A 90473-nucleotide genomic window follows, 5' to 3' on the forward strand; every position below is an offset into this window, starting at 1 on the left:
AGTCACGGTGATTGCCGTACTCTGCCGCCGTACAGTTTGGAAGATTGCGTATGCGGCTACGGCCTGGACCAGGAAGATGCTCTCTTTCGGCTTCTCGTGACGGCCTCTGCTACTCCCCGCGGTTCCACCCAACTTCCTGCCTGATCGGGCACGCGAGGGGCCCAAAGGCTTTTTGATAGCGTGTTCGACTATCGTGCGGCTGGAATCGCGTGGGCGCGTCCATCCCGAGTCTTATTGCATATCTTTCGATTTCCAAAGCGCTCATAAACCCTGCAGGTTTATGTTCAAATATTCAAGACGGATCTGCGAAATGAGGGATCTCGCCTGCTTTAGAAGTACTAACAAAATGATCTAGGAATACGAGGAAGGGCGAGCAGCCACCATGGGGCGTTCCCGACGGGCTGTGGGCGCGGATCGAGCCGTTGTTGCCGGTCGTGCCGCGCCGGGTCGATCACCCGGGACGCAAGCGTCTGGACAACCGGAAGGTCCTGTCGGGCATCTTGTTCGTGCTCTATACCGGCATTGCCTGGGAGTTCCTGCCGCAGGAGCTGGGCTTCGTTTCGGGGATGACCTGCTGGCGCAGGTTGCGGGACTGGCATCATGCCGGGGTCCTGGGAGAACCCGCACCAGGTGACCGCCTTCGCCGCTGACGACGTGTGGGTGGCCGGTGTCGACTACGGCGACGACGAACGACCCTCGCAGGTCACATTGCCGCACTACAACGGACGACGATGGGCCCGCGACTGCCGCGACGGCGGCGGCGAGATCTGCGGTGACGGCTTCACGATCACTCGTGTCCCCACCACCTCCCGTCTCCTCCTGGCCGGAGGGCGCACTGCGGCGACGAAAACACGTCCTCCACATCCGCCGCTAGAAGGGGATGACACGCTTTGCAGGCAACGCCCGACGGCGGCGAATCATGACATCTCGATCTCCAACGGCACGATCAGGCTCCACGTCCACGACCAGACAGCATCCTGAACCACTCAAACCTCGCTCCCGTCGTGGCGGGGTCCGGCGGGCAGGACCTGAGTACCTGGCCACTGGACAAGATCGACGCCCGCGAGCAGGCCCTGACCAGCCAGATCGAGCAGAGCAAGGTGGCGATGCTGTCTTCGTACGAGCCGCTCCCGTCTGCATTCTTCACCTGCCTGATTTCCGGCTACGACTGAGTGGTGCGCGGCGTTATGCCGAATGCCGTTGCCGCACTGACGGCGGCCACGATGGCGATGAACCACCAGCCGTGCTGGAAGGCGGTCAGCAATCGATCGGAGGCGACATTCAGCGACCCGACGATGGCGACCAGAACGGCGACGCCCAGCACGTAGCCGAGCTGGCGGGCGGTGTTCACCACCGCGCTGCCGGTGGCGGACTGCTCCGGCGGCAGATCGACGGCTGCCGAGGCGATCATGCTGGGCAGGGCGAGGCCGATGCCGACGCCGGAAATCATCCAGCCCGGCAGCACCTCGGTGGCGTAGTGCACGGGCGTCGCAGCGGTACCCAGCACCAGCACCACCCCTCCGGCGAACAGCAGATTGCCCATGGCCACAACGACACCCACCGGCACCCACTTGATCAGTCGTTGGCTGACGGCGGCGAAGATCGGCACCATGATCGGCCCTGGCACGATGGCGAGCCCGGTTTCGATGGTGTTGAAGCGGGCCGCGTTCTCCAGCCACATAGCGATACTGAGGAACCACGCCCCGAACGCGGTGCAGAACGCCAGCACGGTGGTGTTGGCCCACACGAACGTGGGCACCCGGAACAGGGCGGGCGATACCACCGGATCGGGATGCCGCACCATCCGCACCACGAACAGGACCAGGCCCGCCACCGCGACGGCGAGGACACAGAGTGTCGCTCCGCTCGACCACGACCATTCGCTGCTCTTCACCAGACCCAGCGACAGCCCCCCGATCACCACGACCAGCAGCGCCACTCCGAGCAGATCGGGCACCCGCGCCTGCACCCGCTGCCGCAGATCCGGAACCAGGCGCAGGGCGGAGATTCCGGCCACCACACCCACCGGCAGATTGATCAGGAAGATCCAGCGCCAGGACGCCTCGACCAGCGCCCCGCCGACTACGGGACCGAAGGCTGCGGAGAAGGAACTCGTTGTGGCCCAGATCTTTACCGCAGCCGACACCTTCGCCGGCGGCAGCACCGTGAGCAGCAGCCCGAGGCTCGCCGGGGTGAGGGCGGCGGCACCGATTGCCTGCACGACCCGGAATGCCACGAGCGCCCACAGCGACGGCGCCAGCGCGCAGGCCAGGCTGGCCAGCGTGAAAATGCCGAGCCCGACCAGGAATCCGGCCTTGCGCCCGAATCGATCCGAGAAACGCCCGGCCGGAATCAACAGCGCCGCATAGACGATCGCGTACCCGTTGAGGACCCAGCTGAGGTCCGCCAGCGAGGAACCCCGGTACGACTCACCGATCTTGGTGAACGCGACGTTCACCACGAACACGTCGAGCATCGCCATGAACGCGGCCGAGCAGAGCACCCACACGACCGCGGCCGAATGATCCCGAGTCGGCCGTAGCGTCGTCGCCTTGGTTATGTCATGCATCAAGCATCCCTTCTTGTCCACACCGGCCAACCTCGACCAGGCAAGGCCATCAAAGCATACGTTCGACCGTATGTTTACTTCAATCACACAGATCGGGGTGCGCAAGGTCTGAAGGGCAGTGGCGGCACGGCGGGCAAACAACGTGGGCCGGACCGACGGCATACGATCGACTGTATGGTGACATCTGGGCGACAGGCTGCCGAGGAAACCACCGACAAGCGTTTGCTGCGCGGCGCGCAGTCGCGGCGGACCGTGACCCGGCGAGCGGTCGACATCGCCTCGCTGGACGGGCTCGACGGGCTCAGCTTCGGCCGTCTGGCCGAGGATCTCGGCATCAGCAAGGCCGGAATCCAGACCCTGTTCCGGACCAAGGAGGGGCTGCAGCTCGCCACCGTGGAAGCGGCCCGCGAGTCGTTCGTCGACGCGGTCATCCGGCCCGCCCTGCGATCCCCCGCGGGCGTCGCGCGCATTCGCGCCCTGGTCGATCGGTGGATCGACTACGCCGTACAGCCGCTGTTCTCCGGTGGCTGCTTCTGGGGCGCGAACCTGCCGGAATTCGACAGCCGCCCCGGGCCTGTCCGGGATGTACTGCGACGGCAACAACGTGCCTGGCACACGACCCTCGCGACGCAGTTCCGGCGCGCCGTCGCACGCGGTGAGATAGCCGAAATCGATCCCGAGTCTGCCGCCTTCCAGGTGAGCGCCTTGCTCAGCGCCGTCAATCTGGCCGTGCGCCTCGGTGACGACGACCGGGTAGCGATGGCGCGGCACGTGATTGATGGTTTGCTCACGCACGATTCGCGGCATGCCGTCGGCGCAGCTCCTCTCGGGTGCCCCCAGCAGGAACCGAACATGCGAGGACGCCGCTGAATCAGGCTTGTTTCGGGTGCCGCCAATGCGCGACGGCACTGCCACGTGGACTCATCGAAAACGCCCGCGTGGCGACCATCGTCACCTCAGCGGAGAATGCCCGCGCGGCGGCGTGTCCCCGCTGGTTGGGGCGGTGGCGGCGCTACCCGACCCCGATACAAGGGCTGCGACACGCGCTACGGCACTGCCGCGCTGGTCGGCCTCGAAGGCCGGCAAGGCGGCGACGCTGTCGTTCTGAAACTGACGATCATCGTGCCGGAGATCAGCATCAGGCGAAGAACCGTGCCAGGTGTTCGATGACGATCTCGGGTTGTTCCTCGGGGATGTAGTGGCCGCTGTCGGGCACCTTCACCACTTCGACATCGGTGCCCTTGTCCGGTAGCACCGCCTGCAGGAGCATGTGGCCTGCTTCGCCGCCGCCCAGGCCTAGCAGGGGGACGGTGACCTTGCCGTAGGTCTTCTCGTCGGCGATGTCCTGTCCGAACGATCGGTACCAGGAGTTGCCCGCGCGGATCGCGTCCGGTGCGGCGTAGGCGCGGGCGTAGATCTCGCGGTCGCGGTCGCTGATGGCGGAGGGGTCTTCGATCAGGTAGTCGCACATCCAGTCGATCAGTTCGCGGGACCTGCCGGCGAGCAGGCGCTCGGGCAGGTCGGGCACCTGGTTGAAGGCGAACCACCACAGGAAGCGGCCGGGGCCGGCGTGAATGTCGCCGTCGATCTGCTGGCGTCCGGGCCGAGGGAGCAGGGAGTGGTTGTAGAAGCGCTCGTCGGGGTGCGCGATGTCCAGCAGCGCGATGCGCCGGGCGTGGGTGGGATGGTTGGCGGCGAAGGCGTAGGCGACCATGCCGCCGATGTCGTGGCCGGCGATGTCGACGCGGTCGTGGCCCAGGTGGAGGACGAGCTCCAGGATGTCGGCGGCCATCGTCTTCTTGTCGTACCCGTCGCGGGGCTTGTCCGAGCCGCCCATGCCGCGCAGGTCGACGGCGATCACCCGGTGCCGTTCGGCCAGCGCCGGCATAATCTTGTGGAACTCCCACCACGTCTGCGGCCACCCGCCGAGCAGGAGCAGAGGCTCACCCTGCCCGCCCGCCACGTAGTGCAGACGGGTCCCGTCGACGTCGGCGTGCCTGCTGACGAATCCGCCCTCGAGCGAGCTCGCCAACTCCGCGTCAGACAGTACTTCAGCCACGATGATGCCTCCTTCGTTGTCGATCTCATAGCTCAGTTGCGCGCAGCAGATCTTCCGCACGGTCAGCGGGCGCCCGGGTCAGGCGTTCGTCTCGATGACACTCGGCTGGGACGCTGCGGAGAGGCGCGAGCGGCCCGCGATCGTGGCGATCACAGCCGCTGCGGCGCACAGGGCCGCGGTCCACGCCAGGGTCGCGTTGGTCGAGGTGTGATCGGCGAGGAGTCCGGCGAGCCAGGGGCCGGCGGTCTGGCCGGCCGCGAACAGCGTGGTGAAGACCGCCAGCGTGGCGGTCCAGTCGGCGGGTGGGGTGTTCGCCTTGATGAGCGCGGTGACGGCGGCGGGGACGCCCATGAACGTCGCCCCGTAGACCACCGCGGAGGCGAGGATGACCGGTGGTGAGGGTGCGGCCAGGGCCAGCGCCGCGCCGCCGGCCAGCAGGCCGAGCAGGGTGGTCAGGGCGCGGGTGCCCGGCCAGCGTGCGGTCGGGCGGCTCCACAGCGCGGGTGCCGCCACGACGGCCAGGCCCAGCGCTGTCCAAGTCAGCACCACCAGTCCGAGCGGGGCGTGCCGATCGGCGAGGTAGGCGGACAGGAACGTGATGTAGGTGATGTAGCCGGCGGCGAACAGCAGGTAGGCCAGGGCGATCCCCCACAACGGGCGCACATGGGCCCGGCCGGCGCCGGCGGCCGTCGCTTCCTCACTGGTATGGGCGGCGCGCCAGCTGATCAGCGTTGCCAGAGCGGCGGCGACGCTCAAGCCGAGCCAGATAGGGCGCCAGTGGTCGGCCAGCGGCGGGATGGTGAGGCCGCTGAAGACGATGCCCAGGCCGGTGCCCGCGAAGTAGATGGTGATGGGCGCGCCGGAGGCGGCGCGGGTGGCGATGTGCGATGCGATCACACCGCCGGTGATGAACACGGCGGCTCCCGCCGCCCCGGCCGCGGCTCGCGTGGCCAGCAGCGCCAGGGTGTGGTCGCTGGCGGCGGTGGTGGCCAGCGACACCGCGGTGAGGATCATGCCCCAGCGGAAGGTGACGGCGGCGCCCATGCGGTGGACGGCGACGGCGGTCAGCAGCGCGCCCAGCAGGTAGCCGAGCCCGTTGGCGGCGCTCATCGTCCCGGCTTCGGACAGGGTCCAGTGCAGGTCGTCCCGCATCGCCGGGAGGAGCAGCCCGTACGCGAAGCGCGCCAGCCCGAGCGCCGAGGCGGTGCCGAGAGCCAACCGCAGCGCCTGCCGCTGCGCCTGCCTCATGGGCACCGTGCCAGGAAGCCCAGGATCGTCCGTGTCAGGGTCACGCGATGGTCCGACAATGCGTGGTCCGTCGCGAAGAGGTGGTGTTCAAGGTGTTCGACGGGCTGCGCCTGGTAGGCCGTGACGACCGGTTCGTGATGCACGTCGTACGGGGTGACGGTGTCGAGGCCCGTGCCGATCAGGAGCACGGGGCGGTTCGCCAGCAGCGGCGCGAGTCCGGCCAACCGCCACGAGTCGCCGGCCGCCTCCATCTCGCTGACGAGCGCCTCCCCGCTGGTGCCCCGGAGGGGACCGAGTTCGCCGGCGAACGCCTCGACATAGCTCGCCCGGACACTCGGGTCGGTACGGCAGAGCGCCGCCGCCGCGCCGAGGTCGAATGCGGCCACCGTGGCGACGGCGGCGACGGACGGTTCGGCGGCCGCGGTCATCAGCGCGGCGAAGCCGCCCAGGCTGTGACCGATCAACATCAGCCGCTGCAGATCCAGCCGGTGAGCGGCGGCGAGGCCGCGCAGTCCGGCCACGACCGCTGCCGTGTCCTCCAGCACGTGCCCCCACGACCACGAGCCTCCGACGCCCCACGAACCGCGATAGTGGAACACCAAGGACGCGTAACCCGCACGGCGCAGCACCTGCGCGAGATCGAAGTTGCGTTCGTTGCCGGGGAATCCGTGCAGGAGCACGACGACAGGGTGCGGCCCTCGGCCTGCTGGAACGTGCAACACACCGAGCAGCGACGCGCCCCCGCTGTCGAACGTCAGCGCCGGTGTGGTGGCCGGGAAGTCAGGGTCGCGCGGAGAGTCGGCGGCAAGCGGGTCAAACATGGAAGAACTCCCGAGGTCGAACCGTTCGGTACGATCCGGAACATTAACACCGGATCGAACCGACCGGTACCATCTACCCCATGCCAGTCACCAAAGGCTCGACGATCGACCCCGCACGCACCCGCGCCACCATCCTCGAAGCAGCCACCGCGGTGCTGTACGAGCGCGGGCTCGACGGCATCGGCGTCGCCGAGCTGTGCACCCGCATCGGCGTATCCAAGGAGACGCTCTACCGGCACTTCGGCACCAAGGAGGGCCTGGTCGAGGCCACGCTCCGGCAGCGCAGCGAGCGGGTCACGCAGTGGCTGACCGCGGCCGTGGAAGCCGCCGGCCACGACCCCCGCGACCAGCTCGCCGCCGTGTTCGAGGCCCTCCAGCAGTGGTACGACGCTCCGGTCTTCCGCGGCTGCGCGATGCTCAACGCGGCCGCCCAGCACCACGTGGAGCCCGTACGCACCATCACCGCGCGCCATCTCGACCGCTACCTCGAGCTGCTGACCAGCATCGCCGAGCGGGCCGGAGCCGACGATCCACCGGCCCTGGGGCGGCAGCTGTTGATGCTGGTCGAGGGCGCGACCGTCGTCGCCGCGCACCACGACAGCGTCGGCGCGGGTGAGCACGCCCGCAAGGCCGCGCTCACCTTGCTGTCCGCCGCCTCCGCAGCCGGCCCTTGCGACTAGGCCTCTTGCGAGAACCTGCCTGCCACAGCGGCGACCGCCCGCCGGAGGTAAGGAGAGGCCGAGCCGGACACCGAGCCAGGCATGGCCTGCCACGGCGGCCCGCGCCCTGAAGGCGCGGCCGCCTTCGAGCCCGAACTGGGCCTTGAACAGCCGGAACAACGGCCACACGCGACGAGCCCGGTTACCGCGGCAGGCGGGGCGGCGTCACGCGACGGCAGCCGCCCGAGCAGGTCCTCCACAGGGGCTGCCTGGATGAGTCCGGGGCGAGCATGACCGGATCGCCCAACCGTTGGCGTGATCGCGGACGCCTTCTCGCTGGCCCGGCTTCTTGGTCTACCGCTGTCCTGACGACTTCGCCGGGTCCTCGGGGGTGTGCTCCCAGCGTCCGGTCAGGAGGGCGGAAGCGGGTTGGGCCCCCGGCAATCGGGGATGCCCGGAGCGCAGGCCGTCGAGAGCGATGGCGATCGTGCGTCGGCGGGCGTTGCGGGCCGCGTCGATCAGGTCGGTACGGCCCTGCCGGTCGAGCTGGTCGATCAGGGGCGACTTGCCGAGTTGCTCGATCAGCAGCGAGATGTCCATCGTCCCGGCGTCAGGTCGGAGCACTCCTGCCTGGTGCGCCCGGTCCACCAGTTCCCTCATCAGCTCATCCGACCTGGTGAACTTGGCCGCCATCTCGTCCGTCACGGCGATCGTGCCTGCCAGCGGCCCGAGGGAGCCGCCGCTGAACTCGACGCAGGCGCCGATGTAGTGGGCCAGTCCCTCCCATGGGTCGTCATGCTCCAGGCCGTTTTCGGCGGCCTGGATCCACTGGTCGAGGGAGAGCGAACACAGGTGCTGGAAGAGCTCGTCCTTGGATCGGTAGCGGCGGTACAGGCTCGCGATGCCGACTCCGGCGTGCGCGGCGATCGCCGCCACCGACGCGTGCGCCCCGTCCACGGCCAGGACCTTCTTCGCGGCCTCCAGGAGAGCCTGATCGTTGCGTTCGGCTTCGGCATGCCGGGGAGCTTTGCGGGTCATGTGCTCACTGTAACCACCTTGCGAATCGATTCACTCCGTTACAGCTTCCCTAAACGAAGCGAATTTATCCGTTTGAGGAGCGACATGCGGGCCGTGGTGAGATCGCTGGTCGCGATGGGGACGGTCGGTGACCGTCTCGGGCACGAGCGGATCCTGCTCCTCGGTCCCGTCGCCTTCACCGCCGCGTCCGTCATCGCCGCCTTCGCCCCGGCGCGGGCCTGCTCATCGCGGCACGGGCGGTCCAGGGCCTCGCCGCCGCGCTGGCACCGTTCTCGCCGGCGCTGATCCGCACCTTGTTCACCGACGTACGGCAGCGCACCCTGGCCATCACGATCTGGATGATGGCCTTCATGGGCGGGGATGCGCTCGGCCCCCTGGTCGGTGGCGTGCTGCTGCAGTACTTCTGGTGGGGCGCGGTGTTCCTGCTCGCGATTCCTGCCATGGCCTTGCTGCTGGTCACCGGACCCTTCCTGATCCCCGAATCCCACGCCTCGAACTCCGGGCGGCTTCAGCAGCGCTGCAGCTGGTGCTCGACCTGTCCCCGCTGGAGGCCGGCCTGTGGCAGCTGCCCACCGCGGTCACCGGCACCATCGTGGCCCTGGTGGTCTCCGGCCTCACCGGCCGGATCCGCCCCGCCGCCCTCATGAGCGGACTGGCGCGGGCAAGCGGGAGTTCATCCGAAAGTGCTGGAGCGAGTACTTCTTCGCCGATGCCTCGATCGACGGCGAGTTCGTCGAGCCGTTCACGCCGGCGCGGGAAACAGGGCCTTCACCGAGGAGGAGCCGGTCCCCATGCTTCAGAGGTAGACGAGCCCCTCGGGTACGTCGGGGCGCACCTCGGTGCCGAGCGCCCGGCGAGCAGGTCGTCGAGCCGGTCGAGCGGGCCGATGAGGGCGCGCCCGCCCGCCTTCGCGAACCGCACCGCCGCGTCGATCTTCGGCTTCATGGAGCCTTCCTCGAAGGGCAGCTCGGAGATGGCCTCCGGCGAGGCGGTGAGGATGTCACGCTGCGCCGGGGTGCCCCAGTTCTCGCTCACGTACGCGGCGTCGGTCAGCATGATCAGCATGTCGGCCTGGAGCTCGGCGGCGAGGGCGGCGCTGGCCAGGTCCTTGTCGACCACGGCCTGGACCCCGGTCTGCCGGCCCTTGCCGTCGGTCTTCACCGACACGCCGCCACCGCCGACGCAGACGACCAGCTGGCCGGCCTCCAGAAGCGCGCGGACGAGCGGCGCCTGCACGACGCGCAGCGGCATCGGCGAGGGGACCACCCGGCGGAAGGCCGAACCGTCGCGGGCTATCGTCCAGCGGTACTCGGCCGCCGCCTCAGCCGCGTCCTGGGCCGAGTACCAGCCCGTTCGCCACGGAGAGCGCTGCGGACCCGCCCTCGCTCAGGTGGATGTCGTGGCGGGCCGCCAGCGCGAAGGGCACGTCGGGGTCGCCGACGGCTTCCGTGCTGGGGCGGCGCGTCGCTGCCAGGATCAGGTCCGCCACTCCGGGCCCCGAGACGATGCCGCTCTGCGGAAAGACGACGGATCGCGCGTTCGGGTAACCGGCCATCGTCTCGCGAGGCTGCGGCATCCGGTCGACACACCCGGGCTCTCCCTCGACCAGCTGGCTTACGAGTGGGTCCGCGACCGGATCATCGACGGCACGTTCAAACCGGGCGCGCGCATCCGAGAGCGCACGGTCGCCGCAGAGCTCGGCATCTCTCGCATCCCCATCCGCGAGGCGTTCCCGCGGCTGGAGAGCGAGGGGTTCATCCGCAGCCGGCCCCGGCGCGGCGCCGTGGTCGCCTCGCTGACGACGCGAGACGTGAACGAGCTCTACGACGTACGCGGCTCGCTCGAGGTGCTCGCCACCCGACTCGCGGCCGAGCAGTGCTCGCTCGGCGCGTCCGCCGAAACTCTCCGGGTGATCCTCGAAGAGGCGGAGACAGCCGTCGCCAACGACGGCGCGCTGCTGTCAGCTACCAACTCGCGCTTCCACGCCGAGATCCTCAGGCTCTCCGACAATCAGCTACTGCAAGACCTCATGGCACCGATCCTCGGGCGCGTGAACCGGCTCTTCTACATCGTGCCCGAAAGCAACCAGGTCAACTTCCATCACGAGCACGCCCAGCTCTACCGGGCGATCTCGTCCGGCCAGGCGGATCTGGCCGCCGCGCTGGCCTTCGCACACGTGGAACACAGCCGGCGCGACACCCTCCCGATCGTGCAGTCACTTCTCGACGAAGCCCAGACGCCCCAGCCGAGGGGCGCCCGTCTCATGGTCAGGCGCACACCATAGGTGCACGTGATCCACAGGCTCGACGACATCTGCCACGATCACCACGCCGGTGACCGGCTGCCGATCCGTGCGGCAAACTCGCTCATCGCGCCGGCCTGAGGTTTCACGCCGTGTCAAGCGGCTCAGCGATACTCATGGATCAGGCCGCAGACGGTGCTCCGTCGCTTGATTCGGCCGTGAGATCGGCCACCTCGGCCGGATCGTGCGTGGGTTGATGTGGTGACAGTACGCGCACGCGCCGAGCGGTGTGTTCGATGACGGCCAGAATGTACGGGCGCTGCCTGTTCAAGGTGACGGTCTCGAGGATGTCGCAAGCCGGCAGAGCGTCGGCTTGCGCGCGCAGGAAGCGGCCCATGTGGTGGACGCTCGCTCGGGAGCTCAGACCCTGCGCGTGGGGGTTGATCCGCTACAGCTGTGCGGAGTCCATGTCGTCGGATCTCTCGGAAAGGGCGGTGGCCCAGCGGGATGACCACTGGACCAACGGGCGCAGGGATTGGTAGGCGTCCTCGCCGAGTGGGGTGAGGGCGTAGCTGGTGTCGGGCAATTGGGTGACGAGGCCCGCCTCCGCCAGCTCGAGCAGGCGCTGGCGCAAGACGCTGGACGACATGCCGTCGCAGCGTTGCTGCAAAGGGCGAAAGCCGCATGGGCCGTTGTTGAGCTCCCAGATGACGCGCAAGGCCCAGCGCCGGCCGAACAGGTCAAGGGCTGCCATGAGGGGACGGCCGGTGGTCGAGCCGCGTACGGGCCTTCCTGGCTTGGGAACGGGCATGGCGGGCCTCTCAGCGATCTGCCAGTGTGGCCGGTCTGTGGGCGGGAGTCCGGGGTTCGGGCTGGATAGTGATTCTGATTTCGAAATGCTAGCATCCGGGCTGCAGTGATTCGGAAACAGAAACACCGAGGTGAGGGGCATCGATGAGCGGATGGGTGACGCCTGTGTGCGAACGTCTGGGGATCGAGGTGCCGATCGTGCAGGCGCCCATCGGGTCTGCTGTCACGCCCGAGCTGGTCGCGGCCGTCTCCAACGCCGGCGGGCTGGGCATGCTCGCGCTCACGTGGGTCACACCTGAGGAGGCGCTCAGCCAGGTACGGCGAGTGCGTGCGCTCACGGATCGGCCGTTCGGTGTGAACCTTGTGCTGGACTTCCCTATCGACGATGTGCTGGCCGCATGCCTGGAGGAAGGAGTGAGGATCGTCTCCACCTTCTGGGGAGATCCCGGGGCGGTGAGCGGGCGGGTGCACGACGCGGCGGCGGTGCACGTGCACACGGTGGGCTCCGTGCGGGAGGCCGCGCATGCAGCGCAGGCCGGGGTGGACGTGGTGGTGGCGCAGGGCTGGGAGGCCGGGGGGCACGTGCGCGGACGCGTGGGCACCATGGCACTGATCCCAGCCGTGGTGGACGCCGTCGGGCCGATACCGGTGATCGCCGCCGGCGGGATCGCGGACGGGCGGGGCCTGGCCGCCGCGCTGGCCCTGGGCGCACAGGCTGGATGGCTGGGGACGAGGTTCTTGACCGCGATCGAGGCGGCCACGCACAGCGTCTACCGGCAGGCCGTACTGGAGGCCGACCCCGACGAAGCCGTATACACGCACTGTTTCGACGGCGGATGGCCGGACGCACCTCACCGGGCCCTACGCAACTCGACCATGACCGCGTGGGAGGCGGCAGGATGTCCAGCGGCTCCCGACCGGCCCGGCGAGGCGGACCCGGTGGCCACGGATGCGCGGGGGCGCGTGCACCGACGCTACGACGACATGATCCCCGTCGCGGGCATGGACGGCGATCTCACGGCCCTTGCCCTGTACGCCGGTCAGTCGGCCGGTCTCATTCACGGCCAGACTCCAGCAGGTGAGATCGTGGCGAACATCGCCGCCCAGGCTACGACTCTGGGTCCCAGAGGTCCGCGGTGACACCCACCGAACAGACCCGCTCCGCGACCACGAACAGCTTGACCTCGCGTGAGAGGACATCGGCATGACCCGGATTCCTCACCCTCCACGACCTTATCGCCCTACTCGATCCGAACACCCGCTTGCGTGACGGCTTCATCCGAGGCCATGCCGTCGCGTCGCGGGACATGGCGCTTCTGACCCCACGCCCGCCCTGGTTGGGCGCTCATACTCCAGCTTCAGTTCTTTGGTGTGCAGCGTGCCGCTTTTGTGGTGGATCACGACGTGGCGGGGTCGGACTGGCGGGCCGGTCCGGCAGGCCGGAACCGCGGCGACGGGCTCAGGCGCACATGCGGGGATCGCTGCGCGCCTATGTGGTCGAGCATGATCGTGGCGGCGATGGCGGCGCGGACGGCTTCGGCGCCGTGCCCTGCGAGCGCCGGGCCACTCTTGACCTGCCGGCCCTGGCCGTCCATCCGGCGGGCCACGCATGGGCGTGGTCTACGACGCGGCCGGGGGTATTCGTGGAGCACGAGGGCAAGGTGGCGTTCGCCGAGGATCAGGATCCGGCCCAGGAGTCCGCGACGCACGGTGCCGATGACGTCACACGCGATGATCGCGTGGGCTTGAGCGGCCAGAAACTACTGCCGGCCGCCGCCCTGATCGCGCAACAAAACCCAGCTCACGTACAAAATCGCGTTCCGAGCGGGACACCCGCAAAAGCGGCCATTACCAAGCGCTTGCTTGTGATCGCCGTGCGGACTTAGAGTCGAGGAGATGTCCATGCCTGAAGGTCCTCTGGCCGGGCGGGGCTCGCCCTGGGCCCGTTCGCCGGGATGACGCTCGCCGACCACGGCGCCGAAACCGGTGGGGCGACCCGGTCGGCTTCACCGTCGACGAACCGTTGTGGAGGGAGCGGCCATGAACCTCGGCGGCCAAGGAGTGCTCGTCACCGGCGGCGGCAGCGGCATCGGGCTGGGCGTCGCCAAGCGCCTTGCCGCCTCGGGCGCCGCCGTGACGATCTGCGGCCGCAGGGAGGATCGGCTGGCCGCCGCCTGCGCGGAGATCGGCAAGGCGAGCTACGTGGTGGCCGACGTGGCTGACGAGGAGCAGATGGCGACGGCCGTACGGCGGGGGTGGGAGCACGCGGGCGACCGCCTGGACGGGGTGGTCGCCTCGGCGGGCGGCTCCGGCTGGCTGGGCCCGATCACCCGGCTGCCGATCGAGGAGTGGCAGAAGGTCATCGCGACGAACCTGACCGGCACCATGCTGGCGCTCAAGCACTCCGCCGCGCTGATGGCCGCGGCGGGCGGCGGCTCGTTCGTGGCGATCTCCTCGATCGCCGCCTCCAACACCCACCGCTGGCTCGGCCCGTACGGCGTGGCCAAGGCGGGCATCGACCACCTGTGCATGCTGGCCGCCGACGAGCTCGGCCCCAGCGGCGTCCGGGTGAACGCGATCCGTCCCGGCCTGATCCGCACCGAGATGGTGTCGATCATCACCGACACGGAGAACCCGGTCCTGGCCGACTATCAGGCCTGCACCCCGCTGCCCAGGGTGGGCGAGGTGGCGGACGTGGCCGCGCTGGCGGCCTTCCTCCTGTCGCCCGAGGCCTCGTGGATCACCGGCCAGGTCATCAACGTGGACGGCGGCCACTCACTGCGCCGCGGCCCCGACTTCTCTCCCTGGCTCGAACCCGCCTTCGGCCGCGACGGCCTGAGAGGGGTGACACCTACCCAGACCCCATCCTGATATGTCCGGCGCCAGCGCCGGACATATCGAGAAATTTCGGTATGACCGCCACATCGTCGGCGCGAGCGATGCGGCGGCTCCGTGACACTCTCCCACCGGAGCGACCATGCACGATCTTGTCATTCGCGCCGCCACCGTCGTCGACGGCACCGGCGCTCCGCCGTACACCGCCGACGTCGCCGTCACAGACGGCCGCATCACCGAGGTCGCCCGCCAGAACGGCGCGGACCGGCCGGGGCGCGCCCGGCGCACCGTCGAGGCGGACGGGCTGCTGCTCACGCCTGGCTTCGTCGACCTGCACACGCACTATGACGGCCAGGCCACCTGGGACCCGCTGCTCGGCCCCTCGTGCTGGCACGGCGTCACCACCGTGGTCATGGGCAACTGCGGCGTCGGCTTCGCCCCCGCCAGGCCCGACCGGCGCGAGTGGCTGATCGGCCTCATGGAGGGCGTCGAGGACATTCCCGGCACTGCCCTCTCCGAGGGGATCGCCTGGGAGTGGGAGAGCTTCCCCGAGTTCCTCGACGCGCTGGAGCGGCACCCGCACGTCCTCGACCTCGGCACTCAGGTACCGCACGGCGCGCTGCGCGCGTACGTGATGGGCGAGCGCGGCGCGCGCAACGAGCCCGCCTCCCCCGACGATGTCGCCAGGATGAAGCAACTGGTCAAGGAGGGGATCGAGGCCGGCGCGCTGGGGTTCTCGACGAGCAGGACGCTGGCGCACAAGGCGATCGACGGCGAGCCGGTGCCGGGCACGTTCGCGGCGGAGGACGAGCTGTTCGGCATCGGCGAGGCGCTGCGCGAGCTCGGCAGGGGCGTCTACGAGATCGCACCGGCCGGAGCCGCGGGCGAGGACGTCAACGCGCCGATGAAGGAGGTTTCCTGGATGAGCAGGCTGGCCGAGGCCATCGACCGGCCGGTGACCTTCGCGCTGCTGCAGATCGACTCGGTGCCCGACCTGTGGCGTGAGCTGCTGAGCGCGTCGGCCAAGGTGGCGCGGCTGCACCCGCAGGTGGCCTGCCGGCCGTTCGGGATGCTGATCGGCCTGGTGGCACTGCATGCCTTCGCCGATCGCCCCTCATATCAGGACATTTCCACCTTGCCGCGCCACGAGCGTGTCCACCGCATGCGGGACCCCCAGGTCAAGCACCGCATCCTCCACGAGGTCCCGAAAGAGGAGGACATGCTCGCGGCCCTCTGCCGCGGCTTCACCGACCGCCTCTATCCGCTGAATCCAGAAAATCCGGACTACGAGCCGCACCCCAGCACCTCCGTCAAGGCCCAAGCCGAACGCCAGGGCCGAGAGCCGCTCGAGCTGCTGTACGACCTCATGCTGGAGGACGACGGCCAGGCGATCTTCCTTCTGCCGATACTCAACTACGCCAACGGCGACCTGGATCCCCAGCGCGAGATGCTGATGCACCCGCAGGCCGTGCTCGGGCTCGGCGACGGCGGCGCGCACTGCGGCTTCATCTGCGACGCCTCCATGCCCACCACGATGCTCTCCCACTGGGCGCGCGACCGCTCGCGCGGTGCGCGGCTGCCGCTGGAGCACGTCGTCAAGCTGATGTCGCGCGACACCGCCCGGCTGTACGGCCTGCACGACCGCGGCACGATCTCCCTCGGTATGAAGGCCGACCTCAACCTCATCGACTTCGAGCGGGTCCGCAACCACCGCCCGCGAATGGTGCACGACCTGCCAGCGGGCGGACGCAGGCTCATCCAGCGGGCCGACGGCTACGTCACCACCTTCGTCGGCGGCGTCCAGACCTTCTCTCACGGCGAGCACACCGGGGCACTGCCTGGCCGGCTGATCAGGGGCGGAGCATGAGCGAACTGTTCAGGACCACGGAGGCGGCGATCGCGGGCAGGAAGGCCACGGCCGGCCACCGGACCGGCATCGACCTGCTCGACGGCGACATGTACGCGGACGATCCCTGGTCGCTGTACGCCTGGCTGCGCGAGCACTCCCCCGTCCACTACGACGAGGCGAACGACCTGTGGGGCATCTCCCGCCACGCCGACATCTCCGCCATCGAGCGCGACCCCAAGCTCTGGACCAGCACCGGCGGCTACCGCCCGCAGCTGCCGTCCGACCCCTCCATGATCGGCATAGACGATCCGCAGCACGCCGAGCGCCGCCGCCTCATCTACCGCCGCTTCACCCCGCGCTACGTGCACGAACGCTACGCCGAGCGGATCAGGGCGGTGGTGGTCGAGCAGATCGGCCAGGCGCTGGAGGAGGGCACGGTGGACGCGGTGCCCGCGCTGGCCGCGCCGCTGCCCGCCCGGATGATCGGCTGGCTGCTCGGCTTCCCCGACTCCGATTGGCCCAAGCTCAAGCACTGGTCGGAGACGACCATCGCCGCGGGGGGCGGCCTGCGCTACGTCACTCACGAGGCCGCGGTCGCCGCCGGGGAGTTCGGCATGGCCGTGCTCGACCTGGCCGCCGAGCGCCGCAAGTGCCCGCACGACGACCTCATGTCGCTGTGGTCGGCACGACCCGACTACGACGACGAGCACCTGGCCAACGAGGCGCTGCTGCTGCTCGACGGCGGCGCGGAGACCACGCGCACGGTGATCGCCACCGCCATCGACGCGCTGATCAGGCACCCGGACCAGTGGCGCCTGCTACGCCAGGACCCGTCGCTGGTGGAGAACGCGGTCGAGGAGTTCATCCGCTGGACCACCCCGATCCTCAACATGTGCCGCGCCGCCACCCGCGACACCGAGCTGCACGGCCACATCATCAGAAAGGGCCAGCAGGTCCTGCTCATGTACGGCTCGGCCAACCGCGACCCTGCGGTCTTTGCCGACCCCGACCTGTTCGACGTGACCAGGAAGCCGGGCGGCCACATCGCCTTCGGCCTGGGCACGCACTTCTGCCTCGGCGCGGCGCTGGCCAGGCTGGAGCTGAAGATCTTCTTCGAGGAGTGGGTGGCCAGGGTCGACTCGGCCGCATGGGCCGACGCGGAAGGTCCGCGGCTGATGCGCAACTCGTTCGTGCGCGGCGTCACGTCCTTCCCGATCGTCCTGGAGGCGCGGTGATCAACCTCGCGGACGTCTTCGAACGCGCCGCGGACGCGGTGCCCGACCGGCTCGCGCTGGTCGCGGGCGAGGTCCGGCTGACCTACCGCGAGCTGGACGAGCGCGCCAACCGGGTGGCGCACTGGCTCCAGTTCCAAGGGGTACGGCCGGGCGAGCACGTGGGCATCCTGTCCTGGAACCGCGCGGAATGGCTGGAGAGCATGATCGGCTGCTTCAAGGCAAGGGTGGCGCCGGTCAACGTCAACTACCGTTACGTCGAGCGGGAGCTGGCCCAGCTGCTCGGCGACGCCGACTGCGTGGCGCTGCTGGGCGAGGCCGACCTGCTGGCCAGGGCACCTTTCGACGGTCCCGTGCTGGCCTTCGGCGAGCCGTACGAGCGGGCGCTGGCGGGCGTGCAGGGCGGCAGGGACTTCGGGCCGCGGTCGGGGGACGACCCGTACATCCTCTACACCGGCGGTACGACCGGGCTGCCCAAGGGCGTGTCGTGGCGTTCGGAGGACATCTATCTCGCGGCGATGAGCGTCTACTCGGGGCCCATCGAGGATGTTTCGGAGCTGCGCTTCGTGCCCGAGGGGCTGCGCTTCCAGGTTCACGCGCCGCTGATGCACGGCAACGGGCAGTGGAGCACCTGGATCTGCCTGTCGGCGGGCGGCACGGTGATCCTGTGGACAGGGCGGCACTTCGATCCTGCCGCGGTGCTGGAGCTGGCCGAGCGCGAGCGGTCGCAGGTGCTGTCGTTCGCGGGGGACGGCATGGCCAGGCCGGTCGCCGACGAGCTGGGGCGCCGGCCGTACAAGCTTGAGGTCTTCTCGGTGGGGTCGGGTGGGGCCCCGCTGTCGGCGACGACGCGCGAGAGGATCCGCGCGGCGCTGCCCGACGCGATGATCGTCGACAACTACGGCGGGTCGGAGACGGGTGCGGTAGGAGCCGCTGCCGAGGAGGAACGCCCCAGGTTCGCGTTGGGTCCCGGCTTCGCCGTGCTCGGCCCCGATCACCTGCCGGTACGGCCAGGTGAGCAGGGCGTGCTGGCCAGATCAGGAAACATCCCGCTCTGCTATTACAAGGATCCGGTGAAGTCGGCGCGCACCTTCGTCACCGGGCCGGACGGGACCCGCTGGGCGCTGCAGGGCGACCAGGCGATCCTGCACGAGAACGGCACCGCGCTCATACTCGGCCGGGGCTCGATGGTGATCAACACCGGTGGGGAGAAGGTGTTCCCCGAGGAGGTGGAGATCGCCGTGCGCAGCCACCCGAAGGTGTACGACGCGCTGGTGGTCGGTACGCCCGATCCACAGTTCGGCCAGCGGGTGACAGCAGTGGTCGCAGGTGAGGTGACGCTGGAGGAGCTGGCCGAGCACTGCCGCGGGCGGCTCGCGGGTTACAAGATCCCGCGAGCGCTGCGGATCGTGCCCGAGATCAAGCGGACGCCTGTGGGCAAGCTCGACTACGCGTGGGCGCGGACGTTGTTCGCGTAGTCCTTCAGCGTGATCGAGTCGTGAAGCCTTCGGCCAGGCGGCGGGGTGGGAAGGCCTTTCGACGGTGAGGGGTCCCCCAGCTCGATCACCAGGTTCCTGGCCTGCTGCGCAACCCACGGTATGGAGGCCCGCCGCGCCGAGCAGGCTCAGCGGGCGGCCCGCTGAGCCTGCTCGGCGGGCCGCCCGCTGCCGCGACGTCACCGCCGCCCCCTCCACATCGACCGCCACAGCCGGGCCACCGTGCGCTTCACCTTCCCCCGCGCCGCCGGCAAAGGCCAGGCCCGCATCGAGGCCGCCTGCCGCTTCGCCGTGCCGCCCGCGACCTGCTACCCGACCCCGAACGCTCTATCTCGGTCGGCACCCTCCACAACCACATCCCCGACCTTCAAGAACTACGTTCCGCGCAAGCCTCAGACCGCGTTTGAGATCTCGGTGGGGACGGCGCCGGCATGCCGAAAACCGGTTGACCTGTGGTGAATGATGCGATCGTGATCTCCAAGGAACGCACCGTCGAGCTCGTCGAGTCCTTCCTGGCCACAGAGCGGCTGACATGGTCATGGAGTGGGCCGGCCCCCGAGCTGGCCGTCTACCACGTGGAGGAACACTCGGTCGGCTGGCTCGCCTTCTGGAACACGGCGGAGTACGCCCGCACCGGAGGCGTGCGCAGCAACCTCATGGGCGGCGGCCATTGCCTGGTGGACCGGCACGACGGGAGCATCCACTACATCCCCGACGCCTGGTGGTCGGAAGAGGGCTGGGAGGAGCACTACCTCCTGCAGACCAAAGGCATGAGACCGCCTGATCCACTGGCCTCCGCTGTTCGCGCGCTCGTCCACTCCGCCGGCGTCGTGGCCGCGATGAGCCACCTGCGCAAGCAGGCCCCGCGACTGAGCTTGCAGGAAGCAAAGGCCTACGTCACGACCGTTCGGGACGGTGCCGAACCACCGGAAGAGCTGGCAAGCCTTACCCGGAAGGAGCCGAAGTGGCCGCCTCTGCCCATCGAAACGCTGGCTGGTCCGGTCCAGTAGAGGTCTGGCTGAGGGGCCGAGGAGACCGTGTCGCTGATCCACCTCGGGTAAGTCGGCCCCGGGCCGGTGGGTCCGCATGCTGAAACGGTCGCCGACGGTCCCACGAAGGCGCCGGTGGTGGCAGCCGCGCAGCAGTTCCTGGACGAGCGGGTGCATTCGCTGCCCGGCAGGCGGGACATCGCGAGTGCCCCGTTCGCCGTGGAGATCGACGGCACACTGTTCGGTCTGGTCCGCGAGTGCCATGGGGAGTATCCCGACGGCGAGGAGCGGGACGGCTGGGCCAAGTTCCACCCGAACCGGCTCGGGTTCAGCGGCGCCGTGGGACGGCTCGTACGACACGTGAGGGGCCCTGCGGTTGCGTCAGGCGACGGCGCGTGAAAGCAGCCGGGGGCCTGGCCTGGTTGCCGGGTGGCCCCGGGTGGGCGTGACGGCTGCGCGAACTCCTATCCTCTCAGCTCAGAGGGCACCCCACATTACTTTCCCGGCTTCGCCCCGTGGATTCAGGCTTAGCACCCAATCAATCGAGCACGCTGCCAGGGTATCTTCACCAAAGAGGCCGCCACCGTATCGCGTCCAATCAACATCGCCAGCGTATCGAGTCCACTCTTCGCGAGTAATCTTCAGATCGCCTTGAGCATCACAAACGACATCCACGGGATCCTCCAGCATCTCCGGCAAGTCTCTCAGGTCCCACATCGTCACTCCACGGTCGGGACTAGCAGTGAGCGCCACCTCTCCGTTAGCACTGACGGCGACATAGCCGACTTCTTGCGAGTAATTCTTCAGGGAGGAGATGCTTGTCGGCCGAGATTGCATCGACAGATCCCAGAGTGGCACACTGCCGCCATCTCCCGCAAAAAGTGCGATCTTCCCAGAGTCAGAGAGGGCGATACCATGAAGATCCTGGTTGGGCATATCTAGAGTGGCAGTATGAATCGGTGCCGCAGGGTCTGCCAGCGACCATACACCCGCCCGGCGCGAGTTTCCGACGAGGATTTCACGTCCGTCTGCAGTGATCGATATCGGCCCTGCACTCTTAAATGGCAGGTCCAGGCTGCTACGTTGGATTGGGTCATCGTGGCGGCCGAGGTCCCAGATAGCCACGTATCGATCCTTTGCCAGAGTAGCAGCAAGGCGGGCATGAGCGTCAAGAGAGATGCTACTGATGGGGCCACTCGGGAGCCGAACATGCGAGCGTCTGATCGGTTTCGTTTTTACACTGAGATCCCAGATGGAAAAATTACCGTCGAAGTCACCGACACATGCTGTGCGGCCGTCACGTGACAATGCGAGCGACTCTATCCCGCGATCAGCCTCACTTGCGGCCCCCGTATTGATAGCTCCTAAGCGAGTAGGCTGTGCAAGGTTTTTCAGATCCCATAGCACCGCGGTGCCGTTATCTTGGCCGATCAACGCGGTTCGACCGTCAGAGGAGAGTGCAAGGGCGTCTACATCTTCGTAATCACCTTCCAATCCAGCTCGCTTCTCGACTTCACCTTCTATATTCGGATCGAGCACTCCGCTCAGATCCCAGACGCCGATCTCGTCTGCATCTTTAATGAGCGCCACGTGGCCGTCCTGGCTCAGCGCCACACTGCGGGCACCTCTTGGGTTTTGAGCGAAGAGATCCTCGCGACGCAGCACCAAGAAGCTTTCAAACAGCGCCTTGCGACTTGCAGCGTTCTCGTTGATATGCACCGCGGCCACGCCGAGCGTGAGGGACGTATATGGATCCACATCCCTCAGTTCGCTCGCGTGGAAGGCTAGAGAGCGAGCCAGAAGGATCCGCTCATTCATGAAGGCTTCCTGCTGTAAGTAGACCAACGACGAGCCGACCGTAGCTATGACACTCAGCACGACCAGGCCGATGACGACAAGGCCTTTCACGCCAAGACGGACGTTCATGCGGCACACTCACCTCCCACTCATTGCCAACGTCGCCGGGGGGTACAGAATATCGGTGATGATGGCTTGAGAGAGGATGAGAGGGCTACAGAGAGCCTTTTTCATCCTCCCAGCCGGCCAGCTCGGAAGCGGGTGATGTGGTGTTTCTTGGACTGGACGGAATCGCCCGACGACCTGCCCGGCGACGGCCGGAGTGTTCACCTCTACCGGTTCACCTGCGCTGAGCTGCGACTTCAGGACGAAAAAGACTCACTGTTGGCCAACGTTACGACTTGGTTGGTTCTGGGACGACACCCCACATGAACGTGGAGCCCTTCAGCAGTTGCTCCGTCGCCCTGATCCCGGTCAGGTGCTCGACGAGTAGGAAAGCCGGCCCTTCGTAGAGCCGGGGAAACGATGGGTAGAGCCTGTCGATCTCCGCCATCGTGTCTACGAGTTCGTCCGGGGTCCCTATCAGATAGCCGTCATCGCCGCCCCAAGCGAATCTGATCTCGCCGTCCTCGCACCAGTAGAAGTAGTCCATGGCCTTGATGCCGAGTGCGGCTTGGGAGACGAGGCGGGTGCCTTCGGAGAGTTTAGTGATCACGTCTTCGCAGGTGCCGAGCCAATCAGGGTCGAAAACGAACGTCCAATCGCCGATGGAGGTGACGCCGAGAGGCTCCCCAGGGAGTGGGTAGTGATCCGGGTCGTCGGGGAAGGGACCCGGAGTGAAGTCCTCCCATCGACCGCCGAGGCGGGCAACCACCTGTTCAGGCGTGGCACGGATGTAGATGAAGCTGTAGCACTCCTCGGAGTATTCGCCGCTGAGCCAAGTGATATCGAGGGGCTGCATGGTCATGTCGCCATGGTGCCAGCCGCCACCGACAGGCACAGAAGCCGCTCGTCACGGGACGATGAGGCCGGGCGCGATGCGGCGCGGCGCACCCTGGCCAGCGTGAACTCAGGATTCTAGTGATCAGTGAACCTTTTCATCGCCGGGCAGGCCGCCTGCTGACACAGAGCCTTTTCATCCTCTCAGCCGGATGGCTCGGAAGCGGGTGATGTGGAGTTGCTTGGACTGGGTGGGATCGCCCGACGCCTTGCTCGGCGGCGGCCTAAGTGTTCGCCTCTACCGGTTCACCCGCCCTGAGCTGCGCCCTCAGGGTGAAAAGGGCTCACAGTAGAACGCCGAGGACACATCACGTGCTGCTTTCTGGCCGGCTTCGGCGGCGTGCACGCGCTGCTCGGCGTCCGCGGCGCGTTCGCGCTGGGCATCGACCTGCTCGCGCGCGGTGACCAGGTCGGCCTCGGCGCGGGCGAGCAGGAGCGTGGTGGCCTGGGCCTCGCCCTGGCCGCCATCAACTCCAACCGGGCCTGGGCGGCCTGCTGCTGGGCGTGCTCGGCGCGGCGGTCGGCGGCCTCAGCCCGAGCCAGGGCCTGGGTGGCGGCGTGCTCCGCGGACTCCAGCGCGGCCTGCAGGGCATGCAGCCGCTGGTCGGCGGAAGCGGCCGCGACCGCGACGTCGCGGCGCGCGGCCTCCAGCACGGCGCGCGTCTCGGCCAACTCGGCCCGGGTCTCGGCCTCCACCATCGCGCGGGTTTCCCGGGCCGGCAGGTGGCAGGCGCCGCGCGCGAGGTGAATGTCGCAGGCTTCCCGCCACAAGGCCAGAGGCGGCCCCGGGTAGCGCTACGCGATGTCACTTGAGGGTTCACTCGGAAGAATCAGGCCGGTGGCCTGGAGCGCGCCTTCCAGCGTGGGATAGACGTCGAGCCGTCTTGCCGCTCCAGCAATCTCCAGGACCCGAGCTGGGCACGGCTGCACGGCGATCAGATGGAAGCTTCCGCCGTGCGCGCCGGCGCGGTCGCGTAGACGCAGGAGCAAACTCAGGGCGGTGCAGTCCATGAAGGCGAGCCCACCCAGATCCAGAACCAGGGGACGGGCCGGTTCAGGGTGGTGTTCGGCGACGTAGTTCTCCAACTGGGCGACATTGGTGGCGTCCAGTTCGCCGGACACGACGATCAGCGTGCCACGCAGCAGGCTGACAGCCATCAGAGACAGCGACGTCATCACGACCTCGGTGATCTCCGTGCGGCCGGCCAGGAGGGCGGAGGGAGCTGTAGACGTGTCTTTCAGGGTCCTCGAGGTCCGCCTGGCCAGGCGGTGCATAACATGATAGGAGAAGCATAATACCTGAAAGGCATTTCATCATATAAGCTTCTGGTAATCAGGTGCGTCTATTCCTCGGCACCTTCGGGACGCGGATGAGAGTGAAGCATGCACGAACGAGAAGCCGAACGATCGCCCCGTTGGACCTTCCTCACCCACCACGCCCGGGTTCTGCTGGGGATCGCCCGCAACCCCGAAGCACGACTGCGTGACATCGCCGCCGGCATCGGCGTCACCGAACGCACGGTTCAGGCCATCGTCAATGATCTACATGGGGCCGGCTATCTCACCCGCGAGCGCGTCGGCCGCCGGAACACCTACTCCCTCAACCGCGATCTCCACTTCCGCTACCCCACCGAGGCCGGTGTGCCCATCCGCCACCTGATCGAGATCTTCACCGATCGCGAGCCGATTCGCTGAAGCGGTCATGGTCGACCGGCCGGAGGAACCCCGAACAGCGACCCATCCGGCAACGCGATGCGGCACCGCGCCCCTTCGCCGATACAGCTCACGCGCTCGGGCCTGAGGGTGGCCAGGCCGAACGAGTCATACTCCACTCCGCCCGCCCGAAACAACCCCAGATCCAGCATGCACGCTGCCGCGGCCGGCACCCGCGCCTGCCCAGCCCCCGCTGCCCAAGATGCTCACGCAGACCCCGACGGAACCCGGCAGCCGCTCAGCCATCTCCGTGACCCGGTCGAACTTGATCCGGTCCTGCTTCTGACGCCACACACCGTGATAGCGATACTGCCGACGCCCTGCGGCGTCTGTGCCCACCGCCTGTAGATGCACGTCGGGATCGCGACAGATCCAAACCTGCCGCCGCGCCGGCGGAATCGCCAGCGCGCGAATTCTGCCCAGGACGCGGGGGTCGCGCACCTGACGACCGTCGGCGTAGTGATAGACGAACCCCCTGCCCCGACGGCCGCGTGTGATCCGCGGCTCCTCCGGGCGCGGTCAGTCCCCCCCATCCGGGCGCACGCCGTTGAACAGAGATGATGGCGACGCCCGGCATGGCACCACTGAAGAGCAACACCCGGACAGGCGTCCCACCTGCTTGCAGCCCGACCTGCCCCGGCAGCGGCGATTCATGCGGATCGGTTCTCGGTCCGCCGCTGCGGGGCCTGCACGCGTCGGTGGCCGGTGCGCAGGAGGTCAGGGTGTCACGAACCTCTGTGCTCGAGGGCCTTGGTGAGCTCCTGCTTCGTCATGGACGAGCGGCCGGGGATCTTGGCCTGCTGCGCCCGGTGGTACAGCTCCTCCTTGCTCAACCCTTCGGATCGGCTGCCGGGCGTCTTGCTCCGCTTCCGGGACGCCTTGCTATTCGCCGTGGGCAGGCCGTGCTGAATTTCTCGTGCCTTGCGCTCACTGAAGGCCCTGCCGAGTTCTTCGAGCCGCCGGCGGGAGATCGCTTGCTTGAGCGCGGGGAGGATCTCGCTCTCCTCTTCCTGGACGTGGTGAGTGACCGCCTGGACGAACTCCTCCAGAAGGGGGTCGAACCGCTCATCGTCGGGATCGACGTCCAGCAGGTTGAGCAACATCCGCTCGGCCTCGTGGTGCTCATCCGTTCCTTCGCGGACCTGATTCCGCTCGCTGGGAACCGTCTCGAGGATCTCCGGGTAGACCAGGTCCTCCTCCCCTCGGGAATGGGCGACGAACTTGGCGGCCAATTCTGCGAGCAGCGCGGGGCGGTCCTCGGTGTCCTTCCTGATCCGGTCGAAGAGCCTTTCCACGTCGCGGTGGTCAGCGGTGATCATGCTGATGACGTCCATTGTCATGACTTCTCCTCTCCGGCGGGCCTCGCTACCCGGCAGGGAGAGGTGTACGCGAAGTTGGCCGACAACGGAGCTGCTGTTGGCGATACTCAGACGCTTGTGGCCACGGTCCGCCATGGGGGCGCGTCCCGCCCCGCGAAGCGATCACGTGCCTTCACTCGCGGCCGTGTCCGCGCCCACCCCGCAGGCGCCGGTCCCGTGACCGCGCGGAAGAGAGCAGTGCCGTTTGACGGACTCCATGTGGGTATGCGGCTGTTTTGCATCCAGCGAGGAGGCCTCACGACCATGGAAGCGTGGTCATCCCGCTCGGTCCATGACCGCACCACCGGAGTAGAGGAGCGACGATGAAGGCCGTCACCTGGCACGGCAGACGCGACGTACGTGTGGAAGAGGTCGCCGACCCGGCGATCAAGGAATCCACCGACGCGATCATCAAGATCACCACTACCGCGATCTGCGGCTCCGACCTGCACCTGTACGAGATCCTCGGCCCGTTCATGACCCCCGGCGACATCCTCGGCCACGAGCCGATGGGCGTCGTCGAGGAAGTCGGCCCCGACGTCACCCACGTCAAACCTGGCGACAGGGTCGTCATCCCTTTCAACATCGCCTGCGGCCACTGCCATATGTGTGACCTGCGGCTGTACGCCCAGTGCGAGACCACCCAGGTCCGCGAACACGGCACCGGCGCCGCCCTGTTCGGCTACTCCAAGCTGTACGGCCAGGTCCCCGGCGGCCAGGCGCAATACCTGCGGGTCCCGCACGCCGACTTCGGCCCGATCACGGTGCCACACGGCCCGCCCGACGAGCGCTTCGTCTACCTGTCGGATGTCCTGCCCACCTCCTGGCAGGCCGTCCAGTTCGCCCACATCCCCGACGGCGGCAGCGTCACCGTCTTCGGCCTCGGACCTATCGGCCAGATGTCCGCCCGCATCGCCCGTCACCTCGGCCACCGGGTCATCGCCGTGGACGGCGTGCCCGCCCGCCTGGACATGGCCCGCCGCCATGGCGTCGAGGTCGTCGACGCCGCCCATACCGACGATGTTCCCGAAGCCATCCGTGAACTGACCGAGGGCCGTGGCAGCGACTCGGTCATCGACGCCGTCGGGATGGAGGCCCACGGCTCCCCCGCCGCCCGGCTCGCTCAGCGGGTCACCGGCCTGCTACCGGACGCGATGGCCGCGCCGCTGATGTCCACCGCGGGACTCGACCGCCTCGCGGCGCTCAACCAAGCCATCTCCACGGTACGGCGGGGCGGCGTCATCTCCGTGATCGGCGTCTACGGCGGCATGGCCGACCCGCTGCCCATGCTGCGCATGTTCGACAAGGGCATCAGCCTGCGCATGGGCCAGGCACACGTCAAACGCTGGATCGACGACCTGATGCCGCTCGTCACCGACGATTCCGACCCGCTCGCCGTCATGGACCTGGCCACACACCGGCTCCCTCTCGACGAAGCGCCGCACGGATACGAGATCTTCCAGAAGAAGGCGGACGGCGCGATCAAGATCCTGCTGACACCATGACCCTCGTGACCCACACCGGGGTCACCTTGAAGGCCGGTTGCTTGGAAACCGGATCGAGCCGGGTCGGGGGGTGAGCTCGTTGGCCGCGCGGTTCGGCTCGGCCAGCGGAGGTCGCCTCAGCCGACAACGCGCAGACGACACGAGCAGCGTCGACGCGTGATCGGATCGGGTGTGTCAGCTCAGCGCCTTCTCCAGTTGCGCCTTGGTCATACTCGACCGGCCCTTGATGTTGCGGCGCTGGGCCTCGGCGTACAGCTGATCCTTCGTGCGGCCGCCCGCGCCGGAGTGCGAGCGCAGACCACCGCGCCCGCTGGAGGAGATGTCCTTGGTCGAGGTGGGGCTGGCGACGTCACTGCGTGGACTCTTGCCCAGCCCCTACCCCTCGACCACCCTCGAATCGACCTGAAGGTCTGCTACGCCCAAACAGAGGCTCAGGGCCGCAAGCCCATCCACCGCCTGTGGCCCACCCAGGGCATCAAAGGTGAAGCATCGCAGCTGCTTCCGCTTCCCCGGCACTTCGAACAGCTCGCGGAGATGGTGGATGAGGACGCCGCCGTGGGCCCGCGATCCCCATCTGGCCGGGTTGGGCGTCGAGAGGGTGTTCCGCTCTGGTCGATCGGCGCGGATCCGTGCGAGAACCGACACGGTGCGGGCGGAGTGTCCTGCGTGCGGCTGGGCGTCTCCACCGCGGGGACCGGATCGTCCGACACATCGTCTACTCCGGCTGGGATCCTGCGGCTTTCCTGCTCCGCAGTCGGACTCGCCGATCGAGTGATGCCCTCAGCGCCGCCATAAGTCCTCCCAACACGCGGTCATGTTCGGTGACCTCATCCCAGCCAGAGCAGGACGCAGACGATGGTGTGGCCCCTCAATGGTGAAGGCGGCGGAGGCGCAATAACGGTGCTACCTCGCCCAGATCCAGGTCCACATGCCCCTTTGGCGGTGGTGGCCCACCGGGCACCACAGCAGATATCGGCCCTTCTTCAGGGCGACTGTGAGCGTTGTCCTTTCTCCGGGCTCGATGACTGCGGAGGTGCTGCGGACTCCGGCCCCTCTGACCGACAGCGCGTGCCGATGCCAGCCCACGTTCTTGATCCTGAACTGTACGGCGCCTGGCCTGAAGCGATACCTCTGGAGCACGATGAAGAAGCTTCCTTCCCTCACCTGGACGACAGCTGTGTCGCTGGTGCCAGTGGGGACTTGAGGCGTCGCCACGGCGGCTGGGCCGCCGACCGTCAGCGTCAGCGCGGTGGAGGCCAGCACCGCCCCCAGGCGAGTCGGCCCGGAATGAACTGCGGAAAACATGAGCGCCCTCCCTTCATCGCCGTACTACCGGTGTCAGCCATGGCGGAGGCCCCTTTTACCTGCCCATATGTATATAGCGGGTACCCCAAGAAAGCCCCTGTAGGTCGTACACTGTTCACCATTTCAGCGAGAGCTGTTCTTTCCTTTTCACCAGGATCGGGGGACACGACGACTGATCGGCCCGAGCTCCGCGCCCGAAACCCGGCCCGGCCACGCGGGAAGCGTCCGTGCCCCGTGTAACGCGAGTTCCTGCCTGGCGTAGGTCTCAAGGACTGCCGGATGGCGCTCGACATCAGCCGGAGCCCACCGGGACGCGTCAAGCAGTCAGGACGGATCGCGATTCGCCCACGGACTGCCCCAGGACTGTGGGAACTACCCTCGGGCGGCGGTGGTCGACGGAAGCTCGCCGAACCGCGAACGGTACTCGCCGGCGAATCGGCCAAGATGGGTCATGCCCCAGCGATACGCTATTTCTCCGATCCGGTCACCGGTCGACAGTATGTCGTGGCGTATCCGGTCCAGCCGGAGGTCGCGGACGTAACCCATCGGAGATGTCCCGAGTTTCTCCCGGAACGCGCTGCTGATCGTCCGCGCGCTGCACCCGGCTGCCTCCGCGATCTGGCCGAGGGAGATCGGTTCCGACAGGTTGGCTTCGACGAAGGCGACGGCCGCACGCAGCGCTCTGGGATGCGGCATCCCGGGGACGCCGCGCAGCGTGGCGGTATGGGTGTGTGACTGGGCCAGCAGCAGCGCGGTCACGATGCAGCGCAACTGGCCCCGTTGCAGTTCCTCCCGCTGGAACAGCGGGTCGCCGGAGTCGAGTTGCTCGATCAATGACCGATCAGCAGCTTCACCGCCCTGCCCCGCGGTTCGGATAGGTCGAGCGGAAGGTCGAAACGCACGGTGGAACCGGTCGGGCGCCCGGTGAGCGCCGCGAGTTCTCGCTGGACGAGCCCGGCGTCGATCCGCAGGCCCAGGAATCTCGTCCCCGACCGGTTCGGGCGAAGTTCCTGGGCCATGTACGTGCGCTGCCTGTCGTTGAGGTCCGCCCACGCGGCGGCCGCACGCTCTTGGGTGGTCATGCCGCGACGTTACCAACGGGCGGCGAGAGAAGCGGGGCGCCTGCGGCTTGGGGGTCGCTGTGCGGGCGTAGCTGACGAAACTGCCGCCGCACGTGGTCTCCCGTGCTTGGACGTTGTGCGTCGATCTCTCTCGCTCACTCGACGGAGCCGCACGCGCTCACATGAGCCAGAGCGCCACGCCGACGGCCAGTGCGACGCAGCCACCGAGCGCGTCGATGAGCCTCTTGCGCCCGGTCCCGTCGGTCAGCAGGAACTCCGAGGCCGACAGCGCCGCGAACGTGGCGAGCACCAGCCACGGGCTCCATGCCACCAGGAGGCAGAGCCCGACCTCCCTGGAGATCGCCCCGAGAGTGGCGAACACCTGCCGGGGGCTCAGCGGCCCCGTGTCCCACCCGGCGGGCTGCCGGAACTGGCGCAGCTCGGCGGATCCTGTGCGGAGGTCGTGGAGCAGCAGTGGCTCGAAGAGCGCCCATGTCAGCGTGATGGCCCATAAGCCGATCCAGGCCGCCTCCACCGCCTGCGCGGCCGCCCAGGACACGACCGCGAGGCGCAGGAGCTCCTGGACGCCGGTGGCGGCCGCCAACAGCCCCACCATGATCACTGGCCGTCGCCTGTTGGCTGCCACCCTTCCGGCTAAGAAGAGCGGCATGGGCAGCACCGTCGTGCCGGCCAACAGCACCAGGCCCCATCCCAGCTCGCTCCAGGTCGGCGCGGCGCCCCAGACGCCCAGACCGGCGGCGACCAAAGCGCACAGGAACAACATGGCAAGCAGTTCGCGGAGGCGGCGGACGGCCACTTCACGCCGGATCGGTTCGTCGTCCATCGCGCCCCCTGTCAGATGCCCCACCAGTAAGACGATCTTCTTTGTGCGGTTGGTTCCTCCTCGAAGGTGATCATCTCCGGCAGCTGGGACAAGACGGTGCGCATCGGCCCGACTCGTCCCCGGCATGTTCGGCTTGCTGCCGCGTCAGCTCCGCCCCGGGCAGCGGTCAGCTCGGCACTCGTGGCCTCCGCGGCGCGCCGATCGAGCAGGACCGCACCGGCCGTCCCGCCCGCTACGGCGAGCAGATCGAAGTCGACACCGCCGGCTCTGCCGGCCGTTGCCGCAAAACAGCATCTCGAGAGGGCTCACCTGTAGGCCAGGCGCCTTCGTGCCCGGCGTGCGCGGGGCGTTGCCGGAGGAGTCATTCAGGCCACGCGCAGGTTTGGACTCCGCGTGAGGCCGAGGAGGCCGAGCAGGTCGTCCATCATGTGCTCGAACAGCGGCAGCGGGTCCTCGAAGGCGAATTTGTGGTGTCCGTAGACGGCCATGCAGAGCAGCCCGTAGATCTGCCGCCAGCAGATGACCATGAGCAGCACCACCCCGATCGGGAACTCCAGGCCGACGGTCGTGCGGTAGGTGCGCAACTGCGACGCCAGGACGGGGTCGATGTCCTCGTCGGCGAGGCAGGTCAGCCCCCCTTCGTGCCACAGCTGTGCGAACAGCCGCCCGAACAGGCCGCCCAGCTCACGCGCGATGACTATCGGGATGCCCTCCTCTGACGCGGCGACCTTGGGGAAGCCGGCGCCCATGAGCAGGTCGAACTCGACCTTGTTGGCCAGCGACCAGTCGAGCACGGCCCGGGTGCCGGCGTGCAACTGGGCGCTGACGTCGTCGGGGTCCTGGCGCCGCACGGCCCGGGCGACAGTGTCAATGAACTCCGCGGTGACGTCGTCGTAGACGGCGCGGACGAGGCCTGCCCTGCCGTTGAAGTAGCGGTAGAGGGCGGGGGGCGTCACTCCGACACCGCGGGCCACGGCGGCGACGGTGAGGCCCTCGATGCCCTCCTCCGCGGCGATCCTCCGGGCCACGACCTTGGCGTCGCGTTCGAGCTCGGCCCGCATTCGTTCCCGTCGCGTCAACGCTGTCACTCGCCTATCTTCTCCGGTCTCGCCCGCTGCGGCCACTTGCGGTGAAGAGGCAACACATGATTAATGGTATTCACTCTTTAATGGATCATCATTGAAACGGTGTGAAGGAGTCCTTGATGGGTACCCGCAGAGGCGGCTGGCCGGTGACAGTGGTCGCGATCCTCCTGGCGACCACCGGCTGTGCGACGGGCGCCGGCCCCGCCGCCCTGTCACAGCCGAGCCCGAGCGTCACCGCCACTCCGGACGTCAGGAAGACGGCGCTGGCCGAGGCGGCGAAGAGCCTTCCCGCCGTACTCTCCGCCCCAGGGCCGGTCGCCTGCTCGGAGAGCGACTCCCAGTGGCGGGCCACGGCCTACGACGAGTCCTTCCGCACCCGTACCGCCACCATCTCCAGCACCACGCTCGCGCCTCTCCTGACCGAGATCGCCACAAAGGTGGGCGGAGAGGAGGCGTTCGTTCGCAGCCTGTGTGGCGCCGAGGGAGATCCCGGCATCAGCCCGGTCTCGCCGGACGGCCGCCGGGTCGCCATCCAGGTGGACTTCCCGTCCAGCGGCGACCCGACGCACGTCGGCTGGCTGGACCTCAGCACGGGGACATTCACGGACCTCACCGACAGGTCGAACAAGAAGGGGTACGTCAAGGAGACGTTCTCCGACAAGGACCCCGGATTCGCGCCTGACGGGTCGTTCTGGTTCCGGCGTGACTCCCAGCAGTACTTCTCGGCGGACCCGAACGGCCGGCTGACCCCGCGCCGGCTCAGCCTGGCCTGTTTCAGCAACAGGGACGAGGACACCTTCTACCGCGTCGTGCGATCGGTCGCCGTGCTGTGCCCGGGCATCGTCCATCCCTCCGGGAGGTTCGCGGCCGACCCCGGTGGCGTGGCCGTGGGGATGGCCTTGGTCCAAGGAGCCGAGCTGGACATCCTGACGAACACGGTCGAGCGGTACGCCGACGCTCCCATCCAGCTGCCGTTCGGCATGAAGGTCGCCGTGCGCGACGGCGGCGACCTTCGAGACTGCAACCCCGTCGCCTGGATCAACACCACCGACCTGCTCTGCGCGGGAGCGAGCAACGACTTCTACACCGTGGAGATCGACCCCAGGACCGCCCGGGACGACCTCGAGTACGTGCAGTCCACCGAGGTGAAGGTGAAGGCCGAGATCGCCCCCGCCACCGAGACAGCGATCATCTCGGTGGCCGTCTCTCGAGACCGCCGCTCTCTGATCATCGCGGCCGACGAGAACAACGACACCTCCACGGCCAAGCTGTACCGCGCCAGCCTGATCTCCCCCTCGAAGCCCGTGGAGATCGGCCCGATCCCGGCAGAGTCGCGGGAACACTTCACCCTCTTGGGCAACTACCAGCAGCCCGTACGAGCCGCCAGCGGTGTGCGCAGACCGTGAGCTGGGAGGTGTACTGCGGTACAGCGCCTGCGGCCGGGAGGTGCCGACCCGCCCATGGTCTGCTGGTACTCCGGGTCGGCCACCAGCTCAGCGGTCGGCTCGTCGAGATGCTCCTTGAGCTCGGCGTAGCGTGCCTCGGCCAGTTCCTCGGCCTTCGCAAGCACCCGATCGCCGCCGGGCAACACCGGTCGGCAGATCCGACACCCTGACCGTCCTCGACGCCGGCCGGCATCGCCGCCGCCTACCGGCAGGCCGGCGGCGGTGGCCTGGACATCGACCTGGACGGCGCGGGTGCCGGTGGACCCGGAGGTGGCCTGGGCCTGGCACTGGATCGTCGGCAGCCGTGGCCTGGCCCGGGTCGACGGGCTCGTGGCCGACGCCGGCTACGCCGACCAGTCCCACCTGCATCGGGACGTCATGGCGTTCACCGGGGCGACCCCCGCGACCGTGGCCGGCGAGCCGTTTCTCGCCGTTGACGACATCGCATGGCCCAGCCGCGCAACACCCGCCAAGCCTCACGTCTCCACGGATCTCCGGCACGGTCGCCGGCCGGAGGTGAGACGGCTACCGCTGTGAACGTCGCCGCGGTCACCTGCGCTGGGCGGTCCGGCGCCACTCAGCGGTCAAGGGCGCCGGCCATACCGGTCAGACCGCGATGTACCGGCCGCCCTTCTCGGCGCCAACGGCTGTTCCCGGGTTCCTCAACCCCGTGATGCCGCCCGTGCCCAGGAGAACCGATGACCGTCCCCGCGCTCCCTCGCGCGATGGCCTTCCGCGGCCGCCACGACGAAACGTCGCCGGCCCGCCCGGCGTTGTGTCCCGTTGGAACCGAGGCGGTCCCGCTCAACCTGAGGCTTCGTCGATTCGCCTCATGATCAACGGGTCTCTCTCTGGGTGTGGTTGTCCCGTCTATCCGAGGTACCGAGGCCAGGGCCGATGCGCTGCCTCATGATCGACGGGACGCGACAGCTGTGAGATTCCGCGACGAAATCGCCCCGCCGTGTCCCGTCGACCACGTCATCGATCGCAGTCACCACATCACGACCATTGATCCAGATCCCAGACTCACCAACAGAGTCAGTCTCACTCTCGCCCCGAGCCTGGCTCCGGCAAAGACTTGCTCCATCCCGGTCCTGAACCGGCCGAGATCATCACCGTCGCGGCGACACTGATCATCGGCCGATAAAGAGGGAGGATGTGGATGGCGCAGCCGAGTGTGGTCGAGTGTGGTTCGGAGGCCGCCGGCGCCCGACGCGGCGTCGTGGTGATCGGTGCCGGCCCCTACGGGCTGTCCGTCGCGGCGCACCTGCGGGCCGCCGGTGTGGCGGTGCGTGTGTTCGGCGAGGTGATGGGCAGTTGGCGTCATGTCATGGCCACCGGCATGTTCCTCAAGTCGGCGCCGCAGGCCACTGACCTTGCGGCACCGGCGCCCGGTGGCCGGCTGGCCGATTTCTGCCGGCAGGCCGGCCTGCCCGAGCTGACGGAGCTGACCCCGATCCCCAGTGACCTGTTCGTCCGCTATGGGACGTGGTTCGCCGACCGGTTCGCCGGCGAGGTCGAGGACACACGCGTGGCGTGGCTGAACCGGCGTCGCGATGGCGGCTTCCATCTCATGCTGGATGACGGCACACACCTTCAAGCCGATGCGGTGGTCGTCGCGTGCGGTCTGCGCCCGCTCGCCCACGTGCCTCGTGTGCTGGCCGATCTGGCCCCACAAGGGACGGGACCGCGGTCGCCGGTGTCGCATTCGAGCGATCACAGCTGCCTGACCGGCTATGCCGGGCAGCAGATCGCGGTGGTGGGAGGCGGGCAATCGGCGATGGAGAGCGCGGCTTTGTTGCATGAGAGCGGGGCCCTGGTCGAGGTGCTGGTCAGAGGAACGCGGGCGCGGTGGGGGCAGAAGCCGACACTTCACCGGCCGCTGGGGCAACGGATCGCGCATCCCGCCTCTCCGCTGGGGCCCGGCTGGGCGCTGTCGGCGCTGTGCCGGGCGCCCGCGGCGGTAGGCCAGCTACCTGCCCCGGCACGGCTGTGGCTGATGCGGCGGGCGCTGGGGCCCTCGGGCGCCTGGTGGCTCCGCGACAGGGTGGAGGGTGTCATACCGGTGCGCACGGACGCCCCAATCCGCCACGCCTGCCTCCAAGACGGCAAGGTAAGGCTGGTGGTGGGCGACGCGGGAGCCGAGTTGACGGTCGACCATGTGCTGGCCGCCACCGGCTACCGCATCGACGTCGACGCGCTGCCCTTCCTGGCATCTGGGCTGCGGAGCGCCATAGCGCGGATACCGGGCTCCAAGGCACCCCAGGTGACGGCGTCGTTTGAGGCTTCGGTGCCGGGCCTGTACTTCACCGGGTCGATGGCCGCTCCGACGTTCGGGCCGATGTTGCGGTTCGTCGCCGGTACCCACTTCGCGGCCGTGACCATCACCCGCCACCTCGCGCGCCAGCGCCGACGCAGCCGAACCACCTAGGGCCTGTTCTGGGTTCGGATCCTTAAGCGGGATGACGTGCGGATCCATAAGATTGCGCCTCGCAGGTGGAGCCCGGCGAGGCAGCTGTCAGGGGTCTTGTCGACGCGGAAGGCCGGCCGGGGCCACTCCTTGATCCTGTTGATACAGCGCTCGGCCGTCTTGCGCTGCTCGTAAGGAGCCGCATCGTGGCCGATGGGGCGACCGCCGCGAGAGCCCCGCTTCTTGCGGTTGGTCGCCTGGTCGCTCTTGTCAGGGATGACTGCCCGGATGCCGCGCCGGCGCAGGTAGGCGCGGTTGGCGCGGGAGGAGCAGCCCTTGTCGGCCGCGAAGTCCGCAAGGTACATGCGCCCGCGCCCGCCACGCCTCCACGACCTTCCCCGACACGCCCTCGAACAGGTTCTCTGGTAACCCGATCCCCTTGCCCCGCTCCAGCTTGACGAGCTCCTCCAGGAAGCTGCGCGCACCGGTGGCCCCGGCTTCGCCGTCGCCGTCCGGGTCGGGGTGGGGAACCGTGATCAAGTCTTCGAGCGCGGCAACCGCCGAGACCGGCAACCGCCGCGTCGTGGTGGCGGTGAACTCCCTCTCGAACAGCGCCTCGACCGCGCCTGCCAGCCGCTCGATCTGCATCCGGATTACGGGTCAGCCCCACGGAGTCGTGACGGTCATCTGCGGAAAGACCATGTCCACCGCCTCCAGAAGGATCAGCACACCCGCGATCCTGATGACCCAGCGCAGCATCGCGCGGGACCCGGAGGACAGCCCGGCCTGCCACCGCTCGAACCGCGCCTGCGCCCGCTCACCCAGGGCGGCCCAGACGGAAAGGAGCAGGATGCCCGGGATCACCATGATGGTGACGTACACCGCCAGGAGCGGCACCCACTGCACGGCGGGCAGGCCGGCCGAGGTCATGATGCCGATGGCGCCGAAATATGGCACGGCGGTGGCGAACTCGAACAGCCACGTCCCCAGTCCCAGCAGCAACATCGCGCGCACGGTGAAGGGCTGGCTCCGGATCAAGGAGTCGGCAGGCTTCCTGTCGCGGATGAAGAAACTGCCCGCGAAGAGCGCCGTGCCCAGGATGGCCTGACCCCAGGCCCACGCGGTCTCGTCGATCCTCGGCACGACCGCGCCCAGGCCGAGCATGAGCAGGACGCCGAGGGCGAAATACGCGATCGCGACCGATCCCAGGTAGCCGGCGAGCAGCGAGCCCATGCGGCGCGGCCTGGCAAGGAGCAGGGAGAGCGCTACTCCGATCACAGTGGGACTCAGGGTGTCGAGCAGAGCGAGTCCGAGCACCGCCCCGATCGTCCCGATCGACAAGGCCGTCTCCCTCCGGGAATCAACACGCCCGTGTCAAATCATGCTAACACGGGCGTGTTAGCATAGGGAGGTGCCAAAGCTCGTTGATCATGACCGGCGACGAGCCGAGCTTGCCCAGGCCGCTATCCGGGTGATACTGCGCGAGGGCCTGGCCGGGGTAACCGTCCGCGGAGTCGCCGCCGAAGCAGGCTGGTCCACCGGGTCCCTGCGGCACTACTTCAGGAACCAGCACGACCTGCAGTCCCACGTCATCCAAGCCACCATCGACATCCTCCGCCAGCGGGTTTTCACCCGCATCGAGCGGCCCCGCACCCACGGCACGCTAGTCGAGCAGGTCGCCTCGCTCGTGGAGGAGATGCTGCCCTTCGACGACGAGCGGCGCGAGGAGTACGTGCTGTGGGTGGCGGTCGTCGAATGGGAACGCCGCCATCCCCCGGCAGGCGGCTCGGTGACGTGGAAGGAACAGCGAGCGCTGTATCGCCAGTGTGTGGCCATCCTGCGCGGCTACGACTTCGCCCGCGTTCTGGAGCAGGCCCGGCTCCCCCACCCCGATACCCACGTCGAGCTCTGGGCGGCGCTCTTGCACACCTTCGTCGACGGGCTCGCCTCCCAGCTCATGAACACCCCCGACGAGGTGTCCGCGGGCACGGCCACGCAGTTGCTGAGGTCGCTGCTGGAAGCTGTGGCGGCGTTGCCGAGCGTGTCACCAGCCCCGAAACGATCAATATTTCCCAGCTCAGGACCTCAAAGCTAGGGAAGGCTGCCGTGCTGGACGTACTTCCTGCGGGTTGGGATGTGGTTGTAGAGGGTGCCGCCCGAGATGCCCAGCAGCTTGGCGATCGACGGAGCGTATGAGTCCTCTGCTGGGCTCGTTGTCCTGCATCGCCGTCCCCGGCCGGTATCGCGATCGTGGTCAAGGGACCGCGTGGCGGCGTCCCCGTTGTGGCTCCGCTCGACTCACCCAGAGTTACTGATCATCGATCATGAGCCAGAGCCCATCTTCGCCGCGCTCAACAAGGGGTCCCGGTGGATCCAACGGATATGCCCCTGACCGCGCTCGTGCAGAGACCTCGAGCTGGTGGAGCCAGACCTGGGCCTGCCAATCAATGCAGGCCAGAGGCATATCTGCTGGATATTAGGCGGAAGCTACGGGGGCCCAGGACCCCGCCACGTGGCTCCCACCCCATGAACCCGCTCGGTGTCGGTACGCGGCCGAGTGGACCGCCATCAAGATCCGGTGGCCGCTCACCGTCGATCCGGCCGAGCGGGAGGCGCTCACCGACCTCGGCCGGGCTTGCCCGACCCGCACAGCTCATCGGCGAGGCCCCGCAGCGCCTTGACGGTAGGGACATCCGCCCAAGCACGAGCGCTTTTCCGTGGGCACTGGCTCGCAGGGGCTGCGCTTGAACTCTTTGACATAGCCGAGCAGGTGGCCTGCCGAGCTGGCCATGCCGTGCGAGGCGAGATCGACGGTCTCAGTCACTCGCGCATGATCTCGACCAGGCCGGGAGAGTCGGCCCTCGGAGTGTGGAGGAACGGAAGCGTACGCTAAGCCGGTTCGCCCAGCTCACCGATGGTGCGTGATCGTCTTCAGGTGAAGTGCGAACGACACGCTGTTCTCCTGACACACGGACAGCGTGATCCGGGTCGGTGGCCATGGAGACCCAGGTGAGCGGTCAGGTGATCTCCTGGCAGGTGGTCAGCAGATCTTGGATCTGCGTGAGCGGAATGCCGGCCTGTCTCTTCAACAGCTGCTCAACCGAGAGCGACATCCGCGGAGAGCACTGCCGCGCAGGTCTGGTCCCATCTCCGAAATCCGTCGCCGCTCATGTTCTAGATTGTGATCGTGATATTTCCGGACTTCGGGACCGAATCCGTACCTGTGGTACTCCCCACCGCCGATCCGAGCCTGAGCGGCGAGTCCGCATTGCTCCGGGCGGAGAAGGCGGAGTTCGAAGCGGTGTTCGGCGCCGCGCTTGAGGTCCACGAGCCGGGACCGGTCGACGGTCCCCGCTGGGAACTGGTCATCGAACCAGACCGCGACGGCCCCGCCGTACTGGACTGGAGCCCACAAGACCGGGTGCTGACCTCACGAGCGGCGGACGCGGGCGGGCTGATGCGCAGCTTTCAACTGGTCCACACGATGGCCCGCACCCGCTCCACCCGCGAGGTGGACGTGCCGTGTGCCAGCATCCAGGACGCGGTCGACCAGACAGTAGCCGAAGTCGGTGCCGCCTTCCCCGGACTTGAGCTGCGTGGTCTTGACTGGCCGGAGATCTGTGCGGAGCACGCGAAGGGTGTCGTGGAGGCGGACGACCCGCTCGCGGCCGCACAACGCTGGATGGCTCGCCTCCAGGACGCACACACCAAGATCGATCCAGCCGTACGCCCCACTCCGCTGCCTTACGTCGTATCCGTCCGCGATGGTGAGGCCTGGTTCGTCCGGGTTCCCGAGGGGACGCCTGCCCATGAAGCGGGAGTACGACCCGGCGAGCGAATCATCAGCCTCAACGGGGCGAGCGGGCCTGAGTTGGCTCGGCTGATCCAGGATTGCTGCTCACGGACTGCGGCGCCGCGGCACATGCGCAGCCTGCTCGCTGGACGTCGCCTCCTCGCCGTTCAGGAGGCCATCAGCATGACGGCCGCGGGGGCAGAGTGGATGGAGGACGGTGGATGCGACCCTGTCGAGTTGATCGAGTGGCGGCGGCTGGCATCCGACACCGGCTATGTGCGGCTCAAGATCTGGCAGGGCGAGGTGGCTCAGGGCTTCGACGCGGCCCTGGCCGAGCTGAGTGGTTGTGATCGCCTGGTCCTGGACCTGCGCGGCAACGTCGGCGGAAACCTCATGTTGGCCACCGGTGCCAGAGACAGGTTCCTGCGCGAGACCACCCATCTCGGCTGGAGCCGGTTCAGCGACGGCAGGGGCGGACTCGGGCCCCGAGTCGCCCTTTTCGGCGAGCCGTCCCCAGAGCGTCGCTGGCCGGGGCGACTCGTCGTCCTCATCGACCCCTTGACCTACTCATCCAGCGAGGACTTCCTCCTCGGACTGCAAGGCCTGGAGCACGTCACCGTGGTCGGGCGGCCCAGCGGGGGCGGCAGCGGACGCGCCCGCTCGCTGCGCCTGCTCCCGGACTGGATGCTGACGGTCAGCACGGCGCTGACCTACGACAGGACCGGCCACTGTGTCGAGAACAACGGCATTCCCGTGGATGTGCCGGTCTGCTCGGACGGGCCTGGCCATGCACAGGACGATCCGGCGATCCGGGCGGCCCTCACGTCCTGAGGTCCGCCCGAGAGACTTACCAGCCCTTCACCGGGATCCTCGGGCCGGAAGGTGCCGGATGCCGTGTTCTCCCCCGTCCCTGTCCCTGCGCTCTGGAAGAAGCACCGGTCGGGGCGGGGCGTTCGCGTCTCAGGGCTCCACGCGCTCTCGTTGGCTCAGCGCTGGTTGCCGGAAGCCGGCGGGAGGCGCCCGAGGCTGGCGAGGGTGCGGGCGTTCTGGGTGCGGGCCGGCCAGCACCACTGTGCGGCGATCTCCCGCTCGCTGAAGGCTTCTTCGACCGCGGCCCAACCGTTAGGATACGACTGTATCCATTCGGAGGGGATGAGGTTCACCATGCGCGCACCCGGCCTGCCGTCCGCCTTCACCAGCGACTCTGCCCGTGACAAGTACTTCGCCACCTATGACCGAGTGCTCGGCGAGCTGTGGCCAGTGCCGGTGGACGCCATCGACGTCGAGACCCGCGCCGGCAGCGTGCGGATCCACCGGGCCGGGCCCGCCAAGGGGGACCCGGTGATCCTCCTGGCCGGTGCCGGCGGGAACGCCCTGGCCTGGTACCGCTACATCGAGCCGCTGGCACGCATACGCCCGGTCTTCGCCGTCGACCCACTCGGCGAGCCCGGCCGCTCGATTCAGACGCAACCGCTTGCGACCGGTGCTGAGGTCGGCGGCTGGCTCACCGACGTCCTGGCCGCGGTCGGTGCCGAGCGCGCACATGTGGTGGGCTCCTCGTACGGCGGCTGGACCGCGGTGGAACAGCAGCGTGGCGGGGGCGGCCGGGTCGCGGCGCTGACGCTGGTGGATCCGGTCGGCTTCGCGCCGCTGACCGGGCGGTTCTACCGGTGGGTCATCGTCGGCGGTATGGCCGCCCTGCTTCCTCGTGCACTGCGACGCCGTGTCGCCGGCGCAGTGGGCAACGGAGCGCTGCGCGAGGACGTGCTGATGAAGCTGATGCTGGCCGGCCGGTCCTTCCGTCGGCGGCTGCCCATCCCGCCCGCCTACACCGACGAGCAGGTGCGTGAGCTGTCCGTGCCCGTGCAGGTGTTGCTGGGCGCCCGCAGCGCGGTGCACGACGCGCAGGCGGTTGCCGGCCGGCTGGCCGAGATCGCGCCGTCGTGGCGGGTGGAGATCGTGCCCGACACCGGACATGCGCTGCCCGTCGAAGCTCCAGACCTGGTCACCGAGCGGATCCTTGCCTTCCCCTGCCAAGCCCGGGCCGAGATCGCAACGCCGGGGCACAGCACGGGCCGCAGCTAGGAAGCCGGCATGCCCAAACAGGTGGACCATGATGAGCGGCGACGCCAGTTGACCGAGGCGCTGCTGCGCATCGCCGGCACCCGCGGCCTGCAGGCGGTGTCGATGCGTGAGATCGCCGCCGAGGCCGGAGTCTCGCTGCGCGTCGTCCAGTACTACTTCACCGACAAGCAGGCCCTGCTCGAATCCGGCCTCGCCGAGTTGGCCGCCCGCCTGGACCGCCGAGTCAGGCAGCGGGCCGCCGTCACGGGCGGGCTGTCCACGCGAGGGGTCTTCGAAACCGTCCTCGGCGCGATCCTGCCCTCCGACGAACAGAGCCGGCTGGACTCGCTGGCCTGGACCGCCTACTACACCGCCGCCCTCACCGACCCGGCGCTCGCCGCGGCCGCGCTCACCCGACCCGACGCGCTGGAAGACTTCCTCACCACCCGGCTCACCACCGCGCAGCAGGCCGGGGACCTCGCCTCCGATCGCGACCCGCGTACCGAGGTCGCCACACTTCTGGCTCTCGCCAACGGCCTGACCGCCAGTGTCCTGGGCCGACAGCGCAGCCACGAAGCCGCCACCGCGATCATCGACTACCACCTCGACCGCCTCTTCGGGCCGACGGCCACGCTACGGCCGCCCCCGGACCGATCCGCACCGACCCAGGTTCCCAGCCCGTCGCAACCTGGATGACCTCGTGCGGTTGGTCCAGGGTCGCGGTCGACGGCGCGTGGACGCGCCGTCGACCGGCGGGTGGACCCCGCAAGGTGACCTTCAGCGGGTGGACAGTACCCACGGTGCCCGCTGTGCCCACGGCGGACCTTCCCTCGATGTGTCCGGCGGTGGGCGCCACGGTGGTGGCGCCCACCCACGCTTCCCCGCCGAACACCACCAGCGGATCCGCCACTCCAATTTCATCGAGCGCACCTTCGGCGAGACCCGCCGCTACGCCAAGGTCATCGACCGGTTCCCGGGTGAGACCAGCTGCATCAGCATCGCCTGGGCCGCCCTTGACCGTGCCTCTCGCGGCTGGCGCGGACCGACCATGACACCCGCAGGGCTCCGGCTCGTGCAGGACCGGCGCCACTCGCTCCTCGACCCGCCTCGCCGGCTCCGCCCCCGACACACCGCCCCACTCCACCTTGCCGATCACCAGACCATCACCGCGACCGCGTAACCAGCTCGCGGACGGTCAGGTGGTCGTGGCCAAGGTCTTGAGGATCGTGCGCCATCCGGCCCTGGCCCGGCGCCAACTCGTTAGATCATGCCCCCGGCCGCGTTGATGGTCTGGCCGGTGATCCAGCGGGCGGCGTCGGAGGCCAGGAACGCGACGACGTCCGCGATGTCGGCTGGTTCGCCCAGGCGGCCCAGCGGTGTGCGGGCCTTGGCGTCGTCAATGACGTGCGGGGGCACGGTGGCGATGACGTCGGTACGGGTCAGGCCGGGCAGGACGCTGTTGACCGTGACGGATCTGGAGCCCACCTCCCAGGCCAGCGTACGGGCGAGCTGGTCACCGGCGGCCTTGCCGGCGGCCAGCAGCGCCATGCCGGGCAGCGGCGACACGGTCAGCGCGGAAGAGATCAAGATGATCCGGCCGTGATCGTTGATCCGCCGCGCGGCCTCGCGCAGGGCGACGAATGTGGCCCGCACGTTGGCGTGCAGGTACTGGTCGAAGTCGTCATCGGTGGCGCGGGCCAGCGGCCCAGCGGTCGCCGTGGCCGCGTTGTTCACCCACACATCCACCCGGCCGTACCGGCTCTCGGCCGCATCGAACAGCTCCGTGACCGCCTCGGGGCGGGTGATGTCGGCGCGGACCGCGGTGGCCTGCCCGCCCGCGCCCTTGATCTGGTCCACCGCCTGCGCGGCCGTCTCCTGGTCGCGGGAGCCGATGACGACACGCATTCCCGCCGCGGCGAGCCGGTCGCTGATCGCCCGTCCGATGCCGCGCGATCCGCCGGTGACGACTGCGACCCGATCGTCGATACGCATGACCACTCCAATTAGTCGATCCTATGGATAGTCCACAGCATCGACTAATTTGGTAGAGAGTGTCAACTGTCCAGGTAGTACACTGCCTGCCATGGCCGCCACACCCGATGACGAACTCGTCGAGACGCTGATCGGCGTCTTCATGGAGATCGACGGCCTGTTCAGCACGGCGAGCCGCCGACTGGGACTAACCCCCCAGCAAGCGCAACTGCTGTGCTTCGCCCAACATCTGCAGCCATCCTTCGGCGAGCTCGCGACCCTGCTGCACTGCGACAAGACCAACATCACCGGCCTGGTCGACCGGCTTCAGCGACGCGGCTTGCTCACCCGCGAACCCGACCCCAACGACCGCCGGATGACCCGCGTCCACCTCACCCCCCAGGGCGAGGCGGTCACCGGCCAGTTCCAGCAGGCCATCAACACCACCCTGACCACCCGCTTCAGTTCCTGGCCCAGCACCCAACGCGACAGCCTCGTCCGCTTGCTCCAATCCGCCACAACAGCACTACGTCCCTGATCTCAGCGGTCACCTCCGGCCCCAACACGCCACCAGCCCCGCAAAGCCGGTCACGCCGAATCGCCACCGCACCGCGTACCTCACCATGAAGCCGGAACCACACCCCCTTTACACCGGACTCCGGACGCCACCAAGAAACACGGCCATCCAAGGTCTCGAGCAGAAGCTCCCGAGGGTTGAACCGAGGGCTCGCGGGGCCTAGTCACCGGGGCGTGATTTGCCCGGGGTAGTGCTGGGTCTACCTGAGTTCTCGCTCCTGCGCCCATGTGCTGCGATCCTCGCGCCGGTTGGATCAAGGCATGACATCGACAGATATGGTCCAGTTGTGGTCGGTGAGCAGGGTCTACGGCTCCGGCGACCAGGCCGTGGCGGCGCTGGACGGCGTGACCACAGGATTCGCGCCCGGCACCTTCACCGCGGTGATGGGCCCGTCCGGCTCGGGCAAGTCCAGGTTGCTGCACTGCACCGGGCGCGACCGGCCCAGCGACGGCAACGTGGTCATTGACGGCACCGCGGTCATCGGCCTCTGCCTCCTGCTCGCCGTCGCCGCCTCGGTCATCCCGGCCAGAACCGCGCTCCAACCCTCCCGGTAGCGACGAGCCGTACTGGGCAAGCGAGCTCACTCAGAGGACGTCGTACATCACCGTGGCCTGAGAGCTGCCAATCGGGTCGTGCGCAGGCAACGTATCGATCCGACATGACACCTACGACGACACAGTCCCAGTGTGGGGCAGTGCTGCTACTTCTCACCGACGGAATCATGCTCCACGCGCGGCCGGTCGCCGACGCCGGCGGCGGCCAGGCCCTGGTGTACGACGGACACGCCGTCGACCGCCCGGGTGAACAGCGGCCGTATCGAGCCGCTGTGAGCGGGCCGATCAGCCCTGGACACACCCCTTGATCATCACACCGACCCCGCATCACCTCGATCCGGGGCCGGCCTCATGCAGCACCCCTGCTAGCACCCGATCGGGGCTCTGACCAGGCCGCCAGCAGCTAGCACCCGAGCTCGCGCGGCCCAGGCAGATGCGGCGGGCCGGGCCGAAGATGCCGCCGACCTTGCCCAGGTCTCCACGTCGACGCAGGTCAGCGGCATATCCGCTGGAAATTTCTGCATTACTCCCGGGACCTCCTGTCCGCCGTGGGTTCACGGAGAGTGAAGGTGCTTCATCCAGGCCAGCACCGATCAGAGGAACTCGGAAAACTCACGTGGACCGACACATCTGCCCCCAGCCTTCTACCCCTCAGCGCGAACACGTATAGTGAGGCCAGTTGCACTCAATGTCACTGCCGGGTGGATGTGCCCCGAATCTGGAGTACGCGCCGCGCCGGTCGGTGAACGTCCGGCGAGTGGTGTGCCCGCCCGCCGGCGGAAGGTGATCATCGGAGAGGCGCACCCGAGGAAAGGGGATAGTTCGTGAGTCGTGCACTGATCATCGTCGATGTGCAGAAGGACTTCTGCGAGGGCGGCAGCGTTCCGGTGCAGGGCGGCGCGGATCGAGCCGCCGCCATCGCCGAGCTGGTCCGGCGCGCCGAGGGGCAGTACGCCTTCGTCGTCGCGACGCGTGACCACCACATCGATCCGGGCGCCCACTTCTCCGACAACCCCGACTTCCAGGACTCCTTCCCTGTGCATTGCGTCGTCGGTAGCGAGGGAGGCGAGTTCCATCCGGATTTCGCGCCCGCCGTCGAGTCCGGGCACGTCGACGAGGTCTTCTTCAAAGGCGCCCACTCCGCCTCCAAGAGCGGTTTCGAGGGCTCGACCCAGGACGGCACGACACTGTCCGCCTGGCTGAAGGCCCGTGACATCGCCGACCTCGATGTCGTCGGCATCGCGACCGATCACTGCGTGAAGGCCACGGCACTGGACGGAGCGCGCGCGGGCTTCACGGTGCGGGTCCTGCTCGACTACACCGCCGGCGTCGCTGCCGACACCACGCGCACCGCACTGGACGAACTGCGCAGGGCCGGTGTCGCTCTGAGCGGCGAACCTGTCGTCGCCTGAACGGGCCGGTCCGGCCTGTTCGCCGGCGGTTCAGATGACCCCGCAGATCAGTTCTTGGCGTTACCGCCCGCGAGGAGAGTCCCAGGGCCCTGGCACGCCTGGGCGTTCCGGCGTGGCCCGCATCCGCATGGGGTCTCGGCCGTAATGGCGGAAAATCCACCGGATATAGCCTCCTGACCTGCTCCGATGTGAGGGCGCCGCGGGATCAGTGTGCCGGTTGGCAGATGCGGCGGGCCGAGCCGAAGATGCCGCTGACCTTGCCCGGGTCTCCACGTCCACGGAGAAGCGCCTCGTTGGAGCCGGGCGGGCCGGGCCGCACGGTGGCGCGAGGCTGGAAGCCGTCCTGCTCGCGCATCACGATCTCGTGGATGAACGGCGAAGCCTGATCATCAGGCAACGGAAACGCGACCGGTGTCGCGTTCCTCCGCCCGGCGCCGACACCTCCACGGGACTGCTTGGTCCATGAGGCACGGACCCACTGAACCCCTGTCTCCACCCCCATGATCATCGACCATGGCGGTCGGTAGGGAAAGCTCCGGAGGACGACGTGCTGATGTCGGGGTCGTTCCGATGGTCGCGGATGACGACGGTTCCAGGCCCGTCCGCCGCGGCACAGTACGGCCCGTGGACGTCGAGGCCGCCCAGGTCGGCCGGGAATTCGGCGCCGGGCGGAAGGTCCTGCGCGTCGAGGGCGAAGGTGATCCGGGTACCGCTTCCGGTGGGCGGATCGAACCGCTGCACCGTGGCACGAGGCCGAAGACCGGCGAGTCCTTGGCTGAAGCCCCGGCGGTCGCACCACATTTCGACGGTCGTCGTTTCGCAGAGCGTCGCGATGGCTGCCAGGAGCCACCACTCGGGGCCGATCAGGGAGTCGTAGTAGCCAAGGGGCGGCGAGTCCGGCCAGGTGTGCTGCTGGTTGATCGTCACTCTGAAGCGGAGTCCGCCGAGGATTTCGATCACAGAGGTCAGCGAGTGCTCCTCTGCAACGCTTGTCGCCGGGTGCAGTGCGTGCCGAGCCGCAGCAGACAGGAGCATGATCGGCAGTCTCGGGTCGTCCAGTCCGACGCCGAAGTACATGCCGGGCCACTCGCGGACCGCTGCGTCGAACTCGAGCACGGTGATGTCGGTCGCACTGTACTCATGCTCCGCCACAGCCCACACGCTACCCGTCGGCGGCCGATCAGCGCGTTCCATCGCCGAGATGAAACGGACCTTCACCGCCGAACGGGCCGCCCATGCTCACACCGTCGCTGAAGCCCACGGCCGCCCGCCCCGTCGCCCACCCGCAGACAAGATCGAACACGCTCGGCTCCGCAAAGCCCAAGGCGACTCCCCCGGCGTCATCGCCACCAAGACCGGCATCCCCACAACCTCACTGCACCGCTAGAGATCTTTAACGGTGCGGGTTACGTCCGGTCGTGACGGGTGTCGTGGGCCGCGCTATGCCGGAAGAATGAGGTATCCCGATGGCGGTGGATTGACGGCCGTGGAACGGGCTCGGCGTGAGCAAGTCCGGCTCGCAGCCGCTGACCTGATCGAAGCCGGGGCCAGTGACCGGGAGGTCGCCCGGCGGTTCACGGTGACCCGGATGTCGGCGAATCGCTGGCGACGGGCATTGGCTTTAGGCGGTCGGCAGGCCTTGGCCTCCAGTGGCCCCGGCGGCGCCCGTTGCAAGCTCGATCCGGGACAACTCCGCGTTCTGGAGACGGTGCTGGATGCCGGACCGGTCGCGTCCGGCTGGAGTGACCAGTGCTGGACGCTGGTCCGGATCGCCGAGATTGTGCTCCGCCGGTTCGGCGTCGAGTACACCCTGGCCGGGCTCGACCTGCTGCTGCACCGCATCGGCTGGAGTGTGCAGGTGCCCTCCCGCAAGGCCACCGAGCGGGACGAGGCGAAGATCGCCGCCTGGAAGGACGAGCAGTGGCCCCTCATAAAAAGGAAGGCGGCGGACTTGGGCGCCTGGCTCTGCTTCGAGGACGAGGCCGGCCAGGGCCTGAGGCCGCCCAAGGGTCGCACCTGGGGCCGACGGGGCCACACCCCGGTGGTGCGGGTTTCGGCCGCAGGCACCAAACGCGTCTCCATGGCAGCGCTGATCTGCACCAAGGCCGGCCGCAGATCACGGCTGATCTACCGCATCCACCTCGACCGCGGTCCCGCTAAAGGCCGTCGCAAGGGCTTCACCGAGACCGACTACGCCCACCTGCTGGATGCCGCGCACCAGCAGCTCGGCGGCGCCATCGTCCTGGTCTGGGACAACTTGAACACGCACGTCAGCCGCGCCATGCACGAGCTGATCGCCGCCCGATTATGGCTGACCGTCTATCAGCTGCCGCCGTACGCTCCCGAGCTCAACCCCGTCGAGGGCGTGTGGTCGCACCTGAAGAGGTCGCTGGCCAACCTCACGAAACACAGCCTCGAGCAGCTCACCGCGCTGGTGAAGACACGGCTCAAACGCATGCAGTACCACTCCCGCCTCCTCCAGGGTCTCATCGCCAAGACCGGGCTCGACCTCCAACTGTGACTCAGCGCCGTACTTGGATCTGACCGCGCTTCGGTGCCTCCTACGCCGGGGCACGTACCTGGGGGCACCTGCACCAGGCGGAGGCTTCATGAAAGCGCGGCCAAGCCCCCGGACGGAAGGGCTCATCCGAGTGCGGGATCGAGACGCCCAGGCGGATCAGGTCTCGATGACCAGACGCTCGATCAGGTCGTCGCGGAGGGCGAACTGATAGCGCAGGTCGACACTGCCTCCAGGGAAGTTGCCTTCAAGGTGGTGTGTGGCGACGTAGTGGGTCGGATCAGTCTGCTGCGCATCGGTGAGCTCGATGGTGTAGGTGAATTCGGTGGCGGAGCGGTTCAGCCACTGTTCGATTGCCGTGGCGCCCTGGTACGTCCTGCCGTCGTCGGTCACGGTGGCGTCGCTGGTGAAGGCGGTGACTGCGGTGGCGGTGTCGTGGTCTTTGTGGGCCCTCAGGTAGCGTGTGATCGTCTTGGGCAAGTCGCTCGGGGCGATGGTGTGGGGCTGATGGCTCGGCATGACGGTCCTCTTGACTGGGGCTCAGACGGTGGGGGTGGTGCCGCCATCGATGACGTGTTCGGCGCCGACGATGGCCGAGGCGCGGTCGGAGACGAGGAAAGCGACGAGTTCAGCAACTTCCTCCGGTCGGTTGGGGCGGCCGAGGGGAATGCCGCCGAGCGAGTCCATGAGCCGCCCCAGGGCGGCTTCCTGGGTGACGCCGGCCTCCTGGGCGATCCGGGCGACCAGGTTGTCGGCGGCGGTGGTCTGGATGAAGCCCGGAGAAACGGTGTTGACACGGATACCATGTGGGGCTACCTCGTTGGCCAGGCCCTTGCTGTAGGTGGTCAGCGCCGCTTTGGCTGCTGCGTAGGCCAGGGTGCCGTTCCACAGTGGCATGCGGCGCTGGATCGAGGTGACGTGCAGGATCACGCCCTTGCCGCTCGCGATCATGCCAGGCAAAAGGCCGCGGTCCAGGCGGACGGCGGCCAGCAGGTTCACGTTGAGCTCCTTTGCCCAGTCCTCCTCGCCGAGCGCCGCGAATCCGCCGGCCGGCGCCTCGGAGCCGCCGAGTGTGTGGACCAGGACGTCGACACCTTCCAGGCGTGCTCCCACTTCGGCGATCACCCGGTCGGCCCCTTCGGCGGTCGACAGGTCGGCGGCGATGAAGGTCTTATCCTCGACCTTGTCGGGGCGGCTGCGGGCGGTGACAAGCACGTCGGCGCCTGCCTCGGCGAGCCGCCGGGCGATGGCGGCTCCAGTGCCCTTGGTGCCGCCGGTGACCAGGGCGCGGCGGCCTTCGAGTGATTCGTTGATGGGGCTGGTCATGGTGTCTTCCGATCCCTGGTGCGCACGTACGGCGCGACGCTCGGTTACTGCTAAACTAGAAGCTACTGACTTCGACTTTAGCAGTAACCGAAGGGATGGTTACCGTGGCGAGCCGCATCAGGCTGGAGGACCGGGAGTGCCCGCTGTCCACGACGGTGGAGCATGTCGGCGAGTGGTGGACGCTGCTGATCCTCCACGACGCCTTCGACGGCTACACCCGCTTCGATCAGTTCCATGAGAACCTGGGCATCTCCTCGAGCATGCTCTCGGCCCGCCTGAAGTCCCTCGTGACGGACGGATTGCTGGAGCGTCGGCCTTACCAGACCAACCCGGTCCGCCGCGAGTACGTGCTGACCGACCTCGGGCGCTCCCTGCGCCCGGTGATCGTCGCCCTGGCCGCGTGGGGCAATTCCCGGCTGGAGCCGCACGAACGCAGCATGATTCTCGTCGACGCGGAAAGCGGCGAGGAGGTCGAGCCCGTGGTCGTTGACGCCAGGACCGGCCGCCGACTCGACGACAGCCATGCCTACGTCTTCGCAGCGGGTCCTGCGGCCAGCGACGCCATGCGCAACCGCTACGCCCACGGGCGACCAGCGGTCCCAACGGCGGGTACGTAGGCGGGCCACGGACCGCTCGCCCGCATCCCGAGCCATCGCACAGCCTGTATCCGCCCGGTGCCGAGATCCGGGTATGCCGCGCGCCGTGCTCGTCACGCAACCGCGGTCAGGACCAGGTAGAACGCTCAGTCACGCCAACCGCTTTAACGTCAGCCGTTAAAGATCTCTAGCTCACCGCCGATCAGGATCATCCACGCCTCCCTGTCCACCGACATCCGCTACCAGTCGACCACCGAGGTCATCGACCCGCGCCGGCAGAACCACCGGGCCGAGAACGACGGACTCTGACCGGCACGTCCTTGGCGGCTCCGGCCAGGTTCCCGCCCAGGTCAGCTGTCCGCCATGGCCGGCCGTACCGGTGCGAAGGTCGCCTGACCGGCGCGGCGGAAGCACCAGAGGCGACGGCCGAGTGCGACCGCCCCGAGCACGCAGCAGGTGAGGCAGAAGAGCGCCAGCAGCGGCAGCAGCCAGGCGGTGATGATCCAGTACTGGAAGCTGAACGCCCCCCAGATCAGCGTCGGCAGCACGGCGCCCAGCACCGTCACCAGAGCAAGGGGCACGAGCCGCAGAACCAGCATCGGCCGGCGCGCCGCGCGGCGTCGCGAGGCCCAGCGGCGCGCTCGGACGACCGCGGTGACCAGCAGTGCGGCCATCCCCACCGTGAGCCCGAGCAGGACCGCGTTCACGACGGTGAGCGGGTTGCTCATCGGCGTTGCCGGTGCCCCGATCCGTTCGGCGAGAAGGTTGGTCGAGAGCAGGCTGGGATCGCCGCCGCTGTTGGTGAGGACGAGGGCGGCCACACCGGTCTTGGGCGAGAAGACCATGTCCCCGGTCCACGTCGCCAGTGTTCCGCCGTGGCCGATCACCGACGGCGGGGCGCCTGCCGTGACGGGGCGGGCCTGCCAGCCGAGGGCATAGTCGCCGGCCTTCGGCTGGACGGTGTGCAACTCGGCCAGGGAGCCGGCACTCAGCAGGTCCGCACCGAGGCTTCCCTGGTTGAACCGCAGCCACCGCACCATGTCGTCCAGGGTCGAGATCACCCCGCCGTTGCCGACGCAGATCCCCGGCATCTCCGGTGCCGCGACGGCCACCCCGAGGACGACCTCGTACGCGGACGGCAGGCCCTCGGCACGATCGGAACACCCCAGCGTCGAGCTGGTGCCGGTCATGCCCAGCGGCGTGAACAGCTCGGTGTGGAGGAAGGCGTCGAAGGACTTGCCCGACACCACCTCGACGATCCTCGCCGCGATCGAGTAGTTGGTGTTGTGGTACTCCGAGCGGGTGCCCGGATCGGCGGCCAGGGTCTTGTCGGCCAGCCTGGCCACGACTTCCTGCGCGCCGCGCGGAGGCGGGAACACGTACTCGTCGTTCGTGCTGTTCGACAGCCCCGAGGTGTGGCTGAGGATCTGGCGCACGGTGATCCCGGTGAAGCGGGGATCGGCCATCCTGAAGTCGGGCAGGACCTTGACGACCGAGTCGTCCAGGGAGATGCGGTCACGGTCGACCAGCAGCATGATCGCCGCCGCCGTCATCGACTTGCTCATCGACGCGATCCGGAACCGTGTCCGAGCCGTCACCGCATTGCCGTCCCCGTCCCGGCCGCGGACGATCGCCTCGACCGACGACCCGTCGATCACGGCCGCCGCGACACCCGGCGTGCCGTAGACGGAGCGGTAGTCGTCGACCAGCCGTTCGCCGGTGGCATGGGCCGGTACCGTCCAGCCGAGCAGCACGGCGACGAGCACACCGCCGAGGACGATGAGGGAGGTGACACGAGGGAAGCGCAGACGTAGGAAATGCACGACGTCGAACCTAGGCCGGGCGTCACCGGCCGACATCACCCGAAGGGGTGAGCCGGGACCACCCGGCAGGATGGAATCTCAGTCAGGCAGTTCGCTGCGACCGACGAGCCCGTTCTCGTACGCGTGGATCACCGCGTGCACGCGGTCGCGCAGGTTCAGTTTCTGCAGGACGGCCCGGACGTGCGACTTCACCGTGTTCTCGCTCAGCACCAGTTCCGCGCAGATCTCGCTGTTGGACCTGCCGCGGGCGAGCAGGCCGAAGATCTCGACCTCGCGAGGGGTGAGGCCGTCCAGGGCTGCCGTCCTCCGCATCGGCACCTGCCGTACGAGATCGAGGATCGTCGCGGCCACCCCCGGGGCCAGCGCCGACGTCCCGGAGGCGACGTCACACACGGCCTGGGCCAGGGCGGCGGGCCGGACGTCCTTGGTCAGGTAGCCGCTCGCACCGGCCCGGATCGCAGCCACGACCAGTTCGTCATCATCGAACGTCGTCAGCATGAGCACCCGGGTCGCCGGTGCGATCCTGACGATCTCCGCCGTGGCGGCGACCCCGTCCATGCGCGGCATGCGGATGTCCATCAGTACCACGTCCAGGCGGTGCTGCCGGACGACCTCGATCGCGTCGCTGCCGTTCGCGACGTCGTGCGTGACCTCGATGCGTTCGTCGGCCGACAGCACCGTACGGAGCGAGGCCCGCAGCAACTCCTGATCGTCGACGAGCATGACGCGAATCCCGGTCATGTCCCCTCCTTCGTGGGGAGCCGCGCCCGCAGCACCCACCCGTCGTCCCCGTCGTCGATCGACAGGGTGCCGCCTGCGGTACGCACACGTTCCTCGATCCCCATCAAGCCGGTCCCCTGGCTGCCGACGTCGCGAAGCGCCTTGCCGCCGTCGTCGCGCACCTCCACCACCACCTCGGCCGGGGTCCAGCGCACGCGAACGGTCACCGCGACCGGTGGTTCGAGGTGGCGCAGCGCGTTGGTGATGCCCTCCTGCACGGTACGGACCGCCGCGACCTCGGCACTGAGGCTCAGTGGCCGTCGCTCACCCACCTCCGCGAACGTCACCGCATGGAGCGGGCTCGCCGCCGAGGCCACGAGGTCAGGGAGGGCATCGAGCGAGATCGGGACCTCTCTGGGCCGGGCGTCGACGCGCGGCGCCACGGTGGCCGGGCCCAAGGTGGCCAGCATCGCTCGCAGACCTTGGTGGGCGTCCCGGCCGGCCTCGGCGATGGCGCCGAGTTCGCTGCGGGTCGCCGGATCCGCCGTCGTCACCGCCGCGGCCTCGATCCGCGCGACCATGACGGTGACCGTGTGGGCGATCACGTCGTGCAGGTCGCGGCGGATGCTGGCCCGTTCGTCCGCGACCGCCGCGGCCAGTCGTTCGCTCTCGGCTCGTCGGCCGGCCTCGTGCCTGCGGCGTAGCAGCAGGGCCGCAAGCCACACACCGCCGACCACGAGCATCAGCAGCCCGCCCTCGACCAGGCGGGTCCATCCAGGGACGTCAGAGGGCATCCGGGACCACGCCACCAACTCGGTGAGGACGATCCCGAGAGCGGCGACGGCCAACGCGGCCACCGAGGCCCTGACCGAGACCCGGGTGGTCAGCCGCCACAACGTCAGGAGGAAGCACGCAGCCGAGGGCAGCATGGTCGGTGACCAACCCAGGAAGGGCGTCGTCACCAGGACGAGCATGGCCATTGCGCCGACCGCGTAACCTGCCCACGGCCGTCGATGGGCCACCGCCGCTCCCACATGCAGCAGGACGGCAGCACCCGCCGCGGCGAAGATCTGCCACAGGTCCACGCCGAGGTGCCAGACGCCCGCCAGGATGAGCACCGTCAGGAGAGCCATGACCACGTGCGCCACCAGCGTCGTCGCCGCCCATGTGCTCCGGCGCTGGGAGGCTGTCACGGTCGTCGTCTCCCGGTGGGCTCGTGGTGGAGAGCCGTACCTGGCTCGACGTGCCACAGGATAGCCAGCAGCGGGCAGGCCGATCCTGGCGCCCCGCCACGAACCCGCCGGCGAAGCCCGTCGATGAGCTGCCTCATCGAACACCGCGACATCCGCAGCCTTTACGACGCCGAGCTCGTCGCCTTCTTCATGCAGCAGCTCATGGGATGAGGCCGCGCCGGGATCCGGAGTCGGATTCCGGCGCGTCAGCTCAGTACACCTCGCTGTTGTTGTTGTTTATCTCGTCGAGGGCGCGGATCGCGTCACTGTAGGTGCCGGTGTTGCCCTCCACCGGGAGCGCCAGCGTGCTGATCCCGAACAGGGCGGCGCCGCGGACGTTGCGGAGGTCGTGCCGGTCGGCCGTCTCGGAACTGATGACCGTCGAGGCGTTGATCCTCCTGGTCGCCAGGTTGAAGTACGTCCCGAGCAGCTGAACGCGCAGGATGCCCACGTGCGGCGGCCCGGGCGAGAACACCGCCGTGACCTCGGCGGTCGACAGCGCGCCGTCGCCTCCGGTGTCGAAGCGCTGGTCGGTTGCCTGGATCCGGGCCAGGATCTCGGCGGTCCACTCCTGCTCGTGCGTCCTCCAGTACCCCTGGCTGCGCGGGTTGCGCGTGGCAGGCACCTCGGTGATCTCGGTGGTCGCCGACGCCTTCACCGGCTCGTAGGTGCAGCCGTTCCCGTTGGTGAAGGTCAGCGTCGCCGCGTTGGTGATCTCGGCGCCGGGCAGGAAGAGCAGGCTCGGCCGGGCGGTGTACTCGATCGTCTTCTCGCCCGACCCACCGGCCGCGGCGCCGATCTGCCAGGTGAGCGTGGTCGTACCGTCGGCGTTCCGCACCACCGTCGTCGGCTGGGGTCCCGCTCCGGTGTCCAGGGCCTTGCTGTAGTAGACGTCCTTCGGCAGTACGTCGGTGACGACGACCCCGGAGGCGTCCCCGCTGCCCGTGTTCTCGTAGCTGATCCGGTACGTGATCGCCTCGCCCGCGTTCACCCGGGCCGTGGCGGTCTTCCCTGCGGTCAGCTTCGGCGCGTGGACGGTGGTGGTCAGCGAGTCCTCGCCGGTGACCCGGTTGCCTATCATGTCCTCGCCGCCGGCGGACGCCTCGCGGGTCAGGACGGTCCCGTCGGCGGTGTCGCAGGGCACCTCGACGGTCGCGGTGCGCGAGAGCGAGCGGCCGACGACGAGCGTGTCCACGTCCTCGGTGCCCAGCCGGGTCTGCAGGGACGGGCCGCGGCCGGGGTTGGCGAGCGTGGTGGCGTAGGTCAGCGTGTCGCCGGGGGTGGCGTCGGCCGGTCCGGTGAGATCCACCTTGAGCTCGGGCTTCACGAGGGTGGCCAGGTTGGCGCGGGCCGCCTGGATGATGTCCCAGTCCGGCTCGTTCTCGGTGGGGGTGCCGGCCGTACGGAAGTTCTCCCTGGTGCGGAAGCCGTAGTCGAGCCGGTTCCAGTCCTCGAAGCCGTCGAGGCGGCTGAGGAGCGGCGGCTCGCCGGGGTCCCAGTCGCCGTCGTTGTTGAGGTCGTTGCCGGTGTCGTCGTTGATGTTGGCCGAGACGTTCGCGTTCGCCGGTGATGGGCAGGTCACGCCGGTTATGCCGCCGACGCCGTCCCAGTCCATCCAGCCCAGGGCGGGGATGCCGTTGCCCTGGCACTCGTCCAGCCCGGGGGGAAGCACCTCGTTCAGAGGGGCGACCGCGATCCGGGAGTAGTCGCAGCCTCCGGGCAGACCGGCCGCGGCCACCGCGGTGACGCTGCAGTCCTGCATGGTGTAGTTCATGACGCTCAGGTAGTTGGGCTTGTTGTTGAACTCGTCGCGGCCGCCGTGCTGGAGTCCCAGCGCGTGGCCGAACTCGTGCATGAGCGTGCCGGCCTGCTGGTTCTGGTTGCCGACGGACAGCCCGTTGGCGTTGACGCCCCAGCACTGGTTGCCCGTCGTGCCCCTGGTGCCGCCGAGCGTGACCATGAAGTTGACCGCGGGGATTCCCTTGGCCCAGCCGGTGGTGCAGTCGTTGGTCGCGGCGCGGTAATTGGTCTGGTGGCCGAACAACGCGTAGCGGAAGACGAAGTCGCGGGCGGCGTTCATGTTCTTCAGCGTGAAGAAGTTCGTCCCGGCGCGGCCCGCGGCGCCGTCCCAGTCGATGACCTGGTTGCCCGCCTCGTTGATCTGGTCGCCGCCTCCGCCGTAGTTGCCGAAGGTGCCGACGGCGCCGCCTCCTGCTCTGGGCACGTTCGTGGCCACGCCGGCGGCCTGGCCGTAGAAGCCGCCCATATCGATATGCAGTTGGATGCCCGAGGAGCCGTCGGCGTTCACCACCGGCGCGTCGGCGAAGGACTGCACGACCGCCTGCACCGCGCCCTGGACGGGGCAGTGGTTGTGGTTGGTGCCGAACAGGCAGTCGATCTCCAGGTAGAGGTCCTTGCGCCGGAAGTTGGCGCCCATCGCGGGCAGGTCCACGTCGATGGTGGCGTCGCCGTCAGCGTTGTAGCCCCAGCGCTCCCACCCGTCGAGCAGGAAGTCGCCGTCGGTGTCGCCGTTGCTGGAATCGATGCTGATGTCGAAGCACACCTTGACGCGGGGCTCGTCGTCATCGCCGCCGTCGCCGACCGAACAGGACTGCGGCCAGCTGACCTTGTCCTCCTGGCCGGTGTGGTCGATCCACTTGCCGGTGAGATGGTCCACCCGGAAGTCGAGGTTGTTGTCGCCGTTACGCGGGCTGATGTCGCCCAGGTCGTCACCCGAGGTGCTGTCGTGGTCCCAGATCTGGATGCTGACCGGGATGTTCAGCACCGTGTCCGGCACCTGCGCGGGCAGCACCCAGTACGGGGTGACGAGGGACTTGTCGTCCTCGTGCGGCGTCGAGGGATCGTCGTCGCTGCTTCCCGGCGGCTGTTTCTGCCCGTTGATCCACACCTTGGCGTAGAGATCGGCCGGGCCCTCTCCCGCGGCTTCGAGCCCTTCGTTCCTGCAGTTGTCGATGCATTCAACGTGGGTGATGGTGACGGTGACTGTTCGGGTGGCGACGGCCTGGGCCGCCGTGCCCGAGACGAGATTCACCGCCAGCAGGCTGATGAGTCCGGCGAGGGTTGCTAAGAATCTGCTGCTCATGGCGCCCACTGTCACACCCACGGGAAGTGAGCACATGAGTACGGGGTGCTCATTTTTACCGCCGCACGATGAACGGCAAGTCATTCAGCGTGGGCGCCTCCAGGAAACCGAACGCCTACAACCCCGGGCCGCCGCCGACAAGGAGCCCGAACCGTGGCGTGTAGAGGCGCTACGCCGGCTGCGCTCCCCCATCGTGCCCGCCCGGATGCGGTCGCGGGTCATGGCCGCGTCGCCGGAGAGGTCGCTCTTCAGACCGTGCGCCGACACGTTCATCCCGAAATGCTCGCCGAGGGCGTCGCGGCCGAACGGCAGGGTCGGGTTGGTGGAGGACCCGATCACGTTGGGCAGGCCGGCCATGGTGAGCACATCGGGGACGTGGCCGCCACCTCGAGGTGCCCGGAGGCCTCGACCTGGCGTGGGGTCCATCCTTTCCAACCGATGGAGCCTCCATCAATCCCGGCGCGACTCACAACGCCCAATCCGGCTGACCAGCCAAGCGGAGCCGTATCGATCACGAAATATGGGCCAGATCCCATTTTTGAGGCGATATTGACACTCTCTATTCTCCGAGCAAATCGCCCTGCTAATACTTGATCCATGGAGAGCAGCGGCCCCGCGGGCAGGAGCAACAAGTGGCAGGCCATCGCCGCCGTGTTGGCCGCGCTGGCCGCAGTAGCCACCGCTACAGTTGGCGTCTTTGCCTATGTGGATGGACGGCCGTCCAGTCCCACATCGTTTGAAGGCACCTGGCGGGCAACGGAGAATGACCGGCCCGGAGGGAGCAGCCTAGCCCTGACGATCAGCAAGGACGGCGACTCCTACGACATCACCCTCGACGACGATTTCGCAGGCGGGGAATGGTGTCATGGCCAGAAGGTACGTCTTTCCGGACACGGAAGAAAATCCGGTGACATGCTGGCGGTTGCCTATACCTTTCCCTGTCCAACCGAGTCCACCAGGTCGGTTGAGGCGTCCTACCGTCATCGTTCGGACAGTGACACTTTGGTGGACAATGACAACCTCGTGTGGGAGCGAGATTAGCGTGCCCGCGGCCCGAGCGACCTGCATCTGCTTAGCGGGCGGTTCGAGAGTCGATGTCCGGGATTCCGTCATTCTGGCTGGCGGGCTCGGTTGTGCTGGGAGGGCCGGGTGAGTGAGCGCACGCTGCTGGACCGCCTCGCCGCTCGGGGTGCGCGACTTCGAACACCACCCTGCCGGCTCCGAATGGCGCGTGTACCGGGCGATGACCGACGTGATGACCCGACGCCTGACCGGCACCTCCACCCCGACCTGGCGCGGCGCATGACCAGTCCCGACGCCGGCTCCGACCCGGGCACCTGGCTGCTCGGGTAGATCGACACGCGCGAGGCGGCCATCCCCAGAACACCGAGAACATCCGGTCCAAGCTGAAGCGCCCGATCAGCAAGGGCATCCTCGGTGAAGCCGGGCCGGGATTGTTCGCTCAGCCGCGTCCGTAGCCCGGCAGCGAGCCCCCTGATGAGCTCGCCTCACCCCACGCCAACGACGAAAGGAACGTCAACTCTCGAACCGCCCTCTCAGGAGTACCAGTCGCCGGCGATCTCGTGGATCATCTTGCCGTTGCCGCGGGTGGCCACGCCCAACGTGAGAACGGCCGTGATGGACTTGGGGTCGTTGAGCATGCTGAAGACGTGGAACGAACCGCCGTCCGCGGTGCGGAAGCCGTACGGTCGGCTGTAGGAGTGGTAACCCATGTACATCCCCTTGGAGACGATGCGGTAGGCGCGCCTGCTGTAGTTGTCCTTGGCCAGCCGGTAGCCGTTCCTGCCCTCCTGGTCGTGGATGTCGTAGTCCCAGAAAACCATGTACTCCTGGGCGACGAGCCTGCCGAAGACCCCCGGCATGGCCGTGACGTAGCCCTCGGCGTCCCGCCGCGGCTCGGGCATCCGCTGGCCGTAGTGCAGCGGGCTCTTGGCCGCCAGCCGGAACCCGCCGCCCGTGGGCCGCCAGAACGTCAGGATGTGCGCCCGGTCCTGGCCCGCGTAAGTGGCCTGGAGCAGGAACCACTGCCCGTCGGGCATGGTCTGCTCACGGGGCACGTAGTAGACCTGGCCGGTCAGCCGGATCGGCTTGCGGATCTTGCGCTTGTCGCCGTCCTCCACCGCCCCCCGGTCGATGACCGCCTCATGCCTGGTGCCGTCCCAGAACAGCTCGTCGATCGCGGCCGGATCGTCCCACCAGGCGCGGTTCCGCACCGTTCGGTTGTGCTTGGCCAGCCAGTCGGCGGCGGCCCGCTTGGCGTCGGCGATGGTGAGGCCTGCGGAGGGCGACGGCGACGGCGTGGCCTGCGGAGTGGCGGTGGAGGTGGCGGGGGATGACGTGCCGGCCGAGGCGGACGGCCGGTCCTTGCCGGTGGGCAGGGTCAGCGGCGGCAGCATTCCGCAGCCTGCGAGAGTTGCCGCCAGGACGGCGAGGACCGGTGCCGTGCGCACAGTGCTGGAGCCCTTCGTGGAACGGTGCTGGGGGTCAGCGACTGTCCGGACACCAGCGTGCCCTCGCGGACGGCGCGCACCGGATGCCTTGTCGCTGCCTCCGGTGATGACCGCCCCCGCGCGCCTCCCGTCGTGGATGGCCGAACCGTACCATCCCGATCTTTCACACATTTCAGGCACCCTGTGCGACTACCTGGCCAACTACGGCCTGAGCTGGCAGCCGGCAACCAACAAAAGCTTCAGTGACGGCCCTCTTCAATGAGCTGCAGCAAGAGGATCGCCTGCACGAGGGCGGTCGCACGATGCGGGCAACAGCGCAGCTTGGTCAGCACCTTCCAGGGCTTCAGGGTCGCGATGACACGCTCCCCGATGGCTCGGATACGGGCATGCGAGCGGTTCACATCCCGCTGCCCGCGAGACAACCAGGGCCGATGGCGATGCCGCTTGAACGGCGTCCGGACCGTGCCGCCCGCTCCTTGATAGCCCTCATGGGTTCCGAACGGGCTCGGTCCAGACGGTGGGCTCCTTTGATATCCCCGGCTCGAAGAGGCCTCAAGACAAGGCGGGAGTCGCCGCCGGGACTGCGCCCGTTCCTGTGTCGCAGACCGATTGTGCGCTTGGATCGGTTCCGTGGTTCGAGCCCGCCAGCGCGGAAGATCCCTCGGTTGTCTCAGGGCGTGCAGCCCTCAACGAAGACGGGGAGCTGTGATGGCCGCCGGGATCACGGACGACTCATCGGATGTCAGACCGCCAGGGCACGGACCGGTGACAACGCCAACACCCGCCCCGATCCCCCTCATGATCGAAACACCCCGCGGCCTCCTGGTCGCCGGGCTTCGTGCGGCCCGTCGGCAGATCTACCCGATCAATCCCATGGCTGTCGCCCGCTGTCGCGAGCGCCACTCAGCCTCGGGCAAGAAGTCCGACCATGCCGACGCGATGGTCCTGGCGAACATCTTGCGCACCGACGCGCACGTGCATCGGCCGCTGCCCGCAGACACCGAACTCGCCCGCTCGATCAAGGTGCTTGCCCGCGCCTGCCAGGACGCGACGTGGAGACGGACCCGTGCAGGAAACAAGCTGCGCTCCCTGCGACGCGAGCACTGTCCCGCGATGCTCCAACGCCGTCGCCGACCACGTGCGGGTGCTGGGTGACGCCGAGAGATGTCTCCTTGAGAACGCAAGTCAGAGCGAGGCTGAGAAGAGCGGACCAGGTAGGTCGTGGACCAGGAAGCATCCGCGCCCGAAGCAGGCAGACCGGGAAGCACGCCGGGGCGGGGAAGGGAGAACTGAGGTCAGGCGATCCAGGCCGGGACGCCGTAGTCTGCGCCGTCGGCGCTCATGGCGCGGGCGCCTGCGGCGGCGGTGACCACGGCGGTGTAACCAGCCTCCGCGTCGGCCGACACCTGGCGGACCGTGCGCGCGGGCATGATCACGGTGTCTCCCGCGGCGACGGTGAACGACTCGCCGCCCAGTTCGACGGTGGCGCCGCCGACGATCCAGGTCCACACCTGCTCGACGTCGAAGTCGTGCACAGGGCCCGCAGCGCCGGGCTGCGCATCGACCCGCCACACGGAGCGGCTCGCACCACCCTGGGTCGGCGAGGCGAAAGTGGTCATGACGCCGCTGGGGGTTTCGGAACGGCGGGCTTCGGCATTGCGGATGACGGTCAAGGCGATGACTCTCGTTAAGATGGACAATGAAGTTGTCTAAAACAGTAAATGAGGTTGTCTATCGTGTCAAGTGATCCGCCCGGCTTCGAGCTTCCGCTCCGCCTCCTGATGGGCTTCCGTGTGATCATCGACGAGCTGAACGCCGAACTGGCCCGCCAAGGGCACCCCCACACCCGTCCGATGTACGGCTTCGTCATGCAGTCCATCGGCAACGGCACCACGGCCGTGGAGCTCGGCCGCACCCTGGGTGTGTCGAAGCAGGCCGCGGGCAAGACGATCGAGACCCTCGAACGCCTCGGCTACGTAGAACGCAGCGTGGATCCCCAGGACACGCGTCGGAAGATCGTCCGCCTGACGCCGTGGGGCATCGACGCCCTCACCCGCTCCGCCCGCATCTTCGACCAACTACGCCAACAATGGGCGGACCGGCTCGGCGCCGACCGTCTCCGCGCCCTGGAGTCCGACCTCCGCAAGGTCACCCCGCCCGACTTCTTCCGCCTCGACCTCCCGGGCTGGTTCGGCACGATCTAGTGCTGCGGACCGGAATGATCACCGGGTTGCGTGATGGTTTCAGGCTGCGGGCGCGAGTGGTCGGCCGCCCCAGCGGATGCCCTTCTATTCAACGGTGACAGCCTGATGCTGAGCCGCGGTCAAGCGGCGTGGTGGTATTCGTTGATCGTGCCTGCGACGACGGGTCTTCTGCGGATGGATCGCAGGTCGTTGAGGTGGGTCACGTCGCGGGCGGGCTGCGTTGCGGTGTCCGGACTAGTTGTTTCCGGGACTGATGCGGCCGGTGCTCGTTGTAGTGGTTCAAGTACTGGCGGAGCACAAGGGCCAGACGGCGTTTACTGAGGATCAGGAGTTCGCGGCGCAGGGTGCCGATGCCCCGATCACAGATGGCGTTCGTCCTCGGCGTCCGCGGCAGCATGGTGATGGTCCGGAGCCCTTCGGCTGTGAACACCACCCGGAAGGCGACGGTGAAGAGCGGGGCCCGATCAGTGGATCAAGAACCGCAGCCCGGCGATGCACTCCCCCAGGTCCATGACCAGCTTGCGGGCACGCTGCGCCGTCCACGCCCCGGTCGGATACGCGCTCACCCCACCCAGATGCAGTCGCCGGGCGGCGTGCTCGATGAAGACCAGCACATACAGCCACTTGAGCAGCATCGTCTCGACCACCAAGAAGGCACACGCGATGAACGCGCGAGCCTGAGCGGACACGAACTGCCGCCGGCTCGGCCCGTCGGGCGCCGGATCGAGACCAGCCGCGTGCATGATCTCCCACACCGTGGAAGCCACGATCCTGCCGGGCCGGCCCGCCCTGGATCCGCCCATGCTTCGCCGCCGGCGGTGCGAGGATTCCCGCCTGCCATGCTGTCGAAAGCGCGGTCAGGCAGCGAGCGATGGCGGAGAGCACCGTGTCGGGCGCCCCCTCGGACGAAGTACTGACCGATGTCGGCATTGGCCGTGGAACGTCGCCGCTGCCGCTCCGCGTACTCTCCGGTGGTGGGGTCTCCGACCTCGATGAGCGCCTCGGACCATGCATGGAATCGTGGTTCGTCCTCGCGGAGCACTCCCAGCAGCCGGCAGATCACCGTGACCGGGAACGGATAGGCGAAGTCGTCGACGATGCCGACCTGAGCAGGGCGGACTTGCCGATCCCCGGCTCGCCGCGCACGACCAGGACGCCGCTCGGACCCGACCGCGCCTCCGCCACCAGCCTCGCGACCTCGGCCGGCTCCGTGTCCCGCCCCCGCAACCCGCCCAGAATCTACCGGCTGAGAGAAGGAACTACCGGGAGCCGGCCTCGGCCTGGTCCACCCCGTTGGCTTGGTTCGCAGCTCGTCCACTTGCCGAAGGTGGTCCACGGCGCGCAAGCCGCCGGCGACTGACGCGTGCCCGATTCTCCTGACGGCGCTCTGGCTACACGAGCGTCCCGCCGGAGACGTCCAGGTGGTGCCCGGTCACGTAGCGGCTGTCGCCCGAGGCCAGGAAGGCCACCGTGTCGGCGACGTCCTCCGGCGTGCCCAGCCGGCCCAGCGGCGAAAGTGACGACAGCCAGGCCAGGGCCTCGCCGACCAGGCGTCCCTGGTGCATGTCGGTGTCGATGACGCCGGGTGACACGGTGTTGACGGTGATGCCGCGCGACCCCAGTTGCTTGGCCAGCACCGAGGTGAGCACGTCCAGTGCCGCCTTGGACATGGCATAGTCGATCGCTCCGGGCATGGCCATGCCCCGCGTCAGCATCGTACCGATCGTGATGATCCGGCCGCCGTCACGCAGCCGCAGCAGGCCGAGCTGGGTGATGAAGAACGGCGCCGCGGTGTTGACCGCGAACAGCCGCTGGAAGCCCTCCCGGGTCACGCCCTCGATCTCGGCCTGGCCGCCGAGGATTCCCGCGTTGTTGACCAGGATGTCCAGGCCGTCGGCCTGCGTGTCGAACGCGGCCCACAACGCCTCGGCGTCTCCCGGCACGCCCAGCTCGGCCCGGAGTGCGAAGGCCTGTCCTCCTGCCGCCTCGATGCCCGAGACCGTCTCCTTGGCCGCCGTCTCGTTGCTGCCGTAGTGCACGGCCACCCGGGCGCCCTCCCGTGCCAGCCGGGCGGCGATGGCCCGGCCGATTCCCCTGCTCGCGCCGGTCACCAGCGCCGTCTTGCCGGTCAAGGTCGTCATGATCATGCCTTTCTGTCAAACGGTGTAGGGGGTGGTGGCCTTGGCGTCGCGCAGCACTCGCGCCCACCAGGTCACCTGGTCCAGGAGGGTCTTGGCGGCGGTGGCGGGCCCGTGCGGGTCCTTGGGCTGTCCGTCACTCCCGAAGGACTCCCACGCCGTGGACACTGATCGCGTCCCGCGTGGTGACGGCGTGCAGCTCGGCGAAGACCGCGCGCAGGTGCTCCACCGCCCGTAGGCCTCCCGACAGGCCGCCGTAGGACACGAACGCCACCGGCTTGGCGCGGAACCGCCTGGCCGGCGAACCAGGTGGCCACGGTCGGGCCGATGCGGCCGTCGCGGACGCTGCCGACGATGACGGTCAGCCTGAGCTGCCTATCGGACATGGTGTTCTCCGTTCATCTGTGCGGCCTCTTTCAGGACCGCGAACAGCGTGTTCTCGCTCTGGGATCCGACCAGCGGAGGCAGTCGCTCGATCAGGAAGGCCGGGACGCCGGTGATGCCGAGCCGGCGTACACGCTCGAGCCGGGCGTGCAGTTCGCCGGTCGGCACGCTGTCCATGACGACACCGACCTCGGCGGCCAGCCGGGCCAGGACGGCGGGGTCGCCGATGTGCAGCCCGTCGGTGAAGTGCGCGCGGAAGAGGCGTTCCACCATCGACTCGGCCTTGTGTTGGAGGGCGGCGCTCGCGATCAGACGGTGCGCCTCGAAGGTGCCGGTGGCGATGGCTTTGCCGTACTCGAACCGCAGGCCCTCCAGCGCCGCGCGCGCGGCGAAGCTCGCCGTGCCGGCGGCGGCCTCGGGGCCGAAGGTCTGCTCCAGGACGGCGAGCAACGGCCGCCCTTCGGTGGAGGCACCGGGGGCGAGTTCAAAGGGCAGGAACTCGACCGTCACCGCGACGTCCTCGCTCCGAAGCCGGTCTGCCGCGCGGGTGAAGCGGCTGTAGCCGAGGTAGGAGTGCGCGCAGATGACGTCCAGGGCGATCCCCACATGCACGCTCTGTCGTGTGTCCGGCATGCGGGCCCTCACGCTGCCGCGGTGGCGGGTTCGGCGGGAGTCCGGTCGCGTAGCGGGACCTCGCGGATGAACCAGGAGAGCGCGAACGCGATGACCCCCAGTACGGCCGCGCCGAGCGCCATGGCATGGATGCCGCTGGAGACGGCCAAGTGAGCCACTTCCCGCACGGGTGCCGGGAGCTGCTGGAGCGCCTGTGCCGTCAGCTGACCGGAGGCGATCCGGCTACCGGATTCGGCGCCGAGGCCGGCGATGAGCGTGTCCTGCAGCCGGGTGGTGTACAGGGCGCCGAGCGCGGCCACACCCAGCGAAGCCCCCATCGTGTGCCACAGGGTGACCGAGCCGCTGGCCGCTCCCATGTCACGCGGCTCGGCGCTGTTGACGGTGATGATCGTGGTGCTCTGCATCAGCAGGCCCACTCCTACGCCGCTGATCAGAGTGAGACCCGAGGCGAGCGCCAGGTTGGTGCCGGGCCGCAGGAGGAGCAGCACGAGCATGCCGGCGGTGAAGGCGGCACCGCCGAGGATGGGATAGACCCGGTAGCGGCCGGTGCGGCTGATGAGCTGGCCGGTGCCGATCAGCACGACCACCATGCCGAGCATCGAGGGCAGGATCAGCATGCCGCTGGCGATCGGCGAGGCGCCCTGCACCAACTGCATGTACTGGGGCAGGAAGGTGGCCGTGACCACCATCCCGACGCCGCCCAGGAAGCGCACGACCTGGGCGAGGGTGAAGTTGCGGTCGGCGAACAGCCGCAGGGGGACGATCGGCTCGGCGGCGCGCCGCTCCACACGTACCAGCGCCAGCAGCGCCACCAGCCCGGCCAGGGCCAGCGCGAGGATCGGAGCAGAATCCCAGGCGTACTGCGTGCCGCCCCAGCTCGCGACCAGGCTCAGCGCCACCAACGCGACGGTCAGCAGCAGTGCCCCCAGGTAGTCGATCCTCGCCTTGATCCGCCGCGGCTCCAGCCGTACGGCGGTGCCGATGAGCAGCAAGGCGGCGGCCCCGATGGGGAGATTGACGTAAAACGCCCAACGCCAGCCGAACTGCTCGGCGAACAGGCCGCCGAGCAGCGGTCCGGCGATGAAGGCGATGGGCATCATCGTCCCGAACAGCCCCATCAGCTTGCCGCTCTGCCGGGGTGGCACCAATTCGGCGATGAGCGCCAGGGCGCCCACCATCAGCCCTCCGGCACCCAGCCCCTGCAGCGCCCGGAAGCCCACGAGCTGGATCATGTCCTGCGACATCCCCGACAGCCCCGACCCCAGCAGGAACAGCACGATCGCGGCCATGTAGACCGGCTTGCGCCCGTACAGGTCACCAACCTTTCCCCAGATCGGCGTCGAGGCGGCCATGCAGATCAGATAGGCCGTCGCCACCCAGGAGAAGTACTCCAGGCCACCGAGATCCCCCACGATCACCGGCAGGGCCGGGCCGAGCATCATGCCGTCCAGCGGGGCCGTGATCATGCCGAGCATCACGCCGATCACGCCTGTGCGAAGCGATCTATCCACGTGTTCCTCCATTCGCGTACTGCGTACTTGAAATGGGACCATAACCATTCAGGTACCATGTACGCAAACGGGGAGAGGGGCGCATGTGGCCGACGAGAAACCGACCAGCATCTGGATGCAGCCGGAGCGGCAGGAACGCTCCGGGCCGGGGCGGCGCCCCGGCTACAGCCGCGAGCAGATCACCCGAACGGCCGTTCAGATCGCCGACGCCGAGGGAGTGGAAGCCGCGACCATGCGGCGTATCGCGTGCGAGCTGGGCACCGGCGCCATGTCGCTCTACCGCTACGTGCCCCGGCGCGACGACCTGTTCGATCTCATGATCGACATGGCGATGGGCGAGATCGAGCTCCCCGGCAGCCCCTCAGGTGACTGGCGCTCCGACCTGACGCTGCTGGCCCGGCAGATCCGTACCACGGGTCTACGTCATCCCTGGCTCATCGCGCTGCTCACCAGCCGGCCGACGCTGGGCCCCAATCTGCTGCGCGTGCACGAGTTCGCGCTCGACGCGCTCGACGGGACCGGACTCGACATCGACGACATCACCGGCTTCGCCGGCATGCTCAACGACTACGTCCACAGCGCGATCCGCCGCGAAATCGGCTGGATGGAGGAGGCCCGCCGCACCGGCCTGGACCCCGAGCGCTGGAAGCGCGACTACATCGGGCCGTACGTGCGCCAAGTCGTCGTGTCCGGTGCCTTCCCCCTGTTCAGCCGGTCCGTTCTGGACTCCCGCACCGCCCATCTCGCCCCCGTCGAGCGCTTCCAGCATGGGCTCGACCGCATCCTCGACGCCATCGCCGCGCTCATCACATCGCTCCGCTCCCGTTGACCAGGAAGATCGTGGCCACCCCTCGGGAGGAGCGGCGGGACCAGGCGAGAGCGGACCGATCGCGTCGACGCCGACACGGACTCTCCTAGCGGGGTCCAAGGTCGCCTTGCCGTCGTCGACGGCGGCCCGTTCACCGTAGGTGAGCGGGACGGCGGCGAGCATACGCTGCAGGTTGTCTTTCGCCTCCACCAGCAGCACGCCGAGCACGAACGCCCCGGGCACCAAGCCGGCTCCGGCGGATGTGACCGCCGCGCTTTCGGTTGCGTGCCGTGCAAGGTCCGGCGGGGGCTGACAGAGCGGTCTCGTCACGCGCGCGCTGCTGCGGCTCGCGGTAACGTCGGAGGCGGGTTCTGAGCGGCGATGTCGCTTTCGGCCCTGGCATGTCGTGCGCGGAATCGGAGGTGATCACGATGCACCCGGTCCCATGACGGCCCCATCCTGGGGCGTCACGGAGCCGAAAGGTGACCGTATGAGCAAGACCGACAAGACCCGGCCCTGGTGGGTGCGGATGGCCGACCGGCCGATGGTGACCTGTCTGCCCGTGCATGATCATCGGTTCGGGCCGTGCACGTTGCCGGACGAGATCACCGCGGAGAGCGCGTCCCTGGGCTACCGCAAGGGCGGCTGCCACTGGGGTGCCCCCGCCTTCTACGTGTTCGGTTGCGGCACGAGGGGTGGGAATCGGGAGTGGTACTCCTTCCGGCGGGAGGAGCGTCGGCGCAGCCGTCATCAGGCGCGCCGCGAGCTGCGCGCCTACGACAGCGAAGAGTGAAAGAAGGCGGCGGGCGCTGCTCCGTCCTCGTCGGGCCGATGTGGGACGGGAGCGTCGAGCCATAGCCGACAGCGCTTGATCTTGTGAGGTTTCGTGGGGGTTCCGCTTGGACCCTCCACGAAAGGTCCGCCGCCCTGCGCAACCGGCTCCGCGCCTGCCGATCCAGCTTGCACGGCCACCAACGGCACCTGGCCGATCTGCCTATCGGCGACGGCTGTGGAAGAGGCGTTCGTGTGCCTCGACGTCACGCCTTGATCGACCCTCTGGTCCACCTCTACCTGGTCCGCACGGCGCAACAACGTGACCAGCCCGTACGTGACAGTGAGTCCTCTTCGTGGCCGGCGACTTCCTCGTCCCCCACCGCACACGAGGAGATCAACATGCAAGCCCGTTCTGGATGGACGCCGCCGAGCGCGGCGTCCGGGCGGCCGCGATCGCGGCCCTGGGCATCATCGGCGGAGAGGGCGTCGGCCTGTTCGACGTGGCGTGGGCCACGGTGGGCAGCGTGGCCGCCGGCGCGGCCGTGGTCAGCCTGCTCATGTCCACCGTGGCCGGCTCCGGCGGCGACCCGACGACCGCAGGATTCACGACGAGCACGAGATGGCGGTGCCTTCGGGCAAGAACACGATGACGCCTCGCTCATCCTCGCAAGGGGTGGATGGAGTGGTCTTTTGCCGCGCATGGGATAAATACGCACAAACGGGTTAAGGATCGACGAGTGGGGAACGAACCTCTCGTTCAGCCGCCTGCTGAGCGGCATCCCGTCGCTTCGTCACTCGATTAGGCCCCGGTTTGTCGGAGGGCGCCCACAGGGTCGAAGTGACCCGGAATCGAGGTCATGGATCAGCCGAACGCATCGCCCGCCATACGGGCGTCCACGGCGATGCGTTGGGGGTCGGCACGATCACGTGTCGGCCATGAGACGTGCGGGCGACACACGTCTCCCCTCGAACAGAAGGAGGAGGTCATCCATGACCATCCTCACGGCCGATGTGCACTTCCATGATGGCTATTCGGTGGTGCATGTGGCCGGCGAACTTGATGTGAACACGACCTCGACGCTGCTGGACGCCATGGAGACGGCCTTGTCGAATCGGCCCCGCTTCGTCGAGATAGATGTTGCGGCGCTGACGTTCTGCGGCTCCGAGGGGCTGCGTGCGCTGTTGCACGTACAGCGTGCTGCCCTGCAAGCGGGATGCAGACTGCGCCTTTGCCACGTCCATGGTGTGCTCCAGCGGGTGCTGGACGTCACCCAGCTCTACAAGGCATTCACCATCGATCCCGTGCAGGTGCCGCGCTGACCGCGGCCCCGACTCGACCAGCGGTCTTCTGGGGTGAACCGCGTCCGCTCCTCAGCGATCAGGTCAGCCCGCGCGGGATCTCGCGGTCCTCCATGACGCCCCGGTTTACCGGGAGCCGGTGATCGTTTGCGTGAACGGCGCTTTGCCCCGATCTGGAGGACCTCGACGAGGTCGTCCAGCTCGACGTAGCGCGCGACCTCTTCGACCGTCCAGACGTAGGCCACGAAGAAGAGGGCGCCAGTGGGAGCGCGCCTTGAGATGCGCAACCGCCGGCGTCCGTTGAGGCTGATCGGCTCGATCTCGTGGCCATCCGGGGAGCACCACGTCGCATACATAGCGAACTGGACAAATCGTCATATTCTGGACTTAGTGGTGCCCTCGTCGGGGGGAAGCTGCGGGGGCACCGCCGGACCTTCGAGCGCCCCCGGCCAGCAGGGGGCGCTCACGTCCTGAGTCGAGCAGTAGGCAAGCATGTCTTCCAGCGTCACCGGACGAGCACGGCACACCCACCGCCAGTCGAGAGCGGCCCGTTGGAATCGGCGTTCATAGCGCGGTCTTTTCGTGGACGGCGGCTTGGGCGAAGGCGCTGACCCGGGTGGTAGCGCCGGTGGTACGCCAGACCAGCCCCCATTCGAACGGCGGAGCGTCGTCAAAGGGCACGTAGACGACATCGGGACGGGCGTAGTAGCGGACGGCCTGCGCGCCCACGACGAGCATTCCGGCGCCCGCCCCGACCAGAGCGAGTGCTTCCTGGACTGTTTCCGTGGCCTGGCCCTGGCGGATGGGCTTTCCTGAAGGGGTGGTCTGCGGCGCCCGGTCCAGACGCCAGTAGGCGGGCAGGGAGGTGGGCGGCTGCAGGAGGACGCCGCGGGCCAGGTCCTCCAGGCTCACCGAGGCGCGACCGCTGAAGGGGTGTCCGGCGTTGACCGCCAGCATGCGCTGCTCGGTGAACAGGACCGGGCCAGTGGTCAGATCGGGTTCCCTGACAGGAAAGCAGACAATCGCCACGTCCACCTCCTCGGTGCGCAGCCGCTGTAGGAAGTCGGACATGTGCAGTTCGTGCAGCCGGACCTGGCAGTCGGGATGGCGCCCGCGGAACGCGGTGACGGCTTCCAGCGCCACCTGGCCGGCTGCGGCTCCGGCGAACCCGAGGTGCAGCAGGCCGCTGATCCCTCTGGCCGCCGCGATGGCCCGGTCCAGCCCGACCTGGATCTGCGCGTGCGCCGGCGCGAGGTCGTCGTACAGCCTTCGACCGATCGAAGCGAGGGCTACCCGGCGGCTGGTCCGTTCGAACAGCGGGGCGCCGATTCGCCGTTCCAGCTTCTGGATGGTCTGGGTGACGTGCGAGCGCCTGACTTACGTGCCCTTCACCCCGGACGACGCCGCTGTGCTGCTGATCGATCACCAGGTGGGGACGATCGGCTGGGTCGGCTCGGCCGATCACGACGAACTGCGGGCCAACACCGTCCGCCTGGCCAAGACGGTCAAGGCGCTGGGCATGCCGACCGTGCTGACCACCAGCATGGAGGACCAGGTTCAGGGGCCGCTGATCCCCGACCTCGAGCAGATCATGCCCGCGGAGTACTTCGCGCGGATCCAGCGCACAGGAGTGGTCAACGCGATGGCCGACCCCACCTTCGCCGCCGCCGTCAAGAACACCGGTCGCCGACGTCTGATCGTCGCCGGTGTGACCACCGACGTGTGCGTGGTCTACCCGGTCCTCAGCGCGCTCGCCGACGGCTACGACGTCCAGGTCGTCGTAGATGCCTCCGGGTCGCTCAGCCCGGTCAGCGACGAGATGGCGCTGCGCCGCATGGAACGCTCCGGCGCCGTGCTCAACACCACCCGTCCGCTGCTGGCAGAGCTCGCCGACAACTGGGCCGGCCCGGCCGGTCAAGCCGTCCTGGGCGTTCACGCCGAGCTTGAGGCACAGCGCTGATCCACCTCGGGCGCGTACTCGGCCGGAGCCTCGCACTCGGTCGAGCACGCGCTCGGAGCGCGAGCAGCGGATTGGGCGACCCCCACCGCCCCCTGAGCCGGTACGAAGGCTTGACCCCCAGTCCGGCGCCAGATCCACGGGCGGCCCCATCACTTCGGGCACCGCCTTGCCCAGGTGGACAGTGGCGGGAAGCGTTATTTGTCCATGATCCGCTTCAGCGCCTTGCGCCCCCGGGCCAGCGTGTCGCGCGCCTGGTTGAGGTCCCCGATCACGGTCGCCTTTTCCACCTGCTCCCTGGCCTGCTCGTAGGCGTCCAGGACGCGGTGCCAATCCGTGGCGCTCGCCTCCCGCGTGCGGTCGTCCGCCGCGTCGATCTCCTCGCCGAAGCGTGTCACCTCCTCAGTCAACTCGGACCTGATCTCAGCCAGCCGGGCGGCAGCACGGGCCTCACGCTCATGGCGAGCGCGGCGGCGCTTGGCCGAGCCTGTCGCGATGCCGTAGGCGATCAGGAGCAGCAGCCCGGCGAGGATCCCCCAGAAGATCTTCCACCCGAGCGCGAGGGTAGCGTGCGAGCCGGACAGGTCGGCGCCGGTGTCGCCGTGACCGAGATCGAGGTCGGTGACGTCGGCCCCGGCGAAGCGGGCTCCAGAGAGCATCGCGCTCTGGAAGTCCGCACGGATCAGCGTGGCGCCGCGGAAGTCGGCATTGCGCGCGTCCGCGCTGGTGAAGCGGGCATCAGTGAGGTTGGCGTCGACCAGCCGCGCGCCGTCCAGCTTTCCGCTGGTGAACTGGGCGCCGCTGAGCTGAGCTCCGGTCAGGTCGGCGCGGCTCAGATAGCGCAGCGAGGCGCCGTTGGCCGAGACGCGCCGCAGGACCGTCTTGCGCAGCTTGACCGAGGACAGGTCGACGCCGTCCAGCCGGGCGCCGGTAAGGTCGGCGCAGCTCAGGTCGTCGGGGAAGGCGGTGACCTGAGTGAAGTCCTGCCCGGAGAAGTCGGGGCCGCTGCCCGGCGCGCAGTCCTCGGCCGGTTCCGGCAGGTCGGCGGGCATGCCTTTGCTCCCAGCCAGGTTGATCCCACGCGAGCGGCGCAGGTCCACCCGGCTGATGTTGGCCCCAGTGAAGGTGGCGCGGGTCAGGTCGGAGCCGTCCAGCCGGGAGTGGGTCAGCACGGCACCGTCGAAGACCGTCCCATTCATCGTGGAGCTGTAGAGCATGACCTCGCTCAGGTCGGCGCCGCGCATGACCGTGTCGATGAGCAGACTGTCGTACATGATGGCCTGACCCAGCTTGGCCTTGCTGAAATCCGCCTTCCTCGCGTCCATGCCGTAGAGGGTGGCGGAGACCAGGCTCGCCCCGTTCAGGCGGGCGCCGTCGAGCTGGGCGGAGTGGAGGGTGGCCCGGTCCATCTCAGCCTCGCGGAAGTCGGCGCCCTCCAGGCGTGCGCCGTACAGCTTGGCATCCTGCAACTGCGCCTTGGTGAAGAGCGCGGAGCGGGCGTCGACGCCGGACAGGTCCGCCTCGGTGAGGTCGGCGCCGCGCAGGTCGGCCTGGTAGAGGTTGTGCGGCAGACGCACGCCGGCCAGCTTCGCGCCGCGCAGGTTCGCGCAGCTCAGATCCGGAGGGAGGGTAGCGCGGGTGAGGTCGCGGCCCGACAGGTCGGGGCCGCTGCCGCGCGAGCAGGTGGCGGCATGGGCGGTGCCGGTCAGGGAGCTGGTGGACACCAGGCCGGTGAGGGCCAGGGATAACAGGGCGAGCGAGGCGGCCAGACGCATGGCGGCAGCGTAGAATCGCCGACTTGCAGTCCGGTTGATCCAGCTCCAACGCACAGGAGAAGCCGGCCATGGCCCGTGGCGTGGTGCCCGGGCACTATTTCGAGAACCCGCGTGCGGAGACCGGTCGCCTACTCGGCCTGCTCGCGAAGTCGTGAATTCCTCACTGTCTCCGCCGCCGCCCCTGGCGAAGAATCAAGGCGTGCCAGCCATACAGGTGAACCACCTCGGCAAGAGCTACGGCAGATTCCAGGCGGTCAACGACATTTCGTTCGAGGTTGAGGCGGGAACGGTCTTCGCCCTGCTCGGCCGCAACGGCGCGGGCAAGACCACGACGATCGAGCTGCTCACAGGGTTCCAGAAACCGGACACCGGTACGGTCAGGGTGCTGTGCCTCGACCCGATCAGGGACCGCGCCCAGGTGCGTGGCAACGTCGGCATCATGCTGCAGGAGGCCGGATTCTTCCCCGAGCTGACAGCCGGTCACACGGTCGAGATCTGGCGTGACTTCACCCCCCGCCGCGCGCCCCGCGAGCGAGGCGCTGGAGTTGGCGGGCCTGACGGCGAAGGAGAAGACGAAGGTGCGGCAGCTGTCCGGCGGCGAGAAGCGCCGCCTGGACCTGGCACTGGCCCTGCTGGGCCGACCCGACGTGCTGTTCCTGGACGAGCCGACAACCGGCATGGACCCCGAGGCCCGCCGCAACATCTGGCAGGTCGTCCGCGACCTCGCCGCACGAGGCACGACCGTGCTGCTGACCACCCACTACCTGGAGGAGGCCCAGCAGTTGGCGACGAAACTGGCCATCATGGACAGGGGTGAGATCGTCATCGGCGGTGACATGGCCGAGACGCTGGCCGCGCGGGTGGGGCGGGTCTCATTCGAGCTGCCGTCCGTGATCCGTCCCGGAGAGCTGCCGCTGCCCGCGACCGTGCGGGGCAGCCTCGCCGTCGTCCAGGCCGCTGACCCCGACCTGGCCGCCCAGACGCTGCTGAGCTGGGCGAGCGAACGCGGCCTGCGCCTACGCCGCCTGGAGGCCCGGACGGCGTCACTGGAAGACCTGTTTCTGGAACTGGCCCAAAGCTACGAAATTCCCCAAAACGATGTATCTGCCGGAAGCGACCGCCCTGGCCGGAGTGGTGACGCCCGTGCGTGAGGTGTTGGCCGTGGCGCGGCTGGGCGGGCGGCTGTTCTGGGGCGACGGACGGGCCGTCGGTGGCATCGCGCTGCTCAGCGTCTTCCTGGGCGCGGGCCTGCCGCTGCTGATCGCCGCCTCACTCCGAAGCCGCGACATGGAAGTGGTGCTCGGCATGCATCTCGGCATGCTCGCCATGGTCCTGACCATCGTCGCGACCACCCAGACGGCCGTGGCGCTGTCGACCAGGCGGGAGCTGCTGGTTCTCAAGCGGCTACGCGCCTCGGGCCTGCGCGGGCGGGCCATCATCGGTGGCGAGCTGGTCAACATCGTTACGCAGGCCACTCTCCTGTCGGCCCTCGTCTCGGTGATCCTCTACATCTGCACCTACCTCCCGCCACCCAAGCTGCCGGTGCTGTTCGCGGCGTGCGTCGTCGCGGTGGCCGGGGTACTGGCGCTGATCGGGGTCGTCTTCTCGATCGTGACCCGCCGCCCCGATCTCAACGCCCCCGCCACGATCCCGTTCATGCTGGCCAGCGTGGTCGGAGCCGGAGGATATGGGCCGTTCGTCACCGGACTCCTGCCCGGCTGGGTCCAGTGGACACTCGACCTGCTGCCGACCGGAGCGATGGTCGAGATCGCCGGACTCGCCTACCGGGGCGGCGAGCTCACGACACTGACCGCGCCCGTCCTGAACCTGACCTTGTGGGCCCTCCTCGCTCTGGTCACCATTCGCTTCCGCTTCCGATGGGACCCACGCCGATGAGCCTCACGGCCACCTACAAGCTGAGCGCTCGGCTGTTCTGGCGCGACAAGGGCATGCTGCTCGCCTCCGTGATCACCCCGTTGGGGCTGGCGATCGGGATGCCGACGCTGATGCGCAACGTTCAGGCCGACGGCACCACGGCCGCGGCGCAGATGTTCGTGGGGACGCTCGCGCTCATCCTGTCGGGGACCGCGTTCCTGAACATCACCGTCGCCCTGACCATGCGACGCGACCAGCTCCTGCTCAAACGGCTGCGCACCACCCTGCTCACCGACCGGCAGATTCTCCTTGGCGAGGTCGCAATCACCGTCACGCAGACGGTCGCCCTGATGATCGTGTCGGCCGTGGCCGTACACCTCCTGGCCGATCTGCCGCTGCCGAGGAGTCCGGTGCTGTTCGCGGTGTTCGCGGTCGCGGGTTCGGCGGTGCTGGCGACGCTGGGGGTGGCGTGGACGGCTGCGATCCCACGCGGGGAACTCGCGGCTGCCATGACGATGCCGCTTTTCTTCCTGGCGGGATTCGCCGCAGGGGCGATGGGCCCGATCATGAACCTGCTGCCTTCCTGGCTGCACCCACTCCTCGCCGCCCTGCCCACCACCGCGGTGGTGGACGCGGTCCGCCCCGCCTACGGGGCTGGAACACTCGGCTCCGACCTAGCGGCGGCAGCTGTGCCGACTCTGGTTCTGGCGGTGTGGGCGGCGGTCGCGCTGTTCTCGATCAGGAGGTGGTTCCGCTGGGAGCCCAGGAAGTCGTAATGGGCCGATCATGAACTCCATCCTCGCGCGGCGGCTCGGGATCGCGCTGATCGTCCTGGTCTCGGTCGGCTACACGATCATCCCCCTCGTGGCTTCCCTCACGACCGCCTCCACCTCGGTCAACGCCGGGCGGCTCGTGGCGCTGACCGCTTTCTACTGGCCGCATCTTCTTCATGTACGGCAGGCTCTCACTGGCACCCGGTCCCGGTGGCTCCCCGCGACACTGGCGGTGCAGGTGCTCGCCACCTACCTGCCGGAGGCCCTCGGGTTCACAGGCTGGTCGGCCGGAACCGCGCCGCTGCTGGCCGGGCCGATGCTCCTGCTGCTCCCGCTGCGCTGGGGCGGCGTCCTGGTGATGACGATGATGGCGGTGGAGTTCTGGTGGCTACAAAGCATCTTCCACAACGTGACCGGCTCGTACTTCTACGCCCTTACCATCCTCATCACCGGCGCCATGATCTACGTCGTCGTGCGACTGGCCCGGGTCACCGCCGAATTGGAACAGGCGCGGGCCGACCTGGCGGAGGCGGCGGTGCTGAAGGAGCGCTTGCGGATCTCCCGCGACCTGCACGACGGACTGGGCCACAGCATCACCGCGATCGCGTTGAAGGGCGACCTGGCCACCCGGCTCATGGACCGCGATCTCCCCGCCGCGAAAACCGAGATCGGCACGCTGGTCCAGGTGGCGAGGGAGGCCGCGCAGGAGGTGCGTCAGGTGGCTCGCGGCTACCGGCGGATGTCGTTCGCCGGTGAGGTGCACCGGGCCGCGGCGCTGCTGGAATCGTCCGGAATCAGCTGCCAGGTCAACCTCGCCGAGATCCCCCCGTCCCGCGAGCCGGACGAGGCCCTCGCCTGGGCCGTGCGCGAGGGCGTCACGAACATCCTGCGGCACAGCCGCGCCACCACCTGTTCGATCACCACCTCGAACCGCGCGGGACGCACCCAACTGAAGATCGTCAACGACGGCCTCCCACCTAATGACGCAAAAGCCGCTACCGAGCCGGTCGGCGACGGGCCTGTTGGTGCCCAATCTGTTGGTGGCGGGCTGGTCGGACTGGTGGAGCGGGCCGCGCAGGTGGGGGGTGCGGTGGAGGCCGGGCGCACGTCCCAGGGTGGGTTCCGGCTGATGATGGAGGTACCCACCTCCTGACCGAGGACATGCACAAGATCCGGGCCGCACTCACCGCTCTGCTTCGTCTGGAGTCCGGCCTGGAGGTACGGGCGAGGTGACCTGCGCACGCACGCCGCCCACGCGGGTTGATCGTCTGCAATCCCTAAGTCGCCATCAGTGAGGCAGTCAGGTGGTCGCGGAAGCGGCGGGCCGCCTCGGACACGTAGGCCCCCTCCCGCCAGAACAGCCGCAGTACCCGCTCGGCGCTGGGAGCGGCCAGCCGTACGGGAGAAAACGGCGCCCGCGATGCCGCCAGCGGCGAGCGGAGATACCATGCGGGCCCGAACCCTACACCGAGCCCGGCGCTGACCATCTCGATGGCCGTGGTGGCCTCGTCGATCTCGCAGGCGACCACCAGCTCCAGCCCGGCCTCGGAAAACAGCTGCTCGGCCAGCGTGCGCTGCCATATCCCCGGCCGGGGTGGTGACGACGGGTTCGCCCGCGAGGTCGGCCATGGTCCCCGTCGACACTGTTCGTCGCGGGCAGCTCAGCCGGCGCGCACATGGCGGCGCTGGCCGCGCTCACCCAGGACGATCCCGCCCTCCAGCCGGGCATCGAGGACGCCGACACCTCGGTCACCGATGCCATCTGCCTGAACGCCTGGTACGGCACCCTAATACGGCCAGGGCCCCCGAGTCCTCGCCGCTGTCCCACATCGCACCGGACGCACCGCCGTTCCTCAGCTGCGCTCCGCCGCGGAGCCGAGGTGCTCCGCGGCGACTTGAACGCCCTGCGCGCCCGGGGCGACCGGGCCGTGACGAGGTCGTCCATCTGGCATTCATCCACGACTTCACCCAGTCCGAGGCCTCGATCCGGCCTCACGCGACCATCTTGTCGACATGCCGCCAAAGCTCAATGGACGGATGGCGACATGTAGGGGAACATGACGCAGGCTGAGACCGGGTCGCCGGCAGTGTCGCTGGCGGGGTTCCGGCCGAGGTGTCCTCATGAGGGGCCAGGCGTCCGACCGACACAACGCCGCTTCAGCGTCCGGCAGGGTGGAAGTCGTAGGGCTGGGAGTCGTACACGTAATAGACGCAGTCGGCACCCGGGGCGCACTTGCCCCAATGCGTCGCCTTCGACGGGTAGTAGAGGTAATCACCTGCGCCGACCCGGTAGGTCTTGCGCCCTTCCACGTGCCACAGCATGACACCCGAGACCCCCACGACGCGTTCTGGGCTGGTGTGCCAGTGAGGGGAGAAGGGGGTACCGGCCTTGAGGGTGAACATCGCCTCCGAAGGGCCGGTCTTCGGGTCGCCCTTCAGCTGGACGAAGGTGCATCCCTCCAATCCTTCACAGGGGGAACCTTTCTCCTTGTGATGGTGGTAGATGACCTGGTCCGCGGCCTGTGTGGGGCGTGATTCGGCGAGCGAAACGGCCGTTCCGCCCGCCATGACGGCCAGCGCGCCGGCCATCATGGCGAAAGGCAATGTCTTGCGCATGCTTCATCTCCTGCTGCGAGATCCGGCTCAACCGGACCCTGGTCCGAATATGCCGCGAAGTTATCGGACTACGGTCCGGTTAGTCAAGGGTGTGCTGGAAGTGGCCATCCGCTCCCCCACGCTCGACGTGTCCATGGCCGGCAGTCAGGGCCGGATCCACCCGCCAGGGGCCCTGTACAAGATCGAACGCGGGCCAGCTGACCGGCTGGATGATGCCGACCATGCCGATCGAGCAGGCCGAAGATCCTGCGCCGCCCGTGCGGCTCGAAGGTCTGGATCGCGCTACAGCAGGCATTGACCGCCGAGCTCGCGCGCGTGGATACCCCTTCCAGCGGCTCCCCCAGCTGAACCACCACGACCTCCGGCGAGGCCCGCCGCACCTGCCCCGCCTGCGACGCTGTCGTCGACGTGCCGCTGGACGCTGACGGTCATCCTTGGCTCCCCCACGCCGGCAACCCCCGTCCGCTGCGGCCCGAGAGCGGACGCCTCGCCCGGCTCGGCGTCTGAGAGAACAGCGGCGCCCAGTCACGCCCGCCTGTCTGGGCGCGGAGTAGCAGGCGGGTGAGCTCGCCTTTCCCGACGAGGTCGGCCATCCCTGGCGTACAGGCGCCCGCGGGCTCCGTACCGGCCGCCGTCCTCGACGTCCGGCCGGTGCGCGATGGGGCCCGGCCACGCCGGCGCGAGGGTCTCCAAGGTGAGGGCGGGAGCGGCGGCGCCACCCCCACCGGTCGGCCGGCGCTTCGGCGGCGACAGCGCCGCCGGGATCACGCCGCGGCACGCTCGCGCTGGAACGTGCGCACGCCGGCCACCGCGAGCGGGAGGAACAGCATGCTGAACACGCCGCCCACCACGTACGTCAGGTGGATCGGGATGAACATCATCGCGACGAAAGCGCCTAGATAGACGGCGGTCTGCCACCAGCCGGCGACACCGGCGCGGGCGAGCCCGGCGCTCAGCGCCAGCAGGCCCACGAAGGCGAACATCTCGGTGCCGCTCCACAGGGGCATGAACGCCGACCAGTCCACGGTGTCCGAGATCCGCCCTGCGATGTCCATCGGGAGCTGCTGGCCGATGACCATCCGCCACCAGTCGTCGCGCACGGCGCCGGAGACGTTCAGCAGCCCGAGCGCGGCGGCCAGCGCACCGAACATGGTCAGCCACCGCCCCTTTCGACCGCGTATGAGCCCAGGCACGACCATCGCGCCCAGCGCGCCGACGATCAGGCCATAGTGCAGGAGGATCGCCGACAGCTCCGTCAGGACACTGTCGCGGGCAAGCGAGGTGACGTAGTCGACCGTCGAGTCGGAGCTCTGCGGCGGGCAGGTCATCATGCCGGCGAACATGAGCAGGGGGCCGGCGATCAGGGCGCAGCCGCCGACGCGACGCAGGAACCGGCCGGCTTGATCGGCGGTTTCGGGGACCACGTCCGTGGTGGCCGTCGCGGTGTGGGCAGGGGCGGTCATGTCGTACCTCCGGGGTTGCGTGTCGTTGGCGAAAGAACTCTCCCGCCGGGACACCGGGCGGCGCGTCAGCCGTTGCGTACCGTGATCGCTCCACGCTTCGACGGACCGGCTCTCCCGTGGGTCAACCGTTCGAGGGACCCGGTACGCGGCGGCGGTCCGCCATTTGGCGGACTCGGCGGGCACCGGGCATGGTTACCATCGGTGGCCATGACGATGACCAGGCTGAAGGACCCCCGCCTCGTCCCGCTGGTGTTCGGACCGCTGATCGGCATTCTGTCCGTCCTGGAGACGAACCTCGACGACTTCTTCGGCGCCAGTTCCGCGGCCATCTCGGTCTCGGGGATCGTCTTGGGCGTCGGCGTGGTGGTGGCGACCTGGTACCCGCTCGTCGGTGCGGTCGTCGCGGCCGCCTGCTTCCCTGTCGGCGTGGTGGCGTTCGACGCGCCGGGTGCCGGCGGCGCGGCGATGATCGGTCTCATCGGGGCGGTCGCCTGGGCCGGATGGCGGGAGCCGCCGCGGCGTTCGGCCGTCGCGCTGTGCGTCGCGGCTGTGTCCTTCGCGGGCACGTCGGTCCTCGGCGGCGAGTCGTTGTGGGAGCTGTTCTTCGTGCCGGCGATCCTGCTGCCGGGTTGGTACATGGGGCTGCTCGCGCAGCGCAGCGGCGAACGGGCGGTGAAGCTGGCCGAACTGGCCGCGGCGCTCGACGCCGAACGGGAGGCGAACGCCCAAACCGCGGTCGCGCAGGAGCGCACGCGCATCGCGCGGGAGGTGCACGACGCCGTCGCGCACTCGGTCAGCGTGATGACCCTGCAACTGGGCGGCTTGCGCCGACTGCTCGCCAACCGCCCCGCCGAGCAGGAGATCGTGGCCGGGCTGGAGCGGCTCGGGCGGCAGACGGTGGAGGAGATGCGCGGCCTGGTCGGCATCCTGCGCGAGCGTGTCGACGGCGAGCGGCCGACGCCCGTACCGTCGCTGGCCCGGGTCGACGAGCTGATCTCCGACGTCCGCGCCGCCGGTCTGGTGGTACACCTGGACTCCCCGGCCGACCTGCCGCGGCTGCCGCCGGTACTGGACCTCACCGCCTATCGCGTGCTGCAGGAAGCGCTGACGAACGTGCTGCGGCACGCCGGGGCGGCTCCGACCGCGGTCGTCATCGGGTACACCGAGCAGGCGCTGACCCTGGAGGTGTGCAACGAACCGGGACCGGTGGCGCGCGAATCGGCTGGAGCACCCGCGAAGCGCGGCGGCCACGGGCTGGTCGGCATGCGCGAACGGCTGGCGATGGTGCACGGCAGCCTGCATGCCGCGCCCGAACCGGACGGTGGCTTCGCCGTCCGGGCCCGATTCCCGCTCCCCCGAACACGGTAGGAATAATGATGCGACACGGATGAATCCGGGGATTCCCGTTCTCGCGGGTCGGATCTTCCTGCTTGACAGGCGACTGCCACCGCACACCCGTCCTACGTGGCCTCGACAGGCTTCACCTCCCGTCGGCCCGGCGGTAGGCCCGGGCCGGCCGGCCTGGTCATCACCAGCCCATCCGAACAGCTGAACCACGCCAAGAGAGGGGTTGCCGTCATGCGGAACAGCACTGCTCGGTTCTTGAAGGCCCTCCCGTGCTCCCGATTCCGCTTCAGGTCTGAAGCACGGGAGCTCCTCGGGAGTCACCGATGACCATCTCGGTGGCGCTCGTCGACGACGAGGCGATGATCCGGGTAGGCCTGCGGATGGTGCTCAGCGGCGAGCCGGACATCGAGGTCGTCGGCGAGGCGTCCGACGGCGTCGAGGCTCTCGGCCTCGTCGCGCGTACCCGCCCCGACGTCGTGCTGATCGACGTACGCATGCCGCGCATGGACGGCTTGGAGGCATCGCGGCAGCTCGTACGGGAGCACCCGCAAAGCAAGGTCATCGTGCTGACCACGTTCGACGAGGACGAGCACGTCGCGGCCGCACTGCGCGCCGGTGTCAGCGGCTTCCTGCTGAAGGTGGCCCCGCCCGAGGATCTGATCGAGGCGGTGCGGACGGTCGCGGCCGGCGGCGGCCTGCTGGACCCGGCGGTCACCCTCCGGGTGATCGCGGCGTTCGCCGGGCAGCCGGACCCGACCCGTGTGACGAGCCGGGCGGCCGAGCTGGAGTCGCTCACCGGCAGGGAGACCGACGTGCTGAAGCTGCTGGCGCAGGGACTGACGAACACCCAGATCGCCGCCCGGCTCTACCTGGGCGAGGCGACCGTCAAAACGCACCTGTCCCGGATCCTGATGAAGCTGAACGTGACCACCCGTGTCCAAGCGGTCGTCTTCGCCTACGAGAGCGGGCTCGTCCGCCCTGGGACCGGTTGATCGGCCCGCGCCTCCACCGTGGGCGAGTCATGGTCGCGCCGCCTTGACCACGCGAGGACGGCCCGCATCCCATCGGGCGCGGGCCGTCAACGACTGATCGGTGCGCGGAGCACGGCCGGGCCGCCGGGTACGGTGCTCAGGCCGAGCGCGACCGCCTCGTCACCCTGCACGGCCGCCGACAGCTCCATGGTCAGGCCCATGCCCCTCGCGGTGAAGCTCCCCGCAGGGATCCGGCTGCCGTCGCGGTGCTCCAGCCAGACGAGGTAGCGCTGGCCGGTGGTCAGGCCGCTGACCGACAGGTCCACGGCCGTGCCCCACTGGCGGGCGTCCAGCTGGGCGGAGACCCGCATGCCGCCCGATCCGTACGTCACCATCGGCCTGTCCGTGCCGGACAGCCCGGCAAGCAGCGCCACGCCCGCGATCGCGGCCGCCGCCAGGCCTCCGGCCCAGGCCAGCCTGCGCAGGCGCCTGCGCGCGTGCCGGGCGCCGACGGCGGTCAGCACGCTCTCGCGCAGCCAGGGCGGCGGCGCGGGCGGCAGGGACACGCGGTCGGGGTCGGCGTGGCCGAGCGCGCCGGCCACCGCGCGCAACCCGTCCAGCTCGGCCCGGCAGCCGGGGCAGCCGTCGGCGTGTGCGAGCAGCGCGGCGGTCTCGCTCTCCGGCAGGCGGCCGAGCGCGTACATCCCAAGAAGGGGCTGATAGTCACGGCAGCTAATCACCGTCCCACCCCATCTCCTCCATGACCAGGCGGAGCGCCTTGAGCGCGTAGAACACCCTGCTTCGCACCGTACCTGGAGGAATCCGCAGTTCGGCGGCGACCTCGGCGGGCGCCCGGTCACGCAGATGGACCTCCACCAGGATGTGCCGCTGCTCCGGCGACAGGCGCCGCAGCGCCTCCTCGACCTGCATGCCGAGCAGCAGCCCCTCCAGATCGTTGCCCGCCGGCAGATCCTCCCCCTGCTCGGCCGAGGGCTGCGGCCGCACGGACCGCGCCCGCATGAGGTCGATCACCACATTCCTGCAGATCGCGAAGAGCCAGGTGCGCGGGGACGACTGCCGGTGGTCGTAGCGGGCCGCGGTACGCCAGGCGCGGACGAAGGTCTCCTGCACCGCGTCCTCGGCCAGCCCTGTGTCGCCGAGCGACCGCCTGGCGAAGGCGAACAGCTCGCCTCCGTGATCGTCATAGACCGCCCGCAACGTGGCCTCGTCATCCAGCCGCACCTGTCCTCCTCTCGTTCCCTGGGGCATACGGAACGGATCGCTGCGGCGTTCATCCGTTTCACGTGAACGCGACGCGCGGTGGCACCGTACCCCCTCCTGATATCAGCGACATCAGCAACCGACGGAGGAGACGACATGCGTAGAGGTGTTCGGGCGGCGGCGCTCGGGGCGGCACTCTCGGTGACCGCGGTGTCAGCGGTTCCCGCGCTGGCGGGCACGGCGTCAGGGTCCGAGCAGCGCGCCCACGTGCGGATCCAGTCGCCGAGGGCCGACGCGTCGACCGGGGTGGAGGGAGCGGCCTGGACGATGGAGCTGTCCATCCACTACCGCGACGGCCTCAAGGCGGCGGGGTGGAGCGGGCCGCAGGTCACCGGTCCCCAGGGCGGCACCGGCACGTTCGGGCCTGGCAAGGACGACAAGCTGCCCGGCGTGGTCGTCCTGCTTTCCACCACGACGGGCTTCTCCGGGCCTGGTACCAACCTGGCGAACCTGTTCAACGTCACAGGGGTGGCCCAGCGGGACCAGAGCGGGGCCAGGATCTGGGACTCCTGGCTGGTCGGCAAGGCGCTGTTCGGCAAGGACGTCGACAGCGTGGTAACCGTCGCGGTTGTGAAGGACCTCGACGGCAACGGCGTGCTCGACGACGCCCCTGACGTGGTCAAGGACGTCACGGGCGACGGCCGGGTCGACGCCCGTGACCTGCGGGAGCTGGGCGTGGCGTCGAACGTCGCCGTGCTGCCGTTCCACATCAGCGGCGCGGCCGCCTGACCGGCTCGCCACCGGACCGGCCGGCCACGAGGTGACACCGGCCACACCGGATGGCGTGTAGGCCCGCGCCTGCGGGGACGGAAGTCCCCGGGGCGCGGGACCTCGGTCGATGTCCGGACATCCCGCTTCCGGGCTGCGCTGGGGTACCTCCAGGTGGTCGGGGAGCCCATGATCGTCGGCACACTGGTCGGCGCCCTCATTAGCGGATCGAGCCCGGTCGGGGTTGAAGAACGCCACGTTTCAGCGGAACGGCGAGCTCGACGTCGTCGACATCCGCGTCAACCTCGATCCACCGGGGTTCCGAACGTGGCGAACTCGTTCGTGACCACGTTGTAGGTGATGGAGTGTCGCTCGGCGATGACGGTCCGCCGGGCGATCTGGTCCATCCGACCGGTGCCTGGGCGGCCCAGCAGGCACCTACACCGTTTCGACCGTGAATACGCCAACCGGCTCCCCAACGACTGGAAAGTACCCGGCGTCTACCTGCTCCTCGACCGGCCCGACGCCGTTGGCCACTGGGGCGTCTATGCCGCAAAGGCCACCTCGCCGACTGGGCCGGGTGCTACCTGAGGTAGCCGTGCCCTCTGTCGCCGGCAGGCGAGCTCCTCCTCAGCCGGTGGCAGGACGGCGGCTTGCGCAGGCGGTGGCAGCCGTCGATGATCAGCACGGCCGCCAAACCACGGGTCGACCGTATTGGTCGAGTTCAGGCGCAGGGTTCGATCGGCAGGGGCCGGCTATCGGCCACTGGGCCTCTTCGCTGGACTGTCACGGCTTACGGGCTATGCCGCAGACGGCGCTCACGACATTCGTCGGCTCGTCCCAGCGGTCAGGGTCGGGCCGCCATTGCGGCGTCGGCACTACGCCTGGGTCCACCAGGTCGAGGCCGGTGAAAAACGCCGCGATCTGTGCTGGGCTGCGTAGTTGGTAGGTGTTGGCCGCGGTGCGGTTGTAGCTGGCTACAGCCCGGACCAGCGCCGGGTTGGTGTTGGTGCCGTCGCTCAGCGCGAGATAGCTGCCCGACGGCAGGCGTTCCAGCAGCTGGTCGATGATGGCCGCGGGGTTGTCGTCATCGGTGATCTGGCCGGCGATGCTGAGCATCATCACGGCGACGGGTCGGGTGAAGTCGAGAGTCTTGGCAGCTCCGTTGAGGATCACGTCGGGGTAGCGGACGTCGGCATCGATGTAGTCGGTGACGCCGGGCTCCGCGCTGGTGAGTAGCGCGCGAGCATGCACCAGGACAATGGGGTCGTTGTCCACGTACACGACGCGGGTCTCGGGTGCGATGCGCTGGGCGACCTCATGGGTGTTGTTGGCTGTGGGCAAACCGGTGCCGATGTCCAGGAACTGTCGCACTCCCGCCTCGCTCACCAGGTACTGCACAGCGCGCATGAGGAATTCACGCTGGAGCCGGGCAACCATCGCGAAGTCGGGGAACAGCCGCAGCAGGGTCTCGCCGACCTCGCGATCAACGGCGTAGTGATCCTTTCCACCCAGCAGGAAGTCCCACACCCGGGCGGAGTGCGGGATGGTCGTGTCCACGCGCTCCCATGCCGCCTGCGCGGCAGAGCTCTCGTCGCTCATGTCAATCCTTGAAGATGGAGGGTTTCCGACCGTACAACGCAGCTACCGGGCTGACCATTCTTGGGGCCCGGCGAGGCGAACAGGCCAGCGTAGGCGCACTCAAGATCTGCAACCAGCAATCCGGCCGCACCCGAAAACAGAGGGGTGTGGACATCTGGCCGCTGCCGAGGCCCAGCGGTCTCGCTGTGATTCCGCACCGGGTCAGCTGTGCTCCATCCGCGCTCGTCCGCCCCGACATGCTCCGTCAGGGCACGTCACGGCGGGGTACCGAAACCAATCCAGCATGAAACGGAGGGTCACCAACCGGCACGCCGATACACAAAAGGATCTTACTTCTCATCCGACGGCCGCAGGGCCGAATTCTGCAGGGTGCGCTTTGATCACGGCACTGGCCCGCGAGAATGCGCGAGTAGAGCCTCTTCGGAATGAAGTTCCGTCTCGACCGCGCTCGCGCCATGAAGGCCGACCTCCCGACTCCGATCGGGCGCGAGCCCGTCCAGGTGCGCGAGTTCGAGTCACAGCGCCGCCTTGTGGGTGTTCGATCCCGCAGCTTCTATCTGCTCGGCGTTCAGGCGCCTCGCCACGTCGGGGTCGATTCGCCCGTGAGGTGGCGGCTCATGAGGTCGATCATGGCGACGTGGATCATGACTCGGAGCGGGCCGGCAGGGCTTCGTAGTCGCGGGCAAGACGGCGGTGGAACATCAGCCAGCCGCGGGTGCGCTCGACGCCCCAGCGGCTGGGCAGGGCGGCAAACCCCTGGTGGCGGGATCGCGGCGGACGACTTCGACATCGATGCCGAGGGCGGCGGCGCTCTCGATGACCTTGGTGCGGTAAGCGCTGTCGGCCCTGGGCCGCGACGAGCCATGCCTTCGGATCGCGCGGCGGATCGTCCGGCCGGGTGTCCAGCGCCCGGATCAGGGGCTTCCTGCACGGCATCCTCGGCCGACGCGAAGTCTGCTCCGCGCCGGACGAGGAGATCGCGCTTCCACGGCCGCCCTCGGCGACCGGCTCGGCGCACCGATCACCGCGGTTGTGACACCTGGAGGCCTTGGCGCCAGGTGGGATGTGCCGGGTGCCAGCCCAGTTCGCGCTTGGCCTTGGCGTTGGATGCGCCGCGCAGTTCGGTCATGAGCACGACGCCGGCCTGTCCGGCGGCCAGCCGTCCGATGAACCGCGGTACGCGCATCGGCTTCTTGGCGCCCAGCATCGCCGCCAGTTCCGGCAGCCATTCGGCGACCGGGGCGGGGTCGTCATCGACGATGTTGTAGACACCGCGGTCGCCGTTCTCCACGGCTGCGACCGTGGCCTCGGCGGCGTCGGCGATGTGGACGAACGACCACACCCCACCGCCGTCGCCGACGACCGGGAACTTGCGTTTGCGGATCATCTCGAACTGCTCGGAGCCTGGCGCCATGGAGGTGCCGGGTCCGTAGAACGCGCCGTAGCGCAGCACGATCCCTTCGGTCCAGGCGGCGCCCAGCACGGCCTTCTCCAAGTGCTCGATCGCGGCGATCATCGAGGCCATCTGGCTGACCGGTGAGCGATCCAGGGGGTCTTGTTCGGTCTTGACCGGCCCGCCGGTCCGGGTGTAGGTGAACGCGCCGTTGCTCTGGGCGACGAACCGTCGTACTCCTGCGGCGCGTGCGGCCGCGAGCAGGTTGTCGGTGCCCTCGATCCGCAGCCGGTCGGTGGCGGCGAAGCTGCGTTCGAAATGGCGGGTGTCGATGTGCCCGATCGCGGTCAGCTGGTGAACGATCACCTCCGGCGCGGCCTGGCGCACGGCCGCCTCGACCTGGGCGCGATCCAGCGCATCGGCGATGACCGGTACCGCGCCCAGCTGTGATGCCCTGGCCTTGTCCGACTCGCTGCGGATCATGGCGAACACCTCGTGTCCCGCATCGACCAGACGGGGCACCAGTTGCTTGCCCATCGCTCCAGTCGCTCCTGCAACCAGCACTCTCATCGTCAGCTCCTGTCCGGTTCGGATTCGTCATTTGAACCGGATAGCCCGCCGTTTCCTGACAGGAGCCATAGGTGATACACGTCACATCACGAGCAGGGGCTCCCCATGGTCGGCCGCCGCCCATTGCTCGGTCGCGCGTTCGAGCTTGTCGGGGTTTGCCTGGGTACGGCAGGCAGTGATGCCCTCGGCGGTGACCTCGAGGCACATGATGGCGACGACCCGGTCTTCCACGACGGCCACAACGGCGGGTTCGCCATTGGCGGTCCAGGCGTATATCTCGGGCGAGCCGCCGACGATGACGCGCTTGGCCTCGGCGGGCTTGAACATGCCCCACACGAACTTCGCGACCGCGACGGCTCCCTCGAACGCCTTGGTGCGTGCCGGAACCTTCCCACCGCCGTCACCGATGGAGATGGCGTCCTTGGTGAGCAGGCGTACGAGCTCATCGGTCTGGCCACTGGTGGCGGCCGCGAGGAACTCCTCGACGATCCGCTTGGCGGCGGCCTCGTCGATTTCGGTGCGGGCTTTGCCGTACGCGACATGCTTCTTAGCCCGGTGAAAGATCTGCTGGCTGGCGGCCTCGGTGATGTCGAGGATTTCGGCGATCTCCCGGTGCGGGTAGTCGAAGGCCTCCCGCAGCACGTACACCGCCCGTTCGTTGGGGGACAGGCGCTCCATGAGGGTGAGGACCGCGTACGAGACCGCTTCGCGCTGCTCAGCGGTGTCGGCCGGGCCGAGCATCGGGTCCCCGGCGAGCAGTGGCTCGGGAAGCCATCGGCCCACGTAGGTCTCGCGGCGTGCCCGCGCGGAGGCGAGCTGGTTGAGGCACAGGTTGGTGAGTACCTTCGTCAGCCAAGCCTCGGGGACCTCGACGCGGTCGACGTCGGCGGCCTGCCAGCGCAGGAACGTCTCCTGCACGACGTCCTGTGCCTCGTCCGCGGAGCCGAGGAGACGGTAGGCGATGGCCTCCAGACGCGGCCTCGACAGCTCGAACCGGTCGACGTCGTCCACCGTCAAAGGCATGACCTGATCCTATCTCCCGCAGTGCCTCCAGCCGGTCACGGCCCTTCTTGCGGGGATCGAGGCCATCCGCGTACGAAAACGTCGTCGACGCGCTCAGATCAGGCTCCTGCTGATCGAGGAGTCCGGGAGCCAACACGTCAAGAGCATCATCATCCAGCGGGTTCCGACCACGAAGAAACCGGTCAAGACGGCCCTGCGGCTGGATGGAGCTGACGCGGAACGGCTGCTGGAGCTGAGCTCATTCGAAGGGAGAAGTCCAGGGCGTTCGCACCGCGGAGTTCGGCCAGGAGGACCTCGTGCAGCCTGGGCCACACCCCGGCTACGGCCCACTCGGCCAGGCGGCGCCAGCAGGTCATGCCCGAGCCGAAGCCGAGTTCCTGCGGCAGGTGTTCCAGGCGATCCCGGTCTGCAGCACGAACAGGATGCCCTTGACCACCAGCCGGTCCGCATGCCGCTTGCGCCCGGGGTGGCGGGCCCGGCGTTCGACCTTGGGCAACAGCGGATCGATCACTGCCCACAACTCGTCATCGACTTCCCACGGCTTCGGCCGCACCACCTGCACACCTGCTGATCAGCAGTCTGAAGTGATCCAACCACCTCGAAAATCGTTTCGTTAGGAGTTCTAAGAGCTCGCTGGCGGGAAGGACGCGACCTTGGACCGACGCCAGGGGAGCCGGCTCGAATACGACCATATGATCAACGACTCATGCCAGCCCAACCCTGAACTTCGACAGCAGCTCGAACCCGAGCTGCGTGTCGCGGTGCTTGACCCGACCAGATCCTGCCCGGCATGACCAGCGTCCAGTGCCCAACCAGGTCCCCAAGGTTCAACGAGGATCGATTCACAGCCGCAGATCATTACGGCAGTCACAACCCCGACAACAGCCCCAATAACGTGATCAACTATTCAGCTGCTGGCGTCACGGTTCCGACCAACACCCTTGCGAAGCAGGCTCCATCGCGGCGATTGAGCGGATTTGTACGGGCTTTAACCACATGAGCGGTTGAACCCGCCACTTCGCCGAAAGGATTCGAGACATGAGCAAGCACGTACTGGAACCGGAAGCGCAGGAGATCGCGGATGCCACCGCGAACCCGCCCTTCCTCTATGAACTCGGACCTGAGGGCGCCCGCAAGGTACTCGACGATATTCAGTCCGCTCCGATCGACGAGCGCCCCGTCGCCGACGACAAGTGGATCACCGTTCCGGCGGAGGTCGGAGATGTCCGGGTGCGCATCATCAAGCCTGAAGGGACGACCGGCCTCCTGCCGGTGATCCTCTACATCCATGGCGGCGGGTGGATCCTCGGCAACTCGGCCACGCACGACCGGCTTATCCGTGAACTCGCCAACGGCGCGCGTGCGGCCCTGGTCTTCGTCGAATACGACCGCTCCCCGGAGGCGCACTATCCCGTCGCCATCGAGCAGGCGTATGCGACCGCGCAGTGGATCACCAAGAACGGCGCCAGCGAAGGGCTCGACGCCAGCCGCATGGCAGTTGCCGGCGACTCGGTCGGCGGCAACATGACCGCCGCGGTGGCGATCATGGCCAAGCAGCGCGGTGACGTGCGGTTCGTGCATCAGTCGCTCTACTACCCCGTCACCGACGCGGCGCAAGACACCGACAGCTACCGTGAGTTCGCCGACGGGCCGTTCCTCACCGCAAGGGCGATGGCCTGGTTCTGGGACGCGTATATCCCGGGCGATGGAGCACAGCGCAAAGAGATCACTGCGTCACCGCTGCGCGCTTCCCTCGAGGAACTCGAGGGCCTCCCGCCGGCGCTGGTCATCGTCGACCAGAACGACGTCCTCAGGGACGAGGGCGAGGCTTACGCCGCT

The 90473-nt window shown here is 68.5% G+C and carries 97 protein-coding genes and 8 pseudogenes; 50 read left to right on the forward strand and 55 right to left on the reverse strand.

Features of this window, described 5'->3' with window-relative positions:
* Positions 1-401: 401 nt before the first annotated feature.
* The 3 genes and pseudogenes from AC3EO4_RS46110 to AC3EO4_RS46120 all read left to right on the forward strand — a co-directional run.
* Positions 402-611: pseudogene (locus AC3EO4_RS46110) on the forward strand (transposase); the annotation flags it as partial.
* 19 nt (positions 612-630) lie between these two features.
* Positions 631-981, forward strand: a complete 351-nt coding sequence (locus AC3EO4_RS46115; protein WP_431902280.1) for a hypothetical protein — start codon at positions 631-633, stop codon at positions 979-981.
* A gap of 23 nt (positions 982-1004) precedes the next feature.
* Complete coding sequence (locus AC3EO4_RS46120) at positions 1005-1172, forward strand: hypothetical protein (protein ID WP_379575497.1); 168 nt, start codon at positions 1005-1007, stop codon at positions 1170-1172.
* Here the strand turns inward: AC3EO4_RS46120 and AC3EO4_RS46125 are convergent.
* Positions 1163-2569: an MFS transporter gene (locus tag AC3EO4_RS46125; RefSeq protein WP_431902283.1), complete on the reverse strand. Its 1407-nt coding sequence runs from the start codon at positions 2567-2569 to the stop codon at positions 1163-1165. The genes AC3EO4_RS46120 and AC3EO4_RS46125 overlap by 10 nt on opposite strands.
* A gap of 174 nt (positions 2570-2743) precedes the next feature.
* Here AC3EO4_RS46125 and AC3EO4_RS46130 point away from each other — a divergent pair, with 174 nt between their 5' ends.
* Positions 2744-3439, forward strand: a complete 696-nt coding sequence (locus tag AC3EO4_RS46130; protein WP_431902285.1) for a TetR/AcrR family transcriptional regulator — start codon at positions 2744-2746, stop codon at positions 3437-3439.
* Between the two features lie 268 nt (positions 3440-3707).
* On the opposite strand, the gene AC3EO4_RS46135 is transcribed toward AC3EO4_RS46130, so the two are convergent.
* The 3 genes from AC3EO4_RS46135 to AC3EO4_RS46145 form a co-directional block, all read right to left on the reverse strand.
* On the reverse strand, positions 3708-4628 hold the full coding sequence (locus AC3EO4_RS46135; protein ID WP_431902287.1) for an alpha/beta fold hydrolase: 921 nt from the start codon (positions 4626-4628) through the stop codon (positions 3708-3710).
* 78 nt (positions 4629-4706) lie between these two features.
* Positions 4707-5876 carry a YbfB/YjiJ family MFS transporter gene (locus AC3EO4_RS46140; RefSeq protein WP_431902289.1) on the reverse strand — a complete coding sequence of 390 codons (1170 nt, stop codon included), beginning with the start codon at positions 5874-5876 and terminating at the stop codon, positions 4707-4709.
* A complete protein-coding gene (locus tag AC3EO4_RS46145) occupies positions 5873-6697 on the reverse strand; it encodes an alpha/beta fold hydrolase (protein ID WP_379575505.1) in 825 nt (274 codons plus the stop codon). Before AC3EO4_RS46145 ends, AC3EO4_RS46140 begins: the two co-directional genes overlap by 4 nt.
* An 80-nt stretch (positions 6698-6777) precedes the next feature.
* On the opposite strand from AC3EO4_RS46145, the gene AC3EO4_RS46150 reads away from it, so the two are divergent.
* Positions 6778-7377 carry a TetR/AcrR family transcriptional regulator gene (locus tag AC3EO4_RS46150; RefSeq protein ID WP_431902290.1) on the forward strand — a complete coding sequence of 200 codons (600 nt, stop codon included), beginning with the start codon at positions 6778-6780 and terminating at the stop codon, positions 7375-7377.
* Between the two features lie 333 nt (positions 7378-7710).
* On the opposite strand, the gene AC3EO4_RS46155 is transcribed toward AC3EO4_RS46150, so the two are convergent.
* A complete protein-coding gene (locus AC3EO4_RS46155) occupies positions 7711-8394 on the reverse strand; it encodes a TetR/AcrR family transcriptional regulator (RefSeq protein WP_431902293.1) in 684 nt (227 codons plus the stop codon).
* A 260-nt stretch (positions 8395-8654) separates the two neighbouring features.
* On the opposite strand from AC3EO4_RS46155, the gene AC3EO4_RS46160 reads away from it, so the two are divergent.
* Positions 8655-9041, forward strand: a complete 387-nt coding sequence (locus AC3EO4_RS46160) for an MFS transporter (RefSeq protein WP_431902440.1) — start codon at positions 8655-8657, stop codon at positions 9039-9041.
* 121 nt (positions 9042-9162) lie between these two features.
* Here the strand turns inward: AC3EO4_RS46160 and AC3EO4_RS46165 are convergent, their stop codons facing one another.
* Together AC3EO4_RS46165 and AC3EO4_RS46170 are read right to left on the reverse strand one after the other, a co-directional pair.
* A complete protein-coding gene (locus AC3EO4_RS46165) occupies positions 9163-9660 on the reverse strand; it encodes an amino acid kinase family protein (protein WP_431902295.1) in 498 nt (165 codons plus the stop codon).
* A gap of 55 nt (positions 9661-9715) precedes the next feature.
* Positions 9716-9970: a hypothetical protein gene (locus AC3EO4_RS46170; RefSeq protein ID WP_431902446.1), complete on the reverse strand. Its 255-nt coding sequence runs from the start codon at positions 9968-9970 to the stop codon at positions 9716-9718.
* 33 nt (positions 9971-10003) lie between these two features.
* Here AC3EO4_RS46170 and AC3EO4_RS46175 point away from each other — a divergent pair.
* Positions 10004-10171: pseudogene (locus AC3EO4_RS46175) on the forward strand (GntR family transcriptional regulator); the annotation flags it as partial.
* Between the two features lie 33 nt (positions 10172-10204).
* Positions 10205-10678: an FCD domain-containing protein gene (locus AC3EO4_RS46180; protein ID WP_431902442.1), complete on the forward strand. Its 474-nt coding sequence runs from the start codon at positions 10205-10207 to the stop codon at positions 10676-10678.
* A 139-nt stretch (positions 10679-10817) separates the two neighbouring features.
* Here AC3EO4_RS46180 and AC3EO4_RS46185 read toward each other — a convergent pair whose 3' ends face one another.
* Together AC3EO4_RS46185 and AC3EO4_RS46190 are read right to left on the reverse strand one after the other, a co-directional pair.
* Complete coding sequence (locus AC3EO4_RS46185) at positions 10818-11033, reverse strand: hypothetical protein (protein WP_431902297.1); 216 nt, start codon at positions 11031-11033, stop codon at positions 10818-10820.
* 51 nt (positions 11034-11084) lie between these two features.
* Entirely contained in the window at positions 11085-11390 is a 306-nt protein-coding gene (locus tag AC3EO4_RS46190; protein WP_379575512.1) for a winged helix-turn-helix transcriptional regulator, read from the reverse strand.
* Between the two features lie 200 nt (positions 11391-11590).
* Here AC3EO4_RS46190 and AC3EO4_RS46195 point away from each other — a divergent pair, with 200 nt between their 5' ends.
* The 8 genes from AC3EO4_RS46195 (at position 11591) to AC3EO4_RS46230 (ending at position 20246) form a co-directional block, all read left to right on the forward strand.
* Positions 11591-12586, forward strand: a complete 996-nt coding sequence (locus tag AC3EO4_RS46195) for an NAD(P)H-dependent flavin oxidoreductase (RefSeq protein WP_431902299.1) — start codon at positions 11591-11593, stop codon at positions 12584-12586.
* Positions 12587-12915: 329 nt separating this feature from the next.
* On the forward strand, positions 12916-13332 hold the full coding sequence (locus AC3EO4_RS46200) for a hypothetical protein (RefSeq protein ID WP_431902448.1): 417 nt from the start codon (positions 12916-12918) through the stop codon (positions 13330-13332).
* A gap of 154 nt (positions 13333-13486) precedes the next feature.
* On the forward strand, positions 13487-14317 hold the full coding sequence (locus AC3EO4_RS46205; RefSeq protein WP_431902301.1) for an SDR family oxidoreductase: 831 nt from the start codon (positions 13487-13489) through the stop codon (positions 14315-14317).
* A 106-nt stretch (positions 14318-14423) separates the two neighbouring features.
* Entirely contained in the window at positions 14424-16148 is a 1725-nt protein-coding gene (locus AC3EO4_RS46210) for an N-acyl-D-amino-acid deacylase family protein (protein WP_431902304.1), read from the forward strand.
* Positions 16145-17365 carry a cytochrome P450 gene (locus AC3EO4_RS46215; protein ID WP_431902306.1) on the forward strand — a complete coding sequence of 407 codons (1221 nt, stop codon included), beginning with the start codon at positions 16145-16147 and terminating at the stop codon, positions 17363-17365. The genes AC3EO4_RS46210 and AC3EO4_RS46215 overlap by 4 nt, the downstream gene beginning before the upstream one ends.
* On the forward strand, positions 17362-18840 hold the full coding sequence (locus AC3EO4_RS46220; RefSeq protein ID WP_431902308.1) for an AMP-binding protein: 1479 nt from the start codon (positions 17362-17364) through the stop codon (positions 18838-18840). Before AC3EO4_RS46215 ends, AC3EO4_RS46220 begins: the two co-directional genes overlap by 4 nt.
* Before the next feature lie 488 nt (positions 18841-19328).
* Positions 19329-19868, forward strand: a complete 540-nt coding sequence (locus AC3EO4_RS46225) for a YrhB domain-containing protein (RefSeq protein WP_431902310.1) — start codon at positions 19329-19331, stop codon at positions 19866-19868.
* 117 nt (positions 19869-19985) lie between these two features.
* Positions 19986-20246 carry a hypothetical protein gene (locus AC3EO4_RS46230; protein WP_431902313.1) on the forward strand — a complete coding sequence of 87 codons (261 nt, stop codon included), beginning with the start codon at positions 19986-19988 and terminating at the stop codon, positions 20244-20246.
* Positions 20247-20324: 78 nt separating this feature from the next.
* Here AC3EO4_RS46230 and AC3EO4_RS46235 read toward each other — a convergent pair whose 3' ends face one another.
* Entirely contained in the window at positions 20325-21773 is a 1449-nt protein-coding gene (locus AC3EO4_RS46235; protein ID WP_431902316.1) for a WD40 repeat domain-containing protein, read from the reverse strand.
* Positions 21774-22038: 265 nt separating this feature from the next.
* Complete coding sequence (locus AC3EO4_RS46240; RefSeq protein WP_431902319.1) at positions 22039-22611, reverse strand: DUF6461 domain-containing protein; 573 nt, start codon at positions 22609-22611, stop codon at positions 22039-22041.
* Between the two features lie 372 nt (positions 22612-22983).
* On the opposite strand from AC3EO4_RS46240, the gene AC3EO4_RS46245 reads away from it, so the two are divergent.
* On the forward strand, positions 22984-23391 hold the full coding sequence (locus AC3EO4_RS46245) for a hypothetical protein (RefSeq protein WP_431902322.1): 408 nt from the start codon (positions 22984-22986) through the stop codon (positions 23389-23391).
* Between the two features lie 47 nt (positions 23392-23438).
* Here the strand turns inward: AC3EO4_RS46245 and AC3EO4_RS46250 are convergent, their stop codons facing one another.
* The gene (locus tag AC3EO4_RS46250; protein ID WP_431902325.1) at positions 23439-23918 is read right to left on the reverse strand and encodes an STAS domain-containing protein; all 480 of its coding nucleotides are present in this window, start codon (positions 23916-23918) and stop codon (positions 23439-23441) included.
* 108 nt (positions 23919-24026) lie between these two features.
* Here AC3EO4_RS46250 and AC3EO4_RS46255 point away from each other — a divergent pair, with 108 nt between their 5' ends.
* The gene (locus AC3EO4_RS46255) at positions 24027-24338 is read left to right on the forward strand and encodes a helix-turn-helix transcriptional regulator (protein WP_379575523.1); all 312 of its coding nucleotides are present in this window, start codon (positions 24027-24029) and stop codon (positions 24336-24338) included.
* Between the two features lie 126 nt (positions 24339-24464).
* Here the strand turns inward: AC3EO4_RS46255 and AC3EO4_RS46260 are convergent, their stop codons facing one another.
* Both AC3EO4_RS46260 and AC3EO4_RS46265 read right to left on the reverse strand, forming a co-directional pair.
* Positions 24465-24797: a hypothetical protein gene (locus AC3EO4_RS46260; RefSeq protein WP_431902328.1), complete on the reverse strand. Its 333-nt coding sequence runs from the start codon at positions 24795-24797 to the stop codon at positions 24465-24467.
* Positions 24798-25081: 284 nt separating this feature from the next.
* Complete coding sequence (locus tag AC3EO4_RS46265; protein ID WP_431902330.1) at positions 25082-25696, reverse strand: hemerythrin domain-containing protein; 615 nt, start codon at positions 25694-25696, stop codon at positions 25082-25084.
* Between the two features lie 341 nt (positions 25697-26037).
* On the opposite strand from AC3EO4_RS46265, the gene AC3EO4_RS46270 reads away from it, so the two are divergent.
* Positions 26038-27219, forward strand: coding sequence for a zinc-dependent alcohol dehydrogenase (locus AC3EO4_RS46270; protein WP_379575526.1), 1182 nt, complete (start codon positions 26038-26040; stop codon positions 27217-27219).
* A 1677-nt stretch (positions 27220-28896) separates the two neighbouring features.
* On the opposite strand, the gene AC3EO4_RS46275 is transcribed toward AC3EO4_RS46270, so the two are convergent.
* The 4 genes from AC3EO4_RS46275 to AC3EO4_RS46290 form a co-directional block, all read right to left on the reverse strand.
* Positions 28897-29358: a helix-turn-helix transcriptional regulator gene (locus tag AC3EO4_RS46275; RefSeq protein WP_431902333.1), complete on the reverse strand. Its 462-nt coding sequence runs from the start codon at positions 29356-29358 to the stop codon at positions 28897-28899.
* The gene (locus AC3EO4_RS46280) at positions 29355-29606 is read right to left on the reverse strand and encodes a hypothetical protein (RefSeq protein ID WP_431902336.1); all 252 of its coding nucleotides are present in this window, start codon (positions 29604-29606) and stop codon (positions 29355-29357) included. Before AC3EO4_RS46280 ends, AC3EO4_RS46275 begins: the two co-directional genes overlap by 4 nt.
* Before the next feature lie 157 nt (positions 29607-29763).
* Positions 29764-30429: a hypothetical protein gene (locus AC3EO4_RS46285; protein WP_431902337.1), complete on the reverse strand. Its 666-nt coding sequence runs from the start codon at positions 30427-30429 to the stop codon at positions 29764-29766.
* 365 nt (positions 30430-30794) lie between these two features.
* On the reverse strand, positions 30795-31517 hold the full coding sequence (locus tag AC3EO4_RS46290) for a TetR/AcrR family transcriptional regulator (RefSeq protein ID WP_379575530.1): 723 nt from the start codon (positions 31515-31517) through the stop codon (positions 30795-30797).
* Positions 31518-31633: 116 nt separating this feature from the next.
* On the opposite strand from AC3EO4_RS46290, the gene AC3EO4_RS46295 reads away from it, so the two are divergent.
* The 3 genes from AC3EO4_RS46295 to AC3EO4_RS46305 all read left to right on the forward strand — a co-directional run bounded on the left by AC3EO4_RS46295 (position 31634) and on the right by AC3EO4_RS46305 (position 35390).
* The gene (locus AC3EO4_RS46295) at positions 31634-32920 is read left to right on the forward strand and encodes a hypothetical protein (protein WP_431902340.1); all 1287 of its coding nucleotides are present in this window, start codon (positions 31634-31636) and stop codon (positions 32918-32920) included.
* 261 nt (positions 32921-33181) lie between these two features.
* Positions 33182-33496 carry a hypothetical protein gene (locus AC3EO4_RS46300; RefSeq protein WP_431902343.1) on the forward strand — a complete coding sequence of 105 codons (315 nt, stop codon included), beginning with the start codon at positions 33182-33184 and terminating at the stop codon, positions 33494-33496.
* A gap of 625 nt (positions 33497-34121) precedes the next feature.
* The gene (locus AC3EO4_RS46305; protein ID WP_431902344.1) at positions 34122-35390 is read left to right on the forward strand and encodes an FAD-dependent oxidoreductase; all 1269 of its coding nucleotides are present in this window, start codon (positions 34122-34124) and stop codon (positions 35388-35390) included.
* Here the strand turns inward: AC3EO4_RS46305 and AC3EO4_RS46310 are convergent.
* The 3 genes and pseudogenes from AC3EO4_RS46310 to AC3EO4_RS46320 all read right to left on the reverse strand — a co-directional run.
* Positions 35387-35746 (reverse strand): annotated as a pseudogene (locus AC3EO4_RS46310) (hypothetical protein); the annotation flags it as partial. The gene AC3EO4_RS46305 and the pseudogene AC3EO4_RS46310 sit on opposite strands and share 4 nt — an antisense overlap.
* Entirely contained in the window at positions 35640-36017 is a 378-nt protein-coding gene (locus AC3EO4_RS46315; protein ID WP_431902450.1) for a hypothetical protein, read from the reverse strand. The pseudogene AC3EO4_RS46310 and the gene AC3EO4_RS46315, both read right to left, overlap by 107 nt.
* Positions 36018-36029: 12 nt before the next feature.
* Complete coding sequence (locus AC3EO4_RS46320) at positions 36030-36710, reverse strand: GAP family protein (RefSeq protein WP_379575535.1); 681 nt, start codon at positions 36708-36710, stop codon at positions 36030-36032.
* 70 nt (positions 36711-36780) lie between these two features.
* On the opposite strand from AC3EO4_RS46320, the gene AC3EO4_RS46325 reads away from it, so the two are divergent.
* Positions 36781-37464, forward strand: a complete 684-nt coding sequence (locus tag AC3EO4_RS46325) for a TetR/AcrR family transcriptional regulator (protein WP_379575536.1) — start codon at positions 36781-36783, stop codon at positions 37462-37464.
* Between the two features lie 1092 nt (positions 37465-38556).
* Positions 38557-39993 (forward strand): S41 family peptidase, encoded by a 1437-nt coding sequence (locus AC3EO4_RS46330; RefSeq protein WP_431902347.1) that lies wholly within the window; start codon positions 38557-38559, stop codon positions 39991-39993.
* A gap of 155 nt (positions 39994-40148) precedes the next feature.
* Here AC3EO4_RS46330 and AC3EO4_RS46335 read toward each other — a convergent pair whose 3' ends face one another.
* Entirely contained in the window at positions 40149-40328 is a 180-nt protein-coding gene (locus tag AC3EO4_RS46335; protein WP_431902350.1) for a hypothetical protein, read from the reverse strand.
* Here AC3EO4_RS46335 and AC3EO4_RS46340 point away from each other — a divergent pair.
* The 3 genes and pseudogenes from AC3EO4_RS46340 to AC3EO4_RS46350 all read left to right on the forward strand — a co-directional run.
* Positions 40327-41247 carry an alpha/beta fold hydrolase gene (locus AC3EO4_RS46340; protein WP_431902352.1) on the forward strand — a complete coding sequence of 307 codons (921 nt, stop codon included), beginning with the start codon at positions 40327-40329 and terminating at the stop codon, positions 41245-41247. The two genes, AC3EO4_RS46335 and AC3EO4_RS46340, sit on opposite strands and share 2 nt — an antisense overlap.
* A gap of 9 nt (positions 41248-41256) precedes the next feature.
* Positions 41257-41922, forward strand: a complete 666-nt coding sequence (locus tag AC3EO4_RS46345; RefSeq protein WP_431902355.1) for a TetR/AcrR family transcriptional regulator — start codon at positions 41257-41259, stop codon at positions 41920-41922.
* A 178-nt stretch (positions 41923-42100) separates the two neighbouring features.
* Positions 42101-42406: pseudogene (locus AC3EO4_RS46350) on the forward strand (transposase); the annotation flags it as partial.
* Between the two features lie 80 nt (positions 42407-42486).
* On the opposite strand, the gene AC3EO4_RS46355 reads toward AC3EO4_RS46350, so the two are convergent.
* The gene (locus tag AC3EO4_RS46355; RefSeq protein ID WP_431902358.1) at positions 42487-43218 is read right to left on the reverse strand and encodes an SDR family NAD(P)-dependent oxidoreductase; all 732 of its coding nucleotides are present in this window, start codon (positions 43216-43218) and stop codon (positions 42487-42489) included.
* Positions 43219-43309: 91 nt separating this feature from the next.
* On the opposite strand from AC3EO4_RS46355, the gene AC3EO4_RS46360 reads away from it, so the two are divergent.
* Together AC3EO4_RS46360 and AC3EO4_RS46365 are read left to right on the forward strand one after the other, a co-directional pair.
* The gene (locus tag AC3EO4_RS46360; RefSeq protein ID WP_431902361.1) at positions 43310-43735 is read left to right on the forward strand and encodes a MarR family winged helix-turn-helix transcriptional regulator; all 426 of its coding nucleotides are present in this window, start codon (positions 43310-43312) and stop codon (positions 43733-43735) included.
* Positions 43736-44034: 299 nt separating this feature from the next.
* Complete coding sequence (locus tag AC3EO4_RS46365; protein ID WP_379575542.1) at positions 44035-44328, forward strand: ATP-binding cassette domain-containing protein; 294 nt, start codon at positions 44035-44037, stop codon at positions 44326-44328.
* A 146-nt stretch (positions 44329-44474) separates the two neighbouring features.
* On the opposite strand, the gene AC3EO4_RS46370 is transcribed toward AC3EO4_RS46365, so the two are convergent.
* Complete coding sequence (locus AC3EO4_RS46370) at positions 44475-44627, reverse strand: hypothetical protein (protein ID WP_431902363.1); 153 nt, start codon at positions 44625-44627, stop codon at positions 44475-44477.
* A 525-nt stretch (positions 44628-45152) separates the two neighbouring features.
* Here AC3EO4_RS46370 and AC3EO4_RS46375 point away from each other — a divergent pair.
* The gene (locus AC3EO4_RS46375) at positions 45153-45740 is read left to right on the forward strand and encodes an isochorismatase family protein (protein WP_431902366.1); all 588 of its coding nucleotides are present in this window, start codon (positions 45153-45155) and stop codon (positions 45738-45740) included.
* Between the two features lie 205 nt (positions 45741-45945).
* On the opposite strand, the gene AC3EO4_RS46380 is transcribed toward AC3EO4_RS46375, so the two are convergent.
* Together AC3EO4_RS46380 and AC3EO4_RS46385 are read right to left on the reverse strand one after the other, a co-directional pair.
* Positions 45946-46095 carry a hypothetical protein gene (locus AC3EO4_RS46380; RefSeq protein ID WP_431902367.1) on the reverse strand — a complete coding sequence of 50 codons (150 nt, stop codon included), beginning with the start codon at positions 46093-46095 and terminating at the stop codon, positions 45946-45948.
* A 149-nt stretch (positions 46096-46244) separates the two neighbouring features.
* A complete protein-coding gene (locus tag AC3EO4_RS46385; RefSeq protein ID WP_431902370.1) occupies positions 46245-46892 on the reverse strand; it encodes a hypothetical protein in 648 nt (215 codons plus the stop codon).
* A 301-nt stretch (positions 46893-47193) separates the two neighbouring features.
* On the opposite strand from AC3EO4_RS46385, the gene AC3EO4_RS46390 reads away from it, so the two are divergent.
* Complete coding sequence (locus AC3EO4_RS46390) at positions 47194-48261, forward strand: IS630 family transposase (protein ID WP_379575546.1); 1068 nt, start codon at positions 47194-47196, stop codon at positions 48259-48261.
* A 156-nt stretch (positions 48262-48417) separates the two neighbouring features.
* On the opposite strand, the gene AC3EO4_RS46395 is transcribed toward AC3EO4_RS46390, so the two are convergent.
* The gene (locus tag AC3EO4_RS46395) at positions 48418-48777 is read right to left on the reverse strand and encodes a nuclear transport factor 2-like protein (RefSeq protein WP_379575547.1); all 360 of its coding nucleotides are present in this window, start codon (positions 48775-48777) and stop codon (positions 48418-48420) included.
* Positions 48778-48798: 21 nt separating this feature from the next.
* A complete protein-coding gene (locus AC3EO4_RS46400; RefSeq protein WP_379575548.1) occupies positions 48799-49584 on the reverse strand; it encodes an SDR family oxidoreductase in 786 nt (261 codons plus the stop codon).
* Between the two features lie 104 nt (positions 49585-49688).
* Here AC3EO4_RS46400 and AC3EO4_RS46405 point away from each other — a divergent pair, with 104 nt between their 5' ends.
* Positions 49689-50201: a winged helix-turn-helix transcriptional regulator gene (locus tag AC3EO4_RS46405; protein WP_379575549.1), complete on the forward strand. Its 513-nt coding sequence runs from the start codon at positions 49689-49691 to the stop codon at positions 50199-50201.
* A 329-nt stretch (positions 50202-50530) separates the two neighbouring features.
* On the opposite strand, the gene AC3EO4_RS46410 is transcribed toward AC3EO4_RS46405, so the two are convergent.
* From AC3EO4_RS46410 to AC3EO4_RS46430, 5 genes are all read right to left on the reverse strand, one after another.
* Positions 50531-52003, reverse strand: a complete 1473-nt coding sequence (locus AC3EO4_RS46410) for a serine hydrolase domain-containing protein (RefSeq protein WP_431902374.1) — start codon at positions 52001-52003, stop codon at positions 50531-50533.
* Between the two features lie 78 nt (positions 52004-52081).
* Entirely contained in the window at positions 52082-52744 is a 663-nt protein-coding gene (locus AC3EO4_RS46415; RefSeq protein ID WP_379575551.1) for a response regulator, read from the reverse strand.
* Entirely contained in the window at positions 52741-53916 is a 1176-nt protein-coding gene (locus AC3EO4_RS46420) for a sensor histidine kinase (protein WP_431902377.1), read from the reverse strand. The genes AC3EO4_RS46415 and AC3EO4_RS46420 overlap by 4 nt, the downstream gene beginning before the upstream one ends.
* A 250-nt stretch (positions 53917-54166) precedes the next feature.
* Positions 54167-57058, reverse strand: a complete 2892-nt coding sequence (locus AC3EO4_RS46425; protein ID WP_431902378.1) for a hypothetical protein — start codon at positions 57056-57058, stop codon at positions 54167-54169.
* Positions 57059-57142: 84 nt separating this feature from the next.
* Positions 57143-57415: a hypothetical protein gene (locus AC3EO4_RS46430; RefSeq protein ID WP_379575554.1), complete on the reverse strand. Its 273-nt coding sequence runs from the start codon at positions 57413-57415 to the stop codon at positions 57143-57145.
* 240 nt (positions 57416-57655) lie between these two features.
* Here AC3EO4_RS46430 and AC3EO4_RS46435 point away from each other — a divergent pair, with 240 nt between their 5' ends.
* Entirely contained in the window at positions 57656-58099 is a 444-nt protein-coding gene (locus AC3EO4_RS46435) for a hypothetical protein (RefSeq protein WP_379575555.1), read from the forward strand.
* 112 nt (positions 58100-58211) lie between these two features.
* Positions 58212-58364, forward strand: coding sequence for a hypothetical protein (locus AC3EO4_RS46440; RefSeq protein WP_379575556.1), 153 nt, complete (start codon positions 58212-58214; stop codon positions 58362-58364).
* A gap of 250 nt (positions 58365-58614) precedes the next feature.
* On the opposite strand, the gene AC3EO4_RS46445 is transcribed toward AC3EO4_RS46440, so the two are convergent.
* Both AC3EO4_RS46445 and AC3EO4_RS46450 read right to left on the reverse strand, forming a co-directional pair.
* Positions 58615-59529, reverse strand: a complete 915-nt coding sequence (locus tag AC3EO4_RS46445) for a DUF8094 domain-containing protein (RefSeq protein ID WP_379575557.1) — start codon at positions 59527-59529, stop codon at positions 58615-58617.
* Positions 59530-59768: 239 nt separating this feature from the next.
* Positions 59769-60017 (reverse strand): annotated as a pseudogene (locus AC3EO4_RS46450) (transposase family protein); the annotation flags it as partial.
* Positions 60018-60315: 298 nt separating this feature from the next.
* Between AC3EO4_RS46450 and AC3EO4_RS46455 the strand changes: the two are divergent.
* Positions 60316-60648, forward strand: a pseudogene (locus tag AC3EO4_RS46455) (IS110 family transposase); the annotation flags it as partial.
* 176 nt (positions 60649-60824) lie between these two features.
* Here the strand turns inward: AC3EO4_RS46455 and AC3EO4_RS46460 are convergent.
* On the reverse strand, positions 60825-61202 hold the full coding sequence (locus tag AC3EO4_RS46460; protein WP_379575558.1) for a cupin domain-containing protein: 378 nt from the start codon (positions 61200-61202) through the stop codon (positions 60825-60827).
* Positions 61203-61265: 63 nt separating this feature from the next.
* Here AC3EO4_RS46460 and AC3EO4_RS46465 point away from each other — a divergent pair, with 63 nt between their 5' ends.
* On the forward strand, positions 61266-61733 hold the full coding sequence (locus AC3EO4_RS46465) for a MarR family winged helix-turn-helix transcriptional regulator (protein WP_379575559.1): 468 nt from the start codon (positions 61266-61268) through the stop codon (positions 61731-61733).
* Between the two features lie 199 nt (positions 61734-61932).
* Here the strand turns inward: AC3EO4_RS46465 and AC3EO4_RS46470 are convergent, their stop codons facing one another.
* The 8 genes from AC3EO4_RS46470 to AC3EO4_RS46505 form a co-directional block, all read right to left on the reverse strand.
* The gene (locus AC3EO4_RS46470) at positions 61933-62166 is read right to left on the reverse strand and encodes an integrase core domain-containing protein (RefSeq protein ID WP_488186380.1); all 234 of its coding nucleotides are present in this window, start codon (positions 62164-62166) and stop codon (positions 61933-61935) included.
* Between the two features lie 31 nt (positions 62167-62197).
* A complete protein-coding gene (locus AC3EO4_RS46475) occupies positions 62198-62488 on the reverse strand; it encodes a hypothetical protein (protein WP_431902383.1) in 291 nt (96 codons plus the stop codon).
* 304 nt (positions 62489-62792) lie between these two features.
* Positions 62793-62960, reverse strand: coding sequence for an ATP-binding protein (locus AC3EO4_RS46480; protein ID WP_431902385.1), 168 nt, complete (start codon positions 62958-62960; stop codon positions 62793-62795).
* 164 nt (positions 62961-63124) lie between these two features.
* A complete protein-coding gene (locus AC3EO4_RS46485; protein ID WP_379575562.1) occupies positions 63125-63874 on the reverse strand; it encodes an SDR family oxidoreductase in 750 nt (249 codons plus the stop codon).
* A 15-nt stretch (positions 63875-63889) separates the two neighbouring features.
* Positions 63890-64039, reverse strand: coding sequence for a hypothetical protein (locus tag AC3EO4_RS46490; protein WP_431902387.1), 150 nt, complete (start codon positions 64037-64039; stop codon positions 63890-63892).
* Positions 64008-64145, reverse strand: a complete 138-nt coding sequence (locus tag AC3EO4_RS46495; RefSeq protein WP_431902390.1) for an NAD(P)H-dependent oxidoreductase — start codon at positions 64143-64145, stop codon at positions 64008-64010. Before AC3EO4_RS46495 ends, AC3EO4_RS46490 begins: the two co-directional genes overlap by 32 nt.
* Positions 64146-64246: 101 nt before the next feature.
* A complete protein-coding gene (locus tag AC3EO4_RS46500; RefSeq protein WP_431902391.1) occupies positions 64247-64888 on the reverse strand; it encodes a DsbA family oxidoreductase in 642 nt (213 codons plus the stop codon).
* Positions 64889-64896: 8 nt separating this feature from the next.
* The gene (locus AC3EO4_RS46505; RefSeq protein WP_431902392.1) at positions 64897-66399 is read right to left on the reverse strand and encodes an MDR family MFS transporter; all 1503 of its coding nucleotides are present in this window, start codon (positions 66397-66399) and stop codon (positions 64897-64899) included.
* Positions 66400-66484: 85 nt separating this feature from the next.
* Between AC3EO4_RS46505 and AC3EO4_RS46510 the strand changes: the two genes are divergently transcribed.
* From AC3EO4_RS46510 to AC3EO4_RS46525, 4 genes are all read left to right on the forward strand, one after another.
* Positions 66485-67228, forward strand: coding sequence for a TetR/AcrR family transcriptional regulator (locus AC3EO4_RS46510; RefSeq protein ID WP_431902395.1), 744 nt, complete (start codon positions 66485-66487; stop codon positions 67226-67228).
* A gap of 469 nt (positions 67229-67697) precedes the next feature.
* Entirely contained in the window at positions 67698-68000 is a 303-nt protein-coding gene (locus tag AC3EO4_RS46515) for a hypothetical protein (RefSeq protein WP_431902397.1), read from the forward strand.
* A gap of 397 nt (positions 68001-68397) precedes the next feature.
* On the forward strand, positions 68398-68631 hold the full coding sequence (locus AC3EO4_RS46520; RefSeq protein WP_431902399.1) for a holin: 234 nt from the start codon (positions 68398-68400) through the stop codon (positions 68629-68631).
* A 340-nt stretch (positions 68632-68971) separates the two neighbouring features.
* Positions 68972-69301: an STAS domain-containing protein gene (locus AC3EO4_RS46525; RefSeq protein ID WP_431902401.1), complete on the forward strand. Its 330-nt coding sequence runs from the start codon at positions 68972-68974 to the stop codon at positions 69299-69301.
* Positions 69302-69844: 543 nt separating this feature from the next.
* Here AC3EO4_RS46525 and AC3EO4_RS46530 read toward each other — a convergent pair.
* The gene (locus tag AC3EO4_RS46530; protein WP_379575705.1) at positions 69845-70630 is read right to left on the reverse strand and encodes a LysR family transcriptional regulator; all 786 of its coding nucleotides are present in this window, start codon (positions 70628-70630) and stop codon (positions 69845-69847) included.
* Here AC3EO4_RS46530 and AC3EO4_RS46535 point away from each other — a divergent pair.
* Entirely contained in the window at positions 70629-71240 is a 612-nt protein-coding gene (locus AC3EO4_RS46535) for an isochorismatase family protein (RefSeq protein ID WP_431902404.1), read from the forward strand. The two genes, AC3EO4_RS46530 and AC3EO4_RS46535, sit on opposite strands and share 2 nt — an antisense overlap.
* Before the next feature lie 194 nt (positions 71241-71434).
* On the opposite strand, the gene AC3EO4_RS46540 is transcribed toward AC3EO4_RS46535, so the two are convergent.
* A complete protein-coding gene (locus tag AC3EO4_RS46540) occupies positions 71435-73012 on the reverse strand; it encodes a pentapeptide repeat-containing protein (RefSeq protein ID WP_431902406.1) in 1578 nt (525 codons plus the stop codon).
* A 214-nt stretch (positions 73013-73226) separates the two neighbouring features.
* Here AC3EO4_RS46540 and AC3EO4_RS46545 point away from each other — a divergent pair.
* From AC3EO4_RS46545 to AC3EO4_RS46565, 5 genes and pseudogenes are all read left to right on the forward strand, one after another.
* Positions 73227-73439: pseudogene (locus tag AC3EO4_RS46545) on the forward strand (ATP-binding cassette domain-containing protein); the annotation flags it as partial.
* A gap of 73 nt (positions 73440-73512) precedes the next feature.
* A complete protein-coding gene (locus AC3EO4_RS46550; protein ID WP_431902407.1) occupies positions 73513-74163 on the forward strand; it encodes an AAA family ATPase in 651 nt (216 codons plus the stop codon).
* On the forward strand, positions 74156-74908 hold the full coding sequence (locus AC3EO4_RS46555) for an ABC transporter permease (protein WP_431902409.1): 753 nt from the start codon (positions 74156-74158) through the stop codon (positions 74906-74908). The genes AC3EO4_RS46550 and AC3EO4_RS46555 overlap by 8 nt, the downstream gene beginning before the upstream one ends.
* Entirely contained in the window at positions 74905-75663 is a 759-nt protein-coding gene (locus tag AC3EO4_RS46560) for an ABC transporter permease (protein WP_431902412.1), read from the forward strand. Before AC3EO4_RS46555 ends, AC3EO4_RS46560 begins: the two co-directional genes overlap by 4 nt.
* A 10-nt stretch (positions 75664-75673) precedes the next feature.
* The gene (locus AC3EO4_RS46565; protein WP_431902413.1) at positions 75674-76813 is read left to right on the forward strand and encodes a sensor histidine kinase; all 1140 of its coding nucleotides are present in this window, start codon (positions 75674-75676) and stop codon (positions 76811-76813) included.
* A gap of 124 nt (positions 76814-76937) precedes the next feature.
* Here the strand turns inward: AC3EO4_RS46565 and AC3EO4_RS46570 are convergent, their stop codons facing one another.
* The 3 genes from AC3EO4_RS46570 to AC3EO4_RS46580 form a co-directional block, all read right to left on the reverse strand.
* Complete coding sequence (locus tag AC3EO4_RS46570) at positions 76938-77189, reverse strand: LysR family transcriptional regulator substrate-binding protein (RefSeq protein WP_431902416.1); 252 nt, start codon at positions 77187-77189, stop codon at positions 76938-76940.
* Positions 77190-77817: 628 nt separating this feature from the next.
* Complete coding sequence (locus AC3EO4_RS46575) at positions 77818-78276, reverse strand: cupin domain-containing protein (protein WP_431902418.1); 459 nt, start codon at positions 78274-78276, stop codon at positions 77818-77820.
* Between the two features lie 764 nt (positions 78277-79040).
* On the reverse strand, positions 79041-79739 hold the full coding sequence (locus AC3EO4_RS46580) for a hypothetical protein (RefSeq protein ID WP_431902421.1): 699 nt from the start codon (positions 79737-79739) through the stop codon (positions 79041-79043).
* A gap of 207 nt (positions 79740-79946) precedes the next feature.
* Between AC3EO4_RS46580 and AC3EO4_RS46585 the strand changes: the two genes are divergently transcribed.
* Positions 79947-81107, forward strand: coding sequence for a sensor histidine kinase (locus tag AC3EO4_RS46585; protein WP_431902424.1), 1161 nt, complete (start codon positions 79947-79949; stop codon positions 81105-81107).
* 302 nt (positions 81108-81409) lie between these two features.
* Positions 81410-82078, forward strand: a complete 669-nt coding sequence (locus tag AC3EO4_RS46590; RefSeq protein WP_431902426.1) for a response regulator — start codon at positions 81410-81412, stop codon at positions 82076-82078.
* An 86-nt stretch (positions 82079-82164) separates the two neighbouring features.
* On the opposite strand, the gene AC3EO4_RS46595 is transcribed toward AC3EO4_RS46590, so the two are convergent.
* Both AC3EO4_RS46595 and AC3EO4_RS46600 read right to left on the reverse strand, forming a co-directional pair.
* Positions 82165-82797, reverse strand: a complete 633-nt coding sequence (locus tag AC3EO4_RS46595) for an anti-sigma factor family protein (RefSeq protein ID WP_379575580.1) — start codon at positions 82795-82797, stop codon at positions 82165-82167.
* On the reverse strand, positions 82790-83299 hold the full coding sequence (locus tag AC3EO4_RS46600; RefSeq protein WP_431902429.1) for a sigma-70 family RNA polymerase sigma factor: 510 nt from the start codon (positions 83297-83299) through the stop codon (positions 82790-82792). The genes AC3EO4_RS46595 and AC3EO4_RS46600 overlap by 8 nt, the downstream gene beginning before the upstream one ends.
* 135 nt (positions 83300-83434) lie before the next feature.
* Here AC3EO4_RS46600 and AC3EO4_RS46605 point away from each other — a divergent pair, with 135 nt between their 5' ends.
* Positions 83435-84067: a hypothetical protein gene (locus AC3EO4_RS46605; RefSeq protein ID WP_379575582.1), complete on the forward strand. Its 633-nt coding sequence runs from the start codon at positions 83435-83437 to the stop codon at positions 84065-84067.
* A gap of 765 nt (positions 84068-84832) precedes the next feature.
* Here AC3EO4_RS46605 and AC3EO4_RS46610 read toward each other — a convergent pair.
* From AC3EO4_RS46610 to AC3EO4_RS46625, 4 genes and pseudogenes are all read right to left on the reverse strand, one after another.
* Positions 84833-85648, reverse strand: coding sequence for an SAM-dependent methyltransferase (locus AC3EO4_RS46610; RefSeq protein WP_431902430.1), 816 nt, complete (start codon positions 85646-85648; stop codon positions 84833-84835).
* Positions 85649-86669: 1021 nt separating this feature from the next.
* Positions 86670-87611, reverse strand: a complete 942-nt coding sequence (locus AC3EO4_RS46615; protein WP_431902433.1) for an NAD-dependent epimerase/dehydratase family protein — start codon at positions 87609-87611, stop codon at positions 86670-86672.
* Between the two features lie 81 nt (positions 87612-87692).
* On the reverse strand, positions 87693-88634 hold the full coding sequence (gene sigJ / locus AC3EO4_RS46620) for an RNA polymerase sigma factor SigJ (RefSeq protein WP_431902435.1): 942 nt from the start codon (positions 88632-88634) through the stop codon (positions 87693-87695).
* Between the two features lie 248 nt (positions 88635-88882).
* Positions 88883-89187: pseudogene (locus AC3EO4_RS46625) on the reverse strand (transposase); the annotation flags it as partial.
* 485 nt (positions 89188-89672) lie between these two features.
* On the opposite strand from AC3EO4_RS46625, the gene AC3EO4_RS46630 reads away from it, so the two are divergent.
* Positions 89673-90473, forward strand: an 801-nt coding sequence (locus AC3EO4_RS46630; RefSeq protein ID WP_431902437.1) for an alpha/beta hydrolase, incomplete at its 3' end; no start/stop codon positions are given.

This window comes from Nonomuraea sp. bgisy101 (assembly GCF_057708945.1).

What these genes read in the sequence shown, in the direction of transcription:
- AC3EO4_RS46590 (WP_431902426.1), top strand. Translation starts at nt 81,410, where the DNA reads ATGACCATCTCGGTGGCGCTCGTCGACGACGAGGCGATGATCCGGGTA.
- AC3EO4_RS46605 (WP_379575582.1), top strand. Translation starts at nt 83,435, where the DNA reads ATGCGTAGAGGTGTTCGGGCGGCGGCGCTCGGGGCGGCACTCTCGGTG.
- AC3EO4_RS46615 (WP_431902433.1), bottom strand. Translation starts at nt 87,611, where the DNA reads ATGAGAGTGCTGGTTGCAGGAGCGACTGGAGCGATGGGCAAGCAACTG.
- AC3EO4_RS46520 (WP_431902399.1), top strand. Translation starts at nt 68,398, where the DNA reads ATGGACGCCGCCGAGCGCGGCGTCCGGGCGGCCGCGATCGCGGCCCTG.
- AC3EO4_RS46355 (WP_431902358.1), bottom strand. Translation starts at nt 43,218, where the DNA reads ATGCGTATCGACGATCGGGTCGCAGTCGTCACCGGCGGATCGCGCGGC.
- AC3EO4_RS46525 (WP_431902401.1), top strand. Translation starts at nt 68,972, where the DNA reads ATGACCATCCTCACGGCCGATGTGCACTTCCATGATGGCTATTCGGTG.
- AC3EO4_RS46390 (WP_379575546.1), top strand. Translation starts at nt 47,194, where the DNA reads ATGAGGTATCCCGATGGCGGTGGATTGACGGCCGTGGAACGGGCTCGG.
- AC3EO4_RS46250 (WP_431902325.1), bottom strand. Translation starts at nt 23,918, where the DNA reads ATGCACCGCCTGGCCAGGCGGACCTCGAGGACCCTGAAAGACACGTCT.
- AC3EO4_RS46565 (WP_431902413.1), top strand. Translation starts at nt 75,674, where the DNA reads ATGAACTCCATCCTCGCGCGGCGGCTCGGGATCGCGCTGATCGTCCTG.
- AC3EO4_RS46610 (WP_431902430.1), bottom strand. Translation starts at nt 85,648, where the DNA reads ATGAGCGACGAGAGCTCTGCCGCGCAGGCGGCATGGGAGCGCGTGGAC.
- AC3EO4_RS46500 (WP_431902391.1), bottom strand. Translation starts at nt 64,888, where the DNA reads ATGCCGGACACACGACAGAGCGTGCATGTGGGGATCGCCCTGGACGTC.
- AC3EO4_RS46485 (WP_379575562.1), bottom strand. Translation starts at nt 63,874, where the DNA reads ATGACGACCTTGACCGGCAAGACGGCGCTGGTGACCGGCGCGAGCAGG.
- AC3EO4_RS46170 (WP_431902446.1), bottom strand. Translation starts at nt 9,970, where the DNA reads ATGCCGCAGCCTCGCGAGACGATGGCCGGTTACCCGAACGCGCGATCC.
- AC3EO4_RS46365 (WP_379575542.1), top strand. Translation starts at nt 44,035, where the DNA reads ATGACATCGACAGATATGGTCCAGTTGTGGTCGGTGAGCAGGGTCTAC.
- AC3EO4_RS46125 (WP_431902283.1), bottom strand. Translation starts at nt 2,569, where the DNA reads ATGCATGACATAACCAAGGCGACGACGCTACGGCCGACTCGGGATCAT.
- AC3EO4_RS46185 (WP_431902297.1), bottom strand. Translation starts at nt 11,033, where the DNA reads ATGGGCCGCTTCCTGCGCGCGCAAGCCGACGCTCTGCCGGCTTGCGAC.
- AC3EO4_RS46255 (WP_379575523.1), top strand. Translation starts at nt 24,027, where the DNA reads ATGCACGAACGAGAAGCCGAACGATCGCCCCGTTGGACCTTCCTCACC.
- AC3EO4_RS46315 (WP_431902450.1), bottom strand. Translation starts at nt 36,017, where the DNA reads ATGCAGATCGAGCGGCTGGCAGGCGCGGTCGAGGCGCTGTTCGAGAGG.
- AC3EO4_RS46305 (WP_431902344.1), top strand. Translation starts at nt 34,122, where the DNA reads ATGGCGCAGCCGAGTGTGGTCGAGTGTGGTTCGGAGGCCGCCGGCGCC.
- AC3EO4_RS46380 (WP_431902367.1), bottom strand. Translation starts at nt 46,095, where the DNA reads ATGCGCGAGCAGGACGGCTTCCAGCCTCGCGCCACCGTGCGGCCCGGC.
- AC3EO4_RS46130 (WP_431902285.1), top strand. Translation starts at nt 2,744, where the DNA reads ATGGTGACATCTGGGCGACAGGCTGCCGAGGAAACCACCGACAAGCGT.
- AC3EO4_RS46430 (WP_379575554.1), bottom strand. Translation starts at nt 57,415, where the DNA reads ATGGCCGGCCTGCCCAACGTGATCGGGTCCTCCACCAACCCGACCCTG.
- AC3EO4_RS46145 (WP_379575505.1), bottom strand. Translation starts at nt 6,697, where the DNA reads ATGTTTGACCCGCTTGCCGCCGACTCTCCGCGCGACCCTGACTTCCCG.
- AC3EO4_RS46280 (WP_431902336.1), bottom strand. Translation starts at nt 29,606, where the DNA reads ATGACCACCCAAGAGCGTGCGGCCGCCGCGTGGGCGGACCTCAACGAC.
- AC3EO4_RS46295 (WP_431902340.1), top strand. Translation starts at nt 31,634, where the DNA reads ATGGGTACCCGCAGAGGCGGCTGGCCGGTGACAGTGGTCGCGATCCTC.
- AC3EO4_RS46340 (WP_431902352.1), top strand. Translation starts at nt 40,327, where the DNA reads ATGCGCGCACCCGGCCTGCCGTCCGCCTTCACCAGCGACTCTGCCCGT.
- AC3EO4_RS46540 (WP_431902406.1), bottom strand. Translation starts at nt 73,012, where the DNA reads ATGCGTCTGGCCGCCTCGCTCGCCCTGTTATCCCTGGCCCTCACCGGC.
- AC3EO4_RS46270 (WP_379575526.1), top strand. Translation starts at nt 26,038, where the DNA reads ATGAAGGCCGTCACCTGGCACGGCAGACGCGACGTACGTGTGGAAGAG.
- AC3EO4_RS46235 (WP_431902316.1), bottom strand. Translation starts at nt 21,773, where the DNA reads ATGAACGTCCGTCTTGGCGTGAAAGGCCTTGTCGTCATCGGCCTGGTC.
- AC3EO4_RS46400 (WP_379575548.1), bottom strand. Translation starts at nt 49,584, where the DNA reads ATGACCAGCCCCATCAACGAATCACTCGAAGGCCGCCGCGCCCTGGTC.
- AC3EO4_RS46205 (WP_431902301.1), top strand. Translation starts at nt 13,487, where the DNA reads ATGAACCTCGGCGGCCAAGGAGTGCTCGTCACCGGCGGCGGCAGCGGC.
- AC3EO4_RS46210 (WP_431902304.1), top strand. Translation starts at nt 14,424, where the DNA reads ATGCACGATCTTGTCATTCGCGCCGCCACCGTCGTCGACGGCACCGGC.
- AC3EO4_RS46140 (WP_431902289.1), bottom strand. Translation starts at nt 5,876, where the DNA reads ATGAGGCAGGCGCAGCGGCAGGCGCTGCGGTTGGCTCTCGGCACCGCC.
- AC3EO4_RS46265 (WP_431902330.1), bottom strand. Translation starts at nt 25,696, where the DNA reads ATGACAATGGACGTCATCAGCATGATCACCGCTGACCACCGCGACGTG.
- AC3EO4_RS46190 (WP_379575512.1), bottom strand. Translation starts at nt 11,390, where the DNA reads ATGGCAGCCCTTGACCTGTTCGGCCGGCGCTGGGCCTTGCGCGTCATC.
- AC3EO4_RS46360 (WP_431902361.1), top strand. Translation starts at nt 43,310, where the DNA reads ATGGCCGCCACACCCGATGACGAACTCGTCGAGACGCTGATCGGCGTC.
- AC3EO4_RS46195 (WP_431902299.1), top strand. Translation starts at nt 11,591, where the DNA reads ATGAGCGGATGGGTGACGCCTGTGTGCGAACGTCTGGGGATCGAGGTG.
- AC3EO4_RS46155 (WP_431902293.1), bottom strand. Translation starts at nt 8,394, where the DNA reads ATGACCCGCAAAGCTCCCCGGCATGCCGAAGCCGAACGCAACGATCAG.
- AC3EO4_RS46335 (WP_431902350.1), bottom strand. Translation starts at nt 40,328, where the DNA reads ATGGTGAACCTCATCCCCTCCGAATGGATACAGTCGTATCCTAACGGT.
- AC3EO4_RS46150 (WP_431902290.1), top strand. Translation starts at nt 6,778, where the DNA reads ATGCCAGTCACCAAAGGCTCGACGATCGACCCCGCACGCACCCGCGCC.
- AC3EO4_RS46580 (WP_431902421.1), bottom strand. Translation starts at nt 79,739, where the DNA reads ATGACCGCCCCTGCCCACACCGCGACGGCCACCACGGACGTGGTCCCC.
- AC3EO4_RS46560 (WP_431902412.1), top strand. Translation starts at nt 74,905, where the DNA reads ATGAGCCTCACGGCCACCTACAAGCTGAGCGCTCGGCTGTTCTGGCGC.
- AC3EO4_RS46515 (WP_431902397.1), top strand. Translation starts at nt 67,698, where the DNA reads ATGAGCAAGACCGACAAGACCCGGCCCTGGTGGGTGCGGATGGCCGAC.
- AC3EO4_RS46535 (WP_431902404.1), top strand. Translation starts at nt 70,629, where the DNA reads ATGGTCTGGGTGACGTGCGAGCGCCTGACTTACGTGCCCTTCACCCCG.
- AC3EO4_RS46435 (WP_379575555.1), top strand. Translation starts at nt 57,656, where the DNA reads ATGGAGAGCAGCGGCCCCGCGGGCAGGAGCAACAAGTGGCAGGCCATC.
- AC3EO4_RS46415 (WP_379575551.1), bottom strand. Translation starts at nt 52,744, where the DNA reads ATGACCGGGATTCGCGTCATGCTCGTCGACGATCAGGAGTTGCTGCGG.
- AC3EO4_RS46575 (WP_431902418.1), bottom strand. Translation starts at nt 78,276, where the DNA reads ATGCGCAAGACATTGCCTTTCGCCATGATGGCCGGCGCGCTGGCCGTC.
- AC3EO4_RS46345 (WP_431902355.1), top strand. Translation starts at nt 41,257, where the DNA reads ATGCCCAAACAGGTGGACCATGATGAGCGGCGACGCCAGTTGACCGAG.
- AC3EO4_RS46395 (WP_379575547.1), bottom strand. Translation starts at nt 48,777, where the DNA reads ATGCCGAGCCATCAGCCCCACACCATCGCCCCGAGCGACTTGCCCAAG.
- AC3EO4_RS46425 (WP_431902378.1), bottom strand. Translation starts at nt 57,058, where the DNA reads ATGAGCAGCAGATTCTTAGCAACCCTCGCCGGACTCATCAGCCTGCTG.
- sigJ (WP_431902435.1), bottom strand. Translation starts at nt 88,634, where the DNA reads ATGCCTTTGACGGTGGACGACGTCGACCGGTTCGAGCTGTCGAGGCCG.
- AC3EO4_RS46215 (WP_431902306.1), top strand. Translation starts at nt 16,145, where the DNA reads ATGAGCGAACTGTTCAGGACCACGGAGGCGGCGATCGCGGGCAGGAAG.
- AC3EO4_RS46285 (WP_431902337.1), bottom strand. Translation starts at nt 30,429, where the DNA reads ATGGACGACGAACCGATCCGGCGTGAAGTGGCCGTCCGCCGCCTCCGC.
- AC3EO4_RS46200 (WP_431902448.1), top strand. Translation starts at nt 12,916, where the DNA reads ATGCGGGGATCGCTGCGCGCCTATGTGGTCGAGCATGATCGTGGCGGC.
- AC3EO4_RS46585 (WP_431902424.1), top strand. Translation starts at nt 79,947, where the DNA reads ATGACGATGACCAGGCTGAAGGACCCCCGCCTCGTCCCGCTGGTGTTC.
- AC3EO4_RS46240 (WP_431902319.1), bottom strand. Translation starts at nt 22,611, where the DNA reads ATGACCATGCAGCCCCTCGATATCACTTGGCTCAGCGGCGAATACTCC.